This is a genomic window from Georhizobium profundi, from assembly GCF_003952725.1.
GTDB lineage: Bacteria > Pseudomonadota > Alphaproteobacteria > Rhizobiales > Rhizobiaceae > Georhizobium > Georhizobium profundi.
In genome coordinates, this window is the sequence record NZ_CP032509.1 from 57672 (window position 1) to 171657 (window position 113986).

Below are 113986 nucleotides of genomic sequence, written 5' to 3' on the forward strand. Positions count from 1 at the left end.
TACGACATCGCCGTCCTCATTCCTTGCTACAACGAGGAGGCGACGATCTCTTCCGTCGTTGCCGATTTTCGGCGGGTGCTGCCGGATGCGCGGATCTACGTCTACGACAACAATTCCAAAGACCGCACCGCGATGCTGGCCAAGCTTGCCGGGGCGACCGTCGTGCGCGAGCGCCGGCAGGGCAAGGGTCATGTCGTGCGCCGCATGTTCGCCGACATCGACGCCGACATCTACGTCATGGCCGATGGCGACGGCACCTATCCCGCCGACGATGCGCCGGAACTCGTGCTTACCCTGATCAGCGAACGGGCAGACATGGTCGTCGCGACCCGCAAGGACGTGACGCGCGACGCCGGCCGCAAGGGTCACGCATTCGGCAACCGGATCTTCAACAGCATCTACCGGCGGCTTTTCGGGCGCGATTTCACCGATATCTTTTCCGGCTATCGCGCCTTCTCACGACGTTTCGCGAAGAGCTTTCCAGCACTTTCCGCAGGCTTCGAGATCGAAACGGAAATGTCCGTTCACGCCTCGCAGCTCAAGCTGCCTGTCGCCGAAATTCCCGTTGCCTACGGACGGCGCCCTGAGGGGTCCCACAGCAAGCTCGGCACGTTCCGCGATGGCGGTCGCATCCTGTGGATGCTTGCGCTTCTGATGAAGGAAACGCGGCCCTTCACCTTCTTCGGTTCGATCGCGCTTGGCTTCGCGGTGGTCTCGCTCGGCTTCATGGTTCCAGTGCTCATCGAGTATTTCCGCACCGGGCTCGTCGACCGGTTGCCGACCTGGATTCTGGCAGTCGCGCTCAGCCTCATGGCGCTCGTCGCCTTCGTGTCCGGGGTCATCCTGGATTCGGTTGCGCGCGGGCGCGCCGAACAGAAACGCGTGCACTATCTGACTTTGAAACCCGGCTTTGCGCCAACGGCCGAACGCACGGACGCGCAACCTGCCGCCAAGACCAAATCCACACGCAAAGTCGCCTGATGCGGCGCGTGCTTGCCTTCGGCATAGTGGGTGCCATCGGCTTCGCCGTCGATGCAGGCGTTCTCGCATCTGGCCTGCATGTGGGGCTGGATCCACTGATCGCGCGTGTCGCCTCGATCGGAACGGCCCTGCTGGTGACCTATGTGCTCAACCGCGCGGTGACCTTCGGCAAGAGCGATCGCTCGGTGGCTGCCGAAGGTCTGCGCTATGGCGGTGTGGGCTTGAGCTCAGCCGGGCTCAACTACCTCATCTATGCGGGGCTTCTTCTTGCCTTCCCGGGGCTCATGCCGCTGGCCGCGCTTGTCGCGGCCTCGGCCGCGGCAGCGCTCTTTTCCTATGTCGGCATTCAGAAGCTGGTTTTCCGGCGACCCTGACGACCTCTCAGATGGCTTCCCAGCCTTCGTGCTCGCCTGCCCGGAAGATCGCGTCGATCACCTTCTGGTTGGCGCGCGAAGCCTCCAGTTCGAACAGGTCGACATCGCCGCCGGCGATCTTCTCGGCAAAGGCTTCGGCCTGGAGGCGATACTGGCGGACACCGGAAAAGCGGAAAACCTCCGAGCGGTCGCGCTTCACCGAATGCAGCGTGACGCTGGCCAGATCGTACTCGCCCGCATTGAAGGGCGCAGCCACTTCGATCGTGCCCTGATCGCCGTGGAAGACCATTGCCTGGCGCAGCGCCATCTGCGTGGAGCAGTAGAAGCCCATCTCGAAATCGCCGAAGTCGACGACCGCGCTGGCATAACGGTCGGTGCCGAAATCCGGATCGCGTTCGACCGTGGCGCGCACGCGCTGTGGCTCCATGCCGGTCGCAAACCTTGCCGTGATGACGGGATAAACGCCGATATCGGCAAGCGCCCCGCCGCCGAGTGCCAGCTGGTTGCGCATATTGCCGGGGTCCCGGTTGGCATAGGTAAAGGCGCCGTCGATGCGCCGCAGCTTGCCGATCGCGCCGCCGGCGATCAGTTCGCGCACCTTGCGCCACTGGGGATGGTAGAAGACCATGAAGGCCTCAGAGACGACGACGCCGGCCTTGTCGCGCGCGGCGATCACCGCGTCGATCTGCTCGGCCTTCAGCGCCAGCGGCTTTTCCACCAGCACATGCTTGCCGGCTTCTGCGGCGCGCACGGCCCATTCGACATGCTGGCTCGTCGGCAGCGGAATATAGACCGCGTCGACGTTCGGCGAGGCGAGAAGCGCATCATAACTGCCGTGCACTTCGGGGATGCCGAAACGTTGCGCCGTTTCACGCCCCCGCTCCAGGTCGCGGCTACCGATGGCCGTGACGACGCAATTGCCCGCATCCAGGAGCGCTGGGATCACGTGTTCGCGCGCGATCTTGGCCGTCGATAGAATTCCGAAGCGCAGCATGGGTCTTTCCTTGCGTGATGGCTGACTGGTGTTGGAGCCATACAGGCAGGCCGCGCACTTGTCATCGACCAGGGCTGCCGCATCGATGTTGCCGATGCCCAACACACGATCCGCGCTTCCGATCTCGCGGGAATAGCCGGCGGCGCCCTTTCGTTAACGCCTCGTCAATCACATCAGGAGACGAGCGATGCGCTACCGGACAGGGCGCGTTGCCGGCATTCTCCGTCAGGGACTGCTTCAGGCTGCGGCACTCGCGGCAGCGCTGATGCTCGTCCCCATGACGGCCCATGCCAGCACCGCAGACTACATTCCCCGCTATCTCGACATCCGCACACCCGAACATCTGCGCGGCGTTCCAATCGACCGGCAGCAACGTGATTGCCTGGCACAGGCGCTCTACCATGAAGCGCGTGGAGAAACGGAACTCGGCCGCATTGCGGTTGCCCAGGTGATCCTCAACCGGGTACGCGCCAAGGTCTATCCGGACACGATCTGCGGGGTCGTTTACGAGAACCGGCACATGAAGAACCGCTGCCAGTTTTCCTTTGCCTGCGACGGTATCAGCGATCGGCCGCGTGAAGCGAGGTCATGGCGGTCAGCGGTCAGGCTTGCCAATGGCATTCTCTGCATCGGAGGCTGTGCACGCCGCGCCGCTTCACCGGAGATCGAGCGGCTTACGCAGGGGCTCAAATCGGCGACGCATTACCACGCCACCTATGTCAGCCCGCGTTGGGCACGCGCCAAGAAGCGCGTCGGTAAAGTCGGTCTCCACATCTTCTACCGCAGCGACCGCGTGGCCCGCACCATGCCTGCACCCTACTGACAGGCGCGCGCCTTACGCTTCAGGATGCGGTCGCGCGGGCCCGAATTTCGGCGAAGGTCCAGTCCTTCAGCAATTTGCCGTCCTGCCAGACGGGTTCCATGAGGTTCACGTCGCCATTCAGATCCTTGAGCGGCACCGCCTCGGGCCGGCCGTTCTTCAGGATGACGGCCTGGCGGTAGCGCTTGGAGGCCTTGCCGGGGTCGGTCTTCGGGTCCTTGGCAATGCCGTGCCACTGGCCTTCGCTGTCCTGGCGGGAATTGGCCTTCATGGCGAAGCGGAGCGTGTCGCGATTGACCTTCTGCAAAAGGCCGCCGCCCATGCCGAAGGCGAGGTTTTCCGACGACCAGCCGCGATCCTCGAGCCCTGTCAGCAGCCGGCGGATCATGTCGGGCGAGATACCGTCGCCCTGGATGACGCGCACCGCGGGATTGAGAACCTTGTAGCCCTTAGCGTTGACGGAGTGGCCGAAGATCTCACCGAGCATCTCGATCGTGTCGATCGGCACCCGCGCCGCGTCGCCGGAATCGGGCCGGACCACCAGCGTGCCGCCGCTCGCCTCGACCTCGGCGCGCAGTTCGCCGCCCCAGATCTTCTTCACGGCGCGGTAGAGATCGTAGCTGTCGGAGACGACGGCGACGAGCTTGCCCTTGCCGCCGAACTGCACGAGCATGTTACGGTAGGCATCCGTTTCGCGTTCTTCGCCCCAGCTCGTCATGGTCGAATGTTCCGCCGCCGGGATTGAGAAGCCGGCCATCTTCTCGTGATAGAAGCGGCGGGCATAGACGACGCCGGCCACCGTATCGGTGCCGAGGAAGCTGACGAGATGCGCCGCTCCACCGATGCCCGCCTGTTCGGCCGAGGTCGCGCCGCGCGCGCCGAAATCGTGCAGGCGGAAAGGCAGCACTTCGTCCGGCGTCTCGCAAGTGCGCTCCAGCGATGCCTTGATCATGCCGCGCACCGAATGGGACACGGTGGCGACGGTGGATGGATACCAGACCGCACGCAGCAGGGCCGTCTCCAGAAATGTCGGGAGCCAGAAGAAATCCGGGTCCGTGTTGCGGATCTGGACGAGCGGCGTCCCGGTCGGCACCACCATGCCTTCCGGCAGCGCCTCGATCATCACCGGCATGGCACCGCCGTGCCGTTCGACAAGCAGTTCCCAGCCTTCGCGGTGAAATGGCAGGCCGTGCGCAGTGACGATGTCTGCGGCCTCCTCCACATCCTCGCGCGTCACGCGGCGGGACAGATAGTCCTTCAGGAACATCTGCAGCCCGAAGAACAGCACATGGTCGTAGGCACCGCCGGAGCGCGCTTCGATATAGGCGGAGATGGCGGCCGTCTGCGGCGGATACTGCGCGAAATGCGAGTATTTGTAGCTGTCGGTGTTGAGGATAGGGTTCATGCTCATCTGTCCGAAGGAAAGCGCCGCCAAAATGATCTGACCGTCCTTAGCGCGGAACCGCTTTGCCCGGCCACTGGCAAATGTCGACAATGGCACAATCGGCACAGCGCGGCGCGCGCGAGGTGCAGATCCGCTTACCGAACTGGATCAGCCAGAAATGCCCGTCCCGCATGGCCCAGCCCGGCGCGCGCGCCTCAAGTTGAGCCGCGGTCTGCGCTTCGGTCTTTCCTAATGCGAGTCCCGTGCGGTTGCAGACGCGGTGCACATGGGTGTCGACCGCGATCACGTCGGCGCCGAAGGTGAAGCTCATGACGATATCGGCGCATTTGCGCCCGATGCCGGGCAGCTTGAGAAGACCCTCGCGCGTGTCGGGCACGACGCCGTCGTGCTCTTCGAGCAGCACCTCGCAGAAGCGACGGATGTTGCGGGCTTTCATGTTGTAGAGGCCGGCCGGACGGATCGCATCGATCAGGTCCTCTTCGGGCAGCTTCAGGATCGATCGCGGCGTGCGGGCCTTGGCAAACAGTGCCTTGCTGGCCGCAGCCGTGTTGCGATCGAGGCTCTGCGCCGACAGCATGCAGGAGATGCAGGAACGGAACGCATCCGGCTGCCCCTTCGGGCCCTTGGCGTTCTTCGTGCGTCCCGGCATCGCCTTGGACAAGCGGAAAAAGAGCGTTTCGATTTCTTCCGGATCGAGCGGGCGTTCGGCGGGGGTCGTCATGCAGACGGACTTAGCGCACTTGGCACATGCTGACAGTGTCTGGCGTGGTGGCTTGCCGATCAGGCGGCGGTCTGCCCCGTTTCCCAGCCGAGCATCGCCCGCTTGCGCGTCAGTCCCCAGTGATAGCCCGTCAGATCGCCCGATTTTCCAAGCGCGCGATGGCACGGCACGACGAACGAGATCGGGTTGCGCCCGACAGCCGCGCCGACGGCACGCGACGCGGTCGGCTGGCCGATGTCGCGCGCGATATCGGAATAGGTCACGGCCTTGGCGAGCGGGATCGTCATCAGCGCCTGCCAGACGCGGATCTGAAAGTCCGATCCGATCAGCACGACGTTCAGCGGCGCATCCGCCGTCCACCGCGCCGGATCGAAGATGCGTGTGGCATAGGGTGCCGTTGCGGCTGCATCCTCGACATAGGTCGCCCGGGGCCAGCGCGAGGCCATGTCCTCGAAGGCATCGCGGCGTTCGCCCGGATCGTCGAAGGCAAGACCGGCCAGGCCCCGATCCGTGATCATCACGAGAGCCGTGCCGAAAGGCGATGGATGGTAGCCATAGCGGATCGTCAGCCCCTCGCCCTTCGCCTTCCAGACACCGGGCGACATCGCTTCATGGGTGACGAACAGATCGTGCAGCCGTCCAGGGCCCGAATACCCAACCTCGAAGCTCGCATCGAGCAGCGGCAGCCCCTCATGGCCCAGCAGGCGCTTGGCATGATCGAGCGTGACCGCCTGCAAAAAGGCTTTCGGCGAAAGCCCCGCCCAGCGCGTGAAGACCTTCTGCAACTGCGTTGGCGACTGGCCGAGTTCAGCCGCGATCGTCTCCAGCGTCGGCTGGCTGCGGTAATCGTTGGAAATCAGTTCGATCACGCCGCGCACGGTATCGTAATCCGTGCCCTGCGGCGTGATCTCCGTTTGCAAGCGGGCAGCAATCGTCATGGCCAACATCTCCTGGTCATGGCGGAGATATCATCACGACGGCCACCCGCCCGCCACCCGATTCATGCGTCCCTCAACTCGCGTTGAAGGCTGCGATGGCGGCGAGGTTGACCAGGTCGGTGTCCTTGGCGCTCATCGAGGCGATCTGGACGGATTTGTCGAGGCCGACGAGAAGCGGGCCGATGACGGTCGAACCGCCGAGTTCCTGCAGCATCTTCGTCGAAATCGAGGCCGAGTGGAACGCCGGCATCACGAGCACATTCGCCGTGCCGGAGAGCCGGCAAAACGGATATTGCTCCATGATCTTCGGGTTAAGCGCGACGTCGGCGGCCATTTCGCCGTCATACTCGAAATCGACGCGGCGCTTGTCGAGGATGCGGACCGCTTCCTTGACGCGGTCGGAGCGCTCGCCGGACGGATGGCCGAAGGTGGAATAGGCGAGCATCGCGACGCGGGGCTCGTAGCCCATACGCCGCGCCAGACGGGCTGCCTCCTCCGCGATGTCAGCGAGTTCCTCCGACGAGGGCATGTCGATGACCGCCGTATCAGCAACCAGCACGGTGCGGCCGCGGCAAAGCGCCAGCGACGCGCCGATGACGCGGTGGCCGGGCTTCACGTCGATCACGCGGCGCACGTCTTCCAGTGCGGTAGAATAGTTGCGCGTCGTGCCGGTCACCATCGCGTCCGCATCGCCGAGTGCGACCATGCAGGCGGCGAAATGGTTGCGGTCGTTGTTGATGAGGCGCTGGCAATCGCGCTGCAGATACCCCTGCCGCTGAAGCCGACCGTAGAGGTAATCCACATAGGCGTTCACGCGGTGCGACCGGCGGGCGTTGATGAGCTCGATGCCGGGGCGGTTGAGGTCGATGCCGGCCTTCTGCGCAGTTTCCTGCATCTGCTCGTCGCGGCCGAGAAGGATCGCGGTGCCGAGCTTCTGGTTCACGTAAGAAACAGCCGCGCGCATGACCTGCTCTTCTTCGCCCTCGGCGAAGACGACGCGACGCGGGTGGCGCCGCACGCGCTCATAGATGCGCTGCAGGGTGGATGCGATCGGATCGCGTCGCGCCGACAACTCGTTGGCATAGGCCTCCATGTTGAGGATCGGCTTTTGAGCAACGCCGGAGTCCATCGCGGCCTTGGCGACGGCGAGCGGAATGGCGGAGATCAGGCGCGGATCGAACGGCACGGGGATGATGTATTGCGGGCCGAAGCGCGGCCTGTTGCCGGAATAGGCGGCAGCGACATCATCGGGAACGTCTTCGCGCGCGAGTGCGGCGAGCGCTTCAGCGGCGGCGATCTTCATCGCATCATTGATGGTCGATGCACGCACGTCGAGCGCGCCGCGGAAGATATAAGGGAAGCCAAGCACGTTGTTGACCTGGTTGGGATAGTCAGACCGGCCCGTCGCCATGATCGCATCGGTGCGGATGTCGGCGACTTCTTCGGGCGTGATTTCCGGATCCGGGTTCGCCATGGCGAAGATGATCGGATTGGGCGCCATGGAGCGGATCATGTCTTCCGTAAGCGCGCCCTTGACCGAAAGGCCGAAGACGACATCGGCACCTTTCAGCGCATCGGCGAGCGTGCGGTCCTCGGTGACGATCGCGTGCGCTGACTTCCACTGGTTCAGGCCTTCGGTGCGGTCCTTGTGGATGACGCCCTTGGTGTCGCAGAGCGTGACGTTGCCGGGCGTGAAGCCCATGGCCTTGATCAGTTCCACGCAGGCGATGGCGGCGGCACCCGCACCATTGACGACGAGCTTCGTCGTCTTCACGTCGCGGCCGGTCAGGTGCAACGCATTGATCAGGCCAGCGGCCGCAATGATCGCCGTGCCGTGCTGGTCGTCATGGAAGACCGGGATGTCCATGAGTTCGCGCAGGCGCTGTTCGATGATGAAGCAGTCCGGCGCCCGGATGTCTTCCAGGTTGATCCCGCCGAAGGAGGGCCCGAGATAGCGCACACAGTTGATGAACTCGTCGACATTCTCGGTGTCGACCTCGAGGTCGATGGAATCCACGTCGGCGAAGCGCTTGAAGAGCACCGCCTTGCCTTCCATGACGGGCTTGGAGGCCAGCGCGCCGAGATTCCCGAGGCCGAGAATGGCCGTGCCGTTTGAAATGACGGCGACCATGTTGCCGCGCGTCGTGTAGTCGAAGGCGCGGGAGGGATCTTCGGCAATCGCCTTCACCGGCACGGCGACACCCGGCGAATAGGCGAGCGCGAGATCGCGCTGCGTCGCCATCGCCTTGGTCGGCGTCACCTCAAGCTTGCCGGGGCGTCCCCGCGCGTGAAAATCCAGCGCCTCCTGATCGGATATGCTGGACGCCGAACGGCCAGCCTTGCGCGGCTTCATTTCCATGGGCATGTTTCCTCATCATTTCGCGTCGCCGATTATTCGGCGCTTCTCGTCGCAGGCCGTTCTTGAGACGACTCTGAAACATCTTTATTCCTGTGGAGCGGGCTCGTGCAAACGTGCTTTCCGCCCCCGGGTCCCGCACACTAGACATCCCAAGCGAAATCGCAATTCGACAGGACGGACAGACCGCGTGCTCATGAAGAACGCTTCGTCGACAGAGTTGACCGCCGAGCGCCTGATCTCGGCCGAAAGCCTGGCGTCGGCGACGCCGATGATGGCGCAATTCATCGAAATCAAAGCCGCCAATCCGGATTCGCTGTTGTTCTATCGGATGGGCGATTTCTACGAACTTTTTTTCGATGACGCGGATTCGGCGGCGCGCGCGCTCGGCATCACGCTGACGAAGCGCGGCCAGCACATGGGCGAGGACATTCCCATGTGCGGCGTGCCCGTGCATGCGGCCGACGATTATCTGCAGAAACTGATCGCGCTCGGGTTCCGCGTCGCCGTCTGCGAGCAGATCGAAGATCCGGCCGAAGCGAAGAAGCGTGGCGGGAAGTCGGTCGTCCAGCGTGGCGTCACTAGGCTCGTGACGCCGGGCACGCTGACCGAGGAGCGTCTGCTCGATCCCGCCCAACCCAACTATCTGATGACGCTGACCCGGCTGAAAGCGGCCGGCGAGCGCGGCTTCGCGATCGCTTGGATCGACATTTCGACCGGTGTCTTTCGTGTGGCGGAAACCGATCCCTCGCGGCTCGTCGCCGACATTCTGCGCATCGATCCGCGCGAAGTGCTGGTGCCAGACACGCTGTTCCACGATCCCGAGATGCGCGCGGCGATGGACGTGCTCGGGGGTATCGTCATGCCGCAGCCTGCCGTGCTGTTCGACGGGGCAAGCGCCGAGGGGCGCGTCGCACGTTTCTTCGGGGTCGCGACGCTGTCGGGCTTTGGCAATTTCTCCCGCGCCGAACTCTCCGCAGCGGCTGCGGCGATCGGCTATGTCGAGAAGACGCAGCTTGCCGAGCGACCGCCCCTCTCGCGCCCGCAGCGCGACGAAGCGGGATCGACGCTCTTCATCGATCCTGCCACGCGGGCCAATCTGGAACTGACGCGCACGCTTTCCGGCAGCCGTGATGGCTCGCTGCTCAAGGCGATCGACCGGACCGTCACCGGCGGTGGAGCCCGTCTCCTCGCCGAACGGCTGACCGCGCCTTTGACCGACCCGGATGCCATCGACCGCCGTCTCGATGCGATCGCGTGGCTGATGGCGGAGCCACGCCTTGCCGACGGCCTGACCGATCACCTCAAGCAAATGGCGGACATGCCGCGCGCGCTGTCGCGCATTGCGCTGAACCGTGGCGGACCGCGCGATCTCGGAAGCCTCAAACAGGGCCTCACGACTGCGCGCGCCATCGGCCAGATGCTAGCAGAGCGCGATCTGCCGGACGAGCTCGCCGAGGCGCGGGATGCGCTCGGCCGCCTGCCGCTTTCACTGATTGCCGAGCTCGAGGCGACGCTCGACGACGAGTTGCCACTGCTCAGGCGCGAGGGTGGCTTCGTGCGTCCCGGCCGCGACGGCGAGCTCGACGAGATGCGGGCACTGCGCGACGACACACGCCGAGTCATCGCCTCGCTGCAGGCGCGCTACGGCGAGGAGACCGGCGTCAAGTCACTGAAGATCCGACACAACAACGTGCTCGGCTATTACATCGAGGTGACCGCCGGCAATGCCGGACCGCTTACGAGCGACGAAGGCCGGGAGCGCTTCATTCACCGCCAGTCCATGGCGAATGCCATGCGGTTCACGACGACGGAACTCGCGGATCTGGAATCGAAGATCGCCAATGCTGCCGGCCGGGCGATCGCGATTGAGCTCTCGATCTTCGACACGCTGTCCGCACAGGTGGTCGCCAGCGCCGACCCCATCCGGGAAGCAGCGCATGCGATTTCCGTCATGGACGTCGCGCGCGCGCTCGCCGCGCTCGCCGAAGAACAGGGCTATTGCCGCCCGAGTGTCGACCGCTCGATGGATTTCGCCATCACGGCAGGCCGCCACCCGGTGGTGGAGCAGGCGCTGAGGCGCCAGGCGAGCGACCCGTTCGTTGCCAATGATTGCGACCTGTCGCCGCCGGAGGGTGCAAAGCATGGCGCGCTCTGGCTTCTGACCGGCCCCAACATGGGCGGTAAGTCGACCTTCCTGCGCCAGAATGCGCTGATTGCGGTCATGGCGCAGATGGGTTCCTTCGTTCCGGCGGGTGCTGCCCGCATCGGCGTGATCGACCGGCTGTTCAGCCGTGTCGGCGCGTCGGACGATCTGGCGCGCGGGCGCTCCACCTTCATGGTCGAGATGGTCGAGACGGCCGCGATCCTCAATCAGGCAAGCGAGCGATCGCTGGTCATCCTGGACGAGATCGGCCGCGGCACGGCGACGTTCGACGGGCTGTCGATCGCCTGGGCAGCGGTGGAATATCTGCACGAAGCCAACCGCTGCCGCGGGCTTTTCGCGACGCATTATCACGAGCTGACGGCACTTTCGGAAAGGCTCGCCCGGCTTTCCAACGCGACGATGCGGGTGAAGGAATGGCAGGGCGAAGTGATTTTCCTGCATTCGGTCGGCCAGGGTGCCGCGGACCGGTCCTATGGCATCCAGGTGGCGCGGCTTGCAGGCCTGCCGGACAGTGTCGTTGCCAGGGCGCGCGACGTGCTTGCCCAGCTCGAAGAGAGCGACCGGAAGAGCCCGGCCGCCAATCTTGTCGACGACCTGCCGCTCTTTGCCGCCTCGATGCGGCAGACGAAGCCGGAAAGCGCCGCCTTGCCGTCGGCTTTATCAGGGCTGGCAAGCGAACTTGCCGCCGTCAATCCGGATGAGCTCAGCCCAAGGGAAGCGCTCGAGGTGCTTTACAGGCTGAAAAGCCTTGCCGTGGATGGTTCGCCCAAAGGCTGAAGGCGACGACATCCTTGATTTTTGGCGCCCGAACGTCGATATGCGCCCCAAGAGAATTCGCCGCCGTTACCGAAGTCGCTTGTCACGCAATCACGCGTTGGCAGCCGGAGCGGTGCAACTTCAGGCCGACAGGGAATGAAACGAGCGTCATGACCGACGACACGAAGAAGACGACCGAAACCACCCACCAAGACAGCGCAAACGAGCGCATGGAAGAAGCGGTGAAGGCTGCCGAGTCCGCGTTCGACGAGCCTCACGCCGGGCATGACGATGGCGCGCCGGACAATTCCGAGGCGATCGCCATTCTCGTCGACGGGCTTAAGGCCGAGAACGCCGATCTTAAGGATCGCTACCTCCGCCTTGCCGCCGACATGGACAATCTGCGCCGTCGGACCGAGCGCGACGTAAAGGATGCGCGCTCCTATTCGATCGCCAATTTCGCGCGCGACATGCTTGCCGTGTCCGACAATCTGCGCCGTGCGCTCGATGCCATTCCGGCGGAATCGCGCGAAGCCGGGGATGACGGCTTCAAGGCGCTTGTCGAAGGCGTCGAGATGACCGAACGCGCGATGCTGTCGGCGCTGGAACGGCACGGCGTGGCGAAGCTGAAGCCGGAAGGCCAGCGTTTCGATCCCAATTTCCACCAGGCCATGTTCGAAATCCCGAACCCGGACGTGCCGAACAACACCGTCATGCAGGTGGTGCAGGATGGCTACGTGATCGGCGAACGCGTGCTGCGCCCGGCCATGGTCGGCGTCGCCAAGGGCGGTCCGAAGCAGCCTGTGGAGCCGAAGCCGGAAGCCGGTGCGGAACCCGGCGCACCGAACGGCGAGGCCGAGCGGGACGCGTAAGCCTCAGGGCCAGACCTGCTACAATTGACGCGCCCGGGATCCGGGCCATAGAAAAGGCCGGCCAGTCCGGCCTTTTCACGTTTTCAGGACCGCTTGAATGCCGATCATCGACCTGCTCGACTATGCCGGCGTTGCGGTCTTTGCGGCAACCGGCGCGCTTGCGGCTTCGCGCAAGCAGCTCGATATCATCGGCTTCATCTTTCTGGCGGCGGTGACGGGCATCGGCGGCGGCACGCTGCGCGATCTCATCCTCGACGTGCCTGTGCTCTGGGTGGCCGATCCGGCCTATATCCTGGTCTGCGCGCTTGTCGCCGTCACCGTCTTCTTCACCGCGCACCTGTTCGAGTCGCGCTACAAGCTGCTGCTATGGCTCGATGCGGTCGGGCTTGCCGCCTATTGCGTGATGGGCGCCGCGAAAGGCTATGCCGTGACCGGGTCGGTCACGGTCGCGATCGTGATGGGCGTGCTCACATCCACCTTCGGCGGGATTCTGCGCGACATGCTCGCGGGTGAGCCCTCCGTCCTCATGCGCCCGGAAATCTATGTCACCGCCGCTCTCTCAGGAGCCGCGACTTACACGTTTCTGGCCGAAGCCGGGCTACCGGTGATCGTCGCAACGCTCTCAGGCGTCATCGTTGCCTTCATCGTGCGCGGCGGCGCGCTGAAGAACGGCTGGACCTTCAAACCCTACCGAGCCCGCCCGGGCCGCAAGCCGGAAGACATCATGTAGATCAGCAAACGCCTCATCCCAGCCCGTGCGCCTTCGCCTCGTCGCGGAGCGACTGCAGGGGGCGGGGGCCGATTTGCTGGATGACGAGGCCGGCGGCGAGCGAGCCCAGTCGGCCGCAGGTGGCGAGGTCGCGGCCCTGGGTATAGCCGTAAAGAAAGCCGGCGGCGTAGAGATCGCCTGCGCCGGTCGTGTCGACCAGTTCCTCGATGGCGAGGGGCTCGACGATGACGCGCTCGTCACCGGTGACGACGATGGAGCCCTTTTCGCTCATGGTGACGACCGCGAGCCGGCAATCCCGGGCGATGCGTTCCAGTGCTTCCTCGAGGCTCTCGGTCTCATAGAGCGATTTTGCCTCGCTGGCATTGGCGAAGACGATGTCGACCGTTCCCGAGCGCATCAGATCAAGGAATTCGGCCCGGTAGCGATCGACGCAGAATGGGTCGGAAAGCGTCATCGACATCTCCCGGCCATTGGCATGGGCGATGCGGGCGCATTCGCGGATCGCTTCTTTGGCGCGGGGCGGATCCCAGAGATAGCCTTCGAAATAGGTGACCTTGGCGGATGCGACGACCGCCTCGTCGACGTCGTCCGGTCCGAGTTCGACGCAGGCGCCGAGATAGGTGTTCATCGAGCGCTCGCCATCGGGCGTGACGAAGATCATGGAGCGTGCCGTCGGCGGGGGCGAAGCGAGCGGTGCCGTTTCGAAATGCACGCCTTGAGCGCGGATGTCGTGCGCGTAGATTGCGCCTAGCTGATCCTTGGCGACCTTGCCGAAGAAGGCGGCCTTGCCGCCGAAACTTGCGATGCCCGCTGCCGTGTTGCCGGCCGAGCCACCGGAGGCTTCGACAGCCGGACCCATCCGGTCGTAGAGCGTCTCGGCGCGTTCGGCATCGATCAGGTTCATCGCGCCCTTGATGATGGCATTGTCGTTGAGGAACGCATCGTCACAGCGGGCGATGATGTCGACAATGGCATTGCCGATGCACAGGACGTCGATGGAAGACATGAAGGGTTCCGGAGCTGTTGGAGAAGCGGGCCGTCCGCTGTTCTAGAGGTGCTGCGGTTCGAATGAAAGCAGCGATGGGTTCAATAGTCGACGCTTGCGAAATAGAGCCCGTCGGGCGGTGCGACAGGGCCACATTTCTTGCGATCGCGCGCTTCAAGCGCAGCGGTCATGGTGTCGGCGCTCCAGTGGCCTTCGCCCACGAGCTTGAGGGACCCTGCGAAGGAGCGTATCTGGTTGTGCAGGAAGCTCTGGGCCGAGGCATGGATCTCGATCACCTCTCCGCTGCGCGCTACATCCAGCCGGTCGAGCGTGCGCACAGGGTTCTTCGCCTGGCACTGGACGGAGCGGAAGGTCGTGAAATCGTGACGGCCAACGAGGCGCTGCGCCGCTTCGTGCATGGCGTCGGCATCGAGTTGGCGGGGCACCCGCCAGGCGCGATCGCGAAGCACGGTCAGCGGCGCTGCGCGGTTGACGATGCGGTAGACATAATGCCGCTTCAGCGCAGAAAAGCGGGCATCGAACTCTTCGGTCACCAGATCGACGACAAGGATCGCGACCGCGTCCCGCGCCTTGATCAGGTGCGCGTTGATGGCATTGCGGACCGTTTCGGCAGGCCAGTCGCGCGCCAGATCCACGTGGCCCACCTGGCCGAGTGCATGGACGCCCGCATCGGTACGACCAGCGCCTTTTACGGTTACCGTTTCTCCGCTGAAGCCAAGGACCGCCGCCTCGATCGCGCCCTGAACGGAGCGGCCATTGTCCTGGCGCTGCCAGCCGACGAAGCTCGAGCCGTCATATTCGATGGTCAGCTTGTAGCGCGGCATCAGGAGAGGACCGTGCCCTTCGCGATGCGTCCGCCGCGCTGGAAGTCGTCCGCCGCCAACGGCTTTCCGCCGGCGCGCTGCAATTTCACGAGGCGTACCGCGCCGTCCGCGCAGGCAATGGACAAATCGTCATCCAGCACCGTGCCGGGCGTGCCGCTGCCTTCTACGAGGCGCGATGCCAGCACCTTCACGCGCTCGGGCTTGCCGGAAAATTCAGCTTCGAACCACGCGCCTGGAAAAGGCGACAGCCCGCGGATGTGGTTGTGGACGTCTGCCGAGGGTCTGGAGAAATCGATCCGCGTTTCCGACTTGTCGATCTTGCGGGCGTAGGTCGCGCCCTCTTCTGGCTGCGGGGTGAGCGTCAGGGTCCCCGCCTCCAGCGCTTTCATCGCGCGGGCCATCAGGCTGCCGCCGATCACCATCATGCGATCGTGGAGTTCGCCGGTGGTCATGTCGGGCTCGATCGTCACGCGCTCGGTGAGTGCCACGGGGCCGGTGTCGAGGCCGGCATCCATCTTCATCACCATCATGCCGGTTTCCTTATCGCCGGCCATGATTGCCCGGTGGATGGGAGCCGCACCGCGCCAACGCGGCAGCAGCGACGCATGGCCATTTAAACAGCCGTGATGGGGCGCATCAAGGATCGGCTGCGGCAAGAGCATCCCATAGGCGACGACGACGGCGACGTCGGGTTTCAGAGCAGCAAAAGCTGCCTGTTCCTCGGCGCTTTTCAGGCTTGTCGGCGTGCGCACCTCGAAGCCCAGGAGTTCGGCCTGCTGGTGCACAGGCGACTTGACGGGAGCCAGACCTCGACGGCCACCGGGCCGTGGCGGCTGCGTGTAGACGGCGAGGATCTGGTGCCCGTCCTGCGCCAACGCGGCGAGCGTCGGCACCGCAAATTCCGGCGTTCCCATGAAGACGATCTTCAACGGCATCGGATCACTTTCCGCAGGCGCAGCCGCCTGCCGGCCAATTCAGAGCGCCGAGGCCGGCCGCGACTTGGCGAGCTTGGTGAATTTGCGCACGACCATGTCGCGCTTCAGCTTCGAAATGTGGTCGATGAAGAGCACGCCGTTCAAATGGTCGAGTTCATGCTGGAGGCAAGTGGCGAGAAGGCCATCGGCCTCGACGGTGCGCTCGTTACCGTCGATGTCCAGGTGACGCACGGTGACCCGTGCCGGTCGCTCGACCTCGGCATAATAGTCGGGGATGGAGAGGCAGCCCTCTTCATAGACCGACCGTTCATCCGAGGATGCCAGGATCTCCGGGTTGATGAAAATCTGGGGCTGGCGGCCCTCCTCTTCCTTCGCGACATCGATCACCAGCAGTCGGCGCGGCACACCGATCTGGATGGCGGCCAGGCCGATGCCCGGCGCATCATACATGGTCTCGAGCATATCATCGACGAGCCGGCGCACGTCGCCATCGACGCGTTCGAGCGGCTCGGAGTGCTGGCGCAGCACGGGATCGGGAAGGAGGACGAGTGGCTTGATGGTCATGCCCGGCAATTAAGCATCGCCGGCTTTCTCGTCAATCTTCCGCTTGCGCAACGAGGCCTCTGGGCTTGCAGGTCACCGCGAGACCGTTAAGCCTGTTCACGTTTTGATCTGGCATGGAGCAGAAATCCGTGTAGGATTTGGGGATGGTCGACTTGTCTCTCCTCGCGCAGCCTCTCTTCACCCTCGGCGATACCGCCGTCAGCTTCGGCATGGCTGGTGCTGCGTTGCTGGTGATTCTCGCCATCCTGTGGATGTGGCGCTCCGCCGTCCGGCGTACCGAACGTGCCGAGCTCGTGCAAGCGGCGGAGGAGAGCGAGCAGCGGCTTGCCGAGATCCTCAAGGCGCAGTCGGAAATGCAGGGACGCATGGCGACCATGGCCGAGCTTTTCGGCGCACGGCAGGCGGAACTCAATCAGTCGATCCAGCAGCGGCTGGACGGCATGACGCAGCGGCTCGGCACGACGCTCACCGAGCAGACGCGCTCGACACACGAGAACCTGACGAAGCTTCAGGAGCGCCTTGCCGTCATCGACACGGCGCAGAACAACATCCAGTCGCTCGCCAAGGATGTCGTGGGGCTGCAGGCGATCCTCACGAACAAGCAGACGCGCGGTGCGTTCGGCCAGTCGCGCATGGAAACCATTATCGCCGATGCGCTGCCGATGGGCAGCTACACTTTTCAAGCGACGCTTTCCAACAATCAGCGGCCCGACTGCCTGATCCATATGCCGAATGGACAGCCCTCGCTTGCGATCGACGCCAAGTTTCCGCTCGAAGCGTGGCATGCCATCCGGGCGGCGGAGAATGCGGAAGCGGCGAAGCCGGCTGCGCAACAGTTTCGCCGTGACATGGACGTGCATATCCGAGCCATATCGGAAAAATATTTGATCAAGGGCGAGACGCAGGACACGGCGTTTCTCTTCGTGCCGTCGGAATCGATCTTCGCCGAAATCCACGAGAATTTCGAGGAGATCGTCCAACGCGCGCACCGTGCCCGCGTTGTCATCGTCTCGCCCTCGCTGCTCATGCTGTCGATCCAGGTGGTGCAGGCGATACTGCGTGACCAGCGCATGCGCGAACAGGCGCATCTCATCCAAGGCGAAGTGGCAAAGCTGATGATGGATCTGACGCGGCTCGATCAGCGCGTGCGGAACCTGCAGACCCATTTCGGCCAGACGCAGAAAGACATCGACCAGATCGTCACTTCGACCGACAAGCTCGCCAAGCGGGGAGCCCGGATCGAGGCACTGGAACTCGAGGCACCCGGTGCCGACACCGCTCAGCCAGCCGCCGAGCCGACCCAGGCGGTCGAGAGCCGCACCGGGTCATTGCGGCTGCGCGTGGTGGAAGAAGACTGACACCCCCTTGCCGGCCCAGCCGAAAAAGGCAGAGTGGCCGGCGCATTCAAGCGGGGAGACAATCAGGGCATGATCACCGTCGTCGGCTCCATCAACATGGACCTCATCGCCAATGTCGCGCGATTGCCGAAACCGGGCGAGACGCTGGCGGGCACTGCGTTTGCCACTGCAGCCGGTGGCAAGGGCGCCAACCAGGCGCTGGCCGCGCGCCGCGCCGGCGCCGATGTGGCGATGGTGGGTGCCGTTGGAGCGGATGGCTTTGCCGATGAGGCGCTCGCGCTTCTCGCCGAAGCGGGAGCCGATCTCGATAAGGTGGCTCGCGTCGAAGGCGCCACCGGCATCGCCTCGATTCTGGTCGGTGCAGAAGACGGCGACAATGTCATCGTGGTCGTCGCCGGTGCCAATGGTGAAGTTAGCGCGGATGCGGCAAAAGCGGCCGTCGACCGGATGGGCAAGGACGATACGCTGCTTCTGCAGATGGAAATACCGGCGCCTGCGATCGAAGCGGCGCTGAACGCGGCGCGCGACAGGAGCATCCGCAGCATCCTCAATGTCGCGCCCCTGACGGAGGATGCAATCACGCTCGCTCCGCTCGCCAGCATCGTCATCGCCAATGAAACGGAATTTGCGTTGCTCTGCCGTGCCAAGGACCAGTCTGCGGCCGAGCGTGAGGATGCGATGCAGGCGATGAGCCGGGACCGCGACCAGACGATCATCGTGACGCTTGGCGCCGATGGCGTGATGGCCTTTCACGAAGGCCGGATGCATCACGTGCAGGGGCTATCGATCAAGCCGGTCGATACGGTCGGCGCGGGCGACACGTTCTGCGGCTATCTCGCAACCGGGCTCGATGCCGGCCTCGATTTCGAGCTGGCGCTCCGGCGCGCGGCCGCTGCCGGCAGCCTCGCCTGTCTCAAGCCCGGCGCGCAGCCCTCGATCCCCACGGCTGTGGAGGTCGATGCCGCGCTGGCCGACACCCAGTAAGCGGGCGCTCAACCCTCGAGGCGTTCGAGGAACCAGTTGGTCAGCCTGGTCCAGACTTCATCCTTCTCGGCGAAATCCTCGACACCATGTTCTAGGTTCGGATTGTCGTTGACCTCGATCACGAACACGCCATCGTCGGTCTCTTTGAGATCGACGCCATAGAACCCGTCGCCGATGCAGCGCGCAGCACGCAGGCCCGTGTCGAGCACGAGCGGTGGCGCGGATGCCAGCGAAAAACCACGGAAGCCGCCTTCGAGCGGCTTGCCGCCGGTATCGTGCTTGATGATCTGCCAGTGTTCCTTGGCCATCAGATACTGCACCGCGAACAGCGGTTTGCCGCCAAGCACCCCGATGCGCCAGTCATAGGCCGTGGGCATGAATTTCTGCGCCAGCAGCAGGTCGGAATCCTCAAGCCAGGTCGTTGCGAGCGCCTTCAGCTCTTCGAGAGACCCCACCTTGGAGACGCCGCGCGAAAATGACGAATCCGGGATCTTCAGCACCATCGGAAATCCCAGAAGATCGGCGGCGCGCGGCAGGTCGTCTATGCCGGCAATCATCACCGTCTTCGGCACAGGGATGCCGTTTCCAGCCATCAGCTCGTCGAGATAGACCTTGTTGGTGCAGCGGATCATCGAAACCGGATCGTCGATCACCGGCATGCCTTCCTGCTGGGCACGGCGCGCGAAGCGATAGGTGTGGTTGGAGATCGACGTCGTTTCGCGGATGAAGAGCGCATCGTAGTTGGCAAGCCGCGACAGGTCGCGCTTGCCGATCGGCTCCACTTCCACGCCCATGCGCGCGGCGATCCGCGCCCAGTGCTTCAGGCTCGATATGGACGATGGTGGCAATGCCTCGTTGGCATCGACGAGGGTGGCGAAGGTGTATTTCGCCGGTGTCTTGGCCTTGGCATCGCGCCATTGCCGCCCCGTATAGCGGTTGAGGCATTCGAAGAAGAAGGCCCGCTCCTTGTCGGAAAGCTTCGTCACCGAGCCGAGCGCCACCTTCGGGATCGAGAGCCAGGCGCCATTGTCCTTGATGGTGACTTCGACGAAGGGAGCGCGGAACCAGTCGAAGACGAGGCGCGCAAAGCGCTCCAGGCGCTGGTCGGCAGTGTAGCCGAAAAAGATGTTGAGCCGGCTCGGCCGCTCGCCGGCCTTTACGCAGACCTTGTTCAGCGTGTCTTCGAGCTCGGGGACCGCGTTTTCGTAAAGCTTGCGCGCCGACAGGTCGATGATCGTCTCGACGGACGGAATCACGCGCTGGCCGCGCGCGCCGGCGAGCAGCGAGGCGTAATAGCCGCGGCTCTGGTAGCGATAGGAGCGCGCCAGGTTGATGATGTTCGGACGGGAGCCCCGAAACAGTTCCGGCCGCGCCAGGTAGTCGCGGGTCGCAAGCACTTTGTGGGAGGTCGCCGCATGGTCGATGTCGTTCATGCGCGACGACAGAATCACCCAGTTGAACATCAGGACCGTCTGCCTTTCAGAATCACCGCAGCACGCAGGTTGGAGCGGCCGAAACGGGTGATGCGATCGAATATGTCGTAGGGAACCGGCAGGTTGGATGCGTCCGACGCCGTTTCGGACGTTTTCTCTTCCACCCACGGATCATTGATAATCAGGTGCCGACCATCGTCACCATGCACGAGCACCCAGTGCGGCACCTTCTTGCCGAACATGTAATAGCCGGAGATCAGGACGATGGCCGAATGGCCCCGTTCGATCGCAGCCCGGATCGTATGCAGCGAAGCGGCAAAATTGAGGACGGGAATGGCCGCTTCTTCCACCCGGCGACGAAAATCGCGCTGGGCCAGTTCCATGACCTGGCGCTTCTCCAGGTTCCGGACCGTGTCGAGGAAAAGCACGTTGGTGTCGGTGACGTAGATCTCCGGCTCCAGCCCATAGGCATGGGCCGTAACGGCAAGGCCAAACGGTTCGCAGCCGCCCATGCCTGACATCATGAACACGGTCGTCGCCTCGCGCCAGAAGCGTATTTCCCAGACGGGATCCAGGTAATCGCGCGACACATAGCGCGCGAGCGCCATGTTCAGGCAGGCGGCACCGCAGGTAAAATCCGTCGTCTGCTCGTAGAACGGCGTCACGTAATCCTGATGCTCGTCGTCGCGCAGGCGCTTCTCAAAGCGCAACGCGCGGCTGTGGTCCTCGTAATAATTCTCGTAGACGCCGATGCGGCGATAGCCGGAGCGTTTGTAGAGCGCGATCGCCGGCATGTTGTCTTCCCGCACTTCAAGCCGCAGGAGGAAGCGGTCATGCTGCTTGGCAGCCTCTTCCGCCTTGGCCAGCAGCGTCTTGCCGGCACCCTGCCCCTTGGCGTCTGGCGCAACCGCGATGGAATAGAGCCGCGCGAGACCCGTGCCCTTGCGAAACAAAAGCATCGCGTAGCCGACGATGCGCCCGGCCTCGTTGCACGCCACGATCGTCTCGGCTGTCGGCCGGTTGATCAACGCGCGAAAGGAACGCCTTGAAATCCTGTCGGTCGTGAAGACGGCGTTCTCGATGGCGAGAAGGGCATCGATGTCGTCGTGGGTGGCGGGACGTATCCGCAGAGCGGACATAGGAATACTTCCAAAAGGTGCGCCGCGTGTGGCACGGCTGCTTTGCATGGGCCGACCTTATCACCGGCAGGCTTAGCGGCGGAATGGGCCAACCACCCGCCCATGCAAAGAAATATGATCGATCAGCGCATCATCTTCGAGACGAGCTGTGCGGTATAATCGACCATCGGAACAATCCGCGCATAGTTCAACCGGGTTGGCCCGATCACGCCCACAGCGCCGACCACACGCGCTTCGCTATCGCGATAGGGCGCAACGATGAGCGACGAGCCGGACAGCGAAAAAAGCTTATTTTCGGAGCCGATGAAGATGCGGACACCTGATCCTTCCTCGGCGAGCGTCATCAGCTGCACGAGGCTATCCTTCTTCTCCAGTTCATCGAACAGGAGCCGCAGCCGCTCGATATCTTCGCCGCCAGAGACGCTGTCGAGCAGGTTGGCACGGCCACGCACGATGAGCTGGGCGGGCTGATCCTTGCCGCTGCCCGACCAGACGGCGAGCCCCCGGGAGACGAGATCCTGGCTGAGTTCATCCAGTTCGCGCGTCAATTCGGATTTCAGCGTCTCCAGCTCGCGGCGCACTTCCGGGATCGTGCGGCCGGCGAGATGCGCGTTGAGAAAGTTCGAGGCCTCGGTCAGCTGCGACGCGGTGGTCCCGACCGGCAATTCCAGGATGCGGTTTTCAACATGGTCGTGCTCGCCCACAAGGACGGCGAGCGCGCGGGTCGGGTCCAGCCGGATGAACTCGATGTGCTTCAGCACCGTGTCGGATTTCGCCGCAATCACAAGACCCGCGCCGCGCGAGAGCCCCGACAGCATCTGGCTCGCATCGGTCAGAAGGTTCTCGACCGTCTGGTCGCGGTCGCGGTGGGTCTGGCGGATCTGCGTCTCGATCTGCACCCGCTCGTCATCGGACAGCGCGCCCGCCTGCATGAAGGCATCAACGAAGAAGCGCAGCCCCTGCTGGGTCGGCAGCCGCCCGGCCGAGATATGCGGCGCATAGATGAGGCCGAGATGTTCCAGATCGCTCATCACGTTTCGCACGGATGCGGGCGAGAGCGCCATGGGCAGGATGCGCGACAGGTTGCGCGACCCGACGGGTTCGCCCGATTCAAGGTAGGATTCGACAATGCGTCGGAAGATCTCGCCGGTCCGGTCGTCAAGCGCTCCCGAAAGCGATGATGATCCGGACAAGGAAGCCGAGCCTTGGCTCAGCTTTGGCGTCTTGGAGAAGCTGTTCACGTTGGTGGTCGACTCCGTGCCATTCGTCCTCAGATATAGTGTCTCCGCGAAGCGGACGGAAGAGAGGCGCATCCTGCGCCATCAGGCTTTTCCTTTGCAAGCGGGCTTTGCCGACGATAGAAGGCAGCCAACTTGATCAGCAGGAGCTCCCAATGCGACCTTCAGGGCGGAAGCCAGACCAGATGCGCGCCGTTTCCTTCGAGCGGAACTTCTCCAAGCATGCGGAAGGCTCGTGTCTCGTGAAATTCGGCGATACGCATGTGCTCTGCACCGCATCGCTGGAAGAGCGGGTTCCGCCATGGTTGCGCAATGCCGGTCGCGGCTGGGTCACGGCCGAATATGGCATGCTGCCGCGCGCCACCGGCGAGCGCATGCGCCGCGAGGCCGCTTCCGGCAAGCAGGGCGGCCGCACTGTGGAAATCCAGCGCCTCATTGGCCGGTCGCTGCGCGCCGTCGTCAATCTGGAAGCGCTCGGCGAGCGCCAGATCTCGATCGACTGCGACGTGATCCAGGCCGATGGCGGCACGCGCACCGCGTCCATCACCGGTGCATGGGTCGCCCTTCACGATTGCCTGAAATGGATGGAAGCGCGCAGCATGGTAAAAACCGATCGCGTGCTGAAAGACCATGTGGCAGCCGTTTCCTGCGGCATCTTGGCCAGCCAGCCGGTCATCGACCTCGACTATCTGGAGGATTCCGCCGCCGACACCGACGCCAACTTCGTCATGACGGCGTCTGGCGGCATCGTCGAGATCCAGGGCACGGCGGAGAAGGACCCGTTCTCGCAGGATGAATTCCAGACGCTGATGAGCCTTGCGCGCGCCGGCATCGACGAGCTCGTCGGCCTGCAGAAGGCTGCGATCGGAGCATGACGAACGGGCCCGCCGCACCCTCTGCCATCCTGGAATCGGCGCTTTACGCCGAGGACCTGGAGCGCGCGGAGGCGTTTTACGGCGGGATACTCGGCCTGGAGAAGATCGTGGCCGTCGAGGGACGCCACGTCTTCTTTCGCTGCGGCGCCGGCGTGTTGCTGATCTTCAATCCGCAAGCGACGCGGGAACCCTCTACGAATGCAGACATGCCGGTCCCACCGCATGGGACAATTGGCCAAGGGCATCTCTGTTTTTCCGCAAGCGCAGACGAGATCGACGGCTGGGTCATGCATCTCGCTGCAAACGGCGTCGCCATCGAGGCCGATTTCCATTGGCCGAATGGCGGCCGATCCATCTATTTCCGCGATCCGGCCGGCAACAGCCTGGAATTCGCCGAACCCAAACTCTGGGGACTGGAATGAGACGTCTGACGGAAAAAAAGCTCGTCGTCGCTTCGCACAATGAGGGCAAGATCCGCGAGATCGCGGAGCTCATCGAGCCCTTCGGCTTCGAGATCGTGACTGCGAAATCGCTGGGCCTTCCCGAACCGAAGGAAACCGGGACGACGTTCGAGGAAAATGCGGCACTAAAGGCGCTTTCCGCAACGAAGGCGACCGGACTGCCCGCACTGTCCGATGACAGCGGCCTGATGGTGGACGCGCTTGGCGGAGAGCCCGGCGTCTACACGGCCGACTGGGCCGAACGGCCGGATGGCAGCCGCGACTTCATGATGGCGATGGAAAAGGTCGAGGCGCTGCTGTCCGAAAAGGGCGCCACATCGCCCGAGGAACGCCGTGCGCGCTTCGTATCGACGCTCTGCCTCAGCTGGCCGGATGGCCATGTGGAATTCTTCCGGGGCGAGGTCGAAGGCACGCTCGTCTGGCCGCCGCGCGGCAATGACGGCTTCGGCTATGATCCGGTGTTTCTGCCTGACGGGCATTCCCGCACCTTTGGGGAAATGACGGCGACGGAGAAGCATGGCTGGGTTCCGGGTCAGGCCGAGGCGCTTTCCCACCGGGCGCGCGCCTTCAAGCTCTTCGCGGAAACAGGCCTTGCCGAACGAAATGCGTCGTGAGACGCGTTGATCATCGCGCGGATGCGTCGCGATTCGACGCAGATGGCCGCTGAACCGAAATCGTTGCGAAGACACTGGCCATGACCATCACGACCCGATTCACCGGCGATTTCCGCGCCTATCCCGACGCGGGCGATCCGGGCTTCGGCGTCTATCTCCATTGGCCGTTCTGCGCTGCCAAATGCCCCTATTGCGATTTCAACAGCCACGTCCGCCACAAGCCCGTCGACCAGAGCCGCTTCGTCGACGCATTCCGGCAGGAGATCGCCTATACGGCGGGGATGACCGGGCCGAAGACGGTCACCAGCATTTTCATCGGTGGCGGCACTCCGTCTCTCATGGATCCGTCGACCGTTGGCGCAATCCTCGACACGGTCGCGCGCAACTGGCATGTGCCGGACGGCATCGAGATCACGCTCGAGGCCAATCCATCATCGGTGGAAGCGACGCGCTTTCGCGGCTATCGCGATGCCGGGGTGAACCGCGTTTCCATGGGCGTCCAGGCGCTCAACGACGCCGATCTTAAGGTGCTCGGCCGGCTCCATGACGTCGAGGATGCGCTGAAGGCGATCCGGCTTGCACGCGAGACTTTCCCTCGGCTTTCCTTCGACCTCATCTATGCGCGCCCGAATCAGACGGTCGTCGCCTGGGAAGCCGAGCTGAAACAGGCGATCGGCTACGCGGTCGACCATCTGTCGCTTTACCAGCTGACCATCGAAGAGGGCACGCCCTTCTACGCCCTGCACAAGGCCGGCAAGCTGATCGTGCCCGATGGCGATCTTTCAGCCGAACTTTACGAGGCGACGCAGGCGATTACGGGCGAGGCCGGCATGCCGGCTTACGAGGTTTCCAATCATGCCCGGCCGGGCGCGGAGAGCCGTCACAACCTCACCTACTGGCGCTATGGCGACTATGCCGGCATTGGCGCCGGCGCCCATGGGCGGCTGACGCTGAACAGCACCCGCATCGCCACCGCTACGGAGCGCATGCCGGAGCGCTGGCTGGAGATGGTGGAAGCCCGTGGCGCGGCGCATGTCGAGATCGAGGAGCTGGAGCCCGAGGAGCAGGCCGACGAATTGCTGCTCATGGGGCTGCGGCTGACGGAAGGCATCGAAGTGTCGCGTTGGCAGGCGCTTTCGGGCCGTCCTTTCGATTCCGCGCGCGAGCGGGACCTGATCGCCAACGGCTTCCTGGAGCGGCTCGGCAACGACCGTATCCGCTGCACACCGGCCGGCATGCTCATACTCGATGCGGTGGTCGCTGATCTCGCGATCTAGGAACAATCAACTGCGCTGACCGGCCGTCTCTTCGAGACACCGATCGACGATCGCCGCGACGGGCTGATCGATATCGATCACCGTCGCGCCCTCGTCCGGCTCCGGCACTTCCAGCGTTGCCAACTGGCTGGCCAGCAGATCGGCCTTCATGAAGTGGCCTTCGCGTGTCTCAAGCCGCTGCCGCAGCACATCCTCGCTTCCCACGAGACAGAGGACACGCATGCTCCTTTCCGCTGAGCGTAGGCGATCACGGTAAGCGCGTTTCAAAGCGGAACAGGCAACCACGATCGGGGAACCTGCCGCCTTCTGCAGGGCAGTGATTTCTGATGCGATGCGATCCAACCAGGGCCCTCGCATTGCATCGTCAAGCGGCTGGCCGGCGGCCATTCGGGCGATGTTTTCAGGCGGATGGAAAGCATCGCCCTCGATCAACCGGCCGCCGATCCTGGCAGCAAGTTCAGTCGCCACGCTGGACTTGCCGCAGCCGCTCACGCCCATGACGAGGGTGACCGTGGCTTGATCCTGCATCAGCACGGCGTCAAAGTTTCGCGAGAAGCGCCTGGCGCGTCGGCTCGTCGACGAAAGCAGCCTCGATCGCAGTGCGCGTCATTTCCCGCAATTGGACATCCGACAAGCCGAACGCTTCCGACCCCAGCGCATATTCCCGAGCGAGCGACGTGTCGAAGAATGGCGGATCGTCCGAGGCCAGCGTGACTTTCACGCCCGCATCCATCAACTGTCGAAACGGGTGCGCTCCAAAGTCGGGAAAGACGTTCAGCGCAATGTTGGAACCGGGGCAGACTTCCAGCACCGTCCCCTCGTCGGCCAGCCGACGCACGAGATCGAGATCCTCTATCGCACGCACGCCGTGGCCGATGCGGCTCGGTCGAACCTCATCGAGCGCGTCGCGCACGCTTTCAGGACCGACGAGTTCGCCGGCATGAATGGTGATGCCGAGGCCCGCATCACGCGCGATGTCGAAAGCACGCGCGTAATCCGCGACGCGGCCGAACCGCTCCTCCCCCGCCATGCCGAAGCCGGTGATCAGCGGATGCGGCCTGGACGCCGCGAAGCGCGCCGCACCCTCCACGGCCTCCGCCCCCAGATGGCGCACGCCGACCACGATCATCCGGCATTCGATGCCGGACTTGTCTTTGGCGCGCGCAATTCCTTCCGCCAGGCCTTCGATATAAGCTTCCGCCGACAAGCCGGCGGTGCGGGCATGATCGGGGGAAACGAAGATTTCGCTGTAGATGGCGCCGGCCGAATCCAGTTCGCCAAGATAGGCTTCGGCGAGCAGCGCGTAATCCTCCGGCGTCCGGAAAAGCGCGGCCGCTTCGTCATAGGCTGCCATGAAGGTCGTGAAATCGTGCCAGACATACCGGTCGCCGGCAATGAAGCTGGCGGTGTCGACGCCGTAGCGCTTAGCCTGCGCCCTTGCCAGCGCCGGCGGGATGGCGCCTTCGATATGGCAATGGAGTTCTGCCTTGACCACCAGACCCGTCACAGGAACGACCGCCCATGCCTGCCGCGCGGCAGTTGCAGATGCGTGGCGATGCTTTCGCCGATATCTGCAAAAGTCGTACGCACGCCGATCGACCGCGCAATGACATCCGGCCCGAAGGCCAAGATCGGCACCCGTTCGCGCGTGTGATCGCTGCCCCGCCAGGTGGGATCACAGCCGTGATCGGCGGTTATGATCACCACATCGCCCTTCTTCAGCTTGGCCTCGATCTCCGGCAGGCGTCGATCGAACAATTCGAGCGCGGCCGCATAACCGGGCACGTCGCGGCGGTGACCGAAGAGCATGTCGAAATCGACGAAATTGGTGAAGACGAGATCGCCGTCCTCGGCATCGTCCATCGCTTCCAGCGTCCGCTCGAAAAGCGCCATGTTGCCATTGGCCTTGCGCAGATCCGTCACGCCCTGATGGGCAAAGATGTCGCCGATCTTTCCGACAGCGATGACGTCGCGGCCGGCCTCCTTCGCACGATCCAGCAAAGTCGGCTCCGGCGGCGGCACCGAATAGTCGCGGCGATTCCCCGTACGCTCGAAGGTGGCAGCACTCTCGCCGACGAAGGGGCGGGCTATGACCCTTCCGATGTTCAGCGGTGCGACGAGATCGTGCACCAGTTCGCAAAGCTTCAGGAGCCGGTCGAGACCAAAATGCGTCTCGTGGGCGGCAATCTGAAACACACTGTCGGCGGATGTGTAGCAGATCGGCCTGCCGGTGCGGATGTGCTCTTCACCCAGCCTCGCGATGATCTCCGTGCCGGATGCATGGCAATTGCCGAGGATGCCGGAAATGCCCCCTTGCTCCAAGATCTCGGCCACCAATTCGGGCGGGAACGCATCGCCTTCGGTCGGGAAGTAGCCCCACTCGAAATCGACGGGCACGCCTGCGATTTCCCAGTGGCCGGAGGGCGTGTCCTTGCCGCGCGAGGTTTCGCTGGCTGCGCCATAGATCGCGCGTGGCCGCTCATTGGTCGCGAGCGCTTCCGGCGTCGCGCCCGCAGCAAGGCGCATTGCGCGGCCAAGCCCGAGTGCTTTCATATTGGGAAGATGAAGCGGGCCTTCGCGCAGGCCCTGCCGGTCGCCCGCGCCCATGGCGCAGAACTCGGCGATGTGACCGAGCGTATCGGCGCCCTCATCGCCAAACGCCTGGGCATCGGGAGCGCCGCCGATACCGACGGAATCGAGCACGAACAGAAATGCGCGCGACATGGAACACCTTCTTCAAGACCAGGCTTCGGAGAGGTTCCATCGCCAGAATGGTCAAGTCATGTCAAGCGCAGGCGCTTAGCGCTAGCAGGAGCAGGTGACGCGTTCGCCGATGCGGGGGCGCAGATGATAGGTCTTGGCCATGTCGATACCGGTCATCGTCTGCCCGGTGATCGGGAAAGACGTGATCATGTCGTGCCGGTAATCGATCTCGCTTCGCAGCAGAAACGTGTTCGCGATCTTCAGATTTTCCGGAATGTCGACGACGGAGCCGACCGTGTATGCCGCCTCGCCATTGCCGCCATTCGGCTTCCAGGACCATTCGACCTTGGGCACCAGATCCGTGCCCACCCAGATGCCGGTGATCTTCATCGCCACCGGCGTGGGGTCATAGGGCGACATGATGCTTTGGGCGACCGTGTTCATGCTCTTCAGCTTGTCACGCGTGACCGACTGTTCCTGCGTGATCAGGTCGGCAACCGTGCTCGAGGCGCGTGCCAGCTTCTTGTTGACCGACATGGCGACCGACACTTCGACGGCACCGATATAGAGCACGATCATGACCGGCGCGATGAAGGCGAACTCAATGGCGCCAACACCTGACCGATCACCGCGTAACCGGCGCAAGAGGCCGCGAAACGTCGTCTTTGGCGCAGTGCTCATCTCAATACGCCTCGTTCTGGAATGCGGAGGTCCCGACGATCAGGTAGTCGGTGGGCATCGACCCATCTTCGGGCCGAATATTTGTGATGTACGGACGTATGAGGTCTGTGATGATCGGCCAGCGATAGAAGGCGCGCACCATGTTGATCGAACCTGCGCCGCCCGGCGCATAACCGAAATTCGCCGTGTCCAGATCGCCATAGGCGCGGTTGTCTTCACGCGGAATTCCGACCGGAATGTTGGAAAAATTAGAGAACGACCGGATGTCGAGATAAAGCTTGTCGGTGTCGCAGGAGAGCATGATCTCGATGCGTTCGCAGAAGGCTTCGCGAAATTCAGCTGCGTTCATGTCAGTCGGCAGATTGGCGCCAGCCGTGATCTGACCGGTGCGCAGCTGTCGGCCGATATCGTCGACGGCATTGTCGAGCACCTGCTCCGCCGCATAGGCGATGCAGGATTCGATGATGGCGAAAAGCAACATGAAGAACGGGATCGCGAGCATGGCGAACTCGATCGCGACCGCACCTTCATCGGAACGGCGGAACGTACGCCCTTTCAGACCAAGGCGTCTGAACACGCCTTTGCGCCCTGTCGATGCTGTCATCATGGCCCCCGCAGCTGCCCTTTCGTCATCAAAAGGATTAGCGCAAAGGCCTTTACAATCCGTAATAGGAACCGCTCGAATCCAGCGCAACTGCCCCGGATACAGGCGTTTCAGCAGCTAAATTGGGTCAGTTGACCGCAGCGGCGGCCTCGGATGGACGCTCGCAGGTGGGCGAGCAGATCAGGGTCGAAGGCTCGGTGTTGCGGTAGACGCGCAACTGGTCCGTGCCATCCCGCGCGACGACGATCCGTTCGTCGACGAGGGTCGTGCCTTCGGTGTCGATGATGACGAGGTTCGTCACGCCGAACGATCTGCCGGTGACGACAATCGTCTGAGGATCACTAACCGTAACATCGGCGATGTTAGGGTTTCCGATGATGACCTTGCTGACAGCGCGGTCGAGCTTCAGCACACGCGCGTAGTCCATGAACACGCGGATGTTCTCGGCCGTGGCCGGGAGGGTCGATACGGCGCCGAACCCGACAAGGCTGCAAAGTGCAATGAGACCCGATCTGGCGGCACGCTTCATCATCTTGGTCGACCCTTCAAGGCTGATCTGGAAGGCGCCATCGTTCCGCCTCCGCATGGAACGCGCGTCGGCGCCCATATGCCAAGATTGAACGAGAATGGTGAATGAAGGCTTAAAGCGGCCCGCTATGCACAGTTTGAACTTTAACGATCACCGACTGCACTTGTTAACCATCGGGGCGGGATGGTGGCGGCAAGCTTTCGGTAACCCTGTTTCTTAAGTGGATCGCAATGGCCCACACGTAGATTAGCGTCATCCGATCAACACGGCAGAACACGTTGACGGCAAATGCTGAATTTCACGGTGGAGCAAGGAGTAGTAAGATGAAAAACCTTATCGCACGTTTCATGAAGGACGAGTCGGGTGCAACGGCCATCGAATACGGCCTGATCGCAGCTCTGATCTCCGTCGGTATCATCACTGCAGTCAGCACTGTTGGTAACAACCTCGAGACGACGTTCAACAGCATCTCGAACGGCCTGACTCAGTAAAACTGACGTCAGTCGCATCATTCCAAAGCAAGCCGTCCGAATTTCGATCCGGGCGGCTTTACGTTTCGGGCCATCGACCACAAACGGAGCGCGATCAATGCTCACAGCAGCTATTCTCGTCATCTTTCCGCTCTGCATGGCTTATGCGGCGTTTACGGATTTGTTGACGATGACGATCGCAAACCGCGTGTCGTTGCTGCTGATCGTTTCCTTTTTCTGCATCGCGCCGATGGCGGGCCTAGGCCTCCACGAGATCGGCAATCACGTGGCGGCGATGCTTGTCGTCTTCGTCATCTGCTTCGGCCTTTTCGCTGCCAACACGATGGGTGGCGGCGATGCCAAGCTTTTGTCAGCCAGCGCGCTCTGGTTCGGGCTAGGCACCGAACTGATGACGTTCATGATCCTCGTCACCGTGGTCGGTGGTCTTCTGTGCCTCTTCATCCTCAAGGCGCGTAGCCCGGCTGGCATATACATCATGTCGCGCATTCCGCTGACGCATAATCTCACCGCCGCGCAAGGCGTGCCCTACGGGATCGCGATCGGCGCTGCCGGGCTCATCACCTATCCCGACACGGCGATCATGCAGCAGGTCATGGCGCAGCTTGCGGCCGGCTGAGGCCGCTCTAGCAAGGTTTGGTTAACTACGCTTGTAAGCATCACGTTAACCTTAATTACACCAATAGCCGACATTCTCCGCAGAACAGACAGTCGTGTTCCGGGGAATCACCATGAAGCCTGCCCGCCTCGTCATACTTACCGTGGCCGTTGCCGCGGCTGGCCTCGCCGGGTATCTGGCGATGACGCTGAGCGCGCCGCAGCCCGTCACCGAGCCAACCATTCAGCAGGTCACCGAACGCATCGACGTGACCGACGTGCTGGTCGCCAATACCAGCCTGCCGATCGGCACCCGCATCAGCGAAGAGGTGATCGAATGGCGCGAATGGCCGACGAGCGGCTTGACCGAAGGTTTCATCACCCGCGACGAACGCCCTGACGCATCGACCGAGCTAGCAGGCGCCGTGGTCAGATTGCCGGTTTTCGATGGCGAGCCGCTGCGCGCCGAGAAGATCGTCGATTCCTCCTCGCGCATCATGTCGTCGCTGCTGCCGTCCGGTAAGCGCGCTGTCGCAACCGACATTTCCGTATCGACCAGCGCCGGCGGCTTCATCCTGCCGAACGACCGCGTCGATGTCGTCATGGTGCGGCGCGGGGAGACAGACAACTATCTGACCGAAGTCGTGCTCAGCAACATCCGCGTTCTGGCGATCGACCAGACGATCCAGGAAAACGAGGACGGCAGCCGCACGGCGATCGGTTCGACCGCGACGCTCGAGCTGACGCCTGAGCAGACCCAGGTCATCGCGGTCGCCCAGCAGATGGCCGACCGGCTGACACTCGCGCTGCGCAGCGTCGCCGACGTCCAGCAGCCCGACACGACATTCGCAGAACATCTCTTGAGCGGTGCGAGCGGCGCTGACGCGATCCAGCTCATCCGCTCCGGCGCCATCACGAGCGTTGGCCAGTAAGACTTAAACGGGGGCAGACCACAGTGCTGACATCCAAGACATTTCGCCCGACCGCCCGCACGACCCGTTTGTCGACGGCTTTCGCGCTGATCCTTCTCACCGGCGCGGCGACGCTCGGCAATCCCTTCGACGGCTTCCAGGTCGCGACCGCTCAAGCGCAGGAAGCGAACATCATTCGCATCGCACAGGGCGGTGCCGGCGTTTCCAAGCGCGTCGGGCTCGGTCTCAACAAGGCGGTGGTGATCGATCTGCCGAGCCAGGCGGGAGACATCCTCGTTGCCGACCCTTCCATCGCCGATGCGGTCACCCGCACATCCACGCGGCTCTATCTCTTCGGCAAGGCAGTCGGCCAGACCAACATCTTCGTGTTCGGGCCGAACGGCGAAGAGGTGGTCACGCTCGAACTCCAGATCGAACGCGACATTACCGGGCTGCAGCAGCAGCTCGCACGCTTCATTCCCGACAGCGACATCAATGTCGAGATCATCAACGACAACATCGTGCTGAACGGCTCGGTGCAGACGCCGCAGGACGCGCAGCGCGCCAGCCAGCTCGCGCAGATCTTCCTGACGGGCGGTGAAGCGACGACCCGCAACCTCACAGCCGTTGGCGATGGCGGCGATGCCGCGATCTTCGCCGAAGACCGCCAGGTCTCGCAGATCGTGAACCTCTTGACGATCCAGGGCGAAGACCAGGTCACTTTGAAAGTCACCGTCGCGGAAGTCAGCCGCCAGGTTCTCAAGCAGCTCGGCTTCAACGGAACCACCTCGGGCACGAGCGGCGCCTTCTTCGGCCAACTCAGCCAGGGCCTCGGCAGCAATCTCGAGCAACCGCCGATCGCCGGGCTCGGCAGCTCGATCGGCGGAACGATCGGCAGCGTCAATCTCGCATCCCAGCTCAACGCGCTCGAACGATCCGGCGTGATGCGCACACTTGCCGAGCCGTCGCTAACAGCGATTTCTGGCGAGGCTGCTTCTTTCTTCGTCGGCGGCGACTTCCGTCTCGTCGAAGACATTACCGTCACTCCGGCCGATGCCAACAATCCGGCTCGCCAAAGCTACTCGATCGGCGAAGTGCAGTACGGCATTGGCCTCGACTTCACGCCACTGGTCCTGGGACCGGGCCGCATCAGCCTCAGGGTCCGCACGGAAGTGTCGGAACCCACCTTCGAAGGCAGTGTCGGAAATCAGGCCGGAACGCTGCTCGGCATTCGCCGACGCGAGGCACAAACCGCCGTGGAACTGCCTTCAGGCGGCTCGATCGTGATTGCCGGCCTCATCCGCGACGATATCCGGCAGGCCATGTCGAGCGTGCCTGGAGCGTCGAGCATTCCAATCCTCGGCACGCTCTTCCGCAGCCGCGATTTCCAGCGCAACGAAACCGAGCTGGTGATCATCGCGACGCCCTATCTCGTGCGTCCGGTGGCCCGCAACGAGCTTGCCCGTCCCGATGACAATTTCAACGCAGCAAGCGACGGCGCCGGCTTCTTCCTCGGTCGCGTGAACCGCGTCTATGGCCGCGCCGACACCAATCTGCCCGATGGCCGTTATCACGGCGCCGTCGGCTTCATCTACAAGTAAGCGCGGGGGCTTCCACCATGACCTTGAAGGCACGATCACCTTACATCAGCCTCCGCACCGTGCGCAGCGCCCTTCTGGTTGGCCTTGCCACGACGCTTGGCGCCTGCGCCAATGTGCACCACATCGAAGTCGGGGCGGTGCCCGACGATTATCGCACCAACCATCCGATCATCGTCAGCGAGCAGGAGCGCACGATCGACATTCCGGTCGCCTCGGGCGATCGGCGCATGACGCTCGGTGCACGCAGCGCAGTCCGCGGCTATGCCAATCGTTATCGCGACACAGCTTCGGGCGCGATCACGATCCTGACGCCACACGGCTCCATCAATTCGAACGCCGCTTCGATCATCGCCAACGACATCCGTTCCGAGCTGGTGGCGCAAGGCGTTCCCGGCGGCAACATCATCGTGACGGGCTACCAGGCCAACACCACGGGCGATGCGGCCCCGATCCGCCTTTCCTATTACGCGACGGCCGCCTCGACAGGCGAGTGCGGACGCTGGCCGGAAGACATTCTCGCCAATGGCAACGAGAACAAGCACTACGCCAATTTCGGCTGCGCGACGCAAAACAACCTCGCTGCCCAGATCGCTGATCCGATGGATCTGATCGCGCCGCGCGGCTCGTCGCCGATCGACGCGGAGCGCCGCGGCAATGCGATCCGCGACTACCAGGCAGACGGCGCCGGCCTTTAAGCAGCGACGCCGGCCAGTGATTTGAGCCTTGGGGGCAAAACGACGATGAACGACAGCGGCATTGAAGGACGGGGCGAGATGAGCGAGAGCGACATCGCACGCGGACAGATCGACAAGCTGAGGCCGCTTCCGCGGATCTCCATCCAGGCTTTCTTCGAAACCGAAGGCCTGCTGCGGACGATCGAGCGCTGTGGCGAAGATCGCCGCATGGCCAAGGTCAATCTTCGGGTGAACAAGGGCGGGCTGCCGGCTGCGATCAACATGTTCGCGTCGCATCCGACCCCCAATCTGATCATCCTGGAATCGGATGGCGACCGGGCAACGCTGCTTGGCGAACTCGAGCAACTCGCAGAGGTTTGCGATGCCTCCACCAAAGTGGTCATCGTCGGACACCAGAACGATGTCGGCCTTTACCGCGAGCTCATCCGCAACGGCATTTCCGAATACATCGTCGCTCCGGTATCGCTTGCCGACCTGATCGGCGTCATCACCGCGATCTTCGTCGATCCCGAAGCAGAGCCGCTCGGCCGCACCATCGCCTTTGTGGGCGCAAAGGGTGGTGTCGGATCATCCACCATGGCGCACAACTGCGCTTTTGCGATCTCGAACCTCTTTTCCGAGGAAGTCATCCTCGCCGATCTCGACATGCCCTTCGGCACGGCCAACATCAATTTCGATCAGGACCCGCCCCAGGGCATGTCCGAGGCAGTGTATTCGCCAGAGCGGCTCGACGACGTGTTCCTCGACCGGCTCCTCGCCAAATGCTCCGAGCGCCTTTCGATGCTTGCCGCACCTTCGATGCTCGACCGCACCTATGATTTCGACCCGTCGGCCTTCATGCCCATGGTGGAAGTGGTGCAGCGCAGTGCGCCCGTGGCCGTTCTGGATGTCCCCCACATCTGGACCGACTGGGCGCGCAATCTGCTCTCATCGGTCGATCAGGTGGTCATCACGGCGGTGCCGGATCTCGCCAATCTGCGCAACACCAAGAACATGCTGGACGTGCTGAAGAAGATGCGGCCGAACGATCAGCTGCCGCATCTCGTGCTGAACCAGGTGGGCTTGCCCAAGCGCCCCGAAATCACGCCAGCCGATTTCTGCGATCCACTCGGCATCGAGCCGATCGCGATCCTCCCATTCGAAGCGGCGCTCTTCGGATCGGCGGCAAACAGTGGCCGCATGATCAGCGAGATCGACGCCAAGTCTGCCACGGCCGAGACGATTTCGCAGATCGCGCATGTCGTCACCGGACGCGCGGAAGCGAAGAAGCGCAAGAAGTCCGGCTTGCCGGACCTCATGTCGCTGCTCGGCAGGAAAAAAGCGGCACGCTAGTCGGTCCCCAGACCGCCCCACACGTGCGGCCAGCGAATTGAAGAACGGAAAGATCGATGTTCGGCAAAAGAGGCAAGGACGGATTTCAGCGCCCCCAGGTGCCGGTAGAGCAGATGCCGCCATTGGCTCCGGAAAGCCTGCGGCCGGTTGCCGACGAGCTTGAGCTGGCAGGCGCCGAGCCTGCTGGCCAGGCTGCCGATGCGATGCAGGCCAGAGCGCCGACGCCTCCGCCGGTGCTCGAAACGCGCACCAAGGTGGCGCCACCTCCGCCGGCACCGGAGCGCAAGCGCCCCCGCAAGACGGATAATTACTACGACACCAAGAGCCAGGTTTTTGCCGCGCTGATCGATACGATCGATCTGTCGCAGCTTGCCAAGCTCGATGCCGAAAGCGCGCGGGAAGAAATTCGCGACATCGTCAACGACATCATCACGATCAAGAATTTCGCGATGTCGATCTCCGAGCAGGAAGAACTGCTCGAGGACATCTGCAACGACGTGCTCGGCTACGGCCCGCTGGAGCCGCTTCTCGCCCGCGACGACATCGCCGACATCATGGTCAATGGCGCCGGGCAGACCTTCATCGAAGTCGCCGGCAAGGTGGAAGAGTCGGAGATCCGCTTCCGCGACAACTCGCAGCTCCTGTCGATCTGCCAGCGCATCGTGAGCCAGGTCGGCCGTCGCGTCGACGAAAGCTCGCCGATCTGCGACGCGCGCCTTCCCGACGGCAGCCGCGTGAACGTCATCGCGCCACCGCTCGCCATCGACGGCACCGCGCTGACAATCCGAAAATTCAAGAAGGACAAGCTGACGCTCGATCAGCTGGTCAAGTACGGCACGATCACGCCGGAAGGCGCGACGATCCTGCAGATCATCGGTCGCGTTCGTTGCAACATCGTCATCTCCGGCGGTACCGGCTCGGGCAAGACGACGCTGCTCAACTGCCTGACGCGCTATATCGACCGCACCGAGCGGATCATCACCTGCGAAGACTCCGCCGAACTTCAGCTGCAGCAGCCCCATGTGGTCCGTCTCGAAACCCGCCCGCCGAACATCGAAGGCGAAGGCGAGGTGACGATGCGCGACCTCGTCAAGAACTGCCTGCGTATGCGCCCCGAGCGGATCATCGTCGGCGAAGTCCGTGGACCGGAGGTGTTCGACCTTCTGCAGGCGATGAACACCGGTCACGACGGTTCCATGGGCACCATCCACGCCAACACGCCGCGCGAGTGCCTGGCACGTATGGAATCGATGATCGCCATGGGCGGCTATACGCTTCCCGCACGCACGGTGCGCGAGATGATCGTCGGCTCCGTCGACGTCATCATCCAGGCATCGCGCCTGCGCGACGGTTCGCGCCGCATCACGCACATCACCGAAGTCATCGGCATGGAAGGTGACGTCATCATCACCCAGGACCTGGTGAAGTTCACCATGGACGGCGAAGACGCCAATGGTCGCATCATCGGCGCGCATAAATCGACCGGTATCGGCCGCCCCTATTTCTGGGATCGTGCGCGCTACTACAACGAGGAGAAGCGCCTCGCTGCCGCTCTGGATGCGATGGAACGGGAATAGGGAAGGCGACGCTCGTGTTCGGTTTGGACCCGCAAGTTCTGCTCATCGTTCTGCTCGTCGCGGTGGCCGCTGCGGGGCTATCCTATGGCGCGCTTTACTCGCGCTTCGAGAACGAGAAGAAGGCGCAGGTCCGGCTGAAGCGGGTGCGCGCGGCTGAAACGGACCAGAATGCCGTGCGTGTCGCGCGTGACCGCGTCAACGAAGCTTCGCGCCGCCGCAAGACGATCGAGAACTCGCTGAAGGATCTCGAAGACAAGCAGAAAGAGAACCAGAAAACCTCCAAGTCGCCGCCGCTCAAGGTGCTTCTGGTTCAGGCGGGTCTCTCAATTACCCCGCGCCAGTTTTACCTGATGAGTGCCGCGCTCGGCTTGCTGCTCGGCTTCGTCACCTTTGCAGCGGGAATGCCGCTTCTCGTCGTGGCGGGCGTGACGTTTGCCGCCGGTTTCGGTGTGCCGCGCTGGATCGTCGGTTACATTCGCTCCAAGCGCTTCAAGGCCTTCCTCAACGAATTTCCGAATGCGCTCGACGTCATGGTGCGCTCGATCAAGTCCGGTCTGCCGCTCAACGACGCGATCCGCCTGATCGCAGCCGAAGGCCAGGAGCCGGTGAAGAGCGAGTTCCGCCGTATCGTGGAAGCCCAGCAGCTCGGCCTCTCCGTACCGGATGCGGTCGCCCGGCTTTACAACAGCGTGCCACTACCCGAGGCAAGCTTCTTTGCCATCGTCATCGCGATCCAGGCGCAAGCCGGCGGCAATTTGTCTGAAGCCCTTGGCAACCTTTCCAAGGTCCTGCGCGACCGCCGGAAGATGAAGGCCAAAGTTCAGGCCCTGTCGATGGAAGCCAAGGCATCGGCTGCCATCATCGGCGCCCTCCCCTTCATCGTCGCGATCCTCGTCTACCTGACGTCGCCCGATTACATGATCGTGCTTTTCACCGATCCGCGCGGCCAGTTCATCATCGGCGTGTCGGCCGTCTGGATGACGATCGGGGTTCTCGTCATGCGCAACATGATCAATTTCGAAGTCTGAGACGGGGCGAGCACGACGATGTTCACGACCATCATCAACACGGCGACCCAACCGAGCTTCGTTTTGGCCGTGCTCGTCTCGATTTCGGTCTTCGCGACGCTCATCACTTTCGTGATGCCCTATTTCGAGCGCGGCGATCTCAACCAGCGCATGAAGGCGGTCGCCGTCGAGCGCGACGAAATCCGTGCCCGGGAACGCGCGCGCCTTAATGCCGAACAGAACCGCCGCGGTTCGCTGCGCCAGGAAAACAACTCCTCGCTGCGCCAGATCGTCGAGAAGCTCAACCTGCGCAAGGCCCTCGTCGACGACAACACGGTCGCGAAACTCCGCTCAGCCGGCTATCGCAGTCCCAATGCGCTCAACCGGTTCCTTCTGGCGCGCTTTGCCTTGCCGTTCTTCTTTCTGGCCGGCGCGGTCTTCTATGTGATGTTCATGGGTGGGCTTGCCGAACAGCCCTTCACAATCAAGCTCCTGTTCTGCATGGTCGCCGCCTATGCCGGGTTCTACGCGCCGAACCTCTACGTCTCCAACAATGCCGGCAAGCGGCAGAAGTCCATCCGGCAGGCCTGGCCTGACGCGCTGGACCTGACGCTGATCTGCGTGGAGTCAGGCGTCTCGATCGAAGCGGCGCTGCGCCGCGTGGCAGACGAAATCGCTGCGCAGTCGACGGCATTGGCCGAGGAGCTCGTTCTCACGACAGCTGAACTCTCCTACCTGCCGGAGCGCCGGCAAGCTTATGAAAACCTCGGCACGCGCACGGGGCTCGAAAGCGTCAAATCCGTCAGCCAAGCGCTGATCCAGGCCGAACGCTACGGAACACCCATCGCCCAGGCCCTGCGCGTGCTTGCCCAGGAAAGCCGCGATCAACGCATGACGGAAGCGGAAAAGAAGGCTGCCGCCCTGCCGCCGAAGCTCACCGTGCCGATGATCCTGTTCTTCCTGCCGGTCCTCTTCGGGGTCATCCTGGGACCTGCCATCATCGGCGTAATGGACACGTTCTGAGTACTATCCCGACGTCCGGTCTGAATGGCCGAGATCGCGCTCGGGAAACGCCGCATCCCGCACGCGCTGCTTCACCACCTTGGCTTCGGGGAAACCGCCGTCACGCTTGCGCTCCCAGACGAGCACGCCATCGACGCTGATCTCGAAGATGCCACCAGTCCCCGGCTCGAGCGAAACCGATCCCAGCTCCTGGCCGAAAGTTTGCAACAGTTCCTGGGCCAGCCAGGCAGAGCGCAGAAGCCAGTTGCACTGGGTACAATAGCGGATGGAGACCGCTGTCTTTTGCCTTTCCCCGGTCACATCGACCTCGTACCGGCGATCTCGCCGAGCCTGTCTTCGAACTCATAGATCGCGCAGGCGATGTGATAGAAGCTGCTCGCCGGTGCAGGCTCGTCGACAAATGTGCCATCGGGGCGCATCTTGTCGAACCATAGCCCTTTGACCGGCGTCTCCAGGAAGCGCCGGAGCGCCGATGCTGCCCGCTCTGTCGAAGCGAGATAGCGGTCACGCTCTGCGCCGGTCGACATCGCAGCCAGCAGGCTTGCAGCTTTCAGCCACTCCGTCTGCGCCCAGAGCCGTGCGATCGGGTCCAAGGCACCGAACGCATCGTCGAGCGCCATGAAGGCGACGCCGCGCGTATCCACGCCGTGGGTCTCTCCGATATCGAACAGCCGGGCGGCATGGGTGACGTGGCGGTCTTCGTCGAGGCTGCCGCGGGCGTGCCGGGCAAGAAGCCAAGCCCACTCAAATTGGTGCCCCGGCTCAACGATCCGGCCCGTCTCGTCCGGCATCGGCAACCAGTCGCGGCCGAAATATTCCCGCAGCGCACCTGTCTCGGCATCGATGAAGCTGCGCGTGGCGAGTGATGCGATCTCGTCCGCGAGCGCGGCGAATGCGCCTGTGTCCGCATCGGGCACTGCCGTCCAGGCCTGCGCCGCCTCGAAGAGATGCATGTGCGGATTGGACTTGAGCGGTGCCGTCGGTGGCTCTGTTTCCTCGAAGCCGGCGACCGGATGGGCAAACCGCGCCTTCAAAAGCGACAGAAGGGCCGAGGCTTCTTCATGCAGCGCGCCACGCTTATCCGGAAACACCTTCGCTGCCGAGGCGAGCGCCAGGAGAACAAAGGCATGGTTGTAGAGATCGAACCGATCGTCGATCAGCCTGTCGGTTCCGGCGACATTTCCGTAGAGACCGTCGCTGCGGCGGTAGATCGTCGTCAGCCGCTCGAGCGCCTGTTCCACCGGCCGCTGCCAATCGCCGCCCCACTGATGCAGCCCCGCTTCGGCATAGACATAGATCTGACGCGGCACCACGCGTGCGCGCACCGGCCCGTTCACGGCTTTGCCTGAATGATCGATCTGCTCCACGAAGCCCCAGTCAGGATCGACGCCGCGATCCGCCCAGAGCGGCAGAGCGTCTTCGTCCAGCCAGCGCCGCAATTCCTGTGCATGCGCTTGAACACGGTCCAAAACGCCACTCATGCCAAAGCGAGCCCTTCGGCGCTTCGACCGAGAAGCCCCGCGAGCGCTGCCACCACCATCGCGTGGTCATCGCGCTGCGGCAGGCCTGAAACGGTGACTGTCCCGATCATGCCAGCACCTTGAACGCGGATCGGGAAGCTGCCGCCATGGGCCGCGTAATCGGCATCGGCTAATGCGTATTTTCCGTCGAGCGTCGCCTCCGCCCGCTTCAGCCCGAGACCGACGGCATAGCTCGCCCGCTGAAAATGAATAGCGACGTTGCGCTTGCGCCGGATCCAGTTGCTGTTGTCGAGCGTCGCGCCGCCAACGACGGTATGAAACAGGCATTGCCCGGCGATGGTGATATCGATCGCAACCGATACCTGCGCCGCTTTTGCGGCATCGCGCAGAAGCGTGCCCAGTTGCCAGGCCTGATCCGCATCGAAAGTCGGAAATACGAGCGCATCTTCCTGCTCGGCGATCCGTCTCAGATCGGCTTCGATATCCTGCATGGTCGGTCCTTCGCGGTTCAGGCGCTTGTCGCGCTATCCTTCCACAGCCAGGCAGCGCCGCGAACCCCCGAACTGTCGCCATGCACCGCCTTGCGGATCGGCGTTTCGAAACCATCGCCGAAAATGTAGGTCTCGATCAGCGGCGGGAGGTCGCTGTAGAGCTCGTCGACATTGGACATACCGCCGCCCAGTACGAAGACATCGGGATCGACGACGTTGACCAGAAGCGCGAGACTGCGGGCGAGGCGATCGGCGAAGCGGCGGTAGACACCATCGGCCACAGCATCGCCGGCGCGCTTGTCCGTCAGGATGTCGCGTCCGCGCTTTTCCCGGCCGGTCGTCAGGCGATAGTCGAGCTCGAGCCCGGTGCCCGACGCATACATTTCCTGGCAGCCGGTCTTGCCGCACCAGCAGGCATGGCCGGGATATTCGTCGGCCCGCATCCAAGGCAGCGGGTAGTGGCCGATCTCGCCGGCAAAGCCCTGAAATCCGGCATGCACGCGGCCTTCGATCACCAGCCCTCCGCCATGGCCGGTGCCGATGATGATGCCGAAGACGACATGGGTGCCCTGTCCCGCTCCATCCACCGCCTCCGATACGGCAAAGCAATTGCCGTCATTGGTGATACGCACCGGGCGGTCGAGCGCGGTCTGCAGATCGGCGCCGAGCGGCTTGCCGTTGAGAAAGGTCGTGTTGGCGTTGCGAATGAGGCCGGTGCGCGGCGACGGGCTGCCCGGAATGCCGAGGCCGACCGTGCCACGGTCGCCCGTCTCGCCTTCCACGCGCGCGACGAGGTCGCGCACCGCCGTCACGCAAGCGTCATAGCCGGCCCGCGGCGTGTCGATTCGATGGCGTGCGCGCGTCTCGCCATGGGGCGAGAGCGCGATCACTTCCATCTTGGTGCCGCCCCAATCGATACCGATCAGCATTGTCTCACCGGTCAGGCGAGGCGCTGAGTCGTCTTGGGATCGAACACGACGGCCTTGTCCAGATTGAAGGCGAACTGGAATGTCTCGCCGGCGCGCGCATCGACATCGGAGCGCACGCGGGCGGTGATCTCCTTGCCGGCGATCTTGGTCACGACGAAGGTGTCGGAGCCGGTCGGCTCGACGAGATCGACAAGCGCATCGACGAAGCTCACGGAATTCGCTTCGGGATCCGTCAGGCCGCGATCGGTGATCGCTTCAGGTCGGATTCCCAGAATGACGCTCTGCCCATCGACGAACGTGGTTTCGCGAACGGAACTCGGCATGGCGAGACGGATCGGCCCATCGCTGCCGCTTCCAGCAAATTCGATCGCCCGTTCCGCGCCGTTGGTGACCACCTTGCCTTCCAGCAGGTTCATCGCGGGAGAGCCCATGAAATCGGCGACGAACAGATTGGCGGGGCGACGATAGATTTCTTCCGGCGAGCCCACCTGCTGAACGATGCCTTCCTTGAGCACCGCGATCTTGGTCGCCATGGTCATCGCCTCGATCTGGTCGTGAGTGACGTAGACGATCGTGGCACCGGTATCGCGGTGCAGGCGCTTAATCTCGGCCCGCATTTCCACGCGCAGCTTCGCGTCGAGGTTCGACAGCGGTTCGTCGAACAGAAATACGCGCGGCTTGCGCACGAGCGCGCGGCCCATGGCAACGCGCTGGCGCTGGCCACCGGAGAGCTGGCTCGGCCGTCGCTTGAGGAGATGCTCGATCTGCAGCGTCTTCGCCGCCGCCTTCACCGCTTCCTCGCGTTCGGGTTTCGCCACGCCGCGCATTTCGAGCGCAAAGGCGATGTTCCCCTCCACCGTCATGTTCGGGTAGAGCGCGTAGGATTGGAACACCATCGCGATATCGCGCTTGGACGGGTGCAGGTCGTTGACGATCTCGCCGTCGATGACGATGTCGCCCTTGGTCACGTCGGTCAGGCCGGCCACCGTGTTCAGCAAGGTGGACTTGCCGCAGCCGGATGGGCCGACGAGGACGAGGAACCCGCCCTTGTCGAGCGTGATGTCGATGCCCTTGAGGATGTCGGCACCGGCGATCGTCTTGTAGAGATCGCGAATTTCAAGAAACGCCATGGGCTTATCCCTTCACCGCGCCGGCCATCAGACCGCGCACGAAATAGCGCCCCGCGACGACATAGACGATCAGCGTCGGCAGAGCGGCGAACATGGCGGCTGCCATGTCCACATTGTATTCCTTCACGCCCGTCGACGACGAGACGAGGTTGTTCAAGGCAACCGTCATCGGCGCTCCACCGCCCGAGGCGAAGGAGACCCCGAACAGGAAGTCGTTCCAGATATTGGTGAACTGGTAGATGACCGTTACGACGATGATCGGCCCGGAGCTTGGCAGCAGGATGCGCCAGAAGATCTTGAAGAAGCCGGCACCGTCCATCTGGGCCGCCTTGATCAGTTCATCCGGAAACGCTTCGTAGTAATTGCGGAAAAACAGCGTCGTGAAGCCGAGACCGTAGACGACGTGGACAAGCACGAGCCCCGTCGTGGAATTCGACAGGCCGATGAGCCCGAGCACGCGCGCCATCGGGATCAGGACCGCCTGGAACGGGATGAAGCATGCGAATAGCATCATGCCGAAGACGAGCTTGTGGCCGGGAAAGCGCCATTTCGTCAACACGTAGCCATTGAGCGCGCCGAGGATCGTGGAGATCGCCACGGCCGGAATGACCATCTTGATGGAATTCCAGAAATAGCCGCTGATCCCCGTACAATTGACGCCGACGCACGCGGTGCCCCAGGCCTTGGCCCAGGCTTCGAATGACGGCTCTTGGGGCAGCGACAGCATGTTGCCCGAACGGATCTCGGCCAGCGGCTTCAGCGACGTGATGATCATCACGAAGAGCGGTAGCAGGTAGATTAGCGCGAACAGGATCAATATCGCGTAGATGAAATACCGGGCAAAGCGTGCCGAGCCCGGCGAGACGGATGTGGCAGCCGCGCTCATCGCTCACGCTCCCTCAGTTCCGAATAGAGATAGGGGATAATGATGGCGGAGATGCCCATCAGCATCATGACGGCGCTCGCCGAACCAACGGCCATTTGGCTGCGCGTGAAGGTGTAGGCATACATGAAGGTCGACGGCAGTTCCGTCGCGTTCCCAGGTCCGCCGCCGGTCAATGCAATCACAAGGTCGTAGGACTTGATCGCCATGTGGGCGAGCACGATGACGGCCGACAGGAAAGCCGGCCGCAACAGCGGAATGATGATCCGGCGATAAATCGCATAGGTGGAAGCGCCATCGATTTCGGCGGCCTTGATGATTTCGCTGTCGATGCCGCGCAGACCGGCGAGGAACATGGCCATGACGAAGCCGGAGGCCTGCCAGACGCCCGCGATCACGACCGTATAGATCGCCATGTCGGTGCTCGTCAGCCAGTCGAACTCGAAACTTTCCCAGCCCCACTGCTTCATGGTGCGCTCGAGCCCGAGGCCCGGATTGAGGAACCACTTCCACGCCGTACCGGTGACGACGAAAGAAAGCGCCATCGGGTAAAGGAAGATCGGCCTCAGCACGCCTTCGCCGCGAATACGCTGGTCGAGAAGGATCGCAAGCGTCAGACCGATGGCGATGCAGAAGAAGATGTAGAGCGAGCCGAAGATCGCGAGGTTCTGCAGCGCCACATACCAGTTGGGCTGCGACCACAAATTCACATAGGCGCCGAAACCGACCAGTTCATAAACCGGCAGGATGCGCGAATTGGTGAAGGAGAGATAGAGCGTCCATAGGATGAACCCGTAGACGAAGAACAGGATCAGCGCGAAGGAGGGTGCGAGCACCACTTTCGGCAGGATGTCGCGGGCCTTGTCGAGGACCCCGGCCCTGTGGCGCACCGGCTCGACCGCGTCCACTGTGACGGTCATGTCCGCCCTCTCCCCATGTGTATCGGATTGTTGGGCGCATGGCCGGCACCATCTGCCGGCCATGCGCGCCTTGGGTCGTCGGCGCCGAAGCGCCGATGTTCAAGCCTTAGGGCTTACTGAGCCGAAGCGACGGCCTGCGGCAGGCGCTCGAGCGCTTCGTCGGTGGTGATCTGACCGTTGAGGTGCTGCGTGATCACGTCGTACATGGCTTCCTTGACGGCAGCCGGCTGAGCGTGGCCATGGGCCATCGAGCCTGCGAGGTTGCCGCTTTCGGCAGCTTCGGCGAGATCGGCCATGCCCTTCTTGCCGCAATCGTCGAACTCGGTGTCTTCAACGTCGGTACGGGCAGGAACGGAGCCCTTGACGGTGTTGAAGGCAACCTGGAAGGCCGGATCCATGACGGCGGATGCCATCAGGCTCTGTGCTTCGCGCTGATCGTCACCGACTTCGAACATGACGAACTGGTCGGAGTTGAACAGAACGCTGCCCTGGGTGCCCGGGAAGCGCATGCACACGAAGTCTTCGCCCGGCGTCAGGTCTGCGCGCAGGAACTCGCCCTTTGCCCAGTCGCCCATCTGCTGTGCGCCGGCTTCGCCTTCGATGACCATGGCCGATGCCAGGTTCCAGTCGCGGCCCGAGAAGTTCTCGTCGAAATAGGTTGCGAGCTGGGTCATGTGATCGAAGACTTCGCGCATCGTGTCGCCGGTCAGCGCTTCTTCGTTCAGATCGATGACGGCTTCACGATAGAAGTCCATGCCACCGACGGAAAGAACGACGTTTTCCCAAAGCGTCGCATCCTGCCAGGGCTGGCCACCATGGGCGAGCGGGGTGATGCCCTGCTCCTTGAAGGAGTCGAGCATGGCAATCAGGCCAGCGAAATCGGTCGGCTCTTCGCCGCCTGCCGCATCGAAGGCTTCCTTGTTCACCCAGAGCCAGTTGGTCGAGTGCACGTTGACGGGAGCAGCGATCCAGTTGCCGTCGTACTTGGAGAACTCCTGAAGAGCGGCCGGCACGACATCGTCCCAGCCTTCTTCGGCCGCGAGATCGTTCAGGTTGGCGACGACGCCGAGTTCAGCCCAGTCCTTGATGTCGAAACCGAGCATCTGAACGGCCGTCGGCGCATCGCCGGACGTGACGCGGGCGCGCAGAGCGGTCATGGCCTGGGTACCGCCACCGCCGGCAACCGGCATGTCGGTCCAGCTGACGCCTTCACCTTCCAGGTTTTCTTTCAGAACGTTGACAGCTGCAGCCTCGCCACCGGCAGTCCACCAGTGCAGAACTTCAACGCTCTTGTCCTGGGCGCTGGCACTGCCGGCGGAAAGCGCCAGAAGTGCGGTACCAGCGGCCAGTTTTGCAATCGTGCGAATAGTCATGGAAACCTCCCATCGTGTCCGGTTCCTTCCGGACGTGAGGATTTATAACGATACAAGCTTGGAGATTGTCAAGCCGGGAAGATCAAACCGATTTAAAATTGTGCAACAGGCGCGATATGATCGTTTTCTCGCCGTTTCACCTATGCGAATTGTGCTTCCGATCGCCCCTCATTCATGTTTATAACGTTGCAAATGCGTGGGGAGACGCAAAAATCGGGAGGCTGCAGCATGAGTGGACGGGATGATCTCCCGCGCCGGGACGTGGACGATGCCGGCGGCAAGCCGACATTGCGGACGATCGCCGAGATCACCGGTCTTGCGGTCACGACCGTGTCCCGAGCGCTGAGCGGCGCACCGCAGATCGCGCTCGAGACGCGCCAGCGCGTGCGCCAGGTGGCCGATCATATTGGCTACATGCCCGATCGGGCTGCGCAGCGGCTGCGCACAGGGCGCACCAATGTCATCAGCCTCATTCTCGATCCCCACGAGGAAATCATCAATTTCGGCACGTCGCTGATCCGCGGCATCAGCACGGCGCTTAGGCAAACGCCTTACCATCTGGTCATCACCCCCTCTTTCGAAGATGCGCCGAACCTCGATCCCGTGCGCTACATCATGCGTAACCGGATGGCGGACGGCATCATCTTTTCGCGCACGCAGCCTTTCGACGAACGGGTGCGGCTGCTGCTCGAAAACGACTTTCCCTTCGTCTCGCACGGGCGCACGGAACTGTCCGTGCCGCACCCTTACGTCGACTACGACAATGAGGAGTTCGCCTTCCAGGCGACGATGAAGCTGATCGCGGCCGGGCGAACCAAGCCGGCGATCATCCTGCCACCGGAGCGCTTCACCTTTCATCATCATCTGCGCTACGGCTTCATGAAGGCGGTGCGCATGCAGGGCGTCGACTACGAAGTCCTGTCCGGCGTCAGCCTCGACAGCTCGGCGGAGACGATCCATGCGCGCATTCTGGCCCGGCTCGACGAAGCGTCGCCGCCCGACGGCTATGTCTGCGGCGGGGAAGTCTCGGCGCTGGCCGTGATGGCCGCTTACACGGATCGCGCGATGGTGCCTGGCCGGGACGTGGGCATCGTGGCGAAGAAGACCTCGACGCTCTTCACACCTGTCAGGCCGCGGATCGATACGATCGAAGAGGATTTGGCCGCTGCCGGCGAGGCCATGGGGCGGCTGCTTTTGAAGCGCATCGGTGGTGCAGCCGCGGAGGACCTCCAGGAATTGCATCGCCCTCAGATGGAGACCGCCGACGCAACGGCTGCCTGATCCAATCCCGAACGATCGCCGCCCGACGGGGCGGCAAATCCGAGTTTCCCGTCAATAATCGCGCTCGAAGAAGATGCCGAGGCTCGTGTCGCCGTCGGCACCTGCGGCACCGCGTGCTTTCAGGCTGTCGGTGATGTCGAGATCGATCGTGACCTCGCTGGAATCTCCCGAACCGGCCTGGATGCCGAGATAGACGTTCTCGCGCAGATACCGGCCGGCCCTGAGCGCGGCGTTGCCTTGGTCGTCGGTGACGACATCGAGATCATCCAGTCCGGTCGACTGGCGCAACTGACCCAAGAGCGACGTGTTCTGCCCGCCCGAGAGCTCGGCGACGGCAGCGGCAAGCTGTGCGATCTGGAATGCCGACAGGTCGGCGATGCCACGATCGAAGATCAGGCGGGAGATCACCTCGTCTTCCGGCAGCTCCGGCTGCGAGGAGAAGTCGATCTGGATGTCGGACGCCCTTCCCGACACGGTGATGATGACCGTCGTATCGCCGGATTGGGACGAGGCGGTCAGGTTCACGAACGGGTCGAGATCGCCGATGAGCGTGACGTTGCCCTCATCGAACACGATGCGCCGTCCGAGGATGGCGAGGCGACCGCGGATCAGGTCGAACGCGCCCACGGGCTGGACGTTGGTTGCCGGGCCAGTGATGCGAAGGCTGCCGCCGAGTTCCGCATCGAGGCCACGGCCGCGCACGAAGATCTGATTGTTGGCGTTCACCTGGATGTCGAACTGAACCACGCTCGGCCGCGCCGTCGGCACGGGCATTTCGCCGTCCTGGCGCAGACGGGCGCGATTGAGCGTTGCGGCAACGGCCGGCGGCGGGTCGATGTGCCGAACATCCGTCAGGCCATTGGCGCCGCCGCCACCTTCCGGAATGCCGATCTCGGCATTGTCGATGTTGACGGTGCCGGACACCAACGGATCGCGGGTGAGACCGCCGGTGACAGCGAGATTGCCCGAGGCCGTCACGATCAGGAAATCGCCGTCAGCATAGCGCGTCTGGTTGAGTGCGATGTTGATATTGGCCGGGAAGCCGGCGGCGGCATCGAGCGAAATGGTGCCGCCAACGGTGATGGTGCCGCCGGTGGAGAGGCTCGCCTGAAAGGTGTTGATCGTGACCTGCTGGCCCTGGATCGACGCCATGACATTGATGCCGCGCAACTGCACATTCGTATCGGGATCGAGCACGGCGGCGTTTGAGGTGGACACCATGCCGTCGAAGCGCGGATCGGCGATGGAGCCCGACGCCCGCACGGACAGTTCCACAGTGCCATCGACACGCGTGCCGCGCTCGGCCAGCGCCACATTGGCGATGGAGAGCGGGGCGCGGCCCTGCACGTTGACATTCAGGCCGCTGCCGGTGAGCGGAACCGTACCCGACGCGGAGATGTCGATGCCCTGTCCGTTGGTGATCGTGGCCGACGAGAGTGCAACGGACTGGTCGGCGAAGCGGCCGCTGGCAGCGACGCCGAGCGGCGTGATCCCGTTGCTGGCCAGCACGCTTGCCGAGACGCCCGAGCCGGTGACATCGAAAGCAACCACCGGGGCCGCGATCGTTCCCGTCACCCGCGCATCGGCAGAAACGCGGCCCTGAAGCCCCTGATTGCCGGCCAGCGCGTCGATGGTCGCCAGCGGCAGTTCGTTGACGGTGACATCGAGCGCGAGCTGGCCGTCGCCGATCGGCGCAGAGCCGGATATGTTGACGTTGATGCCACCCGCTGCCGCGAGTTCAGCATCGAGGTTCACGCGATTGCCGGACGAGCGACCCGAGGCATCGACCGAAATCGCGCCGAGACCGAGTTCGCGCACCGGTGCGGCCGTGATGCCGCGGCCTTGGACGTCGAAGGTAATGTCCGGCGCATCCCGCGTGCCGCGGATCTGCGCCGTGCCGTTCACTGTGCCGGCCGCCTGGAGATCGGGCATAACGGTGTTGGCGATCGCGAGCGGAAGGGCCCGGATTGCGACATCGAGGTTGATCTCGTTTGCGACCGTGCCGCTTGCCCGGATCTCACCACCGGCCACGTCGAGCACGATGTCGCCCAGCGTATAGCGCTCGCCTTCGACCAGGATTTCTGCCGGTTGCAGAAGCCGTGCCGCCGTCTGGCCTTGCGTCAAAGCAAGTTCGGCCAAGGCCACGCGGAAACCCGTTTCGATGTCTTCCAGCGCACCGGAAAGCGCAATCGTTGTGCCGCCTGCCAGGTTGGCGTTGGCCGTAAAATCCGTCAGGGCGCCCTGCCGGTTGGCCGTCGCGTTGAGCCGCTCAACGACCGTGCCGCCCGCTTCCAGCCCGGCTGCATTTACCGTGCCGTCGATCTTCGGAACCTCGAACAGGTCTTCGATCGTCGCATCGATCTGCGCGGAGGACAGCGTGACGGCCTCGGCAGCAATGTTGGAAAGATTGGCGGAAACGACTGCGTTTTGACGCCCTTCGACGATGATGAACTCGATGTCGGCATTGGCGGCGCCGGTGGCATCCTGAAGCGCAAGCGCAGCCAGCGTCTCGATTTCAGGCGCATCCAGCGTAATCGCGCCGCTCAGCAGGCCATCGGCATTTTGTTCGACCGAGCCGGCAATCGTCGCGCCGCCTGCCCGAAAATCGAGATTGTCGAGGGCGCGGCGCTCCGGTGAGGCGAACAGATCGGCGCTGAGGCCGATGCGCTGACCGTCGAGGAAGGCATCCACCAACAACTCGCCTTCGACGCCATTACCGTAGGGCGAGCCCGTCGTCGCATCGACGCCGATCACGTTGCCCTGGAAACCGAAGGTTGCCTCGCGCAGCGGACGGTCGACGAGTGTGCCGCTCGGGATGCTGCCCTGAAGATCGAGCGCGACGGGACCACCGTCACCGGTCGCAGTTCCCGTCAGTGTCAGCCGGCCGGATGCGTCCTCGCTGACCAGCGCGAGATCGGCGAGCATGATGTCGAGCGCGATGTCGGCGCGCTCCGTCGAATAAACGCCGTCGGCCACCAGGCTGAACTGCTCGTTCTCGATGCGGAAATCACCGGCCTGGAAACCAGCCTCGCCACGGGCAAGCCTGCCGGACAGTTGCACGGTGCTCTCGATCAGCGCGTCGAGCGCGGTCGTACCCACCTGCAGGCCAGTGCCGCTGCCGTCCAGTGTCAGGTCGAATGCGCCAGAAAGCGGCGCCAGCGTGCCGTCGGCCGTCAGATCGATGCTGCCTTCGAGCGGGCGTCCTGCAAGATCGGCGAAAGGCGCGATGCTTTCGGCCACGATGCCGATCGTGCCGGTATAGGCGAACTCTTCGATTGCGCCTGCAAGCTGAAGCGCCAACGCCTCGCCGCGAAGTTCGGCGCGCGACAGTTCCACCGCGCTGCCCGAGGACCATGCGCCATCGATCGCCAGATCGAGCCTCTGCCCGAGCGCACTCGCCACAGCCTCGTCCTCGGCTGCGATGCCCGTCATCGCGCCTTCGACGTTGAAGGTCACGCGCCGGTTTGCCGGATCGTCCAGGGCAGCGGCGATCCCGCCGAAGGTCAGTTCCAGATCGTCTGCGGCAAGAGTGGCCGTTTCCAGCCCGCCGACAGTCAAGGCGCCCGACCAGTTTTCCGAAGCGTCGGCGCCATAATCGACCGTCAGCCGCGCCTGCCGCACACTCGTGTCGCCGCCGGCTACCGGGAGAATCACGGCGTCGCCGGATGGATCGGCAAGGGTGGCTTCAAGGCGAAGGCGCCTGAGGAAATTGTCCGCGCTGGTCTCAGCAGTCGCATTCACGGAGAGGGAGGCCGTGTCGATGGAGAGTGCCTCGACGGCGAGACCACCTTCGTCTCGCACCAGAGCGTCGACGCTCAGGCTGGCGCTATCGCCAAAGAAATCGCGGAAGGCCGGGGCGACAAGGCGCGCAATTGCGCCTTCGACATCGGCATCGACCGCCAGGCCCGCTGCGGTTCGCTCCAGGCGCGAGGTACCGGAAACCACTCGTGTCCCGTCGGCATCGAGCGTCAGCGCAACCGTCAGATCGGCAAGCGGTCCGGAGCCGGCGAGGCTGAGGTCGACCGCAGGCCGGCCTTCGATCGAAAGCAGGTTTGCCAAAATCCCGTCTTGTGGCTCCGAGACGGCAAGGTCGAGGTTGAGCTGCTCGGTGGCATTGGAATAAGCGAGCGCCAGCGTGAGCGATCCGCCCGGACCATCGAGACGCTCGATCGCGAGGTTTGTTTCAAGCGCACCATCAGTCAGGCTGATGCCGCCATTGATCGACAGGATCGATTCGAGACCGAACACCGTCGGGCCAAAGAACACTTCCGGCACGGTCAATTGCTGCAGGCGGATCGCCACGGGCAATTCCGGAAGCGCAAATCCGCCGGCTTCCGGCGGCGGCGCGCCCTCTGCCGGAACCGGCTGGCGGCTGACTTCGATGCGATCGGCCGTTAGGCTTTCGATATCCAACCGGCCGCGCAACAGGGCCGAACGCGTCCAGTCGATGCGCGCATTGATGATTCGCAGCCACACGCCCTCGCGGTCGGCGACGGTGATTTCGCCGATCACGGCCTCGGACGACAGCGCGCCCTGGATGCCGCGCAGACGGATCTGCCGGTTTTCCGCCGACAGCTGGTTCTCGACGAAGCGCGTGAAGGCCGAGCGGGTTTCCGCTTCCTCGTCCTGCGCAAATGCCGGACCAGCGAAGAGAATGGCGAGGACAAGAAGGAGAAAACGGGTCAAAACGCCTGTCCTATCCCGACATAGAGAGCAAAATCCGGATCATCCGGCCCCGGATCGAGCGGGATGGCGGCATCGAGGCGGATCGGCCCGAGACCCGTCTGGTAACGCAGGCCAATGCCGACGCCGACCTTCAGGTCTTCGGAAAAGTCCGGAAAGGATTCCGCGCCGACATAGCCGACGTCGGCAAAGCCGACGAGGCCGATCGAGTCCGTCACCTTGGTACGAATTTCGCCGGATGCCTCGATCAGAGAACGGCCGCCGGTGACTTCGCCGCTTGCGTTGACCACCCCGATCCCGCGATAGGCGTAGCCGCGCGTCGAGCCGCCGCCACCTGAAAGAAAGAGCTTGTCCGGGGGGAGCTCGAAGAGATCGGCGCCCACGATGGAGCCAATCTTGAGCTTGCCTGCCAGCACGAAACGATCGTCCGCATCGATACCATAATAGGCTCGCGCCTCGGCGGTTGCCCGACCCGCTATGTTGCCGAACTCAAACTCGTAGAACGGCTCGGCGGTCACTTCGAGGAAGTAGCCCTCCGTCGCGTCGGCGGAGTTGTCACGCGTGTCATAGGTAAGCTTAGCCGGCAAACCAAAGGTGGTGAAGCTGCGCTCGCCGAGATCGTCTTCGAAGTCGGCATATTTCGCCTCGGCGAAAATCTCGCCGCTCAGATAATCGGAGAAGATGTGCGTGAAGCCCATGCGGGCCGCAACGGACGTCTCGGTATAGACATCGAGCACTTCACGCTTGCCGAGCAGGCTCGCGACGAAGTTCGTGTCCGGCGTGAAGACGCCCGGCCGCGTGAAGGTGGCGCCAAGGGAATAGTCGAATTCCTGAACGTCCAGCGTGTCGCCGATGCCGCCGACCCGCGCGTCGAGCCTGAGACGCTCAGCCTTGCCGAACAGGTTGCGGTGCAACCAGAATGTCTCGACGCCCAGCCCATCGACCGTCGAATAGGTGCCGCCAACCCCCAGGCGGCGGAGCGGGCGCTCCTGGACATTCACCGTCATCGGCAGAAGGCCGTTGCGGGCGATTTCGTCGGCCTCGCGCACGGTGAGTGCTTGGAAGACATCGAGGCGGGCCAGGCGCTGGCGGGCCCGTTCTATATCGTCGGGATCATATTCCTGCCCCTCCGGCAGGTCGGTCATGTAGCGGATATACTCCGCATCCATGCGCTGCGCGCCTTCGACCCGCGTCTGGCCGTAGGCGGCGCGCTGGCTGGGATCGACGATGATCGACACATCCACAGTCTGGGAGTTGTGGTTGGCGGTTACCGTCCGGTCGGCAATCTCCGCCTTGGCAAAGCCCTGTTGCCGCCAGGCTTCGATCGCCAGTCGCTCGCCGCGAATGACCGCGCCGGAGCGGGCGATCTCGCCAGAAGCCAGCCCCTCTTCGGACGGCAGTGCGACTTCGTCACCACGTTCGGTCGCGGGCGGCGCCTGGTTGCCGATCGTTGCCTGGCCAAATGAAAATTGCGGGCCGATATCGACGGTTATGGTCACCACGGCAGGATCGGGCAGCGTGGAGTCGACCGGCAAGTCGGCAGCTTCGCGGCCGTCGACGAGGATGCTGACCGAACCGCCATAATGCCCTTCAGTATAAAGGGCTGCGACCATGCGGGCGTAATCGGACTTGGCCCGGCCGATCAATCCTGCGGATCCGGAGGCTGGTTCGTCGCGGTCGCTCCAGAGCCTGGAGGCACCCCGCACGGCATTGAGGACGCGACCCTCGGCCGGTCCCGCGTCGAACGTCACCTCATAGGATTGCGGATCGCCGATCACATCGGCTTCAGCTGGCTCGCTGCTCCCGAAAATGCGGATGCCGAACAACTCGAAGGCAGCGGCCTGCCCACTCGTCCCGGCAATCAGCACCGCCAAGGCGATGGCTGATGCGCTCTCTCCCAGTCTTCGACGCAACGCGAACCCACTTCCTCGACAGCCGTTCGTCTTGACGCATTGCTGCGCCTTCGGAGCGGCGACCTTACGTAAACGCGGCGGCAATCGGCAAGGCAAGCAGCCCTGATTTCACGTAACTGGCAGCAACGAGGCGTGTTGGTGCAGCAAGATTGCACCACTTGACGTTGGTCGAAAGAGGTTACCGCTCTGTTAAACTCGGCGACAACGATGTGTGAGAACGGGAATGACGCGCCCAAAATGGGCTATGCCATGGTTCTATCAGAGAGTGCTTCTGCTGAATTGCTTCGGGCCGTGCGATCTTGGTCTTCGCTTCATAGGTCCAGACGTTGAACATCTCCAGCGTATGGGGACCGAACGTATGGAACAGCGGAATATCGGCGGCATCCCGCCCCTTAGCGACCGCGATTCGCCCGATCCGTCGCTGGTTGTGGCGCGCGTCGAACGTGTACCAGCGATCGCCGAGATAGACTTCGAACCATGCGTTGAAATCCATCGGTGCTGGATCGACCGGAACGCCGATGTCGCCCATGAAGCCATTGACGTAGCGCGCAGGAATATTGAGGCAGCGGCAAAGTGCCACCGCCAGATGGGCGAAGTCGCGGCACACGCCAACGCGTTCGTCATTGGCCTGGCAGGCAGTGCGTGTCGCGCGGGCATAGCCATAGGAGAAAGTCAGGCGCTCATGCACATAGTCGCATACCGCCTGGACGCGCTCCCAGCCCGACTGGATCGAGCCGAAGCGGCGCCAGGCGAAATCCGACAGATGTTCCGTTTCGCAGTACCGGCTCGGCAGTAGGAAGGCCAAAGCTTCTGCGGGGAGACGGTCGACGGGAACCAATTCGGCGGTCGGGTCATACTCGTCCGGCTCGCCATCGTCTTCAACGACGGCGTCATAGCGCAGTTCCATGCCGCCTTCGGGCACAAGGCAGCGGCGGCAGTCATTGCCATAGATGTCGCGATAGGACGCAAAACGCACGTCCTTAGACGCGCTCAACCCGGTCTCGCCAACGATATCGCGACGACGCTCGGGATGGATCGCGAGATGCATCGTCATCGGCGTCGGCTGGCTGCAGGAAATTCCGATCTCGAAACCAACACGTACCAGCATGATCAACCTCCCTGCGTTTGATCCCGCTACAACCGATGCGAGGCACTCTGGTTCCGCGAGGTATGCGGTTTATCTCGCTATGATTGCAGGCAGTCACGAAAAGGGATCAAAGTCTTTCAGTAGCTTATGCTCAATGGGCGATGAACATCGGCACATCCGTATGAGCGAGCAGATGGCTCGTCGCGCCACCGAAAATCATCTGCCGCAAGCGGCTTTGCGTGTAGGCGCCCTTGATGATCAGGTCCGCACCCAGATCGTGGGCTTGCTTCATGATCGATTCGCCGGGGCCCGAAACGAGCGGTCGCGAGGCAAGCTCGGCGTTCACGCCGTGCCGCTTCAAAAACTCGACCTGGTCGGACGCGCGCGGACCGTCGACTTCCCAGCCTTCCAGGTGCAGAACGATAGCGCGTTCCGCCTGCAGCAGGATCGGCATGGCGAATGCGATGGCGCGGGCCGTTTCGAGACTGCCGTTCCAGGCGATGACGACTCTGCGGCCGATGGCCTTGGGAATTGCCGGCGGAACCAGAAGGACCGGCCGGCCGCTCTCGAAGAGGATCGTTTCCACGGTGGCGATGCGGCTGCCATCACGACGTTGCTCCGGACGAGCCAGCACGACGAGGTCGAACAGGCGCGCATAGCTCGCGACGCGCCCATCCTCTCCAAGCTCGTCCATGGCCCAGCGGTAGCAGGGACCGGTCACCTTGTCGGCACATCGTGGCAATTGAGCCTGCTGCATCTGCTGCTCAAAATGTCGTCGCGCCGTCGTCACCATGTCGCGCCGGTTGTCCGGGTCGATGTAGTGCGGGTCGATCGGAAACTCGGCTGCGATGGTGCGTGACAGATCGGGCGCGAGCGCCATTCCTTCGACAAGACTGCCGAAGACATGGGCAAAGGAGATCGCGCAATCGAAGACGGCGGCACTGGGTTGTTCGGGAACCGGAACCAACAGCGTCTTCATGCACATTCTCCAGTATCAATCAGTGCTTGCGCGCCACCATGCCCGCTTCGCCTGCATCGGGCAATGTCTGCATGCGCATCAGCGCCGAGGCACAGAACCCGTCGTAGACACGCGTCAGTTCCTGTTCGGACACACCGAGGTCGCGGTCTTTCAGATCGGCCGCAAGCCGCTTGAGAAGAAGGCCGGATCCATCGCGTGTCAGAACAGCGTGCGCATGCGTCGAGACATAGCTGTCCGCATCCGCGCCGATCAGGCCGAGCCTGTCTGCGGCCCAGCGCGCCATGTCGCGCATGGCGATGACGCGCATGCGGAATGCCGCTTCGAGATCATGGACGTATTTGAGTTCGAAAGCCCGTTCGCGGTCGTCGAAGAGGGACATGCTGCATACCCCTGAACCAATGAACATTGAAGGATCATACCAGATCGCGGCTCCACTCAAAAGCCGATCGCTTGCGTCTGGCGCTGCTCAAAGAAAATGCCCCGCACTCGAGGAGCACGGGGCATGGTTTGATTGCAGTTTGCAGCAACTGCCGCAGCGCTTAATCGTTACTGGACCGTCGGTGCCTGGGCCGGGCCGGGCTCGTCGGTCGCATCCTGCTCGATCGTGTTCTCACCCACCGGATTTTCCGGCTCCGTCGCCTCGCCGAAGAGTCCGGCGGCCGCCCACGCCAACAAGGCCAGAACCAGGGCAACGATCAGGATCTTCAGGACGGGCAGGCCACGTTCACCCTGACGGGCCTCGCGCGGCGTCAATTTCTCGGTCATGCATCTCTCCGAATTGCATCAGCGCACCGCATCGGCGCGCTATTTCAGCTTCAGATGATGAACGACCTCGCGCTGGGAATGTTCCCTCGGCGCGCGAGGCACAGGACGTCAGATGTCGAGATTGGCGACCGTCAGCGCGTTGTCCTGGATGAACTCGCGGCGGGGTTCGACCTCGTCGCCCATCAGTCTCGTGAAGAGGCTGTCGGCGTCCGTCGCGTCGCTGATCTTGACCTGCAACAGGGAGCGGACATTCGGATCGAGCGTCGTTTCCCAAAGCTGCTCGGCGTTCATTTCGCCAAGACCCTTGTAACGCTGGATCGAAAGACCCTTCCGGCCGATCGCGAAGATCGTGTCCAGCAGCAGGCGCGGTCCGGTCATCTGTGTGCGATCGTCCTTGCGCAGAAGCAGGGGTGTCTCGCCGTAGACCTCGTGCATGCGTGGCGCCATCTGATCGATGTGGCGCGCGTCGGCCGAACCGATGAGGGCGTTGTCGAGCAGATGCGACTCCTTGACGCCGCGCACCGTGCGCTCGAGCCGGATCCCGCCTTCGGAGGTGACCGTGCCCTGCCAGCCGCGCTCGGTGTCTTCGGCAATCATGTCCAGACGCCGTGCGATCTCGTCGGCGGTTTCCTGTGCGCGCTGCGGGTTGCTGGTCAGGTCGGGATTGAGCGCGCCTGCGACAGCGGCCTGCTCGATCACGGAGCGATCATAGCGCGAGTGGATGCCGTCGATCAGCGTGCGGATGCGCAGCGCGTCGTTGATGACGGCACGGAAATCGTTGCCGAGCCGCACTTCACCACTGCCAAGCTCAAGCGAAGCCTCTTCGAGGCCCATGGAGATCAGGTAATCCTCCATGGCCTTCTCGTCCTTCAGGTACTGCGAGGACTTGCCGCGCGTGACCTTATAGAGCGGAGGCTGGGCAATATAGATGTGACCGCGCTCGATCAGTTCCGGCATCTGGCGGAAGAAGAAGGTGAGCAGCAGCGTGCGAATATGGGCGCCGTCGACGTCGGCGTCCGTCATGATGATGATCTTGTGGTAGCGCAGCTTGTCCGGGTTGAACTCGTCCTTGCCGATACCGGCACCGAGCGCCGTGATCAGCGTGCCGACCTGGTCGGACGAGATCATGCGGTCGAAGCGCGCGCGCTCGACGTTGAGGATCTTGCCGCGCAGGGGCAGAATCGCCTGGTTCTGGCGCGACCGGCCGCTCTTGGCCGAGCCGCCTGCGGAATCGCCCTCGACAATGAAAACTTCGGATTTGGCCGGATCGCGTTCCTGGCAATCGGCAAGCTTGCCCGGCAGCGACGTGATGTCGAGCGCGCCCTTGCGCCGCGTCAACTCGCGCGCCTTGCGCGCCGCTTCACGCGCCGAAGCCGCTTCGATGACTTTGCCGACAAGGATCTTCGCCTCAGTCGGGTGTTCTTCCAGCCACTGGTTCAAGCCCTCGTTGACGAGGCTTTCGACCACGGGCCGCACTTCGGACGAAACGAGCTTGTCCTTGGTCTGCGAGGAGAATTTGGGGTCGGGAACCTTGACCGAGAGAACCGCCGTCAGGCCTTCACGGCAATCGTCACCGGTCAGCGAGACCTTTTCCTTCTTCGTCAGGCCCGATGTCTCGCCATAGGACACGATCTGGCGCGTCAGCGCGCCGCGGAAACCGGCCATATGGGTGCCGCCGTCCCGCTGGGGGATGTTGTTGGTGAAGGCCAGCACGTTTTCGTGGTAGCTGTCGTTCCACCACATCGCCACTTCGACCGTGATGCCGTCCTTTTCGCCGATCATCGTGATCGGAGCGGGGACGAGCGCCTTTTTGGAACGGTCGAGATATTTGACAAAGGCCTCGAGACCGCCCTCGTAGAGCATCTCGACTTCCTTGACGTCGGCATGCCGCTTGTCGGTCAGCTTGATGTGGACGCCCGAGTTCAGGAAGGCGAGTTCACGCAGCCGGTGTTCCAGCGTGCCGAAATCGAATTCCGTCATCGTGAACGTCTCGCCGGAGGGCAAGAAGGTGATTTCCGTGCCGGTGTGGTTCCCGGCCTCGCCCGTGACCGCGAGCGGTGCATCCGCAACGCCGTGCGTGAAGCTCATCTCGTGCCATTTGCCGTTGCGCGCGATGCGCATCTTCAGCATCACGGAAAGCGCGTTGACCACCGAGACGCCGACGCCGTGCAGACCGCCGGAGACCTTGTAGGAGTTCTGGTCAAACTTACCGCCGGCATGGAGCTGGGTCATGATGACCTCGGCGGCGGAAACGCCCTCACCCGTGTGAATGTCGACCGGAATGCCGCGGCCGTTGTCGGTAACGGTGACCGAGCCGTCCGCATTGAGCGTGACCGTGACGATGTCGGCATGGCCGGCAAGAGCCTCGTCGATCGCATTGTCCACAACTTCGTAGACCATGTGGTGCAGGCCCGAGCCGTCATCGGTATCGCCGATATACATGCCCGGCCGCTTGCGCACGGCATCCAGCCCCTTGAGCACCTTGATCGATTCGGCGCCGTATTCGCTGTTTGCGGAAGCCTGCGGCGTTGGCTCGTTCGAAGGGGTATCGCTCATCGTCGGGAATGCTTTCGAAAGGAGGTGGATGACGGTCAGTTGTCGTGCCTAGCGCGACCCGTGGCGGAAACGGCTCCGACCGCATCGAATCGATGTCATTTCACTGTGCAAGATAATCATTCCGCACGGTCACTTCAAACTTTGGCGCCCCAAGATATGGGGATTGCTACCCGAGCAACCCACTTCTCAGGGCTACGGCGACCGCCTGCACGCGATTGGTGGATTTCAGCTTACCCGAAGCGGTGTTGAGATAATAGTTCACTGTGTGCTCGGAGATGCCGATGATCTTGCCGATCTCGAAACTCGTCTTGCCCTCGGCCGTCCAGCGCAGGCATTCGCGCTCGCGCTCGGTGAGACGAGGCTTTTCCTCGTCGCGCGTCCCACGCAGCTTTGCGAGCTGGTCGAATATGCCCGTGGAGACAAGCTGCAGTTCACCCATTTCCTGCATGTCGAGTTCGTCACGCTGGCCCGAGTAGCCGATCGCACCCGTACCGTAGGAGGGGCAGTGCACCGGAAAATATGCCCAGCGGACCATGTCGAACTTGCGGAAGAGATCGACGACCGACGGCCGCTTCCCGGTCTCCAGGTGCGGAAGCTCATCGAGCGTGTATTGGAAGCACATGGCCGATTGGGACAAGCGCTTCAGGATCGGGCTCGAAGACCCCACCTTCCGTTCGTCATAGGTACGGGTGAGTTCGGCAGGCCAGTTGGACAGTTCCGAGAGAGCACCGATCTTCGCCTCGCCGACCGCAGGCAGCTTCAGAACCGTGAAATATGCAAATCCATATTCCTGCGTCTTGGAACGCAGCAACCGCAAGAGGTCGTAAGGCGTCTGCATGTCGCCCATGACGGCCGGCATATCCGATGCACTGGAAATGCCTAGATTCATGCCGCCGTCACCCGCTCCGTCCCGATCGAGCCGCCCAATGTCGTTTCCTGCACGCTCCACGATTGTCGAGTGCCGACAATGGGGCAGGCGCGCCCATGGAGCAAGCAGGAATGCGCGAGAACGCAACCTGTCCTCATCAAATGCTCCCGATCAAATGCCAAGCACACTTGCACGCCATGGTGCACTTGCTAGATGACGGGTCAGCATCCATCCAGGGGTTGCAGTTTCCGGGGCCAGGCTTTGAGCAACCCAATATTTCTCGGTATCGATACCGGCGGCACCTATACGGATGCCGTGCTTTTCAGCGAGACGCGCGGCGTCGTCGCGAAGGCGAAGGCGCTGACCAGCCACGACGACCTCGCGACGGGCATCGCGGCCGCCGCGGATGCCGTGATCGCGCAGTCCGGCATCGATGCAGCGTCTATCGCGCTTGTCTCCCTGTCGACGACGCTCGCGACCAACGCGCTGGTGGAAGGCCGCGGCGGACAGGTCGCACTGGTGGCGATCGGGTTCGAGCCCGCAGACCTCGAACGCGCAGGTCTTCTCGAGGCGCTGTCCGGTGCACCCGTCTACCGGCTGCCAGGCGGCCACGACGTTCACGGCAAACCACGCACGCTCGATCTTTCGGCTCTGCAAGCGGCGCTGCCGACGCTGGCCGAAGAGGCGGAAGCGATTGCAGTCGCCGGCTATTTCGCGGTGCGCAATCCAGAGCATGAGATCGCCGTTCGCGCGCTGATCCGCGAGGCGACCAGCCTGCCGGTCACCTGCAGTCACGAACTTTCGTCGAAACTCGGGGGTCCGAAGCGGGCCTTGACGACGCTTTTGAACGCGCGGCTGATCGGCATGATCGATCGGCTGATATCGGCCAGCACCGCGTTTCTTGCCGCGCGCGGCATCACCGCCCCGCTGATGGTCGTGCGCGGCGACGGCGCGCTGATTTCGGCCTCGGAAGCACGGCTTCGGCCGATCGAAACAATCCTTTCGGGTCCTGCAGCAAGCCTCGTCGGTGCACGCCATCTGACCGGGCTCGATCGCGCCATCGTAGCCGACATCGGCGGAACGACGACGGATATCGCCATTCTGGAAGACGGGCGGCCTCGGCTCGATCCCGAAGGCGCGCTGGTCGGTGGGTTCCGCACCATGGTGGAAGCCGTCGCGATGCAGACGCATGGGCTCGGTGGGGACAGCGATGTCGCTATCCTGCGTGACGGCATCGCCGCCGGCATTCTGCTCGGACCGCGCCGCGTGGTGCCGCTGTCGCTCGCGGCGCTTAGCGACGGCAGCAATCTCGTTTCGGCGCTCAAGCGGCAACTGGCCAACGATCGGCCCGGTCGGCTCGACGGGCGCTTTGCAGCGCGAACCGCCATGACGCCGCCGCGCCATCTGCCGGACCGCGACCGCTTGCTGCTTGCGCGGCTCGGCCACGATTTCCGTCCGCTCGACACAGTCCTCGTCAGTGCGTCCGAACGGTCTGCGCTCGATAGGCTTGCCGGCCAAGGGCTCGTGCGCATCAGCGCTTTCACGCCGACCGACGCGATGCATGTGCTCGGGCGCTTGTCGCTCTGGAACAGCAAAGCCGCGCGGCTCGGCGGGGCGCTTCTCGCCCGTCAGCGCGACGGCAGGGGCGACACGCTGGCCGCCGACGAAGCGGCCCTGGCCGAGCGCGTGATCGCCACGCTGACGGAGATATCCGCCCACAAGGTTCTGGAAGCTGGGCTCAGCGAGGATGCCGCGCGCGGGTTTGGGCCCGCCTTCGATCCGGCACGCACGGAGGCAGTGCGGCGCGCGCTGGCCCGCCCGACATCGATCGTCGGCTTCCGGCTTTCGCTCGATCGCCCGCTGGTCGGGCTGGGCGCTTCTGCTTCCACCTATTATCCGGGGATCGGCGCGTTGCTTGGAGCGGAGATCGTCGTGCCGGACCATGCGGATGTCGCCAACGCGATCGGTGCCGTGGTCGGGCAAATCACCGAGATGGCCGAGGTTCTCGTCACTGCGCCGGAACCAAGCGTCTTCCTTGTCAGCGGCGGTGCGCAGATGGAACTGTTCGACGCCGAGGAACCTGCTCTTAGAAATGCCCGCGAAACCGCAAGCGCAATCGCCCTTGCGAAGGCCGAACGCGCTGGCGCCAGCGATCCGTCATTGGCCGTGGACGAGCACATTTCCGCTCCGGTCATCGACGGGCAGCGCCAGTTCGTCGAAGCGCGGATCCGCGCTGTCAGCTCCGGAAGACCACGGCTTGCGGTCGATCCGGTCTGATTGTTTCCGAAATGGAACAAATCTTTGGAATTGATGATCGATTGACAGGGAATGCGCCGGGCTTATCTCTGGCGTAACGGAAAGTGCGACCAGCCGGTTGCCGCGCCAAGGGAGATCCACGCATGACCACGACCGAGCAGCACGGGCTGACGATCGACACCACGCTTTACGACTTCATCGTCTCGGAAGCTCTGCCGGGGACTGGTGTCGAGGCCGATGCATTCTTCAAGGCGTTATCCGATGCGATCCACGAGCTTGGGCCGAAGAACCGTGCACTGCTTGCCAAGCGGGATGATCTGCAGGCGAAGATCGATGCGTGGCACCGCGAGAACGGCGCACCGTCCGACCTAGAGCGCTACAAGGCGTTCCTCGCTGAGATCGGTTACCTCGTACCTGAAGGCGGCGCTTTTTCCGTCTCGACCGACAATGTCGACCCAGAAATTGCGACAACGGCTGGCCCGCAGCTGGTCGTGCCGGTCATGAACGCACGCTATGCGCTGAACGCAGCCAATGCGCGGTGGGGTTCGCTTTATGACGCGCTCTACGGAACCGACGCGATTTCCGAAGATGATGGTGCCGAAAAGGGCAAGGGTTACAATCCAAAGCGTGGCGCGAAGGTCATCGCCTGGGGCCGCAACTTCCTCAACCAGAGCGCACCGATTCAAGCCGCCTCGGGCGATACCACCTGGGAAAATGTCAGCGGCTTCTCGATCGAAGATGGCCAACTCGTCATCGCGCTGACCGATGGCGCGCTCGGCAAGCTGAAGGACGGCGCGCAGTTTGCCGGCTATCTCGGCGAAGCCTTCGCCCCGACATCGATACTCCTGAAGAAGAACGGCATGCATGTGGAGATCGTCATCGATCGCCGCAGCCCGATCGGTGAAGGCGACAGCGCCGGCATTTCCGATATCCTTCTGGAGTCTGCGCTGACGACCATCCAGGACTGCGAGGATTCCATCGCGGCGGTCGACGCCGAGGACAAGGTCGCGGCCTACCGCAACTGGCTCGGCCTGATGAAGGGCGACCTGGAAGACACATTCGACAAGGGTGGCAAGTCGGTTACGCGCGCGCTCAACGACGACCGCGAATACACCGCGCCGGATGGCTCGACGCTGACCCTGCCCGGCCGTTCGCTGATGCTTATCCGCAATGTCGGCCACCTCATGACCAACCCTGCAATCCTCGACCGGGACGGCAACGAGGTTCCGGAAGGCATGATGGACGGATTTGTCACCGGCCTCATAGCGCTGCACGACGTCGGCGCAAATGGTCGCCGCAAGAATTCGCGCACCGGATCGATGTATGTGGTCAAGCCGAAGATGCACGGGCCTGAGGAAGTGGCCTTTGCGGCGGAAATCTTCACCCGCGTCGAGCAAGCGCTCGGCATGAAGCCAAACACGATCAAGATGGGCATCATGGACGAGGAACGCCGCACCACGGTCAACCTGAAAGAGGCGATCCGGGCTGCCAAGGAGCGCGTCGTCTTCATCAACACCGGGTTCCTCGATCGCACCGGCGACGAAATCCATACCTCGATGGAAGCCGGCCCGATGATCCGCAAGGGCGACATGAAGGCATCGACCTGGATTCAGGCGTATGAGAACTGGAACGTCGATATCGGCTTGGAATGCGGCCTCTCCGGCCATGCCCAGATCGGCAAGGGCATGTGGGCCATGCCGGACATGATGGCTGCGATGCTGGAGCAGAAGATCGGCCACCCGAAGGAGGGCGCCAACACGGCCTGGGTTCCCTCTCCGACCGCTGCGACGCTGCACGCGACGCATTATCACCAGGTCAATGTCGCCGAGGTCCAGGCCGGTCTCAAGTCACGCGGCCGTGCCAAGCTCGACGACATCCTGTCGGTGCCGGTTGCCGAACGTCCCAACTGGACGCCCGAAGACATCCAGCGCGAACTCGACAACAATGCGCAGGGCATTCTCGGCTATGTCGTGCGCTGGGTCGATCAGGGCGTCGGCTGCTCCAAGGTTCCGGACATCAACAATGTCGGCCTGATGGAAGACCGCGCGACGCTGCGCATTTCCGCACAGCACATGGCCAACTGGCTGCACCACGGCGTCGTGACCGAAGCGCAGATCGTCGAAACCATGAAGAAGATGGCGAAAATCGTCGACCAGCAGAACGCCGGGGACAGCGCTTACCGGCCGATGGCTGCCGATTACGACGGATCCATCGCGTTTCAGGCCGCTCTCGATCTCGTTCTCAAGGGCCGCGAGCAGCCCTCCGGCTATACCGAACCGGTCCTGCATCGCCGCCGGCTTGAGCTGAAAGCGGCCACGCGCGGATAACGCGCCGTCCAGCCTCGACCGAACGAGACCATGCGCCTCGCTGTGAAAACGGCGGGGCGCATCTGCATTAAGGAAACGTTAAGGCCGCATTTTAGACCAATCGAGGCCATAATCGCCCGGCATGGATGCCGCCGCGTCGGTAACGGCGGGTGCATCGGAACTGCCAGCAAGGCAGCACATCCCGCCGATCCGTTCGACCAAGGGACATGTCTCCTGCGTTTCAAGAGGCGTCGGAATGATCAAGAAGTACAGATTCGAAAGCGAGCCGGAAGACCGCATGTCGCTGCGGAAGATCGCGCTTTGGGCAGCCTTTCCAGTCGGCGCTGCGCTCGTGCTTGCAGGTGGCATTGCGGTCAACATGGATCGTGCGCAACAGACGGAGCCCGTCGTCGAGCTTGCAGCAGTCGAGGAAGCGCCGGGCGCCACAATCATGGCAGCAACTTCTGTCGCCAAGGCCGAACGTCCGGTCGACAGCGAAGCATCTGAAGTGGCCGAGACGACGCCGCAGCCGCTTGCCGCGAGCGACCCCCGTTGGGGCGTCGAAGCCCTCGCCACGACGGACTCTTCACAATCGGAAGAAACCGCGTTCGGCGCCCAGGGCGATGCCGACCCGCTGCCGGCTGAAACAGCTGATGATCTTGGTGCAGCGCTTGCCGCAGCCACCATCGATGAGAAGACGACCTCGGCGATCGACGCTCTTCAGTCCGATCCAGCCGCAGAAGTCGTCGTCGCCGAAAGCGAGCAGGAGGTTGCAGCGCTCGAGCAGGCCGTTGCCGTTCGCCAGGACCAGCTTCCCGACGCAGCTTTCGTTGCGGAGCCGAATTTCGCAGTGGCCGCGCTCGATGCGCAGACCGGCGGAGTCTCTGGCGAAGGCGCCAGCGGCGTCGCCACCGCCGGATTTCTCCCAGGCCGGACGACGGAATATGTGAACTTCCGAACGGGACCCAGCAACGACGCGGAGACCATCAGCATCGTTCCGGGAGGGACTCAACTGACAGGACAGCCCATCGACGAGTGCGTGCATTTCTGCGCCGTCGAGATCGATGGTCGGCAGGGCTACATCTACAAGGCGTTCATCGACTATGCGGCGCCTTCGGTCGACACCGCGCGCTCCGAATAGAGCGATAGCGGCGGACGCGTGTCCGCCGCCTGTTGTGCTTACTGAAGCACCACGACCTTTGTGTTGCGGCCAGGCGTCACGCGATCATAGAGATCGATGATGTCCTGGTTGATCAGGCGGATGCAGCCGGACGAGGCCGCGGTGCCGATCGAATCCCACTGCGGCGTGCCGTGCAGGCGGTAGAGCGTGTCCTTGCCGTCCTGATCGAACAGATAAAGTGCTCGTGCACCAAGCGGATTCGTGAGGCCCGGATCCATCCCACCATCGGCATATTCTTCCAGATGCGGCTCGCGTTCGATCATCTCGACAGGCGGATGCCAACGCGGCCAGGCCTGCTTCCAGGCCACATAGGCTTCGCCTTCCCAGGCGAAACCGGCGCGCCCGACGCCGATGCCGTAGCGCACGGCTTCGCCGTTCGGCAGCACGTAATAGAGAAACTTTTCCGGCGTATCGACGACGATGGTGCCCGGCGCATACTCCGTCGGGTAGCGCACGATCTGGCGCGAGAAGCGCGCTTCCAGCCGCTGCATCGGCACGGCCGGGATCGTATAGCCCGCATCGACGATCACGCCGTAATCCGGCGTCAGTTGCGGTGTCGCGGCGATGGGCGGAACGGTGGTGCAGCCGGCCAACGCAAGGGTCGCGGTGGCGGCGGAAGAGATTAGAAACTGGCGGCGGTTCATTGTGGGATGTGCCTTCGGCGGGGGCGGCCTGCCCTCGGCATCCGCACTGCGCCCAAACCATATTTTCGCCACCGCAGCGCCACAAGCGGCACGCATGCGCATCGGCGCGATTTAGCGGCGGGATTGTTTTTCAGCAACAAGTCATGGACTGGCCGCGGGCCGCCACGTGCGTTCTGTTATTGTTCCGAATCGGCCGCCATGGCAAACTGGCAAAATGCCTATCGTTGCCCCCTATGCTCAAAACCCTTTGATCGATGGTCGTCAGTCCGATCGCGCCATGATGGTGCGGCGCGGCGTACAGCGGTTGCTCGCGGATCTTCGCTATGCGTCCCTGCCAGAACTGGCCCTGGCCAGCGGGCGGCGTGCGGATATCGTGGCGCTCACCAGCGGCGGTGAATTCTGGATCGTGGAGATCAAGACGTCGGTGCAGGACTTCCGTGTCGACCGCAAATGGCCGGACTACAGGCTGCATTGCGACCGGCTGTTCTTCGCCACGCATCCCGGCGTGCCGATCGACATTTTCCCGGAAGAGTGTGGGCTGATCCTGTCGGACGGCTTCGGCGCACATCTCTTGCGCGAAGCACCGGAGCACAAGCTTTCCGGTGCGACGCGCAAGGCGATGACGTTGAAATTCGCGCGGGCCGCCGCCGGACGACTTCTCATGGCCGAGTGGGCGACCGGCAACAGCTTTCCGGCGGAAGACGCCGAATAGACCTACCTTCAGCGCGGGGCGCGTTTTGCGAGAATGCGCTGCAGGGTGCGGCGATGCATGTTCAACCGACGGGCCGTTTCCGACACGTTGCGCTCGCACATCTCGTAGACGCGCTGGATGTGCTCCCAGCGGACACGGTCGGCCGACATCGGGTTTTCCGGCGGTTCGGCCTTTTCGCCTGGCTTGCGGGTGAGCGCTGCCGCCACCTCGTCGGCATCGGCGGGTTTGGCGAGATAATCGATCGCACCGAGCTTCACGGCATTGACCGCGGTCGCGATATTGCCGTAGCCCGTCAGAACGATCATGCGGGTATCGGTCCGGCGCTGGCGGATCGCATCGATGATGTCGAGGCCGTTGCCGTCGCCGAGCCGCATGTCGACCACGGCGTATTTGGGCGGCGCGGCTTTCGCCTTGGCGAGGCCTTCTGCCACGGATTCAGCCGTCTCCACCACGAAGCCGCGGGTTTCCATGGCGCGCGCCAGGCGTTTCAGAAACGGCGCGTCGTCATCCACCAGCAGCAGGGAGGGATCCGGGCCGATATCGCCGTCGGCAACATCCTCGTTGATCATTCTTCAGGCTCCATTGCGGTACCGGCCGTCCCGCCGGCTTCTATCCACTCGTTACATATGGGAGTTTCGCGCCCTGCGGCAATCTTTGGGCAGAATTCGCCGCATCCATTGCGCTTCTCGGCCAGCTGAGCCGGATCACGGCCCCCTTCCCATCGCCGGCTCCGTTTTCGAAGACGACCGTCGCGCCGGTGCGCTCCAGCAGCGTCTTGGCGATGAAGAGCCCGAGGCCGAGCCCCCCCGCGCGCTTGTCCTTTCCGCCCGTGCGCCGCGTCACGAACGGCTCGCCGATCTTCACGAGGATCTCCGGCGAAAAACCCGGACCGTCGTCGGAAATCACGATATCCACGCGATCGCGATCGTAGCGCGCATTCACCCGCACCTTCTCATGGGCGAAATCCACGGCGTTTTCGACGAGGTTGCCGAGACCATAGAGGATGCCGGCATTGCGCAGGCCGACCGGCTCTTCGTCGGTCACGGCCTCGATCGCCACATCGATCTCGACGCCGAATTCGCGGTGCGGCGCTACCACTTCTTCCAGGAGAGACGAAAGCGGCAGCTTGCGCATGTGCTCCTCATCATCCGTCGACAGCGTGGTCAGGCGGCGCAGAATGTCCCTGCAACGTTCAGTCTGGGAGCGAAGCAGCTGCAGGTCTTCACGGTAGCGTTCGTCGAAGCCGAGCGCGCGCTCCATTTCCTTCACCACGACGGAGATGGTGGCGAGCGGCGTGCCCAGTTCATGGGCGGCAGCGGCAGCGAGGCCATCGAGCGCGAAGAGATGCTGCTCGCGCTGCAACGTCAGTTCGGTCGCCGTCAGCGCGTCCGCAAGTTCGTTGGCTTCCGACGACACGCGGTGGACGTAGAAGGCAGCGAAAAGCGTCGTCGAGACGATCGCGATCCAGATGCCGGTGATCAGCACCAGATGAGCCTCGTAGATGATGCCCGGGTACCAAGGCAGCGGCAGGTGAAAGGCCGCCAGCAGCGTAACCGCAGCGATCGTGAGAGCGCCGAGGACCAGCGTCTGTCGGATCGGCTGTGACGCGGTCGAAATGATGACAGGCACGCTGATCAGCACCGAGAACGGATTGACGAGACCGCCGGTCATGAAGAGCAGGCCGGAGAGTTGCAACACGTCGAAGCCGAGAACGCCGAGCGCTGCGGGTGGGCTCAGTCGGTGCGTCGCCGGATAGCGAAACGTCAGGAAGATGTTCAGCCAGGCCGAGGATGCGATGAGGGCAAAACAGAGGAGAACCGGAAACGGGAACTCCAGGATAAAGGCGACGATCAGCACCGTCAGCGACTGGCCGACGACGGCAAGCCAGCGAAGCCGCGTCAATGTCTGGAGGCGCAGACGATAGCGCGAGAAACGATCGCGTCCGCTCAAGGAATTGTCGGCAACCGCCATGGTCGAAGCCCGTCCTTCTCGATGTCGTTCTGACATGGCAAAGGCGGCGGGCGGAGTCCAGCGAAGCTCACGAACCGCGCGGTTTTGCCCTGCGCGTCGGTTCAGCCCGGGCGGGATCTTCCGGCCATGGGTGCTTGGCATAGCGCCCGCGCATATCCGCACGAACATCGGCCCAGGAGCCGGCCCAGAAGCCCGGCAGATCGCGCGTCGTCTGGATCGGTCGGTGCGCAGGCGAGAGCAGTTCCAGCAATAGAGGCAGGCGGCCCTGCGCAATCGTCGGATGGGACGCGAGCCCGAAAAGCTCCTGCACCCGCACCGCCAGCACCGGCACGTCGCCATCGTAGCGGATCGGGATGCGCGAGCCGGTCGGCACGACGAAATGGGTCGGCGCCTCCGCCTCGATCATGCGATGCAGGTCGTAGGGCACAAGCGCCATGAGACCCTCGGTCAGGCTTCCCGCTGCGATCCGATCGAAGGCCCGCACGCCCGACTGGTACGGCGTGAACCAGATTTCCAGCTTCGCCAGCAGCGCATCGTCGTCGACCGCCGGCCAAGGGTCCCCGATCGAACGATTGAGGAAGCCGAGGCGTGCGCGCAACTGCCGGCCATTGTCGCTCCAAGGCAGTGCGTCGACGCCGAGCCGGCGCACGCCGTCTGCCAGCGCTTGCGCGGTTCGCTCATCGGTCGGCACCGGGATCGCGCGCTCTTCCAGCACGATGGCGCCAAGGCGGCGGACGTGGCGGGCCCGCACCGATCGACTGTCCGTATCGAACATGCACTCGTCGCCGTCGACGCCGCGCGTCTCGACCAGCGCTTCCACCTCGCCCGGATCGATGGCAGCGGCTGCCTGGATGCGCTGGGCACCGGCGCGGCCGGTCAGATCGGCGATCACCAGCCATTCCTCCCCTGCCAGAGGGTCGTGCGGATCGAGCTCGGCGCCGCGGCCATTGGCCATGAGATAACGGCCACGTCCACCGCGGTTGCGGGCACCACGATCGGGGTAAGCAAGCGCCAGCAGGCCGCCCGTCGAAAGCTTCTGCTCGGTCCCTCCGGCGCCGTCCAGATTTCTGACGATGCGGCGGGACAGTTCCCGTGCGGCGGATGCGCGCTCTCCCTTCTCGCTGCGCCAACGGCGAAGCCGCTCCGACACATCGATGGACGAGCCGCCCAGCCCCTGCTCCGTCAGCAGCACGGCGATGTCGGCTGCATCGAGGCGACTCGAGCGCGGCGCGGAGGCCACCATGGCCGCGAGGCGGGCGGGAAGCCCGAGCCCGCGGATCGCGCGTCCCATGGCGGTCAGTCCGCCGGCGGGATCGAGGGCGCCCAGTTCCACCAGCAAGGCACGCGCCTCCTTGAGGGCAGGCGCCGGCGGTGGATCGATGAAAGCGAGCACCGTCGGATCGGGGACGCCCCAGGCGGCGCTGTCAAGGATGAGGCCCGATAGATCGCTCGACAGAATTTCCGGCGGCGTGAAGGCCGGCAGCGCGGCGGTTTGCTCGGCACGCCAAAGCCTGATCGCAACGCCGGGTTCGGTGCGGCCCGCGCGTCCAGCGCGCTGATCGGCGGACGCGCGTGACACCCGCACAGTCTCCAGCCGCGTGATCCCCGTTGCCGGTTCGAAATGCGGCAGACGCTGCAGGCCGCTGTCGATAACGACGCGCACGCCGTCGATCGTCAGCGATGTTTCGGCAATCGAGGTCGCAAGCACGATCTTCCGCTCGCCAGGTGCTGCCGGCCGTATCGCGCGATCCTGCGCTTGCCCATCCATCATGCCGAAGAGCGGCGCCAGCACCGTGCCTTGCGGCAGCCGGCCTTCCAGCCGCTCGGCCGTGCGACGGATTTCCGCCTGGCCGGGCAGAAAAGCGAGGATCGATCCTGTCTCCTCGCCGAGCGCGGCACGGATCGCATCTGCCATGGCATCTTCGATGCGGTCGCCCGCCCGGCGTTCGCGATACCGCATCTCCACCGGAAAGGCCCGGCCGGCGCTTTCGATCACCGGCGCATCGATCAAGGCGGAGACGCGGTCGGTATCGAGCGTCGCTGACATGACGAGCAGGCGCAGATCGTCGCGCAACGCTGCGCGCACATCGAGGGTGAGAGCAAGGGCGAAATCCGCATCGAGCGCGCGCTCGTGGAATTCATCGAAGATGACCGCCGCGATCCCTGCGAGTTCTGGATCATCGAGGATCATGCGCACGAAGACGCCTTCGGTCACGACTTCGATGCGCGTCCGCTTCGATATCTTCGTGTCGAGCCGCATGCGGTAGCCGACCGTATCGCCGACTTCTTCACCAAGCAGATCCGCCATGCGGCGCGCCGCAGCGCGGGCGGCCAGGCGGCGTGGTTCCAAAAGGATGATCCGACCGTCGCCCCGCCAGGGGGCGTCGAGAAGCCTGAGCGGAACGAGCGTGGTCTTGCCGGCACCCGGAGGTGCGGCGAGGACCGCTGCGCCTTGCCTATCCAGCGCAGTGGCAAGGTCGTTAAGAACCGCCCCGACCGGCAGAGCACGCGCCGCCGCATCGAATGTGTCGCGGTTCATGGCGCGCCGTTCATCTCGAAGACCGCGCCGCCCGCAGCCTCTGCGTCGGCCGCATCATGCGTGACCAGGATGACGGGCAGTTTCGCCGCCCGCGCCTGGTCGAAGACCAGTCGTCTCGTCTGCGCCCGCAGGCTCATGTCGAGCTTGGCGAAGGGTTCATCCAGCAAGAGCAGGCGGGGGCGCGACAGGAGCACGCGCTGCAGGGCGACACGCGCCTTTTGCCCGCCCGAAAGCGTATCGGGGTCACGGGGCCCGAAGCCGGCGAGATCGACCTCCGCCAACGCCTTTTCGGCGATCGCGCGGCGATTTGCCCGACCCTTCACGTCCGGCGGAAGGGCAAAGGCAATGTTGGAGGCAACCGACATGTGCGGGAAGAGGAGCGGGTCCTGGAACAGGATGCCGGCATGGCGGGCGTCGGCCGGCAGCGCCGTCAGGTCAACGCCATCGACGAGCACCTGTCCTTGCGCATCGAAAATCGGATCGAGAAATCCGCCGATATAGGCAAGCAGCGTCGATTTGCCGGAGCCGGACGGGCCCATCACCGTCAGCGTCTCGCCCGGCGCCACATGGGCGTCGAGTGCGATCAGCAGGCGGCCGTCGAGACGGATCGCGATGTCGCGGAGGCTAAGCCCCGCTCTTTCAGGCTGTGTCATTTCGCTCAGACGCGCATGGATCGACGACCGCGAAATAGCAGTGCAGGCACGAGCGAGGCAATCGCGAAGGCGACAAACGGAAGAAGCGTCTGCAGAAAGGCATAGACGCCGATGACCCGCCGGTTACCACCGGATGCAAGCGCCACGGCTTCCGTCGTGATGGTGGTCAGCCGCCCCTCGCCGATCAGCACGGTTGGCAGATATTGACCGACGGAGACGGCAAATCCCACCGCCGCGGCCGTCGCGATGGCCCGCGCCAGCATCGGCAGACGGATGCTGAGAAGCGTCGCAAGGCGCGATCTTCCCAGCCCGGCTGAAACCCGGTCGTAGCGACGATCGAGCGCGCGCCAGGGGTCGGACAGCGACAGGAACACGTAAGGGAGCACGAAGATCAGGTGCACGAAAACGAGTGCGGCAAAGCGCTGGTCGGTGCCGCTTGCGACAAACAGGACCTGCAGACCGAAGACGAAGGCGATCTGCGGCACCATCAGCGGCATATAGATCGCGAGCAACGCTCGGCTGCCGCCCGTCTTGCCGGTCTCGATTTCACGCTCGAGACATCCGATGGTGAGCAGAAGCGCAATCAGCGTGGAGGCAAGCCCGGCAAGCAACGTGGTCGCCAACGGATCGAGAATGCGCGGCAAGGCGCTCTGCCAGGTGGAGAGCGACAGAGCTTGTGGCCAAAGGTCCGGAAACTGCCAGAAGGCTGAAACGGACCAGAGAGCCAACAGCGCCACACCGGCGAAGACGATCAGGCCCGCAATCGCAGTCGCTGTAAGTGACAGGATGCGCACGATCCGGTCGCGGCGAAATCGAAGGCCGCCGTCACAGGCCGCCGTGACCACTGCCGCAACGAAGCGCTCCAACAGCCACCAGAGCGCAAGCGCCGCGATCGTGACTGATAGCTGCAGCACCGCCCCGGCGGAGGCCAAAAAACGCACCGAGAGATCCGGATCGTTCATCCATCTCAGCAGCCTGACCGGCAGGGTCGGCGGCAGGTTGGGGCCGAGGATGATCGCCACATCCACGACCGAGGTCGCATAGGCAATGACCGCATAGACGGCGAAGCGGATCTGCCGGTAGACGCGCGGCGCAAGCGCATAGGCGAAGCCGGCCACCCGGCCATAGCCCATCGCCGATGTGAGTTGCATGGTCGGTCGGTGCGGCAGCTGCGGCAGGGCGGCGAGCGTCACCAGAAACAGGAACGGGATTTCCTTCACGATCAGGCCAGCCATCATGGTCAGCCCGAGCGGGTCGTTGATGATCAGGAGATCGGGTGGCCGATCGATCCCGAAGACCGGCGCCGCCAACCGGATCAGATAGCCCGATGGCGCGATGAGGAAAGCGAACCCGAATGCGGCGGCCGCATGGGGGATAGCGAGCAGCGGGGACAAGAGATGCTGGACGCGCTGAAACACGCGCGTTTGCGACCAGCCCGCAACGAACAGCATGACGATCCCGAGCGAGATCGCCGTCGTCGCGAGACCGACGAACAGGCTGAGCCAGGCAGAGCGCCAGATCGCAGGCATGGCGAAAAGCTCGGCGAAATGCTCTGTGGTGACGGTCGTGCCGCCGAGTGCCGGCAGATAGCCCAAAGCCGGCAACACAGTGCCGACAAGGCCGAAGACGAGCGGCAGGATCAGAATGCCGATCGTCAGCGGTGGAGCGAGACGCGCGAGCGTCATCGCCGGACCACAGTCAGATCGGGAGCTGCGCGCTCGTCAGGCCGGGCGGGCCAAGGCGATCTGGCGAGGCGCGGCTTGGTCACTCAATTGCCGGCGATGTAACGGCGGCGCCACTCGTCTTCGATCCGCTCCATCCAGGATGCGTGGGGCTCATCGATGATCGGTCCGAGTTCATCCGGGGCGAGCGTCGCGACACCGAGGTCAAGAGCGTCGAATGCCGCCCGATCGGCGTCGCTGAGCTTCGCCATCGCAAGCACGGTTGGATCGCCCCAATAGGCCGGGTCCTGCTTGCGCAGCTGCGCCTCGGGTGAGATCAGGAAATCGGCGACGACAAGCGCACCGGCGGCAGCGGAGGAATTGTACGGCACGGCCACGAAGTGGGTATTGCCGAGCGTGCCTTCCGGGAAGGTGAAAGAGCGCACCGTATCCGGCAGCTCACCGGCAGCAATGGCAGCCGACGCTTCGGCCGGGTTGAACGCGAAGATGATGTCGAGCTCGCCGTCGGCGAGCTTCTGCTTCATGTCCGGATAGTTCTGCGGAAAGGCCGCAGCGGAGCGCCAGGCAACGCTGTGAAGCTCGTCCAGATAAGCAAAGAGCGGGGCGACATCCGCCTCGAAGGTTTCGGGATCGACTGGCCGCTGCAGCTTCTCGCGATCGTCGATAACTTCGCTCAGCACCTGCTTCAGGAAGGACGAACCGATGAAGTCCGGCGGAGCAGGATAGGAGAAGCGGCCGGGATTTGCCTTTGCCCAGGCGAGCAGGCTTTCCGCATCCTGAGGAAGATCGGCAGCATCCGTGCGCGCTTCATCGTAGAAGAAGACGAGCTTCGCGCCGCCCCAGGGGCTCTGCAGGCCTTCCGTCGGCACGGTGAAATCCGTCAGAATCGAAGGCTGGTTTTCGAAATCCACATACTGCCAGTTCGGCAGATCCTGCGCCCAGCCCGGCGAGAGAAGCAGGTCCTGCTCCTTCATCGCGACGAAGTTCTCGCCATTGATCCAGATAAGGTCGACAGAGCCGCCTTCGTTGCGACCGGCGGTGCGCTCGGCGACGACGCGCGCGACGGCATTGGCCGTGTCGTCCAGCTTCACGTGCACGACAGCGATGTCGAAGCGGGCATTTACTTCGCCAGACACCCATTCGAGATAGGCATTGATGTTTTCCGAACCGCCCCAGGCGTTGAAATAGACCGTCTGGCCGCGCGCTTCTTCCAGCACGGCATCCCAGTTCGTCGGGTCGATGTCAGCGGCGTGGAGGGAAGAAGACAGCGACAGACCGACCGCTGCGGCGAGTAGAATTCGTTTCAGCCCCATCGGCATGTACCCTCCGGTTGATGACGGACGAACTTAAAGCGAGGGCAACCGGCGTCAATGCACGACGCGACACGCCCCAACACGACTTCGTGTGGACCGCAGGGCGGAAAGGCTCTGGCCTAGTCCCGCGCTGCGCGCAGCATGGCAGCCCGCAGTTCTTCGATGCCGACCCCTTTTTCGGAAGAGGTCGCGAGCACTTCCGGAAAGGCCGCGGGATGCTTGGCGATCTTGGCGAGCGTTTCGGAGATCAGCCGCGGCACGCCGGCGGCCTTGATCTTGTCGGTCTTGGTCAGAACGAGCTGGTAGGACACGGCCGCCTTGTCGAGCAGATCCAGCACTTCCTCGTCGTTTGGCTTGATGCCGTGGCGGGCATCGATCAGTACGTAGACGCGCTTCAGCGTCGCGCGGCCACGGAGATAGTCGAAGACGAGCTTCGTCCACTGGTCGACCTGTTCCTTCGGCGCCTGGGCATAGCCGTAGCCCGGCATGTCGACCAGGGCCAGCGGCGGCAGATCGTCGGCCGCGCCCGAATAGCCGTCCGGGACGAAATAGTTAAGCTCTTGGGTGCGGCCTGGCGTGTTGGAAGTGCGCGCCAGGCCCTTCTGGATCAGAAGCGCGTTGATCAGCGACGACTTGCCGACATTGGAACGGCCGGCGAAGGCGATTTCCGGTGGGCCCTCTGGCGGCAGGAACTTCATGGCCGGCACGCCGCGGATGAATATCCACGGCTTCAGGAAGAGATTGGTGTCGACGAGCGTGCTTTCGGCAGTCACAGGCTTTTCCTTTCGCGCGCCGCGTCGAAAAAGGAGAACCCCGGATGGCCGGGGTTCTCGATGGTCGAAAATTTATTCGGCGGGCTTCGGCTTGCGGCGGAAGAGGCCGCGCAGATTGTCCCACAATTCGATCTTCACACCCTGGCGCTTCATGATGAAGCCCTGCTGGAGGATCGAAAGCGTGTTGTTCCAGGCCCAGTAGATGACGAGACCAGCCGGGAAGGTTGCCAGCATGAAGGTGAAGACCACCGGCATCCAGTTGAAGATCATCTGCTGCGTCGGATCCGGCGGGGTCGGGTTCATGCGCATCTGCAGGAACATCGTGACGCCCATGATCAGCGGCCAGACGCCGATGAGCAGGAATGCCGGCACATCGTAAGGCAGGAGGCCGAAGAGGTTGAAGATCGACGTCGGATCGGGCGCGGACAGATCCTGGATCCAGCCGAAGAACGGCGCATGGCGCATTTCGATCGTGACGTAGATGACCTTGTAGAGCGCGAAGAACACCGGGATCTGCAGGAGCACCGGCCAGCAACCGGCGATCGGATTGATCTTCTCGGTCTTGTAGAGCTCCATCATGGCCTGTTGCATGGCCATGCGGTCGTCGCCGTGCTTCTTCTTGATCTCCTCCATCTTCGGCTGAACCTTCTTCATGTTCGCCATGGAGACGTAGCTCTTGTTGGCGAGCGGGAAGAAGACGAGCTTGATCAGCACGGTGGTGATCAGGATCGAGACACCGAAATTGCCAAGGAGGCGGTAGAAGAAGTCGAGAAGGTAGAAAAGCGGCTTGGTGATGAAATAGAACCAGCCCCAGTCGATCATCAGGTCGAAGCTCGGGATCTGGAACTGATCCTGGTAGCCGTCGATGATCGGCACCTGCTTGGCACCGGCAAACACCTTGTTCGCAACTTCCACCGTGCCATCGGCCGGGATTGTCAGGGCGTCGGCGCGGAAATCGGTCTGATAACGGGCACGGCCTTCGCCGAAATAGGCAAAGCGCGAGACGAAGGGGTTCGCCTGATCCGGGATGAGCGCGGTTGCCCAGTACTTGTCGGTGATCCCCATCCAGCCGGCGGACGCCTGCTCGACGGAAATGATGCCATCTTCCTCGACGTCCGAATAGTCGATTTCGCGCAGGCCGGCATCGCCGAAAAAGCCGAGAAGGCCTTCGTGCAGAACGAAGATCGATGGCGTGGTCGGCTTGGAGAACCGGGTCGAACGTCCATAGGAGGCGAGTGATACGGTTTCACCGCTGGTATTGGAGACCGTATCGTCGACCTGGAACATGAAGTCGTCGTCGACGGAGATCGTGCGGGTGAAGACGAGACCCTGGCCGTTGTCGAAGGTCAGCGTGACGGGCGTCTGCGGCGTCAGTTCGGCGCCCGCCTCGGCTTCCCAGACGGTGTCGGCACCCGGAACGGGACCCGCCGCTTCACTGCCGACATAGCCAAGCTCGACGAAGTAACCGGTTTCGATTGCGGCAGGAGACAAAAGCGTGATGATCGGGCTGTCGTCATCGACGGTCTCGCGATAGCCCTTCAGGCGCAGATCGTCGAAGCGCGCGCCGGTCAGGTTGATCGAGCCGGTGAGCGACGGCGTGTCGATGGCAACGCGTTCACTCGCGGCGATCGCGGCATCGCGGTTGACTGCGGTGACTTCGAGACCACCTGCCCCACCAGGCAAGGCTGCGTCCGGCGCTTGACCAGCGGCAGGTGCAGGCACACCTTCGACGCCTGGGCTCGGGTCGCGCGTCACGGCTTCCTGCTGCTGGCCGGTGGCCTGCCGTTCGGCCTCGATGCGCGGGTTGATATAGAAGAACTGCCAAACGATCAGCACAAGCACGGAAAGCGCTATTGCGATGAAGTAATTGCGGTTGTTTTGCATCCTGCTTTCCTGGATTTCCGCCGTGGGCGCGGCTTGATCGAGCCGCTGCCGCACCGCCGTCGAAGCGGCGTTTGCGCTGACCCTACGTGTCCTTGACCGAACCTGTTTTCGGCCGGCTCTGGGAGCGCGGCCCTTCGATGCGTTCTTTGATGGCTGCCGTCAAGCGACAAAAGGGCGCAGAGAGCATGTCGCGGCGGCCTACCAGCACATAGTCGACCCCAGGCTTCATCGCTGCGGCTCCCGAGAGCCTCACTGCTTCGCGCAAACGGCGCTTCATGCGGTTGCGCTCAACCGCGTTGCCCTGGCGCTTCGTCAGTGTGAAGCCCACGCGCGGCGGCTCATCATCTCCACGAGACCTCGTCTCGAGAAGGAAGAACGGGCCCTTGTGTTTTTGCCCGGTCTTCATGGCGACGAAATCGGCACGGCGTTTCAACCGTTGCGGATTTCCTTTCGGCTTGTCGTCGAGCATGTGCCAGCCTTTTCAATCAAAAGCGGGCAACAGGCCGATCAAGCCGACAGACGCTTGCGGCCGCGTGCGCGACGTGCTGCGAGTACCTTGCGGCCACCTGCGGTGGCCATGCGTGCGCGGAAGCCGTGACGGCGCTTGCGCACGAGTTTGGAAGGCTGAAATGTACGCTTTGTCATTTATTTAGATACCGCGGGGTGCGGCCCTTCTTGGTCTGTCGAAACAGAAGCGTTGCGATGGATCATCCGTCTCGCGGCACGTTCAGCTCCCTTGGGAGCGCCCCGACCGAGCACGAATGTGGCCGGCTTATAGGCAAGAAGGGCCCTCAAAGTCAATCTCGCCCGGGCTTTGCCGCGGTGACCGGACACGCCCCCATCACGCAGACGTTTGGCAAAGCGAGCGCATGTCATTGGCCTCTGCGCTCTTTTCGCTGTAGCCCGATGATGGTCATACCCGCTAAAGGATCGCCTCACGTGAAGCAGCACAGCCCCTATCCGACCGCCAATTCGGCTTTCGATGCCGAAGGGCAGGACGCGCAAGGTCGTGAAGGACATGGATCGGAGCGGCGCATGACCGGACGGGCTCTCAGCCGCTTTCTGCCAGCGGTCGCCATCCTCGGCTGTCTGGCGCTCGGCTACGCATTCGGGCTCCAGGACTATCTGTCGCTAAACGCGCTTGCCGATCATCGCGACCAGTTGCAGGGCTTCGTCGCAGCCAACTTCCTTCTTGCCGCCGCAGCTTATCTCGGCGTCTACGCGCTGGCGGTGGCGGTCGCGTTCCCCGCGGCATCGGTTCTCACCGTTTTCGGCGGCTTTCTTTTCGGCTGGCTGGCCGGGGGCGCCTTGACGGCAGTTGCCGCGACCACGGGTGCGACGCTGCTGTTCCTCGCCGCCCGGAGCACGCTCGGCCCGACCTTGCGCGATCGCGCGGGCGGAAGCCTCGCGCGTTTTGCCGATGGCTTTCGCAAGGATGCCTTTTCCTATCTGCTGATCCTGAGGCTCGCGCCGATCTTCCCCTTCTTCCTGGTCAACATCGCCCCGGCCTTCTTCGGCGTCAGCACCCGGACCTTCGTGATGGCGACACTGATCGGCATCCTGCCGGGCACTTTCGCCTATTCCTATCTCGGCTCCGGCCTCGACAGCGTGCTCGTTGCGGCGAGCGAAGCCGGCACGACGCTGTCGCTCGGCGATCTCGTCACGCCGCAGATCACGCTGGCCTTCGCGGCCCTGGCAGCCGTTGCCGCCATTCCGCTGATCGTCAAACGCGTGACCCGCCACACCAAGACCTGAAGCGTCGCATGCGTTTCCGGCCCTTCGCGCAAAGCCGAGACTGATCTAGAGATGCGCAAGCGGATGAAGGAAACATCATGACGTCCAAGACTGCAGAGAGCGCCGTTCTGAAACCCGACATCTGCGTCATCGGGGGAGGCTCGGGCGGCCTGACGGTTGCCGCCGCTGCCGCCTCCTTCGGCGTTTCGGTCGTTCTCATCGAAAAGGGCAAGATGGGTGGCGACTGCCTGAACTATGGCTGCGTTCCCTCCAAAGCGCTGATCGCTGCGGCCAAACATGCCGAAGCCATCCGCGAGGCGCCGCATTTCGGTGTTTTCGCCGGCGAGCCCGAGATCGACTTCGCCAGGGTCAACGCCCACATTCACGAGGTGATCGGGGCGATCGCGCCGAATGATTCCGTCGAGCGCTTTCGGGCGCTGGGCGTCAACGTCATCCAGGCGGAAGCGCGGTTCACCGATGCCCGAACCGTGGTGGCCGGCGACCAGACGATCCGCGCCCGGCGCTTCGTGCTTGCCACGGGTTCGAAACCGCGCGTGCCGGACATCTCCGGTCTCTCGGACGTCGACTATCTCACCAATGAGACGCTGTTTTCGCTGACCACCCGGCCGGAGCATCTGATCGTTATCGGTGGTGGGCCGATCGGCGTCGAGATGGCGCAGGCCCATCGTCGCCTCGGCTGCGCCGTCACCATTCTCGAAATGGGCACGCTGCTCAGCAAGGAGGATCCCGAACTTGCCCGGATCGTTACGCGCCGTCTCGAAGCGGATGGCATCGCCGTGCTCGAAAACATCGAAATTCTGAGGGCGAGCAAGGGCGGTGACGGATCCGTTTCGATTGCCTACCGGATAGATGGCAAAGAGACCTCTGTTACGGCAAGTCACCTGCTCGTCGCGGTGGGACGCGCCGCTCAGGTCGACAATCTCGGCCTGAAGGAAGCCGGCATCACATTCGATCAACGCGGCATCAAGGTCGGCAGCGGGCTCAAGACGAGCAACAGCCGCGTCTTCGCAATCGGCGATGCGGTGGCGGGCGGCCTGCAATTCACCCATGTGGCGAACTACCATGCGGGCCTCGTCCTGCAGCAAATCCTCTTCCGCGTGCCGGCCAAGGAGAACCGCTCGGTGATACCGCGCGTCACCTTCACGGACCCGGAGCTGGCCCAGATCGGCCTGACGGAGGAAGAGGCGCGCAAGGCCGGCCACACCATCACGATCCAGCGCTGGCCCTACGCGCAAAACGATCGCGCCGAAGCGGAGCGCCGCACGGGCGGCGAGATCAAGATCGTGGCGGGAAAGCGCGGGGTGATCCTCGGCGTCGGCATCGTCGGCCACGGCGCCGGCGAGATGATCAATCTCTATGCGCTCGCTCTGTCGAAGAAGATGACGCTCAACGATCTGCGCGGTTTCATTGCGCCCTATCCGACCATGAGCGAGATAGGAAAACGTGCGGCGATCTCCTATTATGCACCGATGACGCGCAAGCCTTTCGTGCGCAAGCTCCTGGCCTTTCTGCGTCGCTTCGGCTGATGGTTCGGGCTGCTGCTGCGCGGGGAACGGTGCATATGGATAGGACATGAGCGAAGCGGATATCCCGCCCCCTGACGTCACGCCGCCCGGCCGCGTTTCAGCGAAGGAAGAGGCGCGGACACCTGGTGGGGACGATGAGATCCGGCTCGGCCGGGGGCTCTCCAGCAAGCTCCTCTTCCTGACGATCCTTTTCGTGATGATCGCCGAAGTGCTGATCTTCGTCCCTTCCGTCTCGAACATGCGGCTGCGCTGGTTGTCCGACAAGCTCGCGACGGCTGCCTCCGCCAGCATCGTCGTCGAAGGCTTCGACGAGATGGACCTTCCCCAGCCGGTCCAGACCGACACCCTGATGAGCACCGGCACCAAGGCCATCGCGCTCCGGCGTGCAGGCTCCTCGCGCCTGATCGCCAGCACGCAGGTGCCGCCGACCGTCGACATGCAATATGATCTCTCCGATGTCGGGCCGCTGACAGCTATCGGCGATGCCATCGGAACGCTCGTCCATGGCAGCGACCGGATCATCCGTGTCTTCGGCCCGGTTGCCGGCGATCCGGGCACGATGATCGAGATCGTGATGGAAGAACGGCCGCTGAAGACGGCGATGCTGGTTTATGCCCGGAACGTCCTCATCCTGTCGCTCGTCATCTCCTTCATCACTGCGGGCTTCGTGTTCTTTGCCATCAATGCGCTTCTGATCCGGCCGATCCGGCGCATGACGGCAAACATGCAGGCCTTTGCCGAGGCACCGGACGAGCCCGCGCGCGTGATCCGCCCCAGCACGCGCGATGACGAGCTCGGCCAGGCCGAACGCCACCTCGCCTCCATGCAGCAGGAACTGCAGCACACGCTGAAGGAGCAGAAGAACCTCGCCGATCTCGGCCTCGCCGTCTCCAAGATCAACCACGACATGCGCAACATCCTCGCCTCCGCGCAGCTCATCTCGGACCGCCTCGCCGGCGTCGACGACCCGATCGTGCAGCGTTTTGCGCCAAAGCTTCTGCGCACCATCGACCGTGCCGTCTCCTATTCGAACGAGGTGCTCGCCTATGGCCGCGCGCGCGAAGCGACGCCGAAGCGGCGCTGGCTGGATCTGAAGCGGCTGATCGAGGACGTGCGCGACATCACCGCCGTTGACCCCGCCTTCGAGATCGATTTCGTGATCGACATGCCCGACGGGCTCGAGGTGGAAGCCGACAGCGAGCAGCTCTTCCGCGTCATCCACAACCTCTCCCGCAACTCGGTCGAGGCGCTGAAGAGCCTCGAAGGCGACGCGGCGCTCGTGAAGCGCATCCGCGTGGCCGCCAGGCGCGAAGGCAGCGTGGTGACTATCATGGTCGAAGACACCGGCCCCGGCATGCCGGCCGGCGCACGGGCCAATCTCTTCAAGGCGTTTCGCGGATCGACCCGGCCCGGCGGCACGGGTCTTGGCCTTACCATCGCGCGTGAGCTCGTGCTTGCCCATGGCGGCGACCTGAAGCTGGTGGAAAGCAACAGCCCCGGCACGATCTTCGCCATCGTTCTGCCCGACCAGCCCCTGCCGATCGCAGCTTTTCGCAACCGCCCGAAGCACCGGCTCGACCAGGATCGCCAACAGATCCCCTGATCGTCGCCTGGCCATCCCGTGCAACGCATGAGCATGCGGCTGCGCTGGCCGTAGCTCCATGGACCCAGCAGCGCTTGATCTGCAGGCCGCACGACGTGCTCATAAAGAACAGTTCGACCTCATCCAATTTTTTCCCGAACCGCGCTTGCATTCCCCCCGGCTACGTTTTAGGTAAGCGCCGTCGCGGTCGATCCACCGGATCCACCGCCAACGCGCCCGTAGCTCAGCTGGATAGAGCACCAGACTACGAATCTGGGGGTCAGAGGTTCGAATCCTTTCGGGCGCGCCATTTAACCCACTGAAATCACTTCATTTTCTGCCTTCAGCGCGATAGCTCCCCAGCATAAAAATCCATTTTAGTCTGGGTTTTAGTCTGGGGTTTTTGTTGCAGATAGACGCGGAATGTCGGCATCGGCAGCATGTGATTCCCACTTTTTGATAGCTGGTGGGGCGAATTTGATGATGGTCTCGGGGGGAAAGCCTTCCCCCTGGCCGGCACTTCGTTGCCGGCGCACCCCCTTCTGCGGGGAGACCCCGCAACGCCCCCCTAGAGTGAGAGGCAGGCCGGGTTTGCCGTGACGGGCTGGGATCGGGAGAGAGGCTCCCGAGGCCCGTCGCGGAGTAATCCCGATGGCCAGACATGACCGCAGCGCTCGCGCCGGCTCGGACCGGACGAGCCTTTACGACGACATCACCGACAAGATCATCGCCGAACTGGAGGCGGGCCGCGTGCCCTGGGTGCAGCCTTGGGGCACCCCCGAGGCCGACGCGCTCCTCGGCCTGCCGAAGAACGCCGTCACCGGCCGGCAATATTCCGGCATCAACATCCTTCTTCTCTGGGGCGCCGTGGTCGAGCGCGGCTTCCCCGGCCAGGGCTGGCTCACCTTCCGCCAGGCGCTCTCGCTCGGCGGCAATGTTCGCAAGGGCGAGCACGGCACCACGGTCGTCTACGCCGACCGCTTCATCCCCGACGAGGAAAAGAAGCGCGCGCAGGAAACCGGCGAGGAAGCCCACGCGATTCCCTTCCTGAAGCGCTTCACCGTGTTCAACACCGTGCAATGCGAGAACCTTCCCGAAGACGTCACCGTCGCCGCACCGCCTCCGCCGCCCGGCCAGATCGAGCCCACCGTCGAGGCGCTCATCAAGGCCACCAGCATCGACTTCCGCATCGGCGGCGACAAGGCATTCTATATGCCGGCCCCCGACTATGTGGTCGTGCCGCCCCCGGCCGCCTTCTTCGAGCCGATCAACTGGCACCGCACGGCCCTGCACGAGCTGTCGCACGCCAGCGGCCATCACTCGCGCCTCGCTCGCGATCTCGGCGGCTCCTTCGGCTCGAAGAAGTATTTCGTCGAGGAATGCGTCGCCGAGCTTTCGAGCGCCTTCTGTTGCGCGGCGCTGGGCATCAGGCCCACCGTGCGCCATGCCGACTATATCGGCGCGTGGATCGACACGATGCGCGAGGACAACCGCGCCATCTTCCGCGCCGCGTCGCAGGCCAGCAAGGCGGCCGACTGGCTTCTCTCCTTCCTGCCGGCCGACGAGCAGCCCGCCGTCGATGCCGCCTCCTCGATCGACAGGAGGGCGGCATGATGACCTACGCGCAATTGCGCACCGCGCTCGCTCGGATGGAGGAGAGCCTGGCTGAGACCCGGCACAACCTCGCCCTTGTCGAGCGCCGGCTTTGCGACGGCGCGGAAGCCGAGACCATCAGGCGGCGCCCGAAGTCGCGCTGGTATCATCGCCGGATGAGCCGCTGGACCGGAGCCGACGAGGCCGAATACCGGCGCATCCTCGATCGTACGTCCAAAGCCGCGCAGGCCGAGCTTGAGCGGCTTCGCCGCAAGGTCGAGCGGCAGAACGGCGCGATTTTAGCGCTGCGCTGCAAATACCGCATCAACGACGAACGGCCCCGGCAGTACGCCTTGTGACCGTTCCGGCCGATGGCTGCGCCGGTGTGTGCCGGCGCAGCCGAGAGGAAGAGAGGTGCCGGGGTTTCCGTGACGGGTTGGAAGCGGAGAGAGAGGCTCTCCGCGCCCGTCGTGGAGAAACCACGATGGCAAGAGCTGCCAGGAAGAAGTCCGCCGCCGTCCCAATGATCGTGTTCTCGCGGGCGCGCGATATTCCGTTCAACCGGATCAGGCTGTCGGACAGCAATGTCCGCGAGGTCGACGTCGAGGCCGGCCTGGACGAACTCACCTTCGACATCGACCGCCGCGAGGACCTCGTGCAGGGTCTCAATGTCCGTGCCATCCTCGACGCGGACGGCAACGAGACCGGCGATTTCGAGACGCCGGCGGGCGGGCGCCGCTACAGGTCGATCGCCCGGCTCGTGAAGGCGGGGCGTTTCCCCGAGGACGGGCTCGTTCCCTGCATCGTCAAGAAGGCCGACGCCAAGACCTCGGCCGTGGACGACTCGCTCGCAGAGAACGTGCTGCGGCTGGCGCTGCATCCCCTCGATCAGTTCCGCGCCTTCAAGCGCATGGTCGACGGCGGCATGTCCGAGGCGGAGGTCGCCACCGCCTACTTCACCACCGAGCGCTATGTCGCGCAGCGCCTCGCGCTCGCCAAGGTCTCGCCGAAGCTGCTGGAGGTCTATGCCGAGAACGGCATGACGCTGGCGCTGCTGGAGACCTTCACCGCGAATCCCGATCATGCCCGTCAGGAGCAGGTCTGGGATGCCGTGAGGCAGTCGCACTACCGCGAACCCTGGCACGTCCGCCAGATGCTCACCGAGACCAGCGTTCCCGCGTCCGACAAGCGCGCCATGTTCATCGGCCTCGACGCCTATGTCGCGGCCGGCGGCCCGGTGCTGCCCCGCTACCTGTTCGACGAGGAGGATGGCGGCTGGCTCGACGACGTGCCTCTGCTCGACAGGCTGGTTGCGGACAAGCTCAGGACCGTCGCCGACGAGGTGGCCTCCGAGGGCTGGAAGTGGATCGCCGTCAGCCTCGACCTCCCGCTCGGCCACGAGCGGGGCCTTCGCGTGCTCGCCGGCACCTTGCCCGAACTCACGCGGAAGGAGCGCAAGCAGCGCGAGGCGCTGCGCGACGAGTACGACGCCCTGATGGCCGAGCATGACGGCTGCGACGAGCTGCCCGACGAGATCCACCAGCGGCTCAGCGAGATCGAGGCGGCGCTTGACGCCTTCGAGAACCGCCCGGCCATCTATGACCCGGCCGAGATCGCCGGCGCCGGCGCCTTCATCTCGGTCGATTCCGATGGCGATCTTGTCGTCGAACGCGGCTATGTCCGGCCCGAGGACGAGCCGGCCGCGGCCGTCGACGGCGAAGCGCCGGAGGCCGTAGGCGCCGACGGCGACGGCACGGAGGAGCCGCGAGTCATGCGGACCGTCATCACCATCGGCGGCGAGCCTGCCGAGCCGGAGGAGGACGAGGAAGACGTCATCCGTCCCCTGTCGGAAAGGCTGGTGGCCGAGCTGACGGCGCATCGCACGCTCGCCCTGCGCGACGCCGTGGGCGCCAACCCGCAGGTCGCGCTCACGGCGCTGCTGCACAAGCTGGTGCGCGACACGTTCGGGCGCTCCACCACCGGCGCCGCGGTCGGGGCTTCCGTCCGCGAGGTCTATTTCCGCGAGCAGGGTCCGGACCTCAAGGACAGCCCCTATGCGCAGTCGGTCAAGGAGCGGCACGACGGCTGGAAGGCGGACCTTCCGTCCGACGACGACGCGCTCTGGGACTGGCTCGCCGCGCTCGACGAGGCCAGCCGCCTGGCGCTGCTCGCCCATTGCGTGAGCTACGGCGTCAACGCGCTCTACGAGCGGCCGAACCCGATCAGCGCCAGCGGCATCTCGCAGCACGGTCTCGACCTTCGCATGGCCGAGGCCGACCGGCTCGCCCGCACCACCGGCCTCGACATGATCGAGGCGGGCTTCCGGCCCACGGTCGAAAACTATCTCGGCCGCGTTCCGAAGACCCGCATCCTCGAAGCCGTCCGCGAGGGCGCCGGCGATCGCGCGGCCGACCTGATCGCCCATCTGAAGAAGGGCGACATGGCCGAGGAAGCCGAACGGCTGCTCGCTGAAACCGGCTGGCTGCCCGAGCCGCTGCGGCCGCTCGACGCCGAGCCGGAGCTTGAGGCGGGCACGGAGGGCGATGGCGAGGCGCTTCCCGCCTTCCTCGCCGGTGATGAGGAGGAGGCGGTCGGCAGCGTTGAGGGCGATCCCGAGCATCTGGTCGCCGCCGAATAGTCGCGGAGCGGCTCCGGCCGCTCCCTTCCATCCCTTCACTCTCGGCCCGGCCATGCGCCGGGCCGTTATCGTTTCAGGAGATCGACATGGCGATTCCCGACCATGCACGCACCAACTTCAAGACGCTGCTGAGAGCGGCTGGCGATGGCAACCTCGCCCTGATGGAGTGCCAGGACGCCGCGACCGGCAACCTGCGCTACGTCATCTGCGCGGTCGGCCGCGACGGCGGCGATTACGTCTTCACGCCGTTCGGCCATCTGGCCGATGGCGATCCCTACGACGCCTATCTTCCGCCGGACCCGGACGATCCGTCCGGCTTCCTGGCGCCCGACGACGGAGGCCGGTGATGCTGCACACGCTCTATCCCAATCTCGGCGTCACCCCGCTCGATACGGACCGGGCCGTGCTCCGGGCGGCGGTAAGATTTCTGTCGCCGGAAGTCCGCGCCGATCCGTGCCGGCGGCTGCTCCGCAGGATCTTCTACTGCGCGATGCTTCGCCGCCACGCGGAGATCCAGCGTGGCTTCATGCGAACCCGCCACTGACGTCGTTCCCTCCCTTTCTCCCAACCTCGCCCGGCCTCTTGCCGGGCATTTTTCGTTTCAGGAGGCTTCCATGCCCACCTTCACCATCGAGACCGCGCATGACGTGCCGGTCTACCGTCTTCGCAGCTACGAGGCCGATACCGTCGACAAGGCATGCCGGCTGGCGGTGGACGACGGCGATTGGTCGATCCGCAAGATTTCTCACGACACCCCCGGCGAAACCTTCGTCAGCGGCATCTGGGAAGGAACCGGCGCTCCCCACTCGGCCCGCAGCCTTCCGGTTCCCTCGCAATATGGCGACACCATGCGCCGGAAGGCCCGGCATTTCGAGGTGCTGCTCGGCCTTCTCAAGATGTTCGCCGCCGCCGATCCGGCAGCGCCTGAACTCGCGCTCTGGCGGCAACGTGCGGTGTCCGCAATCGCCAAGGCCGAAGCGATGATGGCCGCCGCCCGCGATCCCAAGGGGAGCGACCGCCATGCCTGAGATCGTCGAAACCACCGTCTACCGCCTCGGTGAGCTGTCCGCGGACGCGAAGGACAGGGCGCGTGCATGGTATCGCGAAGGCGCGTTCGACCATGACTTGCACGAGTTCATCTTCGATGATTTCGAGCGTGTCTGCGAGATTCTCGGCGTGCGGCTCCGGACCCGCACCGTTCCGCTCTATGGCGGCGGCACCCGTCAGAAGCCGTGCATCTACTTCTCCGGCTTCTGGAGCCAGGGCGACGGTGCTTGTTTCGAGGGAAGCTACAGCCACGCCAGGGGCGCACCGCGAAAAATCCGCGACCATGCTCCCAAGGATGGCGAGCTTCACCGGATCGCCGACGCGCTCCAGGCGATCCAGCGCCGCAACTTCTACCAGCTCCATGCCGGCGTCAGCCATCGCGGCCGCTACTGCCACGAATACTGCATGGTCATATCGGTGGAACGCGACAGTCCTATCTATCAGGACATGACCGCCGACGCCGAGGACGCCGTGACGGAGGCGCTGCGCGATCTCGCACGCTGGTTCTACCGCCAGCTTGAGCGTGAATACGAGTTTCTGTTGTCGGACGAGGTGGTCGACGAGGCCATTGCCGCGAACGAATACACCTTCACCTCATCTGGCCGCCGCTTCGGCTGATCCGCTTCCGGCAGATCGCGCGGGCGCTTGCCGGTCCCGGTGGTCCGAGAGCGAGAGGAAGGCCGGGACGGGTTCGAGCCGGTGCGGTCGAGAGAGAGCGCCGGTCGGCTCGTCCCGTTCCCGCTCTCCTTGAGGCTCCCATATGAACATGATGCCCGCTACCGTGGCCGCCAACGCTGCCGCGCCGATCCCGCTCGCCTCCGAGCCCGGCACCGCCGCCGCCATCCTCGCGGCCGCGCAGCTCCTTCTCCCCCATCTCGAACGCGGCCAGCGCATCGACGCTCCGGCGCTGCGCCACGCGATGGAAACCGCCTTCGGCGGCTCCGACGCGGCGGGCGCATGGAACTGGAAGACCGCCTACGAAGCCTGCGAGGCGGCCACGGTGCTGTTCCTGCGCAAGTTCGGCAAGGCGCTGCTCCGCAAGAGCGGCTCTCCCGCTGCGAGCCTGCCGCTGCTGGAACGCATCGCGGCGCTGATGCTGACCCACACGCGCCGCTCCGAGGAGGTGCAATCCTTCCAGCAGTTCTCGACCCCGATCCCGCTCGGCCTGGTCGCGGCCACCGCCGCCGCGATCACGCCGGCCGACCGCGTGCTGGAGCCCTCGGCCGGCACCGGCCTGCTCGCCATCCTGGCCGAGATCGCCGGGGGCACGCTCGTCCTCAACGAGCTGGCCGAGACCCGCGCCTCGCTCCTCTCCTCCCTCTTTCCGGCCCTGTCCGTCACGCGCTTCGATGCGGCCCAGATCGACGACCACCTCGACCTGGCCGTGACGCCGACCGTGGTGCTGATGAACCCGCCATTCTCGGTCATGGCGCATGTCGAGACCCGCATGGCGGACGCGGCATTCCGCCATGTCGCCTCTGCGCTGGCGCGCCTCGCTCCCGGCGGCCGCCTTGTCACCATCACCGGCGCCAACTTCGCACCCGACGCACCCGAATGGGCTTCCGCCTACGCCCGTCTGCAGGAACGCGGCCGTGTCGTATTCACGGCCGCCATCGACGGCGCCGTCTATGCCAAGCACGGCACGACGTTCCCGACGCGGCTGACCGTCATCGACAAGCAGCCGGCCGACGATCCCACAGTCTTTCCCGCGTCGCTCGGCATCGCGCCCGACGCGGATGCGCTGATGGGCTGGGTTGCCGAGCATGTGCCGGCCCGCCTGCCGGTCGATCCCGCCGTCGCGGTTCCGGTCGCCGCCACGCCCGCGCCCCGCACCGTGCGCGGCTATCTCGCCCGCTCCGCAAAGGCCGCGCCGAGGAAGCCCCTAGCCGAGCCGGAAGGCGTTGACCTCAGCTACGAGATCATCGACCGCCAGGATGCCGGGAGCGCCGGCATCACCGATTCCATCTATGAGGAATACGCGCTCCAGTCGATCCGCATCCCCGGCGCGCAGCCTCATCCGACCAAGCTGGTGCAGTCGGCGGCGATGGCGTCCGTCGCGCCGCCGAAGCCGAGCTACCGGCCGCGCCTGCCGGCCAACATCCGCGACCTCCTGTCGGATGCCCAGCTCGAAACCCTGATCTATGCCGGCGAGGCCCATTCCGATTATCTCGCCGGCGCGTGGACGGTCGATGAGACCTTCGACGTCGTGACGGCCGCTGCCGACGACGCGAGTGGTTCCGTCCGCTTCCGGCGCGGCTTCATGATCGGTGACGGCACCGGCGTCGGCAAGGGCCGCGAATCCGCGAGCATCATCCTCGACAACTGGATGAGAGGCCGCCGCAAGGCGCTGTGGATCTCGAAGTCGGACAAGCTGCTCGAAGACGCGCAACGGGATTGGTCGGCGCTCGGCATGGAGCGCCTGCTGATTACGCCGCAGTCGCGCTTCCCGCAGGGCAAGCCGATCACGCTGCCGGAAGGCATCCTGTTCACCACCTACGCCACGCTCAGGACCGACGAGCGCGGCGAGAAGGCGTCGCGCGTCCAGCAGATCGTGGACTGGCTCGGCGCCGACTGGGATGGCGTCGTCATCTTCGACGAATGCCACGCGCTTCAGAACGCCGTCGGCGGCAAGGGCGAGCGGGGCGATGCCGCTCCGTCGCAGCAGGGCCGCGCCGGGCTTCGTCTCCAGCATGCGCTTCCCGACGCCCGCGTCGTCTATGTCTCGGCGACCGGCGCCACCACGGTTCACAATTTGGCCTATGCGCAGAGGTTGGGCTTGTGGGGCGGCGAGGACTTCCCGTTCTCGACGCGGGCCGAGTTCGTCGAGGCGATTGAGGCCGGCGGTGTTGCGGCGATGGAGGTGCTGGCCCGCGACCTGCGCGCGCTCGGCCTCTACACCGCGCGCTCGCTCTCCTTCGACGGCGTGGAATACGAGCTGGTCGAGCACGAGCTAACGCCCGAGCAGACCCGCATCTACGACGCCTATGCCGGGGCGTTCGCCATCATCCACAACAACCTCGACGCCGCCATGCAGGCCGCCAACATCATCGGCGGAGGCGAAGGCGGCTCCGGCACGCTGAACAAGCAGGCAAAGTCCGCCGCGCGCTCCGCATTCGAGTCGGCCAAGCAGCGCTTCTTCGGCCATCTGCTCACCAGCATGAAGACGCCCACCCTGATCCGCTCGATCGAGCGCGATCTGGAGGCGGGCCATGCCTCCGTGGTGCAGATCGTCTCGACCGGCGAGGCGCTGATGGAGCGCAGGCTGGCGGAGCTTCCCACGGAGGAATGGAACGACGTCCGCGTTGACATAACGCCTCGCGAGTATGTCCTGGACTACCTTCGCCATTCTTTCCCGGTGCAGCTCTACGAGCCCTTCACCGACTCGGAGGGCAGGCTGTCGTCGCGGCCCGTCACGCGCGACGGCCAGCCGGTCGAGAGCCGCGAGGCCGTCGCCCGCCGGGATACGCTGATCGCGAAGCTGGCGAGCCTGCCGCCCGTTCCCGGCGCGCTCGACCAGATCGTCCAGCGCTTCGGCACCGACATCGTGGCCGAAGTCACCGGCCGGTCGCGCCGCATCGTCCGCAGGACGAGCAATGGCGGCCACGATCGGCTCGTCGTCGAGACCCGCGCCGGCTCGGCCAATCTCGCGGAGACCGCCGCCTTCATGGACGACCAGAGGCGGGTTCTGGTCTTCTCGGACGCGGGCGGAACGGGCCGCAGCTACCACGCCGAACTGTCGGCGCGGAACACACGGCTGCGCGTCCACTATCTCCTCGAACCCGGCTGGAAGGCCGACGCCGCCATCCAGGGGCTCGGCCGCACGCACCGGACCAATCAGGCGCAGCCGCCCCTGTTCCGGCCGATCGCCACCAACGTCAAGGCCGAGAAGCGGTTTCTCAGCACGATCGCGCGCCGGCTCGACACGCTGGGCGCGATCACGCGCGGCCAGCGGCAGACCGGCGGTCAGGGCCTGTTCCGCCCGGAGGACAATCTGGAATCGCATTATGCCCGCGACGCGCTGCGCCAGCTCTACATGCTGATCGTGCGCGGCAAGGTCGAGGGCTGCTCGCTGGGGAAGTTCGAGGCGTCGACCGGCCTAAAGCTGATGGATTCGACCGGCATCAAGGACGAGTTGCCGCCGATCACCACCTTCCTCAACCGGCTGCTCGCGCTCACCATCGAGATGCAAGGCATCATCTTCACCGCCTTCGAGGGGTTGCTGAACGCGCGGATCGAAGGCGCCATCGCGTCGGGCAGCTACGATGCCGGCCTGGAGACGCTGAGCGCCGAGAGCTTCGTCGTCACCGGAAGGGAGACGATCTACACGCATCCCGGCACCGGCGCCGAGACCCGGCTTCTCACCATCTCCGAGCGCAAGCGCAACCGGCCGGTCACGCTCGATGCCGCGCTCGACCATCTCCTTGACCCGCGCGCGAAGCTGCTGGTCAACGAACGCTCCGGCCGCGCCGCGGTGCGGGTCCATGCGCCGTCCGTGATGACCGACGATGGCGATGTCCAGTATCGCGTCCGGCTGATCCGGCCGATGGAGGCTCACACCATCCCGTTCGGTGCGATGGTCGGAAGCCATTGGGTCGAGGCGGACCGAGACGCCTTCGCATCGGTCTGGCAGGCAGAGGTGGCGGAGGTGCCGGAGTTCTCGGATTCCACCATCCACATCGTCACCGGCCTGCTGCTGCCGATCTGGCGACGCCTGCCCAACGAGTCCTCGCGCGTCTACCGGCTTCAGACCGATGACGGCGAGCGCATCATCGGCCGCAGGGTCTCGCCGGCATGGGCGGCGAACGCGGTGACGACCGGATCGGTCTCGCTCTCTGCCGACGAGGCGTTCGCGGCGCTGATGGAGGGGAGGACCATCATCGACCTCGACGATGGGCTCCAGCTTCGCCGCGTCCGCGTCATGGGCGCCCACCGCATCGAGCTGTCGGGCTTCACCGACACGATGCGCGAGCGTCTCTCGGCCTACGGCTTGTTCCACGAGATCATCTCGTGGAAACTACGCATGTTCGTTCCCACCGACGCGAGCGGGGTCGCGGTGCTGGCGAGGCTGCTCGACCGATGGTCGGTCGAGCGCTTCAGCGAACGGGAGGCCGCATAATGCCCCGTCTCGACGCTTCCGAGCTTGCCCGCCGTCTCGGCCTCCATGCCGAGGCGGCTTGCCGCCACTATCTGTCCAACGGACGACGCCAGGGCAATTACTGGCTGGTCGGGGACGCCCGGAACCTGCCCGGCCGCTCCACCTTCGTCCGGCTGCGCAGCTCGGCCAAGGGACCGCCCGGCCACTGGACCGATGCCGCCACCGGCGAGCATGGCGACATGCTCGATATTGTCCGCGAAAGCCTCGGCCTCGTCGACTTCAAGGACATAGCCGACGAGGCGCGACGCTTCCTCAGCCTGCCTCATCCCGAACCGGACACCGGAACGGCGGCCGGGAAGGCGAGCCGGCGCGCATCCGGCTCGCCCGAAGCGGCACGGCGCCTGTTCGGCATATCGAAGCCGATCCGCGGCACGCTCGCGCAAACCTATTTGCGCCGGCGCGGCATCACGGACCTCTCCGGCATCTCCAGCCTACGGTTCCATCCGCGCTGCTATTACCGGCCTGACGAGCACAGCCCGAGAAAGACCTTGCCGGCGTTGATCGCCGCCGTCACCGACCTTGACGGCCGGCTTACCGGGGCGCATCGCACCTGGCTCGCGCCGGACGGATCGGGGAAGGCTGCCGTCGACACGCCGAGGCGGGCGATGGGCGACCTGCTCGGCCACGGCATCCGCTTCGGCGCGTCGGACGATGTGCTGGCGGCCGGCGAAGGCATCGAGACGGTGCTGTCGCCCCGCATGGTCCTGCCCATGATGCCGATGCTGGCGGCGACCTCGGCCGCCCATCTCGCCGCGATCCTGTTCCCGGCGACGCTGCGCAGGCTCTACATCCTGCGCGACCGCGATCCGGCCGGCGACGGTGCGCGGGACCGTCTGGTCGAGCGGGCGGCGAGCGCCGGGATCGAGGCGATCGTGCTGTCGCCACGGCTCGAGGACTTCAACGAGGATCTGCGGCTCCACGGCCCGGAGGCCCTTCGGGCGCAGATGCGGCCTCAGCTCGTCCATGAGGACGCCAGCCGCTTCATGGCCCTGGCGGCATAGTCGGGATCGGGGATGGAGCAGGCGGCGCGGCCGCCGTCCCCGGTTCGCTTCCGCGCGGCTCCCGCGATCGTCGGCAGAGACCGCCACCCGGCCTTCCCAGAGGGCGATCGAGCCCACAAACGGCCCGGACAAGCAATGGCGGCGCTCCGGCTATCGTCCGCCGGCGGGGCGAGCCCCGCCTTTGCATCGCGAAACAAGATTGCCGGGCTTAGCCATCAAGGCCCTCGCGAGCGAGGGCTGCCAGTCCGGGCCGCCCGTGGGCTTCCGACGCCATGAAGGCCGCGAGGGTCGCGGTCGGACCGACGAAGGAGACCACGCAGATGGGAAGCGAACACGAAGACGGCTTCGAGCCGCAGCACGCCTCATCCCCAACCGACCGCCTGCTCACCGAACTCCAGCTCTATGGCTGGCGCCCCTTCGAGGACGAGCCCGGTCCGAGGCCGCTGCCCGAGGGCAGCACGGTGGCCGGAGCCATCGCAGACATCTTCGACGCCCTCATCGCCACGCTTGGCGACACCCGCCTCGAACCCGATCTCGACGACCTGCTCTGGTCGACCGTCAATCTCTTCCACCGCGCCGTCCAGCGGATCGAGCGCACGCTGGACGACAACGAGCAGTCCCAGCGCCGCCTCCAGCGGGAACAGGACGGCACCGAGATCAAGGCGGTCGAGCTGGAGCGCCTTACGGCCGAGGGCCAGACCATGATCGAGCGGCGCGACGCCTTCGAGCTGATGCGCGACCAGGCCGCCGAACACTACGAGCGCCACACCGGCTCAAGCTGGCGGCCGCGTTCCGGCTCGATGGTCAACCACCGCAACCTGACCTCGGCGCTGGTCGACAGCCGCGACTTCATCTCCGCCCGCCGCAGGGCGGACGCCGAGGTGCTGATCCCGGCAGGCCCGAGGATCGCGGTCTCCGGCGCCAACACCTTCAACGACCACGCTCTCATCTGGGGCGTGCTCGACAAGGTTCACGCCAAGTATCCGCAGATGGTCCTCCTGCATGGCGGCGCCAGGACCGGCACCGACCTGATCGCCGACAAGTGGGCGGCGAACCGCAAGGTGCCGACCGTTCCGTTCCCGCCCGACTTCGCCAAGTATCCGGCGAAGCAGGCGCCCTTCAAGCGCAACGACACCGTGCTCGAAACGCTTCCGATCGGCGTCATCGTCTTTCCCGGCGGCGGCATCCAGGGCAACCTTGCCGACAAGGCGAGGAAGCTCGGCATCAACGTCTACGATTTCCGCGATCGGGGTGGCGCTTAGGCGCCGCCGCTTGACGATCGCCAGCAAAAGGAGTCAAATCCGTGCATCCTCGCAGCACCGGCATAGAAGCAAAGTCGCAGGCGGAGCGTATCGTCGGACAGCCTGTCGTGATCCTTGGACCGATCATCCGGAGGCTTCCATGACCCTCATCCTGCTTGCCGTCTCGCTGTCGATCGCGCTCACCATGATCGCATGGCACTTCGCGGTCTACGCCCTCCCGTTCATGGTCGGGCTTGCCGCGTTCCGCTACGTCCATGCGGTCGATGCGGGGATTGCCATGTCCATCGTCGCCGCGCTCGGCGCTGCCGGCCTTTCCGTTCTGGTCGCCGCCGCCGTCCTCGCCTTCGTGCGGGCACCCCTCCTGCGTCTTCCCGTCCTCGTGCTATTCGCCGCGCCCGCCGCCCTGGCAGGCTATGCGGTGGTGCATGGCGTCGCGCAGAACGTCATCGAGTCGACGGTTGCGCTAAATCTTCTATGCGGCACCGGCGGCCTGTTCGTCGGCATCGCCGCGCTGTTGAACATCAGCGCCCACGCCGCCGCCTTCACGCCGCGCTGAAGCCTTCTATCGCCCCTCCGGGCGGACTTGATCAGATCGCTGCCGGGAAATGGTTCACATGGTCGACGCCGATGGGTCACGCGAGCCCGACACTCACGTTTCCAAAGAACGGAGCAGTTCTTCCCGATTCAACTCAGCCTTCTCGTCAATCAGATCAAGATACCGCTCCACCGCCTTGGCAACGCTTAGCCGAATGTGCCCGAGGTCATCCCACGAGATCGTCCCATTCGGATGGCCGAGACTGTGCAGATACTCGTCTCTCAACGTGTAACCGCGCTCCAGCCAGTCCGCTTCGTTGTCGTCATCAACGAGACGTCTGTATCTGCGCTTCATCTTCTCGCGGCCGCGATGTTCCCTGAGCATCAAGGTCGCCTCGATACAGCTTATGTTCACAACGATCTCGTCGATCCCTTCTTCCGAGAGAGCTTTGACGAAGAAGTGCTTAGTCAGCGGATGTAAGATCGCTCTCTCTGTGCCTCGCTTTGCAAGCACCTTTTGAAGCAACCGCCATCGCTGTTCGAGTGTGTCGAGTTGTTGTCGGCCAAGCTCGAAAGACTCCGACCGATCGGGAACTTCGATCTCCTCGTCCGGATGACCGATGAGGGTCCAGGTCATAGCCGCCGCGTCGGGCGCGCGCGGCGCGTCAGCGAACGGATCGTCGGAGAACGAATAGACCCAGGGAACGTCAAACGGTTCCCACGAGCCGTCAATCGACTCCTTGCTAAGACACAAAAGCAGCACAAATAGCGCGTCCTCCACAGGCGACGGAAACGTCGGCTCGAACACTGGAACCTTGCCGATCTCATCCCATCGCTTGTGAAGCACGCCAAGCCAAGTGCGTTCCCATAGCGCACCAGCCGGCTCGGACTCGCTCGTGACAAGCCAATAGAACCCATCCAATCTTTCGACGGGAAATTGCTGCCAACGGCCGAAGCGTTTTAGCGCATCATGCCGCACGCGCCGACCGAGTTCCCCGCGTCTGAGAAGGGCGATCTCGTTCGTCCCGAAACGCACATTCTCGACGCTTTGGTGCGGCCGCTGACTTGAATCGTCCAGATCGAGGCGATCGAGGGGCGCGTAATGGAATCGCGTCACTTCCTCGACCAAGAAAGCGCGATGCAGCTTCCGTGCTGTGTCATCGGCAGTTTGCAGGCTGCCTGAATGCCAAGGTGCCTCATTCCAGCGGAAGAAGTTTTCGAGTGCCGTCCGCAGTTCCTTTCGCGATGAATCACCGGAAGGACGTTTCGAGAGCCGAGAACCGCTCATGTCGGGATAGATCAAAGCGCAATTGCTCTCAAGCAACCGAAATGCTGCCGAGCTATAAGCTTCTTCCTCCGTTCGGCATGCCGCACGCCAAAGGTCGGCGACAGCCAGCCGTATCGCTTCAGGTGCCTCCTCTGTTTCCTTACCCAAGGTCGTTCCCTCCAGCCACGCCATCATCGCACTTTCCGATGAAATCAAAAATGGCCAATCGGCGATGCAAGTGGCCGCTCCCATGACAAAGGGCCTCGACGGCATCTCCACCAGCTCTCCGAACCTCGCCCATGACGGGCTGGCCGCCGGTATCCGCTCCGTCTTCGCATCGCCGTCTCCGCATCTAGCCGGCGCGGGACGTCCCAATCAGCGTGATCGCGTCTTTGGTGCTCTCGACGCCTTCCCGGTCGGCCCACCGTGGCGTGGCAGCGCGGCGAGCCGGAGCCATGCTTCATCCCTTCAGGCGCGCACGAGCCGTCACCGTTGCCCCGGAGATGGTAACGGCGCCATTCGCCCGGACGCCGGTGCCGGCGCTGTTCCTCATCAGCAATCCGAGATCGGCATGCGCTTGAGACAGGCGCGGCGATCGCGCTGTTTCCCGAGATGGCGCGGGTAAGAGGCCACGACCGATGGCCGGGCCGGCAAGGAGGAAGGTTCTGCGGTTTCTCCGTGATGCGTTCGCGGAAGGACATGCCCTCCGACTGACTGATCCCCTACGGCCGAGCGGTTTCCGCCCTCAACCCCCGCGGCTCCGGACCGTGTTGGCGCGAAGCGCCTGCCCGCCCCACTCCGGGCCTTAAGGGTTGCTGTCGGCTCCCGGCGACCGTGGCCGGGTCTCGTCGGAGGGACGGTCCCTCCGATTGAAGCAACGGAGAACTACCATGCAGAACATCGTCATTCTTGCCGGCAACATCGGTCAGGACCCCGAGGGCCGCACCACCATCAACAACACCCGCATCGTCCACTTCACCCTAGCCACCTCGCGCCCCCGCTACGCGGAAGGCAAGGTTCTGCGGGACAAGGACGGCTACCGGGTCCAGGAGACCGAATGGCACCGCATCACCTGCTTCAACGGCCTCGGCAAGACGGTCGAGCAGCATTGCCAGAAGGGCATGAAGGTGCTGGTCCGGGGCCGCATCCACTACACGAAGTGGACCGACCGGGAAGGCGTCGAGCGCTACAGCACGGAGATCATCGCCGAGACGGTGGACTTCCTGAGCTGGCCGAAGCGGGAGGACGACAGCCGCGGCGCCAACGATCCCGACGACGAGATCCCGTTCTGAAAGGAGGTGTCGAGAGCCCGGCGGCGAAAGCCGCCGGGCCTTCTTCATGTTCGCGGCCAGAAACTTCGCGACCCGGCTTCGAGCCTTCCCGCAACGCTCACTCGACGTCTCGCCCTGTCTGGGCCGAGCATATCCGCCGCCGATCCTCTGCCAGGTGGCGGGCAGGCATCGACGGCGTGCCACCCGCGCGCACGCCCGAGCGTGGCATTGACGCGAGGCCGAACCTACCGGCGCATCCGGGCGAGGACGTGCAGCTCCGTGGGGAGGAATGCCACCCCGCTCTTTGAGGCTTACCTTCGTTCCAGTCGCGGCCTTCCACGATCAACCCCAAGGGGTCGGACTATGCACGGCATGCCGCCGCCGGAGGCTTCGCCCCGGCGGTGATCGCGGCCGCGGCCGAAACCCATCGGGCGCCTGTCGAGCGGGGATGGCCCCCGCTCCAGATCAGGAGCCGCAGCAATGTCCCTTCCAGACGCACAAGCCTTCGCCTTCAGCCTCGCCGCCACCCTGCTGGTCACGATCGTCATCTTTCGCGCCGGCGACGGCACGGTCGGCGTTTATCTGAACAGTCAAGCTGTCTCACTGGCATTTCGCTGAGCTCGCCGGCTCCCGGAACAGCGTCTCGATCAGCGGACATTCCCGCCGATTGCCTTCTGTGCATTGGGCCACCACGTCCTTCAGCACTCGCTCCATGCGTTTCAGGTCGGCGATCTTTTCACGCACGTCGTCGAGATGCGCGGCGGCAACGGCGCTTGCCTCGGCGCAGGGCTGGTCGCGCTCGTCGACGAGGCGCAGCAGTTCACGGACTTCATCGAGGGAGAAGCCGAGCTCGCGCGCCCGCAAGACGAAGCGAAGCCGTCGCTCGTGGGTGCTGTCGTAGCTGCGATAGCCGCTCGCCGTGCGCGGCGGCTCCGGCAGGAGGCCGACCTTCTCGTAATAGCGGACCGTCTCCAGATTGCACCCTGTGCGCTGTGCGAGTTCGGCGCGCTTGAGGCCTTTCACGCCAGCGTGATCGCGCATCCAAAAATACCCCTTGACCCTGTAGTTGCTACAGACCGCACATTAGCGCCTGGATAGGTTTTCGACAAGAAGAGCGAGGTCGAACATGAATGCATCCCGACACGGACCAGCAGACGTTGCACCGACTGCGGCAAACCTGACGACGCCAGAGCGAAGCGAGGCCGGGCGACAGCGCCTGGTCGCCGTCGGCGGCATACTCGGCGCCATCGCCGCCTCGTCCTGTTGCATCATTCCGCTCGTCCTGTTCAGCCTCGGCATCGGCGGCGCCTGGATCGGCAATCTGACGGCGCTTGCGCCCTACAAGCCACTGTTTGTCGCCGCAACGGCGGGCATGCTCGGCTACGGCTTCTACCTTGTCTACTGGAAGCCGCGACAGGCCTGTGCCGATGGGGCTGCCTGCACGCGCGCCGTCCCCAGCCGCCTCGTTCAGATCGCGCTCTGGTTCGCGACCGTACTCGTCGCCGCTGCTTTCGCCTTCGACTACGTCGCGCCGCTGCTGCTTTCCGCCTGACACCAAGAGGAGACTACCCCATGAGGAAGAGTTTGAGCGCTTTCACTTTGATCGCGTCGGTGATGACTGCGCCTGCCGCCTTCGCCGCCGAACGCACTGTGACGTTTGCCGTCGACAACATGACCTGCGCCTCGTGCCCCTACATCGTGAAGACCACGATGGCGGCAATCCCCGGTGTCGCGAAGGTGACCGTCTCCTTCGAGGCGAAGTCCGCGACCGTGACCTTCGACGACGCTAAGACGAGCACCGATGCCATCGCAGCCGCCAGCATGAATGCTGGTTATCCGGCCCACCCGACGCAGCAAGGCAGCTAGATGACTGATCGCGCCGTAATCCGCGCAGGTGCCGTTGGCGCCGTCCTCGCCGCGATCTGCTGCGCGGCGCCGCTCCTCGCCGTCGGCCTGTCTCTGGCGGGTCTTGGCACGTGGCTGACAGGTGTGGGTGCAGTGGTGCTTCCCCTGATCGTCGCGGGCTTCGGCTTCGGCGCGTGGGGGCCCCATCATCGCCGGGCAAGAGCCACGGCCTATGAGACGAAGATTCGCAAGGAAGGCGTGAAGCCATGAACGATTGCTGTGCAACCTCCTCCCGGGACAACCCGGCCGTTTCTCAGCCCGCGACACTGGCGAGCTTTGCCGTTCGACCGGGCGTAACGTTTCCGGATTGGTCGGCGGTCACGTCGCCTGTGGTCAAGAACGCTCTGCAGGCGATGGTCGGGTCCGACCACGTGCTCAATCGCTGGAGCGGTTACGATCCCGCCACCGACAGGGTGCGTGTTGCGTTGCTCCGACTCTACGCCGACCACGGGGGTGCCCCGACCATAAGCGCGCTTGCGGAGCGTACAAAACTCAGTGAGATGGTCATCCGGCCACTGCTCGACGAGCTCCGCCGGCGCGACCTCGTCGTTCTCGATGGCGAGCTGATCGTCGGCGCCTATCCGTTCAGCGATCATAACACCGGCCATCGGGTCACTCTGGACGGACGCACGCTGAATGCAATGTGCGCGGTCGACGCGCTGGGCATCGGTGCCATGACCGATCGCGACACCGCGATCGCCTCGCCCTGCGGCCATTGCGGCGCACTGATCCGGATCACCACGCAGGACCGAGGGCGGGCACTCGCCGACGTCGAGCCACAGTCGGCCGTCATGTGGCAGAGCGTCCGTTATGAAGGCGGCTGCGCCGCGAGCTCGCTCTGCGCGACGACCGCTTTTTTCTGCTCGGACGAGCATCTTTCCGCCTGGCGCGACGAACGTTCCACCGACGAGCCAGGTTTCCGGCTGTCGATCGAGGAAGGACTGGAAGCCGGCCGTGCTCTGTTCGGGCCGAGCCTCGCTGGTCTCGATGTGGCGTCGAAGAGCCTGGTGGTCGCCAACCGACCCTTGCGCACAAACGGTCGCAATGGAGGCGCTTACGATCTCGTCGTCATCGGCGCCGGCTCGGCCGGCTTCTCGGCCTCGATCACGGCCGCCGATCAGGGCGCACAGGTGGCGCTCATCGGCAGTGGCACCATCGGCGGCACCTGCGTCAATGTCGGCTGCGTGCCGTCGAAGACCCTGATCCGCGCGGCCGAGACGCTTCATAACGCTCGCGTGGCGGCACGTTTTGCCGGCATTACTGCTGAAGCCGAACTGACAGACTGGCGCGGAACCGTTCGTCAGAAGGACACGCTCGTGTCTGGGCTGCGCCAGGCCAAATACGCGGACCTGCTCCCCGCGTACAATGGTATCGCCTATCGCGACGGGCCGGCTCGCCTCCTCGACGGCGGTGTCGAAGTTGACGGCGCGCGTATTGCCGCTGGCAAGATCATTATCGCAACCGGCGCGCGGCCGGCAGTTCCTGCTATTCCTGGCCTCGAGACCGTACCGTATCTCACCAGTACGACGGCGCTCGACCTCGAGGAACTGCCGCGATCGCTGCTGGTGATCGGCGGCGGTTATATCGGCGCGGAGCTCGCCCAGATGTTCGCCCGTGCCGGCGTCAAGGTGACCCTCGTCTGCCGGTCCCGACTGCTCCCCGAGGCCGAGCCCGAGATCGGCGCGGCGCTCACGGGGTATTTCGAGGATGAAGGCATCACCGTTATCTCCGGCATCGCTTACCGCGCGATCCGCAAAACCGAGGGCCGAGCGTCACTGACCGTCACGCGTGACGGTCACGATGTCCAGATCGACGCCGATCAGGTGCTGATCACCACGGGCCGCACGCCCAACATCGAAGGCCTTGGGCTGGCCGAGCACGGGATCACCGTCTCGGCGAAGGGCGGCATCGTGGTCGACGACCGCATGCGCACGACCAAGGCTGGCGTCTATGCCGCCGGCGACGTCACCGGCCGCGACCAGTTCGTCTACATGGCCGCCTATGGCGCCAAGCTCGCCGCCAAGAACGCCCTCAATGGCGACAGCCTGCGCTACGATAACAGCGCCATGCCCGCTATCGTCTTCACCGATCCGCAGGTCGCAAGCGTAGGTCTCACCGAGGCGGCGGCGCGTGCGGCCGGGCATGAGATCCGCGTTTCGACGATCGGTCTCGATCAGGTGCCGCGCGCACTCGCCGCCCGCGACACTCGTGGGCTTATCAAGCTCGTGGCCGATGCTGCTGGCGGTCGTTTGCTCGGCGCCCACATCCTCGCGCCGGAAGGTGCCGACAGCATTCAGACCGCGGCTCTCGCGATCCGCCAGGGTCTCACCGTCGATGACCTCGCGGACACGATCTTTCCTTACCTCACCACGGTCGAGGGGCTGAAGCTCGCAGCACTTTCGTTCGGCAAGGACATCGCCAAACTCTCCTGCTGCGCCGGGTGAGCACAATCGGCGTCAAGGGCGTTTCCTGCCGATGATCGGTATGACGTCGGCGGTGCGGTTATCGCGCCGCCGTTCCATAAGCTGGCACAGCGCGCGGACTTGACGATGCTGGGCGAGCACGGTTTCGACGGCGCGCCGCTCCTGTTCGGCCCGGGCCGTCCCCGCCGGCCGATCCGTCGCGTTGCGCCGGGCTCTCGACTCGGCAACTGCATGGCGGAAGGCTTCCAGCACCTCGGAAGCGCGGTTCGCGGTCGCGCGACTGACACCTGCCTCGATGGCCAGATTCACAACCGTCAGCCTGCCATCAGCCACGCGGGGGCACCCATAAAGGAGGCGCGCCATCGCCTCACGAAGCGCCTGTTCCGTGGCTGCACTGACCGGCTTCATGATGTGCGTTCCTTCAACGGCGCGATGAGCCTGCGTTTTCTGTCGTTGTCCAGGCGCAGCGCTTCGCGTTGCAGCGGGGAGAGACGCTTGTCGGCGAGAAGATCCTCCGCCTGTGCAATGGAGGCTTCCCATGGCGGGAGATGTCGCTCGACGAGGCAGGCGTTGGGACATCGGTCGGGCGCGCATCGCGACAGGACCGGCACCGAGGCTGAAGGTTTCTCAGACTCCCGCAGGCAGAGCGCCGTCAATGGGTCGAAGAAGCAGTCGTTCAGATATCCGACATGCAGCGTGCGCGCCAGATGCGCCAGCATCGCCTTCAGGCGCTTGCGATCGGCCAGTTGCCCCGGAAGCGGGCCGAGTTCGCGGCCGACCCGCTCCAGTTCCACGCCGACGCGCTTACCGGCGGGTCCGCCTGGACCGTGACCGCGTCGATGGTTTTCGAAGTAGTCGATGATGTCGTCGAGTTGTCCGAGCGCCAGTTCCTGTTCGACCTCCTGCCTGAAGCCGGATGCGGACGAGCCGGCATAGCCGTTGAACATGGCCACGGAGGCGTGCTTGTACTGGATTTTGCCGGCGACAACCCCGAAGGGCCGGTTCGCGATGTACCAGGCCAGCGTTCGCCTGAACTGACGGGTGTTGAAGCGCCAGACGTCTTCTCCCACTCGGGGGATCACAGGACTATCGTCCGCGCCATATCGCTCATCGAGATGTTCTCGGAATTGGTTGATCTTCTTGGCGATGAGTATCGGCGTCTCGGCATTGTTCGTCTCGCGGTCGTCAAGGGCAAGCCATAGCCGCTCTGTCCCCGCATTCCGGCGGAATCGTTCCGAAAGACGCTCGGCAACCCGGATCGCCTGGACGGCGGCCTCGATGGTGATCCATTCGACCTGTTCGCCGCGAGCGCCGCGATCCTTCCAGGTCACGCCCTCGATCGCCAGCCTTTCTGTTCGCCCGTCCCGGTCGAGATTCCGTTTCAGGCAGCCGGATCGCAGCGACTGCACCTCACCGTCGCGCATGCCCGTCAGATAGCAACACACGATATAGGCGGCCGTCTGCAGGTGCCGTTCTTCCCGCGCCAGGCTGATGGCATCGAAGCGCTCCCGCCACGGTCGCCCCGTGTCGGGATCCGGGGAGATCGGCGTGTCCATCCCGCCCACCTCGAACCCAAGCTCGTCGACAGCATCATGAACCATCGACAACAGGGCCGGATCTTTGTGGACGGTGGTGAGATGCAGCCCGCATTGCATCGTCAGGAGCTTCAGATTGATGACCTCGCCATCAAACCTGCCGCCCCGCGACAATCTGCCGGTCAGCCCCCCGATCGAAAGAGGTCTTTCCCAGACAGGAATGCCTCTTCCTTCCTCGCGACGCTTGTCGATCCAGGAGGCCAGCATTACCGCGGGCCGCGTGTGGCGGGCGCGCGAGCGTGCTGCGAACCGGCTGTTCAGTGCATCGGCTTCAGCCCGGGCAGTGAAGATGTCGTCGCAGAGGTGCTCGACATATTTCAAGGCCCATCGCAGCATTGCGCCGATGACCGGCTCCGGGATGCGCGCGGTCCGGTTTTCCGAACAGCGCGTTCCCTGGCCGGTTGCCCGATAGACCGGTCGGCCGCGCCACGGGGTGAAGGTGATGCCACCGCACGTCAGATAGGGCGCCAGGCGATGAAGCTGGACGATGGGCCTGAGGCACACACCCACGCGCCCCGGCGTGATCGGCCGCGCCCGGTGATGGGTCGCGTATGCATCGATCAAATCCTGATCGACGTTTGCCAGATCGAGCTTGCCGATCCGCGAGCGCACGAAGTCCAGGAACCGGCGCAGCGTCGCAAGCGCAGTATGGCCGGAGACTGGCCGCAACCGCGGCTCACCGTCGGCGCGCCGTTCATTCATCCAGGCATAGATGTATTCCTTCGCAAGCAACCGCTCTGCCGCGCAGGGGATCACGCCGAAGTCGACCGTTCGAAAGGCCTTTCTGGCCATGTTGAACATCGCCGGCGCCATATCCCAGACATCATCGCCGAACCGCGAGAGCGCCGCTCGGTCGGTACCATCCCTGAGAGGCATCGAAGCCAAAACGATGTCGTCATCGACCCTGAGGCGTGAGACGGCACGCTCATCGTTCAAAGGAGAGGTAGTGGTCATGAGCCGTAAGCCTCCGGCGGAAGATAGAGCAACCGCGCCGAGGATTCTGCCGCCTCAACCCGTGCGCCTCCGACGACGGAGGACGGGAACATCGGCAGAATTTGCTCCGTGATCCTGCGGTATGGCCGATCGAATTTCTCGTTCCAGTCGCCAGAAGGCAACGCCTCCCGCAGCTCGTCCATGAACGCCTGGAACGCGATCAGCGCCGGTAGTTTCCGTGCGGTAATGACCGCGTTGGAGCATTCCAGGCACCCCCAGAACGGCGTCGGACAGGCTTCGCCTTCCCGACCGAAAGGGCTGACGCGGAAGTTGCTGCACGCCGCCAGCCAAAGATCCTGCTCTCCGTCCAGGAGCGGGCCGATCTTTTCCGACGGCACCGGCAGCCCGGTCGCGTCGGCTGAGGTTCGCAGCCGGGCTTCATCCGCGGGCACAACGATCCAAGGTCGCAGAGCCGGCGCCATCGCGTCGGTCAGTGCCTCGACTATCGTCTGCTCATGCAGATGCCGAAGGGCGGGGATGTCGGCATAATGGTTGGCCGCCACCGCTACCGTGTGGCCGACGGCAAAGTTCTCCAACTGCCCTCCGGTCCGCTTATACCAGTCAGCCTTCTGGGTCTTGCGCAGCCTGGAGAGATTGAGCGCCAGCGATTTTCCGGCGTCATCGACGATTCCGTACTTCTCGACAAACGCGGCCACGCAGGTCCCCAGCTTTTTCGGCGACGACAGGCGCCCCGGCTTCCAGGTGATCCAGAGCTTGCTCGATCCAGTGTGCTGCCGAGCCTTTTCCGTCAGCTTGATCGCCAGCCGCAGGACGGCTCCGGGCGTCTCCCGTCCGCCATCGCGGACACGCAAGCGCTTCCACTGGGCATGATGCGCGCGCCGCTTTCGATACTCGATCTCGACATAACCCCGGTTGGGATTGCGCAAGCAGTCAGCCTCAAGCCCACGCAGCGCTTCGATCTCCATGCCGGTCGTCAAGGACAGCCAGACGAGGAAGCCGACGACATCGTACCGGGTCAGATGGAAGCCGGCATGCAGTTCCTCGACCGGAGGCGGCTCGAGCCCGCATCTATGAGCGTGGTAGCGCAGATTGTCGAACAGCGCGCCTTCCCCGGCGACTACTCCCGCCGTCACAATCTGTTCGACCACTAGGTCATAGCGACGGCGCAATTCTGGATCACGGCCTACATCCAGAAGTGGGGGAGGCAGAGCCTCGCCCGTCGCTATCCGGTCGCGAGCCTCGATGATCTGGCGCATCGCTGCCTGCAGCAACGTCGAGGCAATCCTCCCACTGTAGGCATCGCGCGGCTTTGAGACGCCGTGCTCGCCGTGACCGATGTATTTCAGGCGCAACAGTGTTTCGGGCGGAAGCCTTTCAGGATTGAGCTCGGCGGCGACGCGCAGCACCCCGATCAGAGCACCGAGCACATTGCGCTGATTGGGTCGCTCGCCGCCGTTCTGCTCCAGCCAGTCCTCATAGGCATTGATTACCGCCGGAGTTAAGTCGTCGAGACGACGAGGTTTTACCGACGCCCCTTCCAGGAACAGCCAGAACCGCCGCAGACGGCGGATAAAGGTGCCTGCGGTTTTCCAGAGTGGTGCCGGCCCCATCCGGTGGAGATACTCCTGCAGGAATGGCGCAACCTCATGGGTCAGCGCCGTCAGCGGCCAGGAAGACAGATTGACGTCGATCCTCCCGGCATCTTCCGTCCGAAGGACGAAGACGAGCGGATTTTGCGGATTTTCCTCTTGAGTGTCGAACAATTCGATTCCAACTGGGAAGGTGGCACGACGACCGCGTTTCATCACAGGGGTCCACCAGCATTAACGCGCAGTTCCCAGGCCTCGACCGCAGCGTCGATCATTTCCTGGCTTTCTTCCATGCAATCCAGGTAGATGTGAGTGCTTTCGATGCGGCTATGGCCCAGCAAACGCTGCAACTTCAGAAGAGGATCGCCAATCAAGCGGCGGTACGCCGCGCCGATATGGGATCGGCGTTCGTCGAGTACCCATCCGATCTGTTCACGCACGAGCAGCGACAGCATATGAACCGCAAAGGTGTGGCGCATCATGTGCGGAGTGACGTCGAGGTCGATCCCGAACCGCCTGCACCGTACGCTTGCCCTCCGGAAGACCACCTCCCAAGCGGCCGGGGGCATGGGCCGCGCCCCTTCCGCCAGCCAAAGACACAATGGTTCGGATGTTTCCGCCCATACCAAGCGGCTGCGTTCGCGCGGCGCCAGCACGTCGACACTGGCTCGAACTGTGTCCTTTTCCAGAAGGAGCCTTCCCCGATCGTGGCTGACGACACGGATCGGATGTTCGATTGACCTATTGCGCGGTTGCGAAAGGCGCATGAGGACATTGGTCCGTTCCAACGCCGCGTATTCATGCAGACGCTTCAGCACGCGCTCGGGCAAGCGGATCTCGCGCCCCTTGCTACCCTTGGCAATGGCCGGCGCCAGTCGGAAAGATCGGCTCCTCAATGCACCGACCGGCTCCGTCCTCGGGAACTCGATCCAGAGCAGACTTGCCGCTTCCTGGAGCCGCAGGCCCGTCGTGACGAGCAATTCGGCGAACAACGCATTGCGCTCGCTGTTGCGGCCCTGCCAGGTGGGATCCTCGCTCCCGTCTGGAAGACGACCACGCAAGCCGATCTCGCGAAACAGGAGATACCGATCCAGGGAAAGGAACCGGATATCGCGTGTCCGTGCGCCGCGCTCGGTGGCAACATTGGCAGCGACCGCTATGGCCCCGCCGCCGTTCGTCCGTCGCCATGATTGCCGATAGGTGAAAGGCGATTTGGCGATCATTCCCTCTTCAAGAGCCCATCGGTAAAGCTTGTCGAGCGCTGCTACCGACCGGTTCCAGCTCGCGGCCGAGATGCGCGCCGGAGGAAGCGCCAGACGTCGCGCCGCATGGAAGGCTGCGACATCGTGCCGATCAGCCGCCCAGAGGGCTCTGTTGTCTCGGCGCTCGGCAAGAAAGCGCATCCAGATCAGGATATCCCAACCATAGGCGCGCAAGCTGTTGGGCGAACGAACCCCCAACGTGGGGCAAGCTCGAAAGAACCGGTTCAGGTCGTGATCGTAGCTGTCGTCATCGCCAAGAATGAACGGCATGCCGTCCACGAGGTTCAGCTTCTCGGCGGCTGCGACTTCATCCACCGACAGCCTGTGGACGACGCCATCAACCGTAACAGACTGCCGCAGCGTCGAAAGATCCGTGAAGAAGAGCTGGGGCATCCTGTTCTCCTCGGCCGCGATTTTCCCGCCGGGACGGGCTCGAGCCCGTCCCGGCGGGAAAATCGCATCGCCTCACCTCAAGCGAAGGGGAATGTCGTCAACGTTGATCGTGTGCTGCGAACGTCACAGCGGTAAGACAGAACACAGAGTCAGGATAACGGCGCCATGCCCGCCGCCGAATATGACGGCGACGACGAAGCCATCATCCGCGAGATCGACCCGTTCGCCCCTTGAGGGCGAACGTCAGGGTCTCGACACGCGGATCAGCTCGCAGGGGTCGACGTCGAGCGCGTCCGCCACCTTTCCGAGAATGCTCACGCTCGCCGAAACCTTGCCGCGTTCGATCGAGCCGATATAGCGAGCGCTCAGCCCGGAGCGCTCGGCCACTTCTTCTTGCGTCATATCCTTGTCATGGCGCAGCCGACGCATGTTGATCGCCATGACCTCTTTGAGGTCCATGACGCATCGGAACCAGAACCGGAATTATCGTTCTAGGAATGATCGTTCCGATTCGGTATGGTCGACCACATGCGCTGAGATCAAGTGCGTCGCAGCCCGTCGACTTTCTGTCGAATCGCGGAATGGAAGCATTCCGAGAATCTTCGATGCCAGTCGCGGAACTTCTATTGCACCTCAAAGCGATGACGTATTTGTGAACTACATGCGCGAGGAAGTAAGGACACTACGATGAGCAAATCTCCCTTCAAGGACAGCCCTCCGCTGACCGACAGGGTGAATGCCTATGACGAAGCCAACCTCGCAACCTATCTGCGCCTGCTCGACGCTGCCGCCGAGGGCGAGGACTGGCGGGAAGTCGCGAAGATCGTGTTCGGCCTCGACGTCGACGCCGATCCCGAACGCGCGAAGCGGATGCACGACACCCATCTCGCCCGCGCCCGCTGGATGACCGAGAAGGGCTACAAGCACCTGCTGGAACCGCGCATGCAATGATGGGCGGCGCATCACCGCATCGCCGACGACAGCGCGACCCCGGATTGCTCGCCACGGTCGAGATTTCCATTCCGATTTTCCATCTTCACGCGAGGTCGACCCCGCCAATACTCGAATCATCCCGATGGCAAAGACCGGGCGGGGAGGATTTCGTCATGGAGCCGCTGCACGACTGGCGATCACCGCAGTTCGAGGAACATCTGGGCCGTCTCGACCGGGGCGGCGTGTCGTTCGAGTTTCTTCGTCGCAACCGTGAATACCGGCAGGACTATGCCGAGACGCTGGCAAGGGTGGCCTCCGGCGGCGCGGACAAGAAGGACGCGATAGCGCTCCTGTCCCGTCGCTGGGGGCTCGCCTTTCCCGGCGGACCCTTCTGCATCGGCGTTGACCGCTCGACCCGTCTGGCTGCCTCGAATCTTCCCTGCCGTGCTCATTGTCATGGCTGTCCCCGAAGGCTTTGCAGCTTCTTCGCTTCCTGATCCTCGCGCGCTGCCGCTACTGGGCGAACTGGCCGGCGACGGCCTGCACGCCGTTGCTGAAGACCAGGCCGGGGATCACCGGCTCTGGCTCCAGCATGGTGCTGAACCGGCCAACGCCGGTATCTTCCTTCCGCTCGACGAGCATTTCTGGTGGCGTCACCGAAATGCCGGCCGCCTGAAGCGCCGGCTGGACAGGAAGCCGGCCGGTCCCTCGCCACGCCAGCAGCGCCTATCCGCATTCCAGATTCGTCGCGCCGCTCTGATGCTGCGTGCCTGGGACGGCGTGGAATCCGGCGCCTCGCGCCGCGTCATCGCCGCCGTTCTCATCAACCGGACCGTCGAGACAATGCGCGCCCTCGACTGGCAGAACGCTCCGGAGCGGCGGCGGCTCGCACGTATCCTCGCGGCCGCGCGCCGGCAGATCGAGAGCGGCTATCTGCGCTGGCTGGTGCCCCACGCATCGCGTGGTCGGCGCGAAAGCGATCGAGACTGACTCGCCAGCAGACCCACGCGCTCGAAGGGGGGACACTTCTCCTAAGACACCCCGATTTTTGTCACTCCGCCCAACCGCTGATTTTTCGCCATCGTCGCATCTGACTCGCCGTTCTCACGGCGGCCGCGACGGAGGCCGATCATGGACAATATCACCGACAGCAATTGGCCGCGCTTCGTGCGGACGCCGGAGGCGGCCCGCCTCCTCGATCTCTCGCCCCGCACGCTGGAAAAGCATCGCTGCGACGGCACCGGGCCGATCTACCACAAGCTCGGCGGCCGCGTGGTCTACGCCGTCGCCGACCTGCAAGCCTGGATCGAGGCGAGCGCACGTCAATCCACCTCCGAGCCGGCGACGCCGAGCCTGCCCGCGCCGCGCGACACGGGCGCGGCCGACGCGACCCGCTGACCACCGCATGACCGCGCGCCGCACATATCAGGGCCAGCAGCTCGAACTCTTCAGGGCACGCTCCGGCGAGATCGCCGCGCGCGACGCACAAGACCTGATGTCCTGGCCGTTCTTCTCGCTCGGCAAATCGCGCCGCGTCACGCCGATCGACTTCCGCATGGGCGACGTGTCGATCCGCGTCGAGGCGACGTCCGAGCACGGCATGGCGACCATCTGGGATGCCGACGTGCTGATCTGGGCCGCGAGCCAGATCGTCGACGCGCGCGACCGTGGCCTCTCCACCTCGCGCTTCATGGCGTCCACCTCCTACGAGATTCTCACCTTCATCGGCCGCACCGATTCCGGCTTGAACTACGACAGGCTGAAGGCGGCGCTGGACAGGCTGCAATCGACCACCATCCTCACCTCGATCCGCCAGCCCTCCGAGCGTCGCCGGCATCGCTTCTCGTGGATCGCCGAGTGGAAGGAGCGGCTCGACGCGCAGGGGCGATCGCTCGGCATCGAGCTGATCCTGCCGGATTGGTTCTATGCCGGCGTCCTCGACGACGCGCTCGTGCTGACCATAGACCGCGACTATTTCGGGCTGACCGGCGGCCTCGAACGCTGGCTCTACCGGCTCGTGCGCAAGCATGGCGGCCGGCAGAGCGGTGGCTGGAGCTTCGACGTTCCGCATCTTCATCTGAAGTCCGGCAGCCTGTCGCCGCTCCGGCGCTTCCGCTTTGAGCTGCGCGCCATCGTCCAGCGCCAGCCGCTTCCCGGCTACCGCCTGGCGCTGGTGGACGATCCCGATGGTCGCCAGCGTCTGACCTTCCAGCCCATCGACGAGCAGCCCATGCCGCGCCGCCGCAAGCGTGCGGGAGCGACGTCATGATCGGAGCCGGGACATCGCTCCACCGCAGCCGTGGAAAGCCTGTGGACGGAACCGTACTATCGGGAACGCTGATTCCCGTCTTTTCGGGAACGCGAATCCCGTACCATCGGGAACGCCAACCGCCGGCAAGCGTCGGATTCGACAGGCGGAATCCGGCCCCTCTAACTTCCCTAACTAAAGAATCCTTCGGATTCTTGCTAACGCGCCCTCCCATTTCACGGAATCGGGGACAACGGCGCCGCAGCCTGATCGGCATGCGGAGGATCGCGCCATGACGATCCTGACCGGCGATTGCCGCGACCTGATGCCGGCGCACGGCCCGTTCGATCTGATCCTCGCCGATCCGCCCTATGGCGACACGTCGCTCGCCTGGGACCGGCAGGTCGACGGCTGGTTGCCGCTCGCCCGCGCCTCCCTGAAGCCGTCCGGCTCGCTCTGGGTGTTCGGCTCGCTGCGTTCGTTCATGACCACCGGAGGAGCGTTCTCGGATGCCGGCCTGACCTATGCGCAAGAGATCGTCTGGGAGAAGCAGAACGGCTCTTCCTTCCACGCGGATCGCTTTCGCAGGGTCCACGAGCTGGCCGTCCAGTTCCGCCGTGCCGACGTGCCGTGGAGCGCCGTCTACAACGAGGTGCAGACGACTCCGGACGCCACGGCCCGCACCGTGCGGCGCAAGAAGCGACCGCCGCATACCGGCCGGATCGACGCCGGCCACTATGTCAGCGAGGACGGCGGCCCGCGCCTGATGCGCTCCGTGATCTTCCTGCGCAACGCGCATGGTCGCGCCATCCACCCCACTGAAAAGCCCGTCTTCCTCCTCGAAATCCTGATCCGTACGAGCTGCCCGCCTGGCGGCCTGGTCGGCGATTGGTTCGCGGGCTCCGGTGCTGCGGGCGAAGCCTGCCGGCTGACCGGCCGCCGCTATCTCGGCTGCGAGATCGACGCGGCGATGGCCGAGCGCGCGCGAGCGCGCATCGCATCCGTGCTGCCCTTCACGGAAGGGACACCAACATGACGACAAGCATCCGCAACGCCGGCCTGCCGGCCGACCGCACGGTGGTCGAGCTGACCTGGCGCGAGAACCACGTCGAACACTGGATACGCTTCGGCCGCGCCGCCGAGGACCAGCGCCTCGACCGCCATCGCCGTGTCGTTGTCTTCGCGCCGGGCAGCATCTTCGCCTTCGTCCGCTGGGCCGGCAACGAGCATG

At 64.1% G+C, this 113986-nt stretch carries 106 protein-coding genes and 1 tRNA gene (2 of these 107 only partly in view); 55 read left to right on the forward strand and 52 right to left on the reverse strand.

Translation table 11 applies throughout. The annotated features are described in order from the left end of the window. Both D5400_RS00310 and D5400_RS00315 read left to right on the forward strand, forming a co-directional pair. On the forward strand, positions 1-981 hold the 3' portion of the coding sequence (locus D5400_RS00310; RefSeq protein ID WP_126006553.1) for a glycosyltransferase. Its footprint begins 9 nt before the window's first position; the window shows 981 of its 990 coding nt (coding positions 10-990); its start codon lies off the left edge, out of view; it ends in the stop codon at positions 979-981. Next, a complete protein-coding gene (locus D5400_RS00315) occupies positions 981-1355 on the forward strand; it encodes a GtrA family protein (RefSeq protein ID WP_126006556.1) in 375 nt (124 codons plus the stop codon). The genes D5400_RS00310 and D5400_RS00315 overlap by 1 nt, the downstream gene beginning before the upstream one ends. A gap of 7 nt (positions 1356-1362) precedes the next feature. Here the strand turns inward: D5400_RS00315 and D5400_RS00320 are convergent, their stop codons facing one another. Continuing rightward, positions 1363-2349, reverse strand: coding sequence for a Gfo/Idh/MocA family protein (locus tag D5400_RS00320; protein ID WP_126006558.1), 987 nt, complete (start codon positions 2347-2349; stop codon positions 1363-1365). Between the two features lie 187 nt (positions 2350-2536). On the opposite strand from D5400_RS00320, the gene D5400_RS00325 reads away from it, so the two are divergent. After that, entirely contained in the window at positions 2537-3172 is a 636-nt protein-coding gene (locus D5400_RS00325; RefSeq protein ID WP_126006560.1) for a cell wall hydrolase, read from the forward strand. 19 nt (positions 3173-3191) lie between these two features. On the opposite strand, the gene D5400_RS00330 is transcribed toward D5400_RS00325, so the two are convergent. The 4 genes from D5400_RS00330 to D5400_RS00345 all read right to left on the reverse strand — a co-directional run bounded on the left by D5400_RS00330 (position 3192) and on the right by D5400_RS00345 (position 8586). Continuing rightward, the gene (locus D5400_RS00330; RefSeq protein WP_126006563.1) at positions 3192-4574 is read right to left on the reverse strand and encodes a nicotinate phosphoribosyltransferase; all 1383 of its coding nucleotides are present in this window, start codon (positions 4572-4574) and stop codon (positions 3192-3194) included. A gap of 46 nt (positions 4575-4620) precedes the next feature. Then, on the reverse strand, positions 4621-5295 hold the full coding sequence (locus D5400_RS00335; RefSeq protein WP_126006565.1) for an endonuclease III domain-containing protein: 675 nt from the start codon (positions 5293-5295) through the stop codon (positions 4621-4623). 59 nt (positions 5296-5354) lie between these two features. Beyond that, positions 5355-6233 (reverse strand): methylated-DNA--[protein]-cysteine S-methyltransferase, encoded by an 879-nt coding sequence (locus tag D5400_RS00340; RefSeq protein WP_126006568.1) that lies wholly within the window; start codon positions 6231-6233, stop codon positions 5355-5357. Between the two features lie 73 nt (positions 6234-6306). Beyond that, positions 6307-8586, reverse strand: a complete 2280-nt coding sequence (locus tag D5400_RS00345; RefSeq protein ID WP_126012524.1) for an NADP-dependent malic enzyme — start codon at positions 8584-8586, stop codon at positions 6307-6309. A gap of 199 nt (positions 8587-8785) precedes the next feature. On the opposite strand from D5400_RS00345, the gene mutS reads away from it, so the two are divergent. The 3 genes from mutS to D5400_RS00360 all read left to right on the forward strand — a co-directional run bounded on the left by mutS (position 8786) and on the right by D5400_RS00360 (position 13114). Next, positions 8786-11533 carry a DNA mismatch repair protein MutS gene (gene mutS, locus D5400_RS00350; RefSeq protein WP_126012527.1) on the forward strand — a complete coding sequence of 916 codons (2748 nt, stop codon included), beginning with the start codon at positions 8786-8788 and terminating at the stop codon, positions 11531-11533. Between the two features lie 149 nt (positions 11534-11682). Then, a complete protein-coding gene (grpE, locus tag D5400_RS00355) occupies positions 11683-12384 on the forward strand; it encodes a nucleotide exchange factor GrpE (RefSeq protein ID WP_126006570.1) in 702 nt (233 codons plus the stop codon). A 97-nt stretch (positions 12385-12481) separates the two neighbouring features. Then, the gene (locus D5400_RS00360) at positions 12482-13114 is read left to right on the forward strand and encodes a trimeric intracellular cation channel family protein (protein ID WP_126006572.1); all 633 of its coding nucleotides are present in this window, start codon (positions 12482-12484) and stop codon (positions 13112-13114) included. 13 nt (positions 13115-13127) lie between these two features. On the opposite strand, the gene D5400_RS00365 is transcribed toward D5400_RS00360, so the two are convergent. The 4 genes from D5400_RS00365 to def all read right to left on the reverse strand — a co-directional run bounded on the left by D5400_RS00365 (position 13128) and on the right by def (position 16443). Then, positions 13128-14120: an adenosine kinase gene (locus tag D5400_RS00365; protein ID WP_126006574.1), complete on the reverse strand. Its 993-nt coding sequence runs from the start codon at positions 14118-14120 to the stop codon at positions 13128-13130. 80 nt (positions 14121-14200) lie between these two features. Further along, positions 14201-14944, reverse strand: coding sequence for a tRNA pseudouridine(38-40) synthase TruA (gene truA, locus D5400_RS00370; protein WP_126006576.1), 744 nt, complete (start codon positions 14942-14944; stop codon positions 14201-14203). Then, positions 14944-15879 (reverse strand): methionyl-tRNA formyltransferase, encoded by a 936-nt coding sequence (gene fmt / locus D5400_RS00375; RefSeq protein WP_126006579.1) that lies wholly within the window; start codon positions 15877-15879, stop codon positions 14944-14946. Before fmt ends, truA begins: the two co-directional genes overlap by 1 nt. 39 nt (positions 15880-15918) lie before the next feature. Next, a complete protein-coding gene (gene def, locus D5400_RS00380) occupies positions 15919-16443 on the reverse strand; it encodes a peptide deformylase (RefSeq protein ID WP_126006581.1) in 525 nt (174 codons plus the stop codon). Positions 16444-16652: 209 nt separating this feature from the next. On the opposite strand from def, the gene D5400_RS00385 reads away from it, so the two are divergent. Beyond that, the gene (locus D5400_RS00385; protein WP_425364942.1) at positions 16653-17801 is read left to right on the forward strand and encodes a DNA recombination protein RmuC; all 1149 of its coding nucleotides are present in this window, start codon (positions 16653-16655) and stop codon (positions 17799-17801) included. A 69-nt stretch (positions 17802-17870) separates the two neighbouring features. Beyond that, the gene (locus D5400_RS00390) at positions 17871-18785 is read left to right on the forward strand and encodes a ribokinase (RefSeq protein ID WP_126006585.1); all 915 of its coding nucleotides are present in this window, start codon (positions 17871-17873) and stop codon (positions 18783-18785) included. Between the two features lie 8 nt (positions 18786-18793). On the opposite strand, the gene D5400_RS00395 is transcribed toward D5400_RS00390, so the two are convergent. From D5400_RS00395 to hrcA, 3 genes are all read right to left on the reverse strand, one after another. Then, a complete protein-coding gene (locus tag D5400_RS00395) occupies positions 18794-20248 on the reverse strand; it encodes a RimK family protein (RefSeq protein ID WP_126006588.1) in 1455 nt (484 codons plus the stop codon). Continuing rightward, positions 20248-21357 (reverse strand): GNAT family N-acetyltransferase/peptidase C39 family protein, encoded by a 1110-nt coding sequence (locus tag D5400_RS00400; protein ID WP_126006590.1) that lies wholly within the window; start codon positions 21355-21357, stop codon positions 20248-20250. The genes D5400_RS00395 and D5400_RS00400 overlap by 1 nt, the downstream gene beginning before the upstream one ends. 122 nt (positions 21358-21479) lie before the next feature. Further along, the gene (gene hrcA / locus D5400_RS00405; RefSeq protein WP_245451383.1) at positions 21480-22550 is read right to left on the reverse strand and encodes a heat-inducible transcriptional repressor HrcA; all 1071 of its coding nucleotides are present in this window, start codon (positions 22548-22550) and stop codon (positions 21480-21482) included. A gap of 200 nt (positions 22551-22750) precedes the next feature. On the opposite strand from hrcA, the gene rph reads away from it, so the two are divergent. The 4 genes from rph to hemW all read left to right on the forward strand — a co-directional run bounded on the left by rph (position 22751) and on the right by hemW (position 25822). Continuing rightward, the gene (rph, locus tag D5400_RS00410) at positions 22751-23470 is read left to right on the forward strand and encodes a ribonuclease PH (protein ID WP_126006595.1); all 720 of its coding nucleotides are present in this window, start codon (positions 22751-22753) and stop codon (positions 23468-23470) included. After that, positions 23467-23892 carry a VOC family protein gene (locus D5400_RS00415; RefSeq protein WP_126006597.1) on the forward strand — a complete coding sequence of 142 codons (426 nt, stop codon included), beginning with the start codon at positions 23467-23469 and terminating at the stop codon, positions 23890-23892. The genes rph and D5400_RS00415 overlap by 4 nt, the downstream gene beginning before the upstream one ends. Continuing rightward, the gene (rdgB, locus tag D5400_RS00420) at positions 23889-24545 is read left to right on the forward strand and encodes an RdgB/HAM1 family non-canonical purine NTP pyrophosphatase (protein WP_126006600.1); all 657 of its coding nucleotides are present in this window, start codon (positions 23889-23891) and stop codon (positions 24543-24545) included. Before D5400_RS00415 ends, rdgB begins: the two co-directional genes overlap by 4 nt. Positions 24546-24625: 80 nt before the next feature. Next, the gene (gene hemW, locus D5400_RS00425) at positions 24626-25822 is read left to right on the forward strand and encodes a radical SAM family heme chaperone HemW (protein ID WP_126006602.1); all 1197 of its coding nucleotides are present in this window, start codon (positions 24626-24628) and stop codon (positions 25820-25822) included. Between the two features lie 6 nt (positions 25823-25828). Here the strand turns inward: hemW and D5400_RS00430 are convergent, their stop codons facing one another. The 6 genes from D5400_RS00430 to D5400_RS00455 form a co-directional block, all read right to left on the reverse strand. Next, a complete protein-coding gene (locus tag D5400_RS00430) occupies positions 25829-26350 on the reverse strand; it encodes a gluconokinase (protein ID WP_126006605.1) in 522 nt (173 codons plus the stop codon). A gap of 10 nt (positions 26351-26360) precedes the next feature. Further along, positions 26361-27329: an adenosine deaminase gene (locus tag D5400_RS00435; RefSeq protein ID WP_126006607.1), complete on the reverse strand. Its 969-nt coding sequence runs from the start codon at positions 27327-27329 to the stop codon at positions 26361-26363. Beyond that, positions 27326-28546, reverse strand: coding sequence for a phosphopentomutase (locus tag D5400_RS00440; protein WP_126006609.1), 1221 nt, complete (start codon positions 28544-28546; stop codon positions 27326-27328). The genes D5400_RS00435 and D5400_RS00440 overlap by 4 nt, the downstream gene beginning before the upstream one ends. An 81-nt stretch (positions 28547-28627) precedes the next feature. Continuing rightward, entirely contained in the window at positions 28628-29206 is a 579-nt protein-coding gene (locus tag D5400_RS00445) for a TadE/TadG family type IV pilus assembly protein (RefSeq protein ID WP_126006611.1), read from the reverse strand. A 1-nt stretch (position 29207) separates the two neighbouring features. After that, positions 29208-29813 (reverse strand): TadE/TadG family type IV pilus assembly protein, encoded by a 606-nt coding sequence (locus tag D5400_RS00450; protein ID WP_126006613.1) that lies wholly within the window; start codon positions 29811-29813, stop codon positions 29208-29210. Between the two features lie 124 nt (positions 29814-29937). Further along, the gene (locus tag D5400_RS00455; RefSeq protein ID WP_126012530.1) at positions 29938-30342 is read right to left on the reverse strand and encodes a pilus assembly protein N-terminal domain-containing protein; all 405 of its coding nucleotides are present in this window, start codon (positions 30340-30342) and stop codon (positions 29938-29940) included. A 320-nt stretch (positions 30343-30662) separates the two neighbouring features. On the opposite strand from D5400_RS00455, the gene D5400_RS00460 reads away from it, so the two are divergent. The 9 genes from D5400_RS00460 (at position 30663) to D5400_RS00500 (ending at position 39570) form a co-directional block, all read left to right on the forward strand. Next, a complete protein-coding gene (locus D5400_RS00460; RefSeq protein ID WP_126006615.1) occupies positions 30663-30830 on the forward strand; it encodes a Flp family type IVb pilin in 168 nt (55 codons plus the stop codon). A 97-nt stretch (positions 30831-30927) separates the two neighbouring features. Beyond that, on the forward strand, positions 30928-31446 hold the full coding sequence (locus D5400_RS00465; protein ID WP_126006617.1) for an A24 family peptidase: 519 nt from the start codon (positions 30928-30930) through the stop codon (positions 31444-31446). Between the two features lie 112 nt (positions 31447-31558). After that, positions 31559-32356, forward strand: a complete 798-nt coding sequence (gene cpaB, locus D5400_RS00470; protein WP_126006619.1) for a Flp pilus assembly protein CpaB — start codon at positions 31559-31561, stop codon at positions 32354-32356. A 23-nt stretch (positions 32357-32379) separates the two neighbouring features. Then, positions 32380-33936: a type II and III secretion system protein family protein gene (locus D5400_RS00475; protein ID WP_425364895.1), complete on the forward strand. Its 1557-nt coding sequence runs from the start codon at positions 32380-32382 to the stop codon at positions 33934-33936. Between the two features lie 17 nt (positions 33937-33953). Further along, positions 33954-34631 carry a CpaD family pilus assembly protein gene (locus tag D5400_RS00480; RefSeq protein ID WP_126006621.1) on the forward strand — a complete coding sequence of 226 codons (678 nt, stop codon included), beginning with the start codon at positions 33954-33956 and terminating at the stop codon, positions 34629-34631. Positions 34632-34709: 78 nt separating this feature from the next. Next, complete coding sequence (locus D5400_RS00485; protein WP_245451386.1) at positions 34710-35963, forward strand: CpaE/TadZ family protein; 1254 nt, start codon at positions 34710-34712, stop codon at positions 35961-35963. 56 nt (positions 35964-36019) lie between these two features. Next, the gene (locus D5400_RS00490) at positions 36020-37540 is read left to right on the forward strand and encodes a TadA family conjugal transfer-associated ATPase (protein WP_126006625.1); all 1521 of its coding nucleotides are present in this window, start codon (positions 36020-36022) and stop codon (positions 37538-37540) included. A gap of 14 nt (positions 37541-37554) precedes the next feature. Continuing rightward, positions 37555-38568, forward strand: a complete 1014-nt coding sequence (locus tag D5400_RS00495; protein WP_126006627.1) for a type II secretion system F family protein — start codon at positions 37555-37557, stop codon at positions 38566-38568. Between the two features lie 18 nt (positions 38569-38586). Continuing rightward, positions 38587-39570, forward strand: a complete 984-nt coding sequence (locus D5400_RS00500) for a type II secretion system F family protein (protein ID WP_126006629.1) — start codon at positions 38587-38589, stop codon at positions 39568-39570. Positions 39571-39573: 3 nt separating this feature from the next. On the opposite strand, the gene D5400_RS00505 is transcribed toward D5400_RS00500, so the two are convergent. From D5400_RS00505 to D5400_RS00540, 8 genes are all read right to left on the reverse strand, one after another. Further along, positions 39574-39870 (reverse strand): Rdx family protein, encoded by a 297-nt coding sequence (locus D5400_RS00505; RefSeq protein WP_126006631.1) that lies wholly within the window; start codon positions 39868-39870, stop codon positions 39574-39576. Beyond that, positions 39867-41051: an AGE family epimerase/isomerase gene (locus D5400_RS00510; RefSeq protein WP_126006633.1), complete on the reverse strand. Its 1185-nt coding sequence runs from the start codon at positions 41049-41051 to the stop codon at positions 39867-39869. The genes D5400_RS00505 and D5400_RS00510 overlap by 4 nt, the downstream gene beginning before the upstream one ends. After that, entirely contained in the window at positions 41048-41542 is a 495-nt protein-coding gene (locus tag D5400_RS00515) for a heme-degrading domain-containing protein (protein WP_126006635.1), read from the reverse strand. The genes D5400_RS00510 and D5400_RS00515 overlap by 4 nt, the downstream gene beginning before the upstream one ends. Positions 41543-41559: 17 nt before the next feature. Further along, the gene (locus D5400_RS00520; protein ID WP_126006637.1) at positions 41560-42471 is read right to left on the reverse strand and encodes an ROK family protein; all 912 of its coding nucleotides are present in this window, start codon (positions 42469-42471) and stop codon (positions 41560-41562) included. Positions 42472-42482: 11 nt separating this feature from the next. Then, entirely contained in the window at positions 42483-43601 is a 1119-nt protein-coding gene (locus D5400_RS00525; protein WP_126006639.1) for an ABC transporter ATP-binding protein, read from the reverse strand. A gap of 4 nt (positions 43602-43605) precedes the next feature. Further along, a complete protein-coding gene (locus D5400_RS00530) occupies positions 43606-44487 on the reverse strand; it encodes a carbohydrate ABC transporter permease (RefSeq protein ID WP_126006641.1) in 882 nt (293 codons plus the stop codon). Beyond that, a complete protein-coding gene (locus D5400_RS00535) occupies positions 44484-45404 on the reverse strand; it encodes a carbohydrate ABC transporter permease (RefSeq protein WP_126006643.1) in 921 nt (306 codons plus the stop codon). Before D5400_RS00535 ends, D5400_RS00530 begins: the two co-directional genes overlap by 4 nt. A 113-nt stretch (positions 45405-45517) precedes the next feature. Further along, positions 45518-46771 (reverse strand): ABC transporter substrate-binding protein, encoded by a 1254-nt coding sequence (locus D5400_RS00540; protein ID WP_205665554.1) that lies wholly within the window; start codon positions 46769-46771, stop codon positions 45518-45520. Between the two features lie 234 nt (positions 46772-47005). Between D5400_RS00540 and D5400_RS00545 the strand changes: the two genes are divergently transcribed. Continuing rightward, on the forward strand, positions 47006-48058 hold the full coding sequence (locus D5400_RS00545; protein ID WP_126006648.1) for a LacI family transcriptional regulator: 1053 nt from the start codon (positions 47006-47008) through the stop codon (positions 48056-48058). A 51-nt stretch (positions 48059-48109) separates the two neighbouring features. Here D5400_RS00545 and D5400_RS00550 read toward each other — a convergent pair whose 3' ends face one another. From D5400_RS00550 to D5400_RS00585, 8 genes are all read right to left on the reverse strand, one after another. Further along, positions 48110-52744 carry a translocation/assembly module TamB domain-containing protein gene (locus tag D5400_RS00550; protein ID WP_126006650.1) on the reverse strand — a complete coding sequence of 1545 codons (4635 nt, stop codon included), beginning with the start codon at positions 52742-52744 and terminating at the stop codon, positions 48110-48112. Continuing rightward, on the reverse strand, positions 52741-54654 hold the full coding sequence (locus D5400_RS00555; RefSeq protein WP_245451387.1) for an autotransporter assembly complex protein TamA: 1914 nt from the start codon (positions 54652-54654) through the stop codon (positions 52741-52743). The genes D5400_RS00550 and D5400_RS00555 overlap by 4 nt, the downstream gene beginning before the upstream one ends. Positions 54655-54832: 178 nt before the next feature. After that, complete coding sequence (locus D5400_RS00560) at positions 54833-55762, reverse strand: transglutaminase-like domain-containing protein (RefSeq protein ID WP_126006652.1); 930 nt, start codon at positions 55760-55762, stop codon at positions 54833-54835. 130 nt (positions 55763-55892) lie between these two features. Further along, positions 55893-56720 carry a universal stress protein gene (locus D5400_RS00565; RefSeq protein ID WP_164527746.1) on the reverse strand — a complete coding sequence of 276 codons (828 nt, stop codon included), beginning with the start codon at positions 56718-56720 and terminating at the stop codon, positions 55893-55895. Positions 56721-56739: 19 nt separating this feature from the next. Further along, positions 56740-57099, reverse strand: coding sequence for an ATPase inhibitor subunit zeta (locus tag D5400_RS00570; RefSeq protein ID WP_164527747.1), 360 nt, complete (start codon positions 57097-57099; stop codon positions 56740-56742). 167 nt (positions 57100-57266) lie between these two features. Beyond that, on the reverse strand, positions 57267-57485 hold the full coding sequence (locus tag D5400_RS00575; RefSeq protein WP_126006658.1) for a hypothetical protein: 219 nt from the start codon (positions 57483-57485) through the stop codon (positions 57267-57269). A gap of 108 nt (positions 57486-57593) precedes the next feature. Beyond that, complete coding sequence (gene gyrB, locus D5400_RS00580; RefSeq protein ID WP_126006660.1) at positions 57594-60041, reverse strand: DNA topoisomerase (ATP-hydrolyzing) subunit B; 2448 nt, start codon at positions 60039-60041, stop codon at positions 57594-57596. A 166-nt stretch (positions 60042-60207) separates the two neighbouring features. Then, positions 60208-60930 (reverse strand): helix-turn-helix transcriptional regulator, encoded by a 723-nt coding sequence (locus D5400_RS00585; protein ID WP_205665500.1) that lies wholly within the window; start codon positions 60928-60930, stop codon positions 60208-60210. A gap of 240 nt (positions 60931-61170) precedes the next feature. On the opposite strand from D5400_RS00585, the gene D5400_RS00590 reads away from it, so the two are divergent. The 3 genes from D5400_RS00590 (at position 61171) to D5400_RS00600 (ending at position 66612) form a co-directional block, all read left to right on the forward strand. Beyond that, positions 61171-63186 (forward strand): hydantoinase/oxoprolinase N-terminal domain-containing protein, encoded by a 2016-nt coding sequence (locus D5400_RS00590; protein WP_126006664.1) that lies wholly within the window; start codon positions 61171-61173, stop codon positions 63184-63186. 122 nt (positions 63187-63308) lie between these two features. Next, a complete protein-coding gene (locus D5400_RS00595; protein WP_126006666.1) occupies positions 63309-65492 on the forward strand; it encodes a malate synthase G in 2184 nt (727 codons plus the stop codon). A gap of 235 nt (positions 65493-65727) precedes the next feature. Further along, on the forward strand, positions 65728-66612 hold the full coding sequence (locus D5400_RS00600) for an SH3 domain-containing protein (RefSeq protein WP_126006668.1): 885 nt from the start codon (positions 65728-65730) through the stop codon (positions 66610-66612). Positions 66613-66650: 38 nt separating this feature from the next. Here the strand turns inward: D5400_RS00600 and D5400_RS00605 are convergent, their stop codons facing one another. Beyond that, positions 66651-67295, reverse strand: a complete 645-nt coding sequence (locus tag D5400_RS00605) for a L,D-transpeptidase (protein WP_126006670.1) — start codon at positions 67293-67295, stop codon at positions 66651-66653. A gap of 214 nt (positions 67296-67509) precedes the next feature. On the opposite strand from D5400_RS00605, the gene D5400_RS00610 reads away from it, so the two are divergent. Next, positions 67510-68007: an MmcB family DNA repair protein gene (locus D5400_RS00610; protein WP_126006672.1), complete on the forward strand. Its 498-nt coding sequence runs from the start codon at positions 67510-67512 to the stop codon at positions 68005-68007. An 8-nt stretch (positions 68008-68015) separates the two neighbouring features. Here D5400_RS00610 and D5400_RS00615 read toward each other — a convergent pair whose 3' ends face one another. The 10 genes from D5400_RS00615 to rpmH form a co-directional block, all read right to left on the reverse strand. Next, positions 68016-68576 (reverse strand): ActR/PrrA/RegA family redox response regulator transcription factor, encoded by a 561-nt coding sequence (locus tag D5400_RS00615; RefSeq protein WP_126006674.1) that lies wholly within the window; start codon positions 68574-68576, stop codon positions 68016-68018. A gap of 40 nt (positions 68577-68616) precedes the next feature. Further along, complete coding sequence (locus D5400_RS00620) at positions 68617-69978, reverse strand: ActS/PrrB/RegB family redox-sensitive histidine kinase (RefSeq protein ID WP_126006676.1); 1362 nt, start codon at positions 69976-69978, stop codon at positions 68617-68619. A 67-nt stretch (positions 69979-70045) separates the two neighbouring features. Next, positions 70046-72517: an ATP-dependent helicase HrpB gene (gene hrpB, locus D5400_RS00625; protein ID WP_126006679.1), complete on the reverse strand. Its 2472-nt coding sequence runs from the start codon at positions 72515-72517 to the stop codon at positions 70046-70048. Beyond that, on the reverse strand, positions 72514-73170 hold the full coding sequence (locus D5400_RS00630; protein WP_126006681.1) for an ATP-binding cassette domain-containing protein: 657 nt from the start codon (positions 73168-73170) through the stop codon (positions 72514-72516). The genes hrpB and D5400_RS00630 overlap by 4 nt, the downstream gene beginning before the upstream one ends. A gap of 5 nt (positions 73171-73175) precedes the next feature. Further along, positions 73176-74855 (reverse strand): ABC transporter permease, encoded by a 1680-nt coding sequence (locus D5400_RS00635; protein ID WP_126006683.1) that lies wholly within the window; start codon positions 74853-74855, stop codon positions 73176-73178. Between the two features lie 83 nt (positions 74856-74938). Beyond that, complete coding sequence (locus D5400_RS00640) at positions 74939-76165, reverse strand: ABC transporter substrate-binding protein (protein WP_126006685.1); 1227 nt, start codon at positions 76163-76165, stop codon at positions 74939-74941. A 119-nt stretch (positions 76166-76284) separates the two neighbouring features. Continuing rightward, positions 76285-76938 (reverse strand): ribosome biogenesis GTP-binding protein YihA/YsxC, encoded by a 654-nt coding sequence (gene yihA, locus D5400_RS00645; RefSeq protein ID WP_126006687.1) that lies wholly within the window; start codon positions 76936-76938, stop codon positions 76285-76287. A gap of 72 nt (positions 76939-77010) precedes the next feature. After that, positions 77011-78822: a membrane protein insertase YidC gene (gene yidC, locus D5400_RS00650; RefSeq protein ID WP_126006689.1), complete on the reverse strand. Its 1812-nt coding sequence runs from the start codon at positions 78820-78822 to the stop codon at positions 77011-77013. A gap of 82 nt (positions 78823-78904) precedes the next feature. Further along, on the reverse strand, positions 78905-79291 hold the full coding sequence (rnpA, locus tag D5400_RS00655; RefSeq protein WP_126006691.1) for a ribonuclease P protein component: 387 nt from the start codon (positions 79289-79291) through the stop codon (positions 78905-78907). Positions 79292-79329: 38 nt separating this feature from the next. Beyond that, positions 79330-79467: a 50S ribosomal protein L34 gene (rpmH, locus tag D5400_RS00660; RefSeq protein WP_126006694.1), complete on the reverse strand. Its 138-nt coding sequence runs from the start codon at positions 79465-79467 to the stop codon at positions 79330-79332. A 390-nt stretch (positions 79468-79857) separates the two neighbouring features. On the opposite strand from rpmH, the gene D5400_RS00665 reads away from it, so the two are divergent. The 15 genes from D5400_RS00665 (at position 79858) to D5400_RS00735 (ending at position 96937) form a co-directional block, all read left to right on the forward strand. Then, complete coding sequence (locus tag D5400_RS00665; RefSeq protein ID WP_126012540.1) at positions 79858-80577, forward strand: TVP38/TMEM64 family protein; 720 nt, start codon at positions 79858-79860, stop codon at positions 80575-80577. Positions 80578-80654: 77 nt separating this feature from the next. Beyond that, a complete protein-coding gene (locus tag D5400_RS00670) occupies positions 80655-82103 on the forward strand; it encodes a dihydrolipoyl dehydrogenase family protein (RefSeq protein WP_126006696.1) in 1449 nt (482 codons plus the stop codon). Between the two features lie 46 nt (positions 82104-82149). Next, positions 82150-83706, forward strand: a complete 1557-nt coding sequence (locus D5400_RS00675) for a sensor histidine kinase (protein ID WP_126006698.1) — start codon at positions 82150-82152, stop codon at positions 83704-83706. A gap of 212 nt (positions 83707-83918) precedes the next feature. Continuing rightward, positions 83919-83995 (forward strand) — tRNA-Arg (locus tag D5400_RS00680). Between the two features lie 341 nt (positions 83996-84336). Then, complete coding sequence (locus D5400_RS00685) at positions 84337-85299, forward strand: ArdC family protein (RefSeq protein ID WP_126006700.1); 963 nt, start codon at positions 84337-84339, stop codon at positions 85297-85299. Next, positions 85296-85637: a hypothetical protein gene (locus D5400_RS00690; protein ID WP_126006702.1), complete on the forward strand. Its 342-nt coding sequence runs from the start codon at positions 85296-85298 to the stop codon at positions 85635-85637. The genes D5400_RS00685 and D5400_RS00690 overlap by 4 nt, the downstream gene beginning before the upstream one ends. 125 nt (positions 85638-85762) lie before the next feature. After that, complete coding sequence (locus D5400_RS00695) at positions 85763-87916, forward strand: ParB/RepB/Spo0J family partition protein (protein ID WP_126006704.1); 2154 nt, start codon at positions 85763-85765, stop codon at positions 87914-87916. 86 nt (positions 87917-88002) lie between these two features. Continuing rightward, positions 88003-88263, forward strand: a complete 261-nt coding sequence (locus D5400_RS00700) for a DUF6117 family protein (RefSeq protein ID WP_126006706.1) — start codon at positions 88003-88005, stop codon at positions 88261-88263. Then, positions 88263-88460, forward strand: a complete 198-nt coding sequence (locus tag D5400_RS00705) for a hypothetical protein (protein WP_126006708.1) — start codon at positions 88263-88265, stop codon at positions 88458-88460. The genes D5400_RS00700 and D5400_RS00705 overlap by 1 nt, the downstream gene beginning before the upstream one ends. A 70-nt stretch (positions 88461-88530) precedes the next feature. Then, complete coding sequence (locus tag D5400_RS00710; RefSeq protein ID WP_126006710.1) at positions 88531-88944, forward strand: hypothetical protein; 414 nt, start codon at positions 88531-88533, stop codon at positions 88942-88944. Continuing rightward, on the forward strand, positions 88937-89581 hold the full coding sequence (locus tag D5400_RS00715; protein WP_126006712.1) for an antitoxin of toxin-antitoxin stability system: 645 nt from the start codon (positions 88937-88939) through the stop codon (positions 89579-89581). The genes D5400_RS00710 and D5400_RS00715 overlap by 8 nt, the downstream gene beginning before the upstream one ends. A 148-nt stretch (positions 89582-89729) precedes the next feature. Further along, positions 89730-94079 carry a strawberry notch-like NTP hydrolase domain-containing protein gene (locus D5400_RS00720; protein ID WP_425364943.1) on the forward strand — a complete coding sequence of 1450 codons (4350 nt, stop codon included), beginning with the start codon at positions 89730-89732 and terminating at the stop codon, positions 94077-94079. After that, complete coding sequence (locus D5400_RS00725) at positions 94079-95119, forward strand: DUF7146 domain-containing protein (RefSeq protein WP_126006716.1); 1041 nt, start codon at positions 94079-94081, stop codon at positions 95117-95119. Before D5400_RS00720 ends, D5400_RS00725 begins: the two co-directional genes overlap by 1 nt. Positions 95120-95439: 320 nt before the next feature. After that, the gene (locus D5400_RS00730; protein ID WP_201744832.1) at positions 95440-96381 is read left to right on the forward strand and encodes a DUF2493 domain-containing protein; all 942 of its coding nucleotides are present in this window, start codon (positions 95440-95442) and stop codon (positions 96379-96381) included. Positions 96382-96520: 139 nt separating this feature from the next. After that, entirely contained in the window at positions 96521-96937 is a 417-nt protein-coding gene (locus D5400_RS00735; protein ID WP_126006720.1) for a hypothetical protein, read from the forward strand. Positions 96938-97030: 93 nt separating this feature from the next. On the opposite strand, the gene D5400_RS00740 is transcribed toward D5400_RS00735, so the two are convergent. Next, positions 97031-98434 (reverse strand): hypothetical protein, encoded by a 1404-nt coding sequence (locus tag D5400_RS00740; RefSeq protein WP_126006722.1) that lies wholly within the window; start codon positions 98432-98434, stop codon positions 97031-97033. A gap of 638 nt (positions 98435-99072) precedes the next feature. Between D5400_RS00740 and D5400_RS00745 the strand changes: the two genes are divergently transcribed. Together D5400_RS00745 and D5400_RS21025 are read left to right on the forward strand one after the other, a co-directional pair. Beyond that, a complete protein-coding gene (locus D5400_RS00745) occupies positions 99073-99474 on the forward strand; it encodes a single-stranded DNA-binding protein (protein ID WP_126006724.1) in 402 nt (133 codons plus the stop codon). A 459-nt stretch (positions 99475-99933) separates the two neighbouring features. Beyond that, positions 99934-100071 (forward strand): hypothetical protein, encoded by a 138-nt coding sequence (locus D5400_RS21025; RefSeq protein WP_164527749.1) that lies wholly within the window; start codon positions 99934-99936, stop codon positions 100069-100071. Here the strand turns inward: D5400_RS21025 and D5400_RS00750 are convergent. Then, positions 100054-100494 (reverse strand): MerR family transcriptional regulator, encoded by a 441-nt coding sequence (locus tag D5400_RS00750; protein WP_012092599.1) that lies wholly within the window; start codon positions 100492-100494, stop codon positions 100054-100056. The genes D5400_RS21025 and D5400_RS00750 overlap by 18 nt on opposite strands. Positions 100495-100579: 85 nt before the next feature. On the opposite strand from D5400_RS00750, the gene D5400_RS00755 reads away from it, so the two are divergent. Genes D5400_RS00755 through merBA form a run of 4 tightly spaced genes read left to right on the forward strand, consistent with a single transcriptional unit; the run spans position 100580 to position 103802 of the window. Then, a complete protein-coding gene (locus D5400_RS00755) occupies positions 100580-101005 on the forward strand; it encodes a mercuric transporter MerT family protein (RefSeq protein WP_012092600.1) in 426 nt (141 codons plus the stop codon). Between the two features lie 20 nt (positions 101006-101025). Then, entirely contained in the window at positions 101026-101319 is a 294-nt protein-coding gene (locus D5400_RS00760) for a heavy-metal-associated domain-containing protein (RefSeq protein WP_012092601.1), read from the forward strand. After that, positions 101320-101568 carry a hypothetical protein gene (locus D5400_RS00765; RefSeq protein WP_012092602.1) on the forward strand — a complete coding sequence of 83 codons (249 nt, stop codon included), beginning with the start codon at positions 101320-101322 and terminating at the stop codon, positions 101566-101568. After that, positions 101565-103802: a bifunctional organomercurial lyase/mercury(II) reductase MerBA gene (gene merBA, locus D5400_RS00770; protein WP_012092603.1), complete on the forward strand. Its 2238-nt coding sequence runs from the start codon at positions 101565-101567 to the stop codon at positions 103800-103802. The genes D5400_RS00765 and merBA overlap by 4 nt, the downstream gene beginning before the upstream one ends. A gap of 12 nt (positions 103803-103814) precedes the next feature. On the opposite strand, the gene D5400_RS00775 is transcribed toward merBA, so the two are convergent. Genes D5400_RS00775 through D5400_RS00790 form a run of 4 tightly spaced genes read right to left on the reverse strand, consistent with a single transcriptional unit; the run spans position 103815 to position 109355 of the window. Beyond that, a complete protein-coding gene (locus D5400_RS00775; RefSeq protein WP_012092604.1) occupies positions 103815-104189 on the reverse strand; it encodes a hypothetical protein in 375 nt (124 codons plus the stop codon). Further along, positions 104186-106330, reverse strand: a complete 2145-nt coding sequence (locus D5400_RS00780) for a hypothetical protein (protein WP_015647726.1) — start codon at positions 106328-106330, stop codon at positions 104186-104188. Before D5400_RS00780 ends, D5400_RS00775 begins: the two co-directional genes overlap by 4 nt. After that, positions 106327-108093, reverse strand: coding sequence for a hypothetical protein (locus tag D5400_RS00785; protein ID WP_018429582.1), 1767 nt, complete (start codon positions 108091-108093; stop codon positions 106327-106329). Before D5400_RS00785 ends, D5400_RS00780 begins: the two co-directional genes overlap by 4 nt. Positions 108094-108134: 41 nt before the next feature. Further along, complete coding sequence (locus D5400_RS00790) at positions 108135-109355, reverse strand: tyrosine-type recombinase/integrase (RefSeq protein ID WP_244611112.1); 1221 nt, start codon at positions 109353-109355, stop codon at positions 108135-108137. On the opposite strand from D5400_RS00790, the gene D5400_RS21430 reads away from it, so the two are divergent. Next, a complete protein-coding gene (locus D5400_RS21430) occupies positions 109248-109709 on the forward strand; it encodes a hypothetical protein (protein ID WP_244611114.1) in 462 nt (153 codons plus the stop codon). The genes D5400_RS00790 and D5400_RS21430 overlap by 108 nt on opposite strands. A 108-nt stretch (positions 109710-109817) precedes the next feature. On the opposite strand, the gene D5400_RS00795 is transcribed toward D5400_RS21430, so the two are convergent. Next, the gene (locus D5400_RS00795; protein WP_126006726.1) at positions 109818-110033 is read right to left on the reverse strand and encodes a helix-turn-helix domain-containing protein; all 216 of its coding nucleotides are present in this window, start codon (positions 110031-110033) and stop codon (positions 109818-109820) included. Positions 110034-110261: 228 nt separating this feature from the next. On the opposite strand from D5400_RS00795, the gene D5400_RS00800 reads away from it, so the two are divergent. The 7 genes from D5400_RS00800 to D5400_RS00830 all read left to right on the forward strand — a co-directional run. Then, positions 110262-110525, forward strand: coding sequence for a DNA -binding domain-containing protein (locus D5400_RS00800; RefSeq protein WP_126006728.1), 264 nt, complete (start codon positions 110262-110264; stop codon positions 110523-110525). Further along, on the forward strand, positions 110522-111004 hold the full coding sequence (locus D5400_RS21330) for a transcriptional regulator domain-containing protein (protein ID WP_205665501.1): 483 nt from the start codon (positions 110522-110524) through the stop codon (positions 111002-111004). The genes D5400_RS00800 and D5400_RS21330 overlap by 4 nt, the downstream gene beginning before the upstream one ends. Continuing rightward, complete coding sequence (locus D5400_RS00810; RefSeq protein ID WP_126006730.1) at positions 110964-111497, forward strand: DUF2285 domain-containing protein; 534 nt, start codon at positions 110964-110966, stop codon at positions 111495-111497. Before D5400_RS21330 ends, D5400_RS00810 begins: the two co-directional genes overlap by 41 nt. 141 nt (positions 111498-111638) lie before the next feature. Then, complete coding sequence (locus tag D5400_RS00815) at positions 111639-111905, forward strand: helix-turn-helix transcriptional regulator (protein WP_126006732.1); 267 nt, start codon at positions 111639-111641, stop codon at positions 111903-111905. A 7-nt stretch (positions 111906-111912) separates the two neighbouring features. Beyond that, entirely contained in the window at positions 111913-112776 is an 864-nt protein-coding gene (locus D5400_RS00820; protein ID WP_126006734.1) for a replication initiator protein A, read from the forward strand. A gap of 271 nt (positions 112777-113047) precedes the next feature. Then, positions 113048-113791 carry a DNA-methyltransferase gene (locus tag D5400_RS00825; protein WP_126006736.1) on the forward strand — a complete coding sequence of 248 codons (744 nt, stop codon included), beginning with the start codon at positions 113048-113050 and terminating at the stop codon, positions 113789-113791. Next, a protein-coding gene (locus tag D5400_RS00830) for a DUF2840 domain-containing protein (RefSeq protein ID WP_126006738.1) crosses the window boundary here: on the forward strand, positions 113788-113986 show its start. It continues 296 nt past the right edge of the window; the window shows 199 of its 495 coding nt (coding positions 1-199); the start codon lies at positions 113788-113790; its stop codon lies beyond the right edge, outside the window. The genes D5400_RS00825 and D5400_RS00830 overlap by 4 nt, the downstream gene beginning before the upstream one ends.

Bases quoted from the DNA above. Each gene is read 5' to 3' on its own strand.
- D5400_RS00315 (WP_126006556.1), top strand. From the start codon at position 981: ATGCGGCGCGTGCTTGCCTTCGGCATAGTGGGTGCCATCGGCTTCGCC.
- D5400_RS00320 (WP_126006558.1), bottom strand. From the start codon at position 2,349: ATGCTGCGCTTCGGAATTCTATCGACGGCCAAGATCGCGCGCGAACAC.
- D5400_RS00325 (WP_126006560.1), top strand. From the start codon at position 2,537: ATGCGCTACCGGACAGGGCGCGTTGCCGGCATTCTCCGTCAGGGACTG.
- D5400_RS00330 (WP_126006563.1), bottom strand. From the start codon at position 4,574: ATGAACCCTATCCTCAACACCGACAGCTACAAATACTCGCATTTCGCG.
- D5400_RS00335 (WP_126006565.1), bottom strand. From the start codon at position 5,295: ATGACGACCCCCGCCGAACGCCCGCTCGATCCGGAAGAAATCGAAACG.
- D5400_RS00340 (WP_126006568.1), bottom strand. From the start codon at position 6,233: ATGACGATTGCTGCCCGCTTGCAAACGGAGATCACGCCGCAGGGCACG.
- D5400_RS00345 (WP_126012524.1), bottom strand. From the start codon at position 8,586: ATGAAGCCGCGCAAGGCTGGCCGTTCGGCGTCCAGCATATCCGATCAG.
- mutS (WP_126012527.1), top strand. From the start codon at position 8,786: ATGAAGAACGCTTCGTCGACAGAGTTGACCGCCGAGCGCCTGATCTCG.
- grpE (WP_126006570.1), top strand. From the start codon at position 11,683: ATGACCGACGACACGAAGAAGACGACCGAAACCACCCACCAAGACAGC.
- D5400_RS00360 (WP_126006572.1), top strand. From the start codon at position 12,482: ATGCCGATCATCGACCTGCTCGACTATGCCGGCGTTGCGGTCTTTGCG.
- D5400_RS00365 (WP_126006574.1), bottom strand. From the start codon at position 14,120: ATGTCTTCCATCGACGTCCTGTGCATCGGCAATGCCATTGTCGACATC.
- truA (WP_126006576.1), bottom strand. From the start codon at position 14,944: ATGCCGCGCTACAAGCTGACCATCGAATATGACGGCTCGAGCTTCGTC.
- fmt (WP_126006579.1), bottom strand. From the start codon at position 15,879: ATGCCGTTGAAGATCGTCTTCATGGGAACGCCGGAATTTGCGGTGCCG.
- def (WP_126006581.1), bottom strand. From the start codon at position 16,443: ATGACCATCAAGCCACTCGTCCTCCTTCCCGATCCCGTGCTGCGCCAG.
- D5400_RS00385 (WP_425364942.1), top strand. From the start codon at position 16,653: ATGGCTGGTGCTGCGTTGCTGGTGATTCTCGCCATCCTGTGGATGTGG.
- D5400_RS00390 (WP_126006585.1), top strand. From the start codon at position 17,871: ATGATCACCGTCGTCGGCTCCATCAACATGGACCTCATCGCCAATGTC.
- D5400_RS00395 (WP_126006588.1), bottom strand. From the start codon at position 20,248: ATGTTCAACTGGGTGATTCTGTCGTCGCGCATGAACGACATCGACCAT.
- D5400_RS00400 (WP_126006590.1), bottom strand. From the start codon at position 21,357: ATGTCCGCTCTGCGGATACGTCCCGCCACCCACGACGACATCGATGCC.
- rph (WP_126006595.1), top strand. From the start codon at position 22,751: ATGCGACCTTCAGGGCGGAAGCCAGACCAGATGCGCGCCGTTTCCTTC.
- D5400_RS00415 (WP_126006597.1), top strand. From the start codon at position 23,467: ATGACGAACGGGCCCGCCGCACCCTCTGCCATCCTGGAATCGGCGCTT.
- rdgB (WP_126006600.1), top strand. From the start codon at position 23,889: ATGAGACGTCTGACGGAAAAAAAGCTCGTCGTCGCTTCGCACAATGAG.
- hemW (WP_126006602.1), top strand. From the start codon at position 24,626: ATGACCATCACGACCCGATTCACCGGCGATTTCCGCGCCTATCCCGAC.
- D5400_RS00430 (WP_126006605.1), bottom strand. From the start codon at position 26,350: ATGCAGGATCAAGCCACGGTCACCCTCGTCATGGGCGTGAGCGGCTGC.
- D5400_RS00440 (WP_126006609.1), bottom strand. From the start codon at position 28,546: ATGTCGCGCGCATTTCTGTTCGTGCTCGATTCCGTCGGTATCGGCGGC.
- D5400_RS00445 (WP_126006611.1), bottom strand. From the start codon at position 29,206: ATGAGCACTGCGCCAAAGACGACGTTTCGCGGCCTCTTGCGCCGGTTA.
- D5400_RS00450 (WP_126006613.1), bottom strand. From the start codon at position 29,813: ATGATGACAGCATCGACAGGGCGCAAAGGCGTGTTCAGACGCCTTGGT.
- D5400_RS00455 (WP_126012530.1), bottom strand. From the start codon at position 30,342: ATGATGAAGCGTGCCGCCAGATCGGGTCTCATTGCACTTTGCAGCCTT.
- D5400_RS00460 (WP_126006615.1), top strand. From the start codon at position 30,663: ATGAAAAACCTTATCGCACGTTTCATGAAGGACGAGTCGGGTGCAACG.
- D5400_RS00465 (WP_126006617.1), top strand. From the start codon at position 30,928: ATGCTCACAGCAGCTATTCTCGTCATCTTTCCGCTCTGCATGGCTTAT.
- cpaB (WP_126006619.1), top strand. From the start codon at position 31,559: ATGAAGCCTGCCCGCCTCGTCATACTTACCGTGGCCGTTGCCGCGGCT.
- D5400_RS00480 (WP_126006621.1), top strand. From the start codon at position 33,954: ATGACCTTGAAGGCACGATCACCTTACATCAGCCTCCGCACCGTGCGC.
- D5400_RS00485 (WP_245451386.1), top strand. From the start codon at position 34,710: ATGAGCGAGAGCGACATCGCACGCGGACAGATCGACAAGCTGAGGCCG.
- D5400_RS00490 (WP_126006625.1), top strand. From the start codon at position 36,020: ATGTTCGGCAAAAGAGGCAAGGACGGATTTCAGCGCCCCCAGGTGCCG.
- D5400_RS00500 (WP_126006629.1), top strand. From the start codon at position 38,587: ATGTTCACGACCATCATCAACACGGCGACCCAACCGAGCTTCGTTTTG.
- D5400_RS00510 (WP_126006633.1), bottom strand. From the start codon at position 41,051: ATGAGTGGCGTTTTGGACCGTGTTCAAGCGCATGCACAGGAATTGCGG.
- D5400_RS00515 (WP_126006635.1), bottom strand. From the start codon at position 41,542: ATGCAGGATATCGAAGCCGATCTGAGACGGATCGCCGAGCAGGAAGAT.
- D5400_RS00520 (WP_126006637.1), bottom strand. From the start codon at position 42,471: ATGCTGATCGGTATCGATTGGGGCGGCACCAAGATGGAAGTGATCGCG.
- D5400_RS00525 (WP_126006639.1), bottom strand. From the start codon at position 43,601: ATGGCGTTTCTTGAAATTCGCGATCTCTACAAGACGATCGCCGGTGCC.
- D5400_RS00530 (WP_126006641.1), bottom strand. From the start codon at position 44,487: ATGAGCGCGGCTGCCACATCCGTCTCGCCGGGCTCGGCACGCTTTGCC.
- D5400_RS00535 (WP_126006643.1), bottom strand. From the start codon at position 45,404: ATGACCGTCACAGTGGACGCGGTCGAGCCGGTGCGCCACAGGGCCGGG.
- D5400_RS00545 (WP_126006648.1), top strand. From the start codon at position 47,006: ATGAGTGGACGGGATGATCTCCCGCGCCGGGACGTGGACGATGCCGGC.
- D5400_RS00560 (WP_126006652.1), bottom strand. From the start codon at position 55,762: ATGCTGGTACGTGTTGGTTTCGAGATCGGAATTTCCTGCAGCCAGCCG.
- D5400_RS00565 (WP_164527746.1), bottom strand. From the start codon at position 56,720: ATGAAGACGCTGTTGGTTCCGGTTCCCGAACAACCCAGTGCCGCCGTC.
- D5400_RS00570 (WP_164527747.1), bottom strand. From the start codon at position 57,099: ATGTCCCTCTTCGACGACCGCGAACGGGCTTTCGAACTCAAATACGTC.
- D5400_RS00575 (WP_126006658.1), bottom strand. From the start codon at position 57,485: ATGACCGAGAAATTGACGCCGCGCGAGGCCCGTCAGGGTGAACGTGGC.
- gyrB (WP_126006660.1), bottom strand. From the start codon at position 60,041: ATGAGCGATACCCCTTCGAACGAGCCAACGCCGCAGGCTTCCGCAAAC.
- D5400_RS00585 (WP_205665500.1), bottom strand. From the start codon at position 60,930: ATGAATCTAGGCATTTCCAGTGCATCGGATATGCCGGCCGTCATGGGC.
- D5400_RS00595 (WP_126006666.1), top strand. From the start codon at position 63,309: ATGACCACGACCGAGCAGCACGGGCTGACGATCGACACCACGCTTTAC.
- D5400_RS00600 (WP_126006668.1), top strand. From the start codon at position 65,728: ATGATCAAGAAGTACAGATTCGAAAGCGAGCCGGAAGACCGCATGTCG.
- D5400_RS00605 (WP_126006670.1), bottom strand. From the start codon at position 67,295: ATGAACCGCCGCCAGTTTCTAATCTCTTCCGCCGCCACCGCGACCCTT.
- D5400_RS00610 (WP_126006672.1), top strand. From the start codon at position 67,510: ATGCCTATCGTTGCCCCCTATGCTCAAAACCCTTTGATCGATGGTCGT.
- D5400_RS00615 (WP_126006674.1), bottom strand. From the start codon at position 68,576: ATGATCAACGAGGATGTTGCCGACGGCGATATCGGCCCGGATCCCTCC.
- D5400_RS00620 (WP_126006676.1), bottom strand. From the start codon at position 69,978: ATGGCGGTTGCCGACAATTCCTTGAGCGGACGCGATCGTTTCTCGCGC.
- hrpB (WP_126006679.1), bottom strand. From the start codon at position 72,517: ATGAACCGCGACACATTCGATGCGGCGGCGCGTGCTCTGCCGGTCGGG.
- D5400_RS00630 (WP_126006681.1), bottom strand. From the start codon at position 73,170: ATGACACAGCCTGAAAGAGCGGGGCTTAGCCTCCGCGACATCGCGATC.
- D5400_RS00635 (WP_126006683.1), bottom strand. From the start codon at position 74,855: ATGACGCTCGCGCGTCTCGCTCCACCGCTGACGATCGGCATTCTGATC.
- D5400_RS00640 (WP_126006685.1), bottom strand. From the start codon at position 76,165: ATGGGGCTGAAACGAATTCTACTCGCCGCAGCGGTCGGTCTGTCGCTG.
- yidC (WP_126006689.1), bottom strand. From the start codon at position 78,822: ATGCAAAACAACCGCAATTACTTCATCGCAATAGCGCTTTCCGTGCTT.
- rnpA (WP_126006691.1), bottom strand. From the start codon at position 79,291: ATGCTCGACGACAAGCCGAAAGGAAATCCGCAACGGTTGAAACGCCGT.
- rpmH (WP_126006694.1), bottom strand. From the start codon at position 79,467: ATGACAAAGCGTACATTTCAGCCTTCCAAACTCGTGCGCAAGCGCCGT.
- D5400_RS00665 (WP_126012540.1), top strand. From the start codon at position 79,858: ATGACCGGACGGGCTCTCAGCCGCTTTCTGCCAGCGGTCGCCATCCTC.
- D5400_RS00670 (WP_126006696.1), top strand. From the start codon at position 80,655: ATGACGTCCAAGACTGCAGAGAGCGCCGTTCTGAAACCCGACATCTGC.
- D5400_RS00675 (WP_126006698.1), top strand. From the start codon at position 82,150: ATGAGCGAAGCGGATATCCCGCCCCCTGACGTCACGCCGCCCGGCCGC.
- D5400_RS00685 (WP_126006700.1), top strand. From the start codon at position 84,337: ATGGCCAGACATGACCGCAGCGCTCGCGCCGGCTCGGACCGGACGAGC.
- D5400_RS00690 (WP_126006702.1), top strand. From the start codon at position 85,296: ATGATGACCTACGCGCAATTGCGCACCGCGCTCGCTCGGATGGAGGAG.
- D5400_RS00695 (WP_126006704.1), top strand. From the start codon at position 85,763: ATGGCAAGAGCTGCCAGGAAGAAGTCCGCCGCCGTCCCAATGATCGTG.
- D5400_RS00700 (WP_126006706.1), top strand. From the start codon at position 88,003: ATGGCGATTCCCGACCATGCACGCACCAACTTCAAGACGCTGCTGAGA.
- D5400_RS00705 (WP_126006708.1), top strand. From the start codon at position 88,263: ATGCTGCACACGCTCTATCCCAATCTCGGCGTCACCCCGCTCGATACG.
- D5400_RS00710 (WP_126006710.1), top strand. From the start codon at position 88,531: ATGCCCACCTTCACCATCGAGACCGCGCATGACGTGCCGGTCTACCGT.
- D5400_RS00715 (WP_126006712.1), top strand. From the start codon at position 88,937: ATGCCTGAGATCGTCGAAACCACCGTCTACCGCCTCGGTGAGCTGTCC.
- D5400_RS00720 (WP_425364943.1), top strand. From the start codon at position 89,730: ATGATGCCCGCTACCGTGGCCGCCAACGCTGCCGCGCCGATCCCGCTC.
- D5400_RS00725 (WP_126006716.1), top strand. From the start codon at position 94,079: ATGCCCCGTCTCGACGCTTCCGAGCTTGCCCGCCGTCTCGGCCTCCAT.
- D5400_RS00730 (WP_201744832.1), top strand. From the start codon at position 95,440: ATGGGAAGCGAACACGAAGACGGCTTCGAGCCGCAGCACGCCTCATCC.
- D5400_RS00735 (WP_126006720.1), top strand. From the start codon at position 96,521: ATGACCCTCATCCTGCTTGCCGTCTCGCTGTCGATCGCGCTCACCATG.
- D5400_RS00740 (WP_126006722.1), bottom strand. From the start codon at position 98,434: ATGGGAGCGGCCACTTGCATCGCCGATTGGCCATTTTTGATTTCATCG.
- D5400_RS00745 (WP_126006724.1), top strand. From the start codon at position 99,073: ATGCAGAACATCGTCATTCTTGCCGGCAACATCGGTCAGGACCCCGAG.
- D5400_RS21025 (WP_164527749.1), top strand. From the start codon at position 99,934: ATGTCCCTTCCAGACGCACAAGCCTTCGCCTTCAGCCTCGCCGCCACC.
- D5400_RS00750 (WP_012092599.1), bottom strand. From the start codon at position 100,494: ATGCGCGATCACGCTGGCGTGAAAGGCCTCAAGCGCGCCGAACTCGCA.
- D5400_RS00755 (WP_012092600.1), top strand. From the start codon at position 100,580: ATGAATGCATCCCGACACGGACCAGCAGACGTTGCACCGACTGCGGCA.
- D5400_RS00760 (WP_012092601.1), top strand. From the start codon at position 101,026: ATGAGGAAGAGTTTGAGCGCTTTCACTTTGATCGCGTCGGTGATGACT.
- D5400_RS00765 (WP_012092602.1), top strand. From the start codon at position 101,320: ATGACTGATCGCGCCGTAATCCGCGCAGGTGCCGTTGGCGCCGTCCTC.
- merBA (WP_012092603.1), top strand. From the start codon at position 101,565: ATGAACGATTGCTGTGCAACCTCCTCCCGGGACAACCCGGCCGTTTCT.
- D5400_RS00775 (WP_012092604.1), bottom strand. From the start codon at position 104,189: ATGAAGCCGGTCAGTGCAGCCACGGAACAGGCGCTTCGTGAGGCGATG.
- D5400_RS00780 (WP_015647726.1), bottom strand. From the start codon at position 106,330: ATGACCACTACCTCTCCTTTGAACGATGAGCGTGCCGTCTCACGCCTC.
- D5400_RS21430 (WP_244611114.1), top strand. From the start codon at position 109,248: ATGGAAGGCTGCGACATCGTGCCGATCAGCCGCCCAGAGGGCTCTGTT.
- D5400_RS00795 (WP_126006726.1), bottom strand. From the start codon at position 110,033: ATGGACCTCAAAGAGGTCATGGCGATCAACATGCGTCGGCTGCGCCAT.
- D5400_RS00800 (WP_126006728.1), top strand. From the start codon at position 110,262: ATGAGCAAATCTCCCTTCAAGGACAGCCCTCCGCTGACCGACAGGGTG.
- D5400_RS21330 (WP_205665501.1), top strand. From the start codon at position 110,522: ATGATGGGCGGCGCATCACCGCATCGCCGACGACAGCGCGACCCCGGA.
- D5400_RS00810 (WP_126006730.1), top strand. From the start codon at position 110,964: ATGGCTGTCCCCGAAGGCTTTGCAGCTTCTTCGCTTCCTGATCCTCGC.
- D5400_RS00815 (WP_126006732.1), top strand. From the start codon at position 111,639: ATGGACAATATCACCGACAGCAATTGGCCGCGCTTCGTGCGGACGCCG.
- D5400_RS00820 (WP_126006734.1), top strand. From the start codon at position 111,913: ATGACCGCGCGCCGCACATATCAGGGCCAGCAGCTCGAACTCTTCAGG.
- D5400_RS00825 (WP_126006736.1), top strand. From the start codon at position 113,048: ATGACGATCCTGACCGGCGATTGCCGCGACCTGATGCCGGCGCACGGC.